This window comes from Winogradskyella flava (assembly GCF_014243395.1).
Classification (GTDB): domain Bacteria; phylum Bacteroidota; class Bacteroidia; order Flavobacteriales; family Flavobacteriaceae; genus Winogradskyella; species Winogradskyella flava.
The window spans coordinates 288,357-403,699 of record NZ_JACLCP010000001.1 but is presented as its reverse complement, the minus strand read 5'-3'; the positions used below and the strand labels follow the sequence as shown (position 1 = coordinate 403,699).

The window sequence follows — 115,343 nt, the reverse complement described above, 5'->3', positions numbered from 1 at the left end:
CAGCTAATTCAGAGACTAGAGATAAGTCATGAGAAATGAATAAAATCGTCATTCCCGTTTCTTCCTGAATCTGTTTTAGGAGCAGCAGGATTTCTTTTTGTACGGTTACATCCAAAGCCGTAGTGGGTTCATCAGCAATAAGTAATTGAGGTTTACATGCAATGGCCATAGCGATCATAACACGTTGTTTTTGACCACCTGATATTTCATGAGGATAAGACTTATAAATTCTATTAGGATTCGGAAGTTTTACTTTTTCAAAAAGCTCAAGGACTTGAGCTTTTATCTCTTTAGACGATAATGACGAATGCTGCATCAAGATTTCTTCAACCTGTTTGCCACATCTCATTGACGGGTTCAAAGAACTCATGGGTTCTTGAAAAATCATGGAAATGGTTTTACCACGAATTTCTTGAAAATCCTTATTTGATGTTTGGGTTAAGTCTTTACCATCAAAAGTTATGGAACCAGATGATATGGTTAAAACATTTTTGGGTAACAGTCCCATGATGGCTAATGAAGATACGGATTTCCCTGAACCAGATTCACCGACTATTGCCACTATTTCATTTTTATTTAAGCAGTAGGATATAGATTTAATAATCTTTGTTTCATTCTCCTGCTTAAAAGTGGAAATACTTAAATTAACAACATCAAGTAGTGTTTCTTTTGCCATAGGTAAATGTAGTTAATTTCCTCAAAAGTGCTGAGGTAAAACCATAACGAAAATTTTGATTAATGCATTTCATCGAAAACGTTTTCGTTAAACTTTGATTTTAACAAAATTTTAATATTTTCGTTCGATTTTTATCACAAAAACCATTAACTATTTAAAAACTTTACATGAAAAACAAGATTACATTAATTTTAATGTGCTTTCTATGTTTAGGAAGCCTATTTGCCCAAGAAAGAGAATGTTCAACAATGGAAAATCTAGAGTATCGAAAACAACTAGACCCGCAGTTGGAACGGAGAATGGAACAAATCGAAGAATTTACCGAAGCAAGAGTATCCGAAATGCAGACCAACAGGATTGATGGTGATATTATTACGATTCCCGTTGTAGTACATGTGTTATATAGAAATAACACTGAGAATATCAGTGAAGCTCAAATTCAGTCTCAAATGGATGTATTAAATGAGGATTTTAGACGTACCAATCCTGATGCTGACAATACATGGTCTCAGGCTGCTGATTCTCAAATTCAGTTTTGTATGGCGAGTGTGGATCCAAATGGAAATGCAACTACTGGTATTACAAGGAAATCCACTACACGTCAAGATTGGGGAACTAGTGACGATATGAAAAGATCTTCACAAGGAGGAGTCGACCCATGGGATACAAGTCAATATTTAAACATGTGGATTGTACCTAGAATGACTAGTGGTGGACGCACTATCCTTGGTTACGCTCAATTTCCAGGAGGTAGCGCTGCTACTGATGGTGTTGTAATGGCTTACAACTATTTTGGTCGTGTTGGTAATGTTTCTGCACCTTTTGATGGTGGTAGAACTACAACACATGAAGTTGGACATTTTTTAAATCTAAGACATATTTGGGGTGATGCTAATTGTGGGAACGATTTTGTCGCTGATACACCAACTCACCAAACGTCTAATGGAGGTTGTCCTGTAGGACAAGTTTCTTGCGGTAGTACAGATATGGTGCAGAACTATATGGATTATACTAATGACTCATGTATGAACTTGTTTACCCAAGGACAAGCAGATCGAATGCGCGCTGTTTTGGCACCTGGAGGACCAAGACGAGCATTAGCTCTATCAGATAAGTGTGGCGGAGGTGGAACAACACCAACATGTTCAGATGGGGTTCAGAATGGAGACGAAACTGGTGTAGATTGTGGTGGTTCTTCTTGTGCGCCTTGCCAGACAGGATGTAGTGAGAATCAAGTCAACGTATCTATTACATTTGATAATTATCCTGAAGAAACGGCTTGGACTTTAACCAATAGCTCTAATCAAACTGTAGCTTCAGGATCTTACTCGTCTGCAAATCCAGACGGCTCTACTGTAAGTGAAGACTTATGTTTACCGGATGATTGTTATACGTTTACTATTACAGATGCTTATGGTGATGGTATTTGCTGTTCTTATGGGAATGGGTCTTATTCTGTAACTGGACCTTCAGGAAGCCTAGCTTCAGGTGGTTCATTTTCAAGTTCAGAAGCTACTGATTTCTGTTTAGGTGGTGCACCTGCTCCAACCTGTACAGACGGTATCCAGAATGGCGATGAGACAGGCGTTGATTGCGGTGGCTCATCATGTGCACCTTGTGTAACACCGCCAACTTGTGATGATGGTATCCAAAACGGAGACGAAACGGGAATTGATTGTGGAGGTTCTTCTTGTGCGCCTTGCTCTACTGGCGGAAGTGATGTATTAAATGAAGGTTATTTTGAATCTGGCTGGGACGGCTGGTCTGATGGTGGAAGCGATTGCTACCGTTACAGAGGATCTCGTTCTTACGAAGGACAATATTCTATTAGAATAAGAGATAATTCAGGTACGGCATCAGCAATGACCTCTCCAAGTTTTGATTTAAGAAACTATAACCAAGTTGAAGTTGAGTTCTATTTCTATGCATACAGTATGGAGAATGGTGAAGATTTCTGGTTACGTTACTATAATGGATCTTCTTGGACAACAGTGGCGACTTACGCTAGTGGAACGAATTTCAATAATAATACGTTCTACACCGCAACAGTGACTTTAGATGCAAGTCAATATAACTTTGCTGCGAATTCACAGTTTAGATTCCAGTGTGATGCTAGTGCCAATGCGGATCAAATTTATATAGATCAAGTTAAGATAACTGGTATAAGCAGTGGTAATACCAGATCTAATTCCAATGATTTAACACCACTTAGAACTTTAGACGAGGGTCCTGTAGATGCAGAAGAAGACTTCTTAATGTATCCAAATCCTGTTAAAGGTGAAACACTCTATATTAAAACGTTCAGTAAGGATGATGTTTCTTACCGAGTAATTAATATGCTAGGTCAGACAATGGTCAAAGGAAAAACATCTTCTGAGATTAATGTTTCTGGATTAAAATCTGGCATGTATTTCTTGGAAGTTAATGACGGTGAAGAGGTAATGACAAGAAAATTCATTAAGCAATAACACTAACTGTTTATTGTAATACTAAAAAGTCCTGATGAAAATCAGGACTTTTTTATATATGTTTTATTTCATTGTCTTGGAGTAATTCATCACCTCGAAGTCGCAACAGAATTTGCGCTACAGCTATAGTGTCTTTTTCACAGTAGTTGATGATGCGATCAATATCATTATCTTCATAATAAACACGATACACTTCACTACCATCAATATCATTTTTTGGCGAAGGAATACCAAGAATATTGGTTAGTAGCTTTAAGGATGTATAGGTTTTGTAATCCCCAAATTTCCATAGTTCCAGCGTATCTAAATGAGGTACTTCCCATGGTTTTTTACCAAAAAGATTGAGTTTGTAAGGAAGTTCTACATTATGAATAATCATACGCCTTGCGATATAAGGAAAGTCGAATTCCTTACCATTATGTGCACATAGTAGATGCTTGTTTTGGCTAAAATGTGAAATGATTAAGTTTTTAAAGTCTTTTAGAATTTTAATTTCGTCACCGTAAAAAGAAGTCACCCTAAAGGTTCTTACATCTCCATCAATATTAAAATACCCAACAGAAATACAGATAATCTTTCCAAACTCAGCCCAAATCCCAGCTCGGTCGTAAAACTCTTCTGCCGAAAATTCTTCCTTACGTTGATAGCGAGATTTAGCACTCCAAAGCTCTTGTTTAGTAGTATCTAAATCAGAGAACTTTTCGGTTTCTGGAACCGTTTCAATATCTAGGAATAATATATTTTCTAAATTAAGTTTACTAATCATATTTGAGATATATGAAAATGAACATCTTTAAAATAGGATTTTATTTTTCTAACATTTCATAGGCCTCATCAATATACAAACTGATATCATAAGTATAGACACCATCACTAGCTAAATTTGGTGATTTTTGATGCCCAAGCCTTACAATAATGACATTGTCTTCTGGTTGTACAATTACATATTGCCCAAGGTGTCCACGCATCATAAAGAAGTCCTTACCCAATTGGTTATGTAACCACCAACCATACCCATATTCTGGACTATTGGTAAATCGTGGCTTTATGGATTTGGCGACATAAGCTGAATCTAGTATTTGTTGACCATTCCATTTGCCATGATCTTTAAATAGTTTTCCATAGCGTGCAAAATCTTTGGCATTGCTGGCTATACAACAATAGGCCTTTACCAAATCGTGGTCTTCACTATCAACTTGCCACAATGTTGAGTTTTCCGAGCCTAAAGGTTTCCAAAAACTGTCTTCTAAATAGTCATATAATTTTTTGCCTGTAGCTTTTTCTATAACCATAGCTAGCATTTGTGTGTCACCACTAGCGTATTTAAAGGCTTGTCCTGGTTCGTCAACCACCATTAACCCATTCATCACTTTAGCTAAGTCGTCATCAAAATAAGCGCGTGTTGTAATGGATAATGGTGAATAGTAGGCTTCATCCCAATTGGTGCCAGATGCCATACTCGATAAATCACCAACGGTCATTTTAACGGCTTTATCATCACAAAAAGCTGGTAGAAAATCACATACCGGCTGATTTAAACTCTTTATATATCCATCTTGAATGGCCTTAAACATCAATCCTGAGACATAACTTTTTGCCATTGAAAATGAATTAGATTTTGAGTCTTCACCAAAACCATCGTAGTATTCTTCAAACCAGATGCTATCATTTTTTATAATCACATAGGCAACAGTTGCCCAATCTTTATTGGCTTTTGCTAATGTTTTGGTTGGATTTACAGCATTATAAGCTTTATGATTTGGCCAAGGTCGTGGGTTATTACTTGCTTCAACGGGCTGATTATCAAATTCTTTATAATCCTCTAAAAAGGCTGTTGTATGACCTTTCAAATAAATCGTTCTTACGGCTTTGATAAGGTAATCAGTATCCGTGATATAAAGGATTAGGATTAGCAATCCGAAAAGGATCACTAAGAATTTAAGCAGTTTTTTAAGAAACTTCATTAAGATGATATGTTAGTTATTTGTCTTACGCTTTTTAAGTTTTTCTTTGTAGAAGAGCTTGTCTGCGATGTAAAGGGTTTTATTAAAAGTAGCAATTATATTCTTTTTTTCATCAACTAGATTCATGGTTTTTACAATATCTGTTTCACGATGCGCTTCTACTTTTTGTTTTATTCCTTCTATTTCATCTTCTGTAAAAATAAACTCACCAAAAATTGTTGATTTTGCAGGTTTCTTATAACGCGCTTCCACGGCTTTGTCCCAAACCACATAATCATCACCAAGAATCTGAATGAGTTGAATCATATAGATAGGGTCTGTAGCCGCCAACATGCTTCCTCCAAAAATAGAACCCGCATAATTACGATTCTTCCAGTTGAGTTGTAATCTAATCTTTACATAATGCAAATCATCACTTACGTCAATGAGTTTGGCTGTAGTTCTTCTGTACATTGGAGACCAGTTAAACCCATACTTGTAAATAGTAGAAACTTTAAAGAAGCGCTTAAGGAATTCAGTACCAGACTTATACATTAAAACAGCGTTTGTTGTTTGTGCTCACTTTCATGATTAAGTAACCATTGCTTTCTGTGTAATCCACCAGCATAGCCTGTTAGACTACCATCGGTTCCTATAACTCTGTGGCAAGGCACAATAATCCAAATTGGATTTTTACCATTGGCACCAGCAACGGCTCTAATAGCCTTTGGATCGCCTAGTTCCTTGGATAAGTCTAAATAAGAGATTGATTTGCCGTAAGGAATGGTTTCCAGTTGTTCCCAGACTTTTTTCTGAAACATAGTGCCTTCAGGATTTAATTTTAAATCGAAAGTTTTACGCTTATTTTTAAAGTAGTCTTTGAGTTGAGTCACACATTCCAAAAGTGATTCTGGAATAACTTCTGAAAGTTCTTCTTGAGTATTTAATATTGAAACAGACATAATGCCGTCGCTATCTCCAACAATCTTTGCGTGTCCAAGAGGTGTCTCAATACAGCAGGTTTGCATTAGTTTTCTGGATTGTCATTTTCTATTAAGCCCAAACGCTTTGCTCTCGTTTCCCAGCTTTTTCTGGCAAGCAGTTGTAAGTCAGATACGTTATCACTTTCATCCATAATTTCTAGGCCTAACAGGGTCTCAATAACATCTTCCATAGTAACAATACCACTAACCGAACCGTATTCATCGACAACTAAGGCCATATGATTTCGGCTTTCTACCAATTGCTCAAAAAGTGTTGGAATTGGCATGCTGCGATTAACAATAATAATACTCCGTTTGATGTCCGATAATAATTTAGAACCATTACCTAGTGCCATTTCCTTAAAGACTTCATCCTTTAGTACCAAGCCTGTGATATTATCTGTATCTTCAGTATAAACTGGAATACGAGAAAAACGAATATTTTGATTTGCTGCAAAGAAAGTCTCTATGTTTGTGGTTTCGTTTTCGGTTTTCATGACGGTACGTGGCGTCATGATATCTTTGGCCTGTACCTCTTTGAAATTTAAAAGGTTTTTGATGACTTTACTTTCATTTTCTTCAAATACGCCTTCTTCATGTGCAATTTCTGTCATGGCTACAAAGCCCTCACGACTTAAAATACTGCCATGACCTTTACCACCAATCAACTTTGTAGTGAGTTGAAGTAACCATAGAATACCTGTCCATTTTAATGGAAATATTAATACGTTTAATGCTTTGGAAGTAAAATTTGCCAGTTGTTTCCAAAAGGTAGCTCCAATGGTTTTTGGGATGATTTCTGAGGCCACTAAAATTAAAATGGTCATAATTGTGGAAACCACGCCAACCATTAGATCTTCTGTGAACTCAAAACCAAGTATAGTGCGCTTGGCACTTCCGTAGAGTTCTACATAAGCGACTTTAGCTTGTACACCAACCAAAATAGCCCCTACAGTATGAGCGATGGTGTTGAGTGTAAGTATGGCGATTAACGGACGATCGACATCTTTTTTTAACTCTTCTAATTCTGTTGCATAGGCCTTGCCTTCTTTCTTCTTTACATTAATGAAAGTAGGCGTTATACTTAGTAAAACGGCCTCAAGAATGGAACATAAAAATGAAAAGAAAATAGATATGACTGCGTAAAAAATGAGTAAGCCCATTAATATGAATTAATTTAGTTAGTGCGAAGTTACAAAATGAATAGCTAAACTACTTATACAAATTTGATAGTTAGATTTTTAAGATGAAATTTCTTAAATTCAAGCATGAAAAAAACGTGTTTAATAGTCTTTGTATTGAGTTTAATGACTCTAAGTTCGCAAACAAAAGGAAAAATTACATATCGAGTTACATTAAATATAGATAGCCTGGAGCAACCTTTTGAGGATCCCAAAAATACTGATATTCAAAATGATGTCTTGTTAATGTTACATGAGTCTGAGCCTATAGATGGACATTTAATATTCAATGATAGTATATCTAGATATAGTGTTGATCCTGATGCCGAAAGTCGATTAAATAATGATTTCTTATTTAAACATGGAGCGGTGAATTTTCTTTACTTCATGGCTGGAGGTAATTCAACTTTTTATAATGATTGGAGCCGTAATTATTCTATTTCTCAAAATTCGATATTGGGTACTACCAAAAGAATATTAAGAGAACCTTTGGAATGGACATTTACAAATGAAACTAAGGAAATAGATGGCTATTTATGCTACCTAGCCACTTTAGATAAAAGTAAGAGCGATACGAAGTTAAAGGTATGGTACAATTCAAAAATCCCAGTTAAACATGGACCAGCTGGTTATTCTGGTTTACCCGGTTTAGTAATGGAAATTGAAGATAAAATATATATTTGGAAAGTGACAGAAATTGATTTTGATAGCGAAGAAGCAGATGACATAATAGAACCTACAGAAGGGGATCTAATAACGGCAGAAGAGTTCAGGGAATTAGCGGGTAATCCATTTGGTAAAAATTGAAAATAAAAAAGCTCTCAACCAATATCGTTAAGAGCTTTGTCTTGATTGATGAATTAGTACTTTAATTTTTCTCAGTACGTTTAGCTTCTCTTGCCGTGCGCTCAGCTTCACGTTTGGCTCTCTCCAGTTCACGTTCTGCACGCTCTAATTCTCGTTTTGCTTTTGCAGCAGCTTTTTCGCTTTCTTTTTTAGCATCCGTACCTGAGATATAATATTTTAAATTGTTACCAAGCTTATTTATTTTTTCAACAAAAGATTTGGATGCTACTTCGGTATCTACATACATTCGTAATCTACCATTGGTTAATTTACATTCAAAAACTTCGTTGCCACTTTGATTATTAGACCATAAATAGGTGTTTCCATTTACATTCAGATTACTCTTGCCCAGTTGATTAAGTAATATAGTCTTTACGCCATTATTTTTAGATTTATGATAACTGGCCTTAAACTTATAACTATCATCTGAAATTGAGATCGAAACGGAGCTATTGTGCTCTTCGTCATCAGTATCGATTTCAATCGCATAAGATTTACTTGTCGATGTTTTTGAATTAGGAGGTGTTGGTGGTTTTGGAGTTGTTTGTGCATTGAGACCAAAAGTTGAAAATAAAGCTGTGACCAGCATTAAACAAACTGTTCTTTTTACATCAATGATTCTGATACTTCCTTCTACGTTTTTTGATTTTTTGAAATTCATGATTATTTGTTTTAGATACTGAAACTCCACTTCGACAAGCTCAGTGTGACAGTTCAGCACATGTTGATTATGATACAAATGTAGATGGTGAAACTCGTCTAAAAAAGAAAATGCCAGGCGTTAACCTAGCATTAACCAAGCGTTTATGTTGTGTTAACTTACTTTGAATTCCAACCCAACATTTCTTATACTCTCAATAGAAATCGATGGGTCTAATTTAAAATACTTACGAAGCCTACTAATAAATACATCCATACTTCTACCTGAAAAGAAATCATCATTCTCCCAAACGGCTTTTAGGATGTCTTCACGTTTTAAAAGCTGGTTTTTGTGATTGAACAAAAAGAGGATAAGCTCACCTTCTTTTTGGGTGAGTTGCTTTTTATAATCATTACAAGTGAGTTCTAATCGTTTAGTATCAAAACTGTAATTACTAATTTTTATGGTATCAGATTGCTGTAGTTGTGCCGACGCTTTTTCTGTGCGTTTTAGTATATTATTTAGCCTTAAAACAAGTTCATCAGCTTCAAAGGGTTTTACAATGTAATCGTCTGCACCAAGTTTTAGGCCTTTAATTTTATCTTCTTTTAGCTTACGAGCCGTTAAGAATATAAAAGGAATTTCCGGATTGTAATCGATGACTTTTTCAGCTAGTGTAAAACCGTCCATTTTTGGCATCATTACATCAAAGACGCAGATATTGAATGTGTCTTTTTTGAATAACTCCAAAGCCTCTTTTCCGTCCTTGGCCCAAGTAATGGTATAGCTAGAGATTTCTAAATATTGCTTTAGAATGTTGCCAAAATCTAAGTCATCTTCTGCTAATAAAATACGCTTCATAGTACAAGACTTTTAGTTAAATGGAATGGTTAAAATGAAAGTTGTTCCTTTTCCTTCTTTGCTTTCAACAGCAATATTACCGTTATGTGCTTTTATAATTTGGTTGGTATAATATAAGCCAAGTCCAAGTCCTTTCACATTATGGATTTCTTTGTTCCCTGCTCTAAAGAACTTATCAAATACATGTTTTTTGTCTTTATCAAAAATACCAATACCATTATCTTTTATAGCTATTTTTAATTCAGAATTGCTTTCAACTGTGCAGTCTACTACAATGCTTTCTCCAGCATATTTTACAGCATTTTCAAGAATATTTAATAAAGCCGTCGTGGTGTAAAATTTGTCAATATTTATGGTTTTTTTTGATATATAGAATTTTCGATTTAAGGTAATATCATTAGAGGTTATGGATAATTGAAAATCATCTAGAACTGTATTCAAATACGCTTCAATATTTACAGATTCTCTATTCAATTGAATCTCCTTGTAACCTAAACTATTACTTAATACTTGGTCGATAAGCTTTTGTAATCTTTTGTTTTGTCGCTCGATAGTATTGACCGTATTGTCAACTAATTGAGGCTGCTGTTTTATCTCATCTTTCTGCAGCATTTTGGTAGCTAAAGTCAATGTAGCTAGAGGTGTTTTAAGCTCATGGGTAATGTTATTGACAAAGTCAGTTTTGATATCTGCAATTTTCTTTTGTGAAATTAGACTTTTAATAGAATAATATAATAATCCGATAACTATGGAAAATATAATAAAGGACAATAGTAATAGGCCCAGCATTTGTTTGAAGACAATTTTTTTCCAACCATCAATATCCATCTCATCTTTAGTTATAAATAATAGGTAAAACAGAATCTCTTGATTTTCGCCATTTACAATTCTACTAGAGGTGTGGTCAGTTTGCCATGTTGTGGTACTTACACGATGTGCATTTTCTTGACTAATAGAATCTCCTAAATAAAGTCGTTTAGGTGTTTTATCAATATCAAAAATAGTATCATTTTTTATGGAGTCTAATAAAACAATAGCCGTTACTTTTTTATGAAATTTAATACCATAAGGGATATTGTTTTTTACAAGCTCCTTTTGATATTCCTCTCTATAGGTGTCATTAATGGAATCAATGACAAGTTCTAACCTATTGAAAACATCAGCTTTTTTAGCAAGACCATATTTATAATCTACTAGTGTGTTAAGAAAGTTTTCTTGCCAGAAATCTGATAGAGAATCAAGTGCTGGTGAAAAGTCATCTATTTGAGAAATTGAACGTCTGGTTTCAGTTATAAAAGCTTTTTTTTTCAGTTTATAAGTGTTATTTACCAAATAACCTTGAATAATGGAAAGCGCAATTAAGCCAAGGATTGAAGCAATTATTAAAAGGTTGATTTTTCTTTTCATACGATACCGTAAGTTAAACATAAAACAGAGTTTACAGTTTTATGGTTGATTGATTTTTTTGATTGATGATACTGTAAACTCTGTTTTTAAATTTGAAATCATTATCTAAAACGTCTCTTTTTATTCCAGTTGTACGCTTTAGTTCTTTGATCTCTTTCACTGATTTGATTGTTGTTTAAAGTTCTCATGATTAATGATTTTAGATACTGAAACAACACTTCGACAAGCTCAGTGTGACAGTTCAGCACATGTTGATTGATGGTACAAATCTAGAATGAAGAATTTAGACAAAAAAGAAAATCGTGAGGGTTAACCTAGCGTTAACTCAGTTAGAAATTTCATTAACAAAGAAAAAAGCGATTTGGACACCCAAATCGCTTTATATTTTGCTCGGTTTTTTTAATACATTTTACTTTATATCATAGCGATTCATTTTCATTGTGGGGCCATCAATCATTTCCACAAACTTTGCAACGGATGTATCTCCCATAAATTTTTTCATTGAGGCTTCAGCATCTCCCATTGTTTCCCATCTTACAACAATAACAACTTCATTACTTTCTATAGAATAACCACTCTCACGAGTGATGTAACCAGGTTGTTTACTGGTATAAATCTCTTGAATTTTTGCATCTTCTTTCCAGAAGTCCTTAGCATTAACTGAAGCTTTATATTTAAAGGTCGTAACTTCAATTACGTTAGGTTCTATAGTTTCTGAATTTTCATTACAACTCATTATTACGATTCCTATTAGGATTAAAATTGACTTCTTCATAATAAACCTAGAAATCAAATTTACCATTAGTGTTTTTCCAAGTATCTTCAGGTGCAATAGCTTCAATAATATCCCAATGTTCTGCAATTTTACCATTCTCAATTCTAAATAAGTCATAGAATGATGTATGTTTTCCAGCAAATTTTCCTTCGCTTACAGCAAGCACAAAGTTACCTTCTCCAAGTACTTTATGGACCTTATTGTAAACCATGGTAACGCCATTTTTAGCCATTTCTTCAAGAGCTTTGCCTAATCCTGACAAACCATCTCCAATCATTGAATTATGTTGTATATAATTATCGCCATCAAAGTAGTTTGCCATTTTGTCAAATCCACCATTGACTAGAACAGTATTTAAGAAATCGTCAACCAGAGCTTTGTTAGATTTTGTTTTGTCTAAATCTTTTAGTTCTTCAGCTCCATCTGTTTGTGTATGACCGCTGGGGTTTACTTGTGTAAGTTCAGCCAAATTATCCCAATGCTCAACGATTTTGCCATCTTCAAATCTAAAAATGTCAAATCCTACTTTTGGCCCAAAGAAATCATAAATTGTATGTGAAAATGTATAATCGCCATCTTCAAAAGAACGAACGACTTTAGCCTTAAAGCCATCTTCTGGTGCATTTTTCATTACCTCACCAAAGCCAGCTAAACCATCACCAACGGATAGATTATGTTGTATATATTTATTTGGGTTAATATAAGAGATAGGTGTTTGATCTCCGGTTTCTAAACTCTCTAATAAGGCTGTTGCTTTTTCTTTATTTGATAATTCTTTTTTGGTTTCCATTATTTCTGATTGTTTTTCTTCTTTTGTTTCTTTTTGTTTTGAATTGCAAGCTGTTACCAATACAGCTAAAACAATTAATGTTACAATTGGTTTCATAGATTAGTATTTGTTTGGTACAAAGTTGTAACAAATGATAACAGCATAAAAGATGAGAATTAGAATAAAAATGGTTAAAATCGAACCAATTAGTTTATTGATACCTTTTTTTTAATGATTTAGGGGTTAAACCCGTATGCTTCTTAAAATATTTGGTGAAGTTAGTCGCATCTTCAAAACCAAGTTTGTAAGCTAATTGCGTACTTTTTATAGTTGAATTGATAAGATTTCGTTTGGCTTGAAGAATCACGTAATCGTCAATGACTTTTTTAGCTGTCTTATTTACTAAGTTTTTCGATACTTCATTGAGATGTTTGTAGGTTATATCAAGTTTAGAGGCATAGAAAATTGCACTTCTTGTTTTATGGAAATTATTTTCTAAAAGTGTTGTAAACTTCTGAAATAGCTGAACGTTTGATGAATCTTTTATGTGAAACGTTTGATTTTGTTTGTAATATTCGGCCTTAGAAACTAGAATTACAAAAAGTGATTCCAGAATAGACTTTTGATTGAAAATAAGACGGTTATTGAATTCGCTTAATAGCAAATTAAAATAACTATTAAAGTCTGAATTTTTTGGGATTTGAAGTATTGGCGAAAATAATTGTGGGTTAAAAAGCCTAAAGACAAAATCTTTTGGAAGATGTGAAAAACTACTGGCAAAATAATCTTCTGTAAAAAGCATACAATACCCTTTAAAATCAGTAGAAAAATCAAAGGCATTAATCTGATCCTTTGTGAGATATATGAGGGTGTTTTGTTCGATTGGATACCAATTAAAGTCAATAAAATGCCTACCCTCCCCTTCAGTAAAAAAGATAAGGTTATAAAACCTTAATTGGTGAGGATGTTCGGGATTATGATTAAACCCTTTTTGCTGCTGGATAAAGTCAATAGATACGAGATCAAAACCAAAGTTCTCTTTTTCTCCTGGTTCAAATACAATATGAGGTACATCTCTATTCATTATACCTCCAAAAGATACTTATAATGATATTAACTTCACTATATCCTTAGCAAAATAACTCGCTATAATATCAGCTCCAGCACGCTTTATAGAAGTTATTTGCTCTAACATCACTGAGTCATGATCTAGCCACCCTTTTTCTGCTGCTGCTTTGAGCATCGCATATTCACCAGAAACCTGATAAACAGCAATTGGCACATCAAAAGTGTTTCTGATATCGCGTACAATATCTAAATAACATAATCCAGGTTTTACCATGACGATGTCAGCCCCTTCGGTAATATCCATTTCGGTTTCCCTAATGGCTTCGTCTCTATTGGCAAAATCCATTTGATAAGTTTTTTTATCCTTTGGCACATCTACCATGTCTACAGGTGCAGAATCTAGGGCATCTCTAAAAGGACCATAAAATGCAGAAGCATATTTTGCAGAATAACTCATTATACCTACATCAATAAAATTAGATTGGTCCAAACCTTCCCTAATACCAATAATTCTTCCATCCATCATATCGCTGGGCGCCACAAAATCTGCTCCAGCTTCTGCATGTGAAATACTCATTTCTGCTAATACTTCAACTGTAGTATCGTTTATGATTTTTCCACTTTCAACAATACCATCATGTCCATAAGAAGAGAAAGGATCTAAAGCCACATCAGTCATCACCAACATGCCTGGACAAACTTCTTTTATCGTTTTAATGGCGCGTTGCATTAAACCATTTGGGTTTAAGGCTTCTGTACCTTTGTTGTCTTTTAAGGCATCATCTACTTTTACAAAAAGTAAGACGGATTTTAAACCTAAACTCCAAAGTGTCTTTACTTCGTCTTTTACTAAATCTAAACTATAGCGATAGTAATTAGGCATAGATGCGATTTCCTCCTTTACACCTTTGCCTTCGACTACAAAAAGTGGTACTAAAAAGTCATTTGGAGAAATAATGGTTTCTCGCACTAGACTTCTAATAGCTTCATTGGTTCTTAATCTTCTATTTCTTCTTATTGGAAACATGGTTCAAAGTTATAAGTTATAAGTATAAAGTTATGAGTAGCTAACTCATAATTTATACCCAATCTATTGGATTTTTCAATACTTCAATCAATCGTTCTTCTTCACTTCCTTTTTCAGGATGATGGTCGTATACCCATTGCACATGAGGTGGTAGACTCATTAATATACTTTCAATTCTACCATTGGTTTTGAGGCCAAATAAAGTGCCCTTGTCATGGACTAAATTAAATTCTACATAACGACCACGACGAATCTCTTGCCAAGTGCGTTGCTCTTTAGTGTACGATAAATCTTTTCGCTTTTCAACAATAGGAACATAGGCTTCTAAAAAACTATCGCCAACTTCGGTAACAAAATCATACCAGTTTTGCATGGTCATACTTTCTGAAGCTTTGCAGTAATCAAAAAATAAGCCGCCTAAGCCACGAGCCTCGTTTCTATGGGCGTTATAGAAATATTCATCACAACGCGCTTTATATATTGAATAGAATTCAGGATTATGCCTATTGCAAGCCATCTTACAGACTCTATGAAAGTGTTTTGCATCCTCATCAAATAGATAATATGGGGTTAAATCTTGTCCACCACCAAACCACTGATCTACAATATTACTCTTTTGATCATACATTTCAAAATAACGCCAATTTGCGTGTACTGTTGGTACCATTGGGTTTTTGGGATGTAATACTAAGCTTAATCCACAGGCAAAGAAATCAGCATCTTCTACACCAAAGTAGGTTTGCATGCTTTCAGGTAGTTTTCCGTGTACACCAGAAATATTAACACCTCCTTTTTCAAACACATTACCGTTTTCAATAACCCGCGTTCTACCTCCACCACCTTCTGGCCGTTTCCAGATATCTTCTTGAAATTTAGCATTACCATCAGCGGCCTCTAATTTAGAAGTGATAGTATCCTGAAGTTCGTGTATATATTTGAAAAACTTATCTTTCATCATAGTTGCTAACCAATGTAATTTAGGTCTTTTACGGACGCTTTTTATACTTAACAAAAATACAATAATACAAGCATCTAAAAGGGGTTTGTACGTTAGAAGTTAAAAAATAGTGTTACTTATTATTCGCTAAAAAAGGTGTATTTTTATAAAGTACATCCTAACAAACAATATGAGGACGAATAGACTTTTTTGTGTTTTAGCTTTCTGTTTTTTATCTACATGTGTTTTGGCCCAAAGTGCACAAGGAAAGATAGACAGTTTATACAAACAGCTAAAAGCTAACCTAGAAAATAATACCTCTAATCTAAGCAAGATTGATACAGCTATACGATCAATTGATAAGATTGAGAACGATGCAGTAGCTGGTGATTTTTATCACAAATTTGCAAATCTCAGATTAGATATGGGACATTGGGACAGTATATCTAGGCTAGTACACCAAAAGGGGTATGATAGAACTAAAGCATCTGGTGATTTCTGTAAGTTGGTGATAAGTCAATTTAATTTAACCCGCTACGCTCTATTTCAAGATAGTCCAGATTTGTTTGAACTTGCCAATCATGGGTTGGAACTCGCTGAAGAGTGTGGCGATTTAAAGCATATAGCCCATGCTCAGTCTTTTATTGGAGCGGCATTTATAAATTCATCTGATTATAAAAATGCGTTAAAAAATCTTATAGAATCTGAAAAAAATTATACGTCTATTGAGGATTCCTTAGGGATAGCCATGGTTAATCTTGATTTATCGATGGTTTATTCTAATTTACAGGAGAAGCAAAAATCAATTGAAGCAACAAAAAAGGCGGCTTTTATATATAAAAACGCAGGTAGAGATATCAATTATGCAGTCGCTCTAATTGATATGTGTTCGTCTTACTTAGATATTAAAAAAACGGATAGTGTCATAAAATATTTACCTATAGCTCATAAAATAGTAGAAAACAGACATCAGCTTGCTAATGCATATGTGTATCAGCATTATGGAAATTTAAATATTCAGTTACAAAAATATGATGAAGCCATAAAAAATCTAAAAAAGGGCTTAGACGTTAATAAGACTATAGATGATAGTAGTTTAAATGCGAATTTTTATAATTTTTTAGTTTCGGCATATACAGAAAAGAAAAATCCCGAATTGGCTTATGTTTATGCGTTAAAATCCGATTCAGTATCCAAGGCTATTGGTGACAATTATGAAAGACTGAAAAGTCTTTTGACTTTTGCAAAAGCAAGTCATGAAATTGGAAAGCACAAGCAAAGTCATGGCGCTTTTTTAAATTATATAGAACTTAAAGACAGTATTTTAGGAGAAGAAAAACTTAAAGAAGTTGCCGCTCTTGAAAAATTATATGAAGCTGAAAAACGTGAAAATCAAATAAAGATTCAACAGCAAGAAAATGATTTATTAGAAACAAAGAACAGAGCTGCGAATAATAGAAATATAGCTTTGCTGATTTCTTTACTGTCGTTAGCTGCGGTTGCATATGCCTTAGTTAATAAATTTAGATTAAGAGCTACAAAGCAAAAGGCGCTTACAAAGGTAAAAGAGCTTGAAAATACTAACTTAAGTCAAGAGCTTGAATATCAAAAACGCGAACTTACTTCGAAAGCCCTCCACATTGCTCAGAAAAACGAAATGCTTAGCGAGCTGAAAGAAGATTTAAACCAATTAGAAAAAGATAGTAATAAAGGAAAGGTTAGTCTGCTTATCAATAAATTACATATTGATAAGCAGATAGATGATAATTGGGAACAATTTACTAATCAGTTCATTGAAATGAATCCAGATTTCTTTAAGAGTATTAATGAAATTTATGGCGATTTGACTAAAAACGATATTAGATTAATAGCCCTGTTGAAAATGAAGTACGATTCAAATTCAATCGCTTCTTTACTGAATATATCACCTGAAGGTGTGAAAAAAGCGAGATATAGACTGCGTAAAAAATTGAATCTTACGTCTAATGACAGTTTAGAAAAACATATTATGAGTTTCTAGCATAGAGTTCATAAAGCTCCATATCCAAAGGCCGTTCTCCAGGTGGTGTGAAGCCATTTAAATTGGTTTGTTGCCATTCAAAACCATTGTTTGTTGCCACTTTTACACTTCCTAAATTATCTTTATGTACAATGATTTGAAGTACTTTAAGCCCCAGACCTTCAAAGGCATGTTCTGATAGTCGTTTTATTGCTTTAGACATTAAACCTTGTCCCTTAAAGGTATAGTCAATACAGTATGCAAACTCACCTTGTTTTTTATCCCAATCGAGTTCTTTTATGTAGATAAGTCCGGCCAGTTTTCTAGTTTCAGAATGCTTTAGTGTGAATAAAAACTCTGCCTTGTTTTCAAATTGCTTTACCTTTCTTTCAACGAATAATTGAGATAAGGTAGGATTTAGGTTTTGTTCCAGCGTTTTAGGAAAATAACGCTTAAATCGATCAGCATTTGCAACCATAAGATCGCAAATCTTCCAAGCATCACCGCCGTGAATGGGACTAATTTCGAAACCATCAAATTGTGCAACCATTAGTCGAGTTCTATCTTATCAAAAGGTTCAAAACCAATGTCATCATCATCATCAAATAATAAATCTACCGCAATAACTGAAGCTGAGGTCACACTCAATGGTAATACCAATACGACTCCTACAACAGGAATGAGCAGCAACAATAAAAATCCTATCCCATTACCAATGGCCAAGCCTCTATGTTGTCGTATAAAAGCCACACTGTCTCTATATTTAAAATGACGCTCTAAAGTATAATCCATATTAGCAAAACCAGCATAGTAAGCCTGTACTAAAAAGAGCAAAATCGTTGAAAAAATATTGACAATTGGTATAAACTTTAAAATCAATATAGGGAGAGTTAATAAGAGCTCTTTAAATAAATTTCTTAGCCCTATTCTAATGCCACGAATGAGTTGTTTTGAAAAATTAGTATTCACATAATTTTTAGCAGGCTTTCCAGTAAAATAAGCTTCAATCTTCTCTGAAACCGGAGCCATGAATGGCGATGATAACGCCATAATAATGTGCTTATAAAGTATAAGTCCTATGGCGAAAATTACAACGCCTCCAATGAATGTTGAAATTGCCGTAAACGTCGCTTTTCCAAATTCCCAGATCCAAACCCCCGCTATCCATTCGCCAAGATTATCAGACAAACCATATGCAGAAACGAAAATCATAGCAAATACTACAATGCTTATAATCACTGGAATTATAAAGTATTTCCATAATTTCAATTTTGAAATTAATCCATATGCTCCTGCGTAAACTTGTAAACCTCTAATTATATTCTGAATCATAAATAAGCCTTTCCCTAACCCTTTCTACTTCGACTGTGCTCATCGCAGACTCAGAAAGGGAATTTATTATTGTTTATATAGTAGACGTTTTTAAGACAATAATGTTACTTAAACTTTTTGCCCTAAATCGTTCTTTTCCTCTGGGAAGATTATGATGGGCTTTCGTACTCCTTAACTGCGTCAATAAATGCTTTGGCATTATCTAAACCTATATTAGGCAAAATACCATGGCCTAAATTTACAATGTATTTGTCTTTTCCAAACTCATTAATCATCTGGTGTACCATCTTTTTAATTTCAGCAGGCGGCGAGAATAAACGCGTTGGATCGAAATTGCCTTGTAATGTAATATTGCCTCCCGTTAAATAGCGTGCGTTGCGAGCTGAACAGGTCCAGTCTATGCCTAAGGCAGAAGCGCCAGATTTAGCCATGTCGCCTAAGGCAAACCAACAGCCTTTTCCAAAAGCGATTACAGGTGCATCATCCTTTAAAGCATCAATGATTTGTTGAATATACTTCCAAGAAAATTCTTGATAGTCCACAGGAGATAACATGCCTCCCCAAGAATCAAAAACCTGAACGGCATTACATCCTGCTTTTACTTTTTCTTTTAAATAGGCAATTGTTGTGTCTGTAATTTTTTGTAATAGTTGATGCGCAGCAATAGGATTTGTAAAACAAAACTCTTTAGCTTTATCAAAGTTTTTAGAGCCTTGCCCTTGCACACAATAACATAAAATAGTCCACGGAGAACCAGCAAAACCAATTAATGGAATGTCATTGTTAAGTTTTTCTTTAGTGGCTTTTATGGCTTGGTAAACATAATTTAGTGCCTCTTGCACATCTGGAACAATAACATTATCAACATCTTTTTGAGAGCGCACCGGATTTGGTAAGTAAGGTCCAAAATTAGGTTTCATTTGTACCTCTATATTCATGGCTTGTGGAATCACTAAAATATCAGAGAAAAGTATCGCAGCATCCATGCCGTAACGACGAATTGGCTGAACCGTGATTTCACTTGCTAATTCTGGAGTTTGGCAACGTGTAAAGAAGTCGTACTTTGCCTTTATTTCCATAAATTCCGGAAGGTAACGACCTGCTTGACGCATCATCCATACTGGTGGGCGATCTACAGTTTCACCTTTTAATGCTCTTAAGAATAAATCGTTTTTAATCATAATTTAAACGTAATGTTCATTTACTAATTCAATGACACTTTCCACAGTTGGTACTTTAGCCACCCGAACATCTTCAAAATAATTTTTAGCTGCTTTTGCCGTAGTTTCTCCGATACAAAAAGCAATGCCGTTCACTCTATTCTGTTTCAAAAAGGCTTCAACTGTTGATGGACTATAAAACATCACACCATCTAAGTTACTTTCAACTTTATCTGCATCAAACTTGGTTTGATAAGCTTCAACTTCATTTACTGTTATAGTATTCTCAGCTAGAGTATTTGGTAAATCGTCCAAGCGCAAGTCGCTGCAGAAATAAGTGACTTCAGTGCCATCCATAAACTCCACCAAATAGTCCGCTAGTTTTTTAGCGTTTGCTTCTGTATGTATTACTTTACCGATGCGCCTTTCAACCATGCGCTTGGTGCGTCTACCAACACAATAGATGTTTTTGAATTGTAATTCTGGTACTGAGAAATTGGTTAATAGGGCTTCAACTGCATTTTTGCTTGTAATAATAACGTTTTGAATCTCATTTCTAATAATAGTTTTAGAAATACGATTCAAACTGATTTTTATGGTATCATTACTCTCAGCAACCACATCATTATGAAACAACATCAACTGATCATCCGTTAATTTCTTTGTTGAATAAATATTGGTTGCTTTATCACTACGTTGTAACTGGTCAATTAATGTTTTCCCACCTTTTTCAATGATATAGTCTGCTGCGAGCTTTGCCAATTCATCTTTTTGATCTAAAGGTACCACTTTAGCGTATTCTATTTTCTTGCTACCATCCTTACTTAAAAGAATGCCTTTAAAGTTAACTTCTTCATCTTTTATGTAAGCAATGGCTCCAATTGGTGCCGTACAACCCCCTTCAAGACGGTTTAAAAATTCGCGCTCAATAGTTGTACTAATTTCAGTGTCTTCGTGATTGATTTCTGCACAAATTGCTCTTATGTCCTCATCAGATTCTAAAGCTGAAATCATTATAGCCCCTTGAGCTGGTGCTGGGATCATCCAATGTAGGTTAATGGAATTTTCAGGTGTTATTCCTAAACGGCCCAACCCAGCTCCAGCAAAAATAGCGGCATTCCAGTCCTCATTGTCTTCTAATTTTTGCAGTCTTGAATTGACGTTACCGCGTAGACCAACAATAGTATGCGTTGGGTAGCGATTGAGCCATTGTGCACGACGCCTTAAACTTCCAGTAGCTATGATCGCCTCTCTTTGAGATAAAAACTCTTCGTTTCTTTTGTAAACAAGTGTATCATTAATGTTACCACGTTTTAAAACAGCAGCTTGTACAATTCCTTTAGGCAATATCGTCGGCACATCTTTAAGCGAGTGTACCGCAATGTCAATATCTTCATTAAGCATGGCGATATCCAGAGTCTTCGTGAAAATACCTGTAATTCCTAATTCGTATAAAGGTTTATCCAGGACTAAGTCGCCTGTTGATTTCACAGGAACCAAGGTGGTCTTATGACCTAATTGCTCAAGTTGTGCTTGAACGGTTTTTGCTTGCCACATTGCGAGCTGGCTGTCGCGTGTGCCAATGCGAATAATTTTAGACATTGTCGGTAGTTTCTAACTGAAATATTCTTTTGATGAGTTCGATACTCTCATCGGCAGAATTGCCATCTTCTCTTAAGTGATGTGCAAATTGATTGGTGATTTTCTGAATAATATTATTGGTAACGAGTTCAGCATGATCCTCATTGAAATCAGCTAACTTCTTACGTTGTGTGTTTAATTCAGAGTTTTTATAATCAGTGAGTTTATGCTTTATCGCCTGAATTGTTGGGACAAATTTGAGGGTTTCTAGCCAAGCATTAAAATCGGATAGGATTTCATCAATGATAGATTCAGCAGCAGGAATAAATGCCTTGCGCTTTTCTAAAGTACCATCAGTAATTTTTGCTAAATCATCTAAGTGTATTAAAGTAACGTTTGAAAGTTGTGCAATTTCCTCATTCACATTTTTAGGAATAGAAAGATCTAAAACTAAAAGTGGTTTTTGAGTGGTAATCAAAGATTTGTCAACCGTAGGATTTTGTGCGCCTGTTGCCACAATAAGAATATCAGACCCATTAATTTCTTTCTCTAGGTTATTATAGTCTTTAACCACCAAGTTGAACTTTCCAGCGACTTCCTCAGCCTTGGTCTTTGTTCTGTTAATTAAGGTAATATGGGAATTCTGTGTGTGCTTTACCAAATTTTCGCAAGTATTACGTCCAATTTTGCCAGTACCGAATAGTAAAATATTTTTTTCTGAAATATTCTGAACGTTATTCATGATGTATTGCACAGAGGCGAATGATACAGAAGTTGCACCAGAAGACAATTCGGTTTCATTTTTAATACGCTTGCTTGCTTGTATAACAGAGTTGACTAAGCGCTCAGTAAAAGAATTTAATAAGCTTTCTTTTTTTGAAGCGCGAGCCGCAAATTTTAGTTGACTTATAATTTCAAAGTCACCAAGAATCTGGCTATCTAAACCAGAACCTACTCGGAACATGTGATTAATTGCTTCTTTGTTTTTATAAACATAAGCTACATCCTGAAATTCTTCAACTGTACCTTTTGTGTTTTCACAAAGGAGGTGAATTAACTGATAAGGATGTTCAGCAAAACCATAGAGTTCAGTTCTGTTACAGGTAGAAATTACTAAAACACTCTCAATACCATTTTCCTTAGCTTGAGTCAACAAATTTTGTTTTGCGACATCGCTTAAACTAAAATGACCACGAACTTCAGCATCAGCTTTTTTGTAACTGAGGCCGATGGCGTAAAAATATGTGCTTTTGTGTTGTTGCATTCGTTTATATAACAACTCGTTGTTATTTTTTCCTGAAAATTAATTTCAAACAGCGGAACAAAAATAATTTTGTTGCTTATAAAAAAGTAACGCTAGAAGAACTTAAAGTATCGTTTCTGGTTTTTTTGGTTTGTTTTTTAGTGAAATATGATTTTTGTCATACTTTTACAGTAAAATCAAGGGTTTTTTAGCTCTTTGTTTAGAACGAATCTAAATAAGAATAAAATGAAATTAGAAAAATCTGCTTCAAAAAGTGTCGCTAGAGGTACTTTTGGTGAAACTTTCATTGAGGACGGCTTTTTTGTATTAACCTCTAAAAATGAGGACAATGTTATTCAAATTCTTGAACGTGAGATTGAAAGCAGTTACATTCAGTTTCATTTTTGTACAAAGGGTTCTGGAGCATTTGTTTTTAATCAAGGGAATTATACATTGAATATCATTGAAGACACCTCTTTGTTACTCTACAATCCACAACGTGATCTACCTATTCATTTAGAGCTGCAACCACAGTCTTGGCTAGTTTCATTTGTAATTTCTATTAAAAAATTTCACAGTTTGTTTTCTAAGGATGCCAACTATATCACATTCTTAACGGAAGAAAACAAGAACAAAAAGTATTATACGGATGGCAAAATAAATCCATCAATGGCCGTGGTTTTAAATCAACTGATTAATTTTAGTTTGCATGAGTCTATAAAACCACTTTATTTTAAAGGTAAGGTTTATGAGTTGCTAAGTCTTTATTTCAACCGAAATGAAGAAGCCGATATAGAGCAGTGCCCCTTTTTAGTGGATGAGGTAAACGTTGCTAAACTTAAAAAAGCAAAGGATATTATCATTGCCAATATGGCTGAGCCACCAACATTACAAGAACTTTCAGACTCCATAGACTTAAGTCTTAAGAAACTAAAAGAGGGCTTTAAGCAAATTTACGGCGATACGGTTTATGGCTTTTTATTTGATTACAAAATGGAAGTGGCTCGTAAACTTTTAGAGTCAGGAGACCATAACGTTAATGAAGTTGGTTTAAAAGTTGGATATAGTACTTCCAGTCATTTTATAGCGGCTTTTAAAAAGAAATTTGGAACGACACCTAAGAAGTATACTCAGGCATCGTCATAAATTTAATAATCATTATACCCATTATATCCATTACGGGCACTTGGTGTCACTCGTTTACGGTCTTTATAAATGGCTAGATTAATTATTTCGTCGTATTGCTCTTCCAGTTCCTTGGTTTCATCTACTGTTGTCCCATAATTTTCAGATTTGCTATAGAAATCGACAACCAACTGTTTTGGGTCTTTTGGCTTTATAAAGGAGATGTAATGCAACACTTCAGACTTTCCAGAATATTCATCGTCCTTATCCATTTTAAAGAAATACATCACTGCATTCTTGCCCTTATCTGTTTTGAAATCACGCTTTAAAAGAAATGTTATGGAATCTTTTTCCTTTTCGTAGTTTGCATTTGATAAAAGTTTGGATTTGGCATATTGCTGCTGGCTGATATTCAGTGATTTTATAGTCTTATGGAGTTTTTCATCATCGAGTTTTTCTAAGAGAAAGTACAAGTTTTCTTCATCATCAACCAACTTTTTCCTTAGCTCATTAGGAATATTTTCCTTGTTTTTGGAAAGTAAAATATAATACCTTACCAATGCCGATTTGTTTTCGACATTCAACATTTTATCAAAGAAATCCTGAGCCGTACGCTCCTTTCTATAAGGAAAAATAAGATTAACATACGTAGATAAATCATCGGAATACGAATTGTAGCCATAACCATTATTACTCAAGCTACGCTTTACTTCAATCTTACCATCATTGATAATTTGGTTTTTGTATTTGCTATAGGTTTTCATTTTAATCAACCCACTATCTTTTACACGTGCCAATAAATCATAAACAGGTTGTTTATATTCACTTATAGTACTGTATTGCAAAATCTTCGGAAATAAAGATGCTTTAAGAGGAAGCGAATCTTTTCTGTAATAGTTGTAAAAGATGCCTCCTATGCCACCTAGTGGCAAGTCACGCTCCATGAGATCCATCGCTAAAGCGAAATTTTCTTTCTTGTTAGAGTCAAACAAGCCCTCTAAAATTGAGGTTTGCGTTTGCGGGTCAGAATAACTGTCGTAATATAAGCGTTTGATAAAATCTAAATTATTTTTCAGGTCTATTTCTATAAGTTGCTCAACCAGATGCGATTTTATATTTAAGCGTTCTTTTTCGAATTCAAAATCTTTAAGTACCGAAACAATGTCCTTGCTATTATGCTTTTTGAACTTTATGAGATTGTAAGATTCTAGAACAATACTGTCATTAGCTCTTAAGGCTTCAAAGAATTGCTTCGTTTTGTCTTCTAAAACACTTTTACCCATCAAGGTATCTATTGGTGTAAACGAATCGTAGAATTCGGTGACGAATTTAGAAGGTCCACTTATAGAATCAATCAATGTTTTAAGCTCAAACAGTACACCTTGTTTTAAAACATTCTTAACCATGACTTGTTTTGCACTCACAGAATCTGTGTAAGTAAAATTGTAAACATAGGTGTCATCCGTTTTTGATGTCGTGCGATTGGAAATTTTAAATTTCTCCTCAGGCATGTAATAACGCGTGGTGAAGTTTATTTTTCGATCAACATCTTTCCATAGACTATCGACATTGTGAAACATTTGCAGGTCATGAAACTTTTTTCTTGAAATGCTAATTTGCTCGTTGGCTTTCGTGGAATAAGTTGTGGATTTAGATTTCTCTACATAATCCTTGGCCTCCTTATTATTATTGTAACTACCATAGCCATAAGGATTGGGTACAGGTGGCTTTGCGTTGGTCTGTACAGAAAAGTGTAATGATGTATCTACAACCTTTTCAAAATCCTCATAATGGGTTTTATTAAATTTAAAGGATTTAAAGAAATTCGTTTTTTCTGTGTCATCTGTACCAACATAACCTAAGAGATAATAACTGGCATCTTTGACGATGGTTTTTAGATATAGCTTTTTACCTGTAGTTGTATCTATAACGGCGTGCGACTCATAGTTTTTATAAGTCCCTCTTTTAAATCCGCCTTTCACTTCTTTAAGTTTATAGTCTTTATATAATGCATGATGAAAGTACTTCGCCTCGAAACTATCTTCTTCAATATAATCTATATCGTGCAATGCAGCTTCTTCCATAAAATAATAGGAATCATTTTTATAGCCTTCCAAAAGCTTTTTTCCTCCATTTTGCATATTACTGGTAATGAAATATTCAGGGAAGTTGACCTCAAACTTTTTGTTTGGAGCTATGAACATTTTACTTGAATTCGATGGCGTCTTCAACGCTATGGAATTGAAAATTTTGGCTTCGTGTTGCAGTACAAAATCGCTGCGACCAGCAAATTTAATAATGATAATCTCCAAAGGTGTTTGATACATATGGTATTTCTGAAACTCTCCTTTTTTGGTTTTATTGACAATGCTTAATCCTGGATAAGGTTCAGTTAGAGTCTCTTTTTTAATAATATCTCCTGGAATGTCTTCATACAATAAATCATCGATATCTTTAAGAGTGATATTCTCTTTCTCGTTAGGCAAATACATAAAACGACTTATCCTATTGACCGTTAAGTAGGCACCATTGGTCATATCTGGATCGAGATAGTATTTTTGGCCTGCATAAGAAAACTCTCTTAGTTCATCGTAAGTGTTTAAGCCTAAGAAGCCATCAGGTGTTCTATGCATTTTTAGTTCAGGCTCAACAAATAGACTATCGAGTTTGGTTTTTTCAGTTTTGCTAAAATCCGTTTGTTTGGAGGTTAATGCTTTAACTTTATAGCCTCTCTGACGAAGCATATTTATCATACCCTTATTACCTGGCAGATGTGCAGCGCCAACACCAGCAAATACGGATTTCTTTGGCATAAGCTCAACTAAGGAATTCACCATATTTTCGTTTCGAATATATAGCATATTCTCCCTGTAGAATTCAGTATTTACACCAGCTCCAATGGAATCTAATAAATCAAGATTTCTATCACGATATAGGTTTTCTTGGATTAAATAAGGATTTTCTTTAGCATATAATTTTTGAATCCAAGGATCCAAATCCTTTTTGTTCGCGTTATAGGCAGCTTTAGTAGTTAAATAACGCGATTCTGCCAAATCTTCTAAACCGTAAATCTCTTTACCGTTTTTCTTTCCGGCTTGATAGATAAACATATCTAAATAGGTTTCTTCCTCAAAGTTGTCGGCAGCATTATTCTTTCTATATAAATAAGCATTTACAGCACCGTTATCCATTCTTACAGAACCTCTAATTGCCATTTCTTCAGGATGGGTTAACTTAAAAAGATTGGTGTAAAATTCATTGCGGTAATTGTTGTAGAATGCTATTTCGTTCAGCATCATGTCGTAATTAAAACTTGGCCAAGTTGTTGGGTCAGATTCCAAAGCAATACATTCACTTTCATTTAAAGCTTTATAAAACACATCGTCTAAGCGGAATGCTACTTTTTTACTTACGTGCATCGTTCCATATAAGTAAGATGGTTTCTCCAGACCATTACCAGTAATTTCCCAAAGTAGACTCTGGTATTTTTGTTGGGCAAAACCTATTATTGAAACGAATAATATTAGGGCAATAAGAATTTTTTTCATTTTAATTTTTTGTAATCAGAACTTGTAAAGATATTTAAATCAGTGAAACAGCCATAACCATTCAATAAAACTCGTTAAAAAACTGATATATTGGATATTCTTTCTTTTATCAAGAACAAAAAAAACGGATGATATATTTGATGATGATAGCATAAAAAAATCCTATCGTCGTTGCTCAACAGGATTGTAATTAGTGTTGTATTTTTGCTATTGAAAAAACGAATAATGAAAAAAGGAATATTACTTGTTAATCTCGGATCTCCAGACAGTCCAAAACCAAAGGATGTTAAAAGGTATCTTGGTGAATTTTTAATGGACGAACGTGTTATTGATGTACCACTTTGGGCAAGAACACTTTTGGTAAAAGGCATAATTCTTAATACGAGACCAAAAGCCTCTGCTAAGGCATATAAAAAGATTTGGTGGGAAGAGGGTTCGCCTCTAATTGTACTTTCTGAAAGACTAAAAGAAAAAGTTCAGGAAAAGGTCGAATATCCAATAGCGCTTGCCATGCGTTATGGCAGTATGACCCTTAAAAAAGGGCTACAAGAATTGGTAGATAAAGGTTGTACTGAAATTAAGACTGTTCCATTATACCCACAATTTGCAATGGCTACTACTGAAACCATTGATGTAAAGATTGACGAATTGGTTACTGAGTATTTCCCTCAAATAAAAATCACAAGGACTCCAGCATTCTATAATCGAGAAGATTATATCAACGTACTTTCAAAGAGCATCGCTGAAAAACTCGATAATTTAGATTATGAGCACATTCTCTTTAGTTATCATGGTGTTCCAGAAAGACATATCCGAAAAAGTGACATTACCAATGGTAATTGTAAGATGAATGGTAAATGTTGTTTCAAAATGGGAAGTAAACAACATGAATTCTGCTATCGTCATCAATGTGAAATCACTACGGTTAATGTTGCCAAGAAACTAGGCTTAAAGAATGGTACTTACTCCACAACATTCCAATCTAGACTTGGTTTTGATCCATGGTTAAAACCATATACAGACCGAACTATTGAGCGGATGGGTAAGGAAGGCATTAAAAAAATGGCGATTGTTACACCAGCCTTTGTAAGTGATTGTTTAGAAACTTTGGAAGAAATTGCCATGGAAGGTGAAGAAATTTTTCATGAAGTTGGCGGGAAAGAATTTACAGTTATTCCTTGTTTGAATGAGCGAGAAGATTTTGCCCAAGTCCTGGCAAATATGATAGAAGAGTGGACATCAGTTGAAAAACCCTTAACCGTTTAATGGCTAAGGTATCGTCACAGGATTTAGGACAAGAACCAATAGGAAAATTATTGATAAGGCAGGCTGTACCAGCTTCTATTGGTATTTTGGTGATGTCCTTAAATATTCTGGTAGACACCATTTTTGTGGGGAACTGGATTGGTCCAACAGCCATTGCGGCTATCAATGTTGTATTACCTGTATCTTTTTTTATTGCTGCTCTGGGTATGGCAATTGGTGTTGGTGGCTCATCAATTATTTCGAGGGCTTTAGGTTCTGATAACCCAAAAAAAGCTTGTAAAACTTTTGGAAATCAGATTACCTTAACATCTATTATCACTGTCATTTTCGTCATTTTTGGACTATGGTATATTAATGATCTTATTCCTGCTTTTGGAGGTAAAGGAGACATTTTTGAGCCAGCAAAAGTCTACTATAGAATTGTTCTATATGGCGTTCCGATTTTAGCACTCTGTATGATGGGGAATACCGTTATAAGGGCAGAGGGTAAACCAAAATTTGCGATGTACGCCATGATGTTTCCATCGATTGGGAATTTGTTATTGGATGTACTTTTTATAAAAGTGTTTGATTTCGGAATGGCTGGAGCCGCATGGGCAACGACAGGTTCTTATATACTGTGTTTCTTATTTATTTTGTGGTTTTTCTTGTCTAAAAATTCAGAACTAAAAATCAACTTTAGTCACTTGGGGTTAGATTTACCAATAGTCAAGGAAATTGGATCATTGGGATTTGTAACCTTGGCGAGACAGGCTATAGTCAGTGTTACTTATTTATTAATGAATAATATCCTATTCGATTTAGGTGGAGAAACATCAGTGACGGCATATGCTATAGTTGGTAGAATGCTCATGTTTGCACTGTTTCCAGTTTATGGTATTACCCAAGGTTTTCTTCCTATCGCAGGTTTCAACTATGGTGCAGAAAAGTATAAGCGCGTAAGGGAAACGATTATGACAGCCATTAAATATGGTATTTTATTAGCTGCTATCATATTCGTGTTTTTAATGGTTTTTCCAGAGACCATCACCAAGCTTTTTACACAAGACGCTGAGGTCCTCAAAGAAACACCACCAGCTATGCGTTGGGTATTCGCTGCTACACCAATAATAGCTATTCAGCTTATAGGTGCTGCTTATTTTCAAGCTATTGGGAAAGCCACGCCAGCATTGCTATTGACTCTAGCACGTCAAGGATTTTTCTTTATTCCACTAATCTTTATTCTACCTAAATTCTATGGTGAATTGGGTGTGTGGATGGCATTTCCTATTTCAGATGTATTGGCGACTATTGTTACCGTTTTCTTTCTGCATCGTGAGGTTAAGTTAAATTTACTGCCTAAGGAGATAAAATAATTTTAAATCTGTAATTTTAAGATTTAATAACCAACGTTAATTCATTATGAAATTCCTAACCATTGCCACGGCATTAGTGCTGTCGTTTTTCACTTTAAACTTAGAAGCTCAAAATTTTCAAGAATCCGATTATGGTGCTTTAGAATATCGACTTCTTGGTCCTTTTAGAGGTGGACGAAGCGCAGCAGTAACAGGTGTGCCCAATCAACCAAACCTTTATTATTTTGGTTCAACAGGAGGAGGTATTTGGAAAACCACTAATGGTGGTGGCGAATGGGAAAATATTTCAGATGGTTACTTCGGTGGAAGCATAGGTGCTATTGCAGTGTCTAAAAGTGACCCCAATGTGATATATGTAGGAGGTGGGGAAAAAACCGTTAGAGGCAATGTGTCTTCTGGTTATGGAATCTGGAAAAGTGAAGACGCTGGTAAAACATGGACTGCGTCAGGTTTGAAGAATTCACGACATGTACCTAGAATTGCCATTCACCCAACTAACCACAACATTGTGTATGCTGGGGTCATGGGCAATATCTATAAACCAACCCAGGAAAGAGGAGTTTATAAAAGTACTGATGGTGGAAAAACTTGGAGAAAGACCTTATTCTCAAATGAGCATGCAGGAGTCGTTGACTTGATTATGGATCCTACAAATCCAAGAATTTTGTACGCCTCAACATGGCGAGTTCAACGTACACCTTATAGTTTAAGTTCGGGAGGAGAAGGTTCAGCATTGTGGAAGAGTACAGATAGTGGTGAAACATGGATAGAGATTTCAACTAAAAAAGGTTTTCCTGAAGGGGTTTTAGGGATTATAGGCGTTACAGTTTCCCCTGCAAATAACCAACGCGTTTGGGCCATTGTAGAGAACAAGGATAAAGGTGGTTTATACCGTAGTGACGATGGAGGTGAAACTTGGAATCAAGTGAATAGTGAACGCAAATTGCGTCAGCGTGCATGGTATTATACACGTGTTTATGCTGATACGGAAGATGTTGATAAAGTCTATGTATTGAATGTGCGCTATCATAAAAGCACCGATGGCGGAAAAACATTTAGTACTTACAATGCACCTCACGGAGATCATCACGACTTATGGATAGCGCCAGAAAACCCGCATCGCATGATTATTGGTGATGATGGCGGAGCACAGGTTACTTATGATGGAGGTGAAACATGGAGTACCTATCACAATCAGCCTACTTCCCAATTTTATCGTGTTACTACAGATAATGCCTTTCCGTATCGTATTTATGTTGCTCAGCAAGATAACTCAACCATAAGAATTCCACATCGTACGAATGGCAGAGCGATAACCGAGGACGATTGGGAAAGTACTGCAGGTGGTGAGTCTGCTCATATTGCTGTTGATCCTGAGGATAATGATATTGTTTATGGCGGCAGTTATGATGGGTTTTTAACTAGAGTCAATCATAAAACAGGAACCGTTAGAGCCATAAATGTTTGGCCAGATAATCCAATGGGTCATGGTGCTGAAGGCATGAAATATCGTTTTCAATGGAATTTCCCCATTATATTTTCAAAACACAATCCAAACCGACTGTATACCTTTTCTCAGCATGTTCATGTGACTGAAAATGAAGGACAATCTTGGGATATTATTAGCCCGGATTTAACGCGTAATGATCCTGAAAAGATGAAATCTTCAGGTGGTCCTATTACGCAGGATAACACGTCAGTTGAATACTACTGTACTATTTTTGCGGCTCAAGAATCACCTTTAAAAGAAGGGCTGCTTTGGGTTGGTAGTGACGATGGATTAATCCATGTAACGAAAGATGGCGGTAAAACTTGGGATAACGTCACGCCTAAAGGAATGCCGGAATGGATGATGATAAACAGTATAGAACCAAGCGCATTTAATGCTGGCACTTGCTATGTAGCAGGCACCAAATACAAGACAGGAGATTTTGCGCCATATTTATATAAAACCACAGACTATGGTAAAACCTGGAAGAAAATCACCAATGGTATTAATCAAGAGCATTTCACTCGAGCCTTAAGAGAAGACCCAAAGCGCAAAGGTTTGTTGTATGCTGGAACTGAAACAGGTATGTATATTTCGTTTAATGATGGTAAAGATTGGAAACCATTTCAACTCAACTTACCAATTGTACCAATTACGGATTTGACGATTAAGAACAATAATTTAATTGTTGCAACCCAAGGTCGAAGCCTTTGGATGATAGATGATTTAACAATAATTCATCAATTATACGATGTCGATTTAAGTAAGAATATGCTCTTTAAGCCAAAGGATACTTATAGAATGCGAGGAGGTAGTAGAAAAGGCAGTAAGACTACGGGTACCAACCATCCAAATGGTGTGATCACATATTTTAATTTGAAAGATTTTAAAGAGGATGACAAGGTGTCTTTAACATATTTTGATACTAAAGGCGATACGATTAAAACCTTTTCAACTAAGGATAAGAAGAACAAATTAATGGTTGAAAAAGGAGCTAATCAGTTTGTTTGGAATATGACTTATGACGGTGCTGAGCGATTAAAAGGTATGATCTTATGGTGGGCGAGTTTGGAAGGTCCAAGAGCCATTCCAGGTAATTACAGAGTTGGTTTGAATGTTAACGGTGAAGAGCAGTCTCAACAATTTACCATTCTAGCAGACCCAAGAGCTGAGAGTACTTTAGCGGATATGCAAAAGCAATTTGAGTTTATCAAGGATGTGAATACCACCATGGATGAAGCACATAAGTCGATAAAGAAAATCAGAAATATCAACGAGCAACTTGGGGCTTTTCAAAAGCAATATAAAAATGACGATAGTGTGAAAGATTTGGTGGAAAAAGCCAAAGCTTTAGAGGAGCAATTATCTAATATTGAAAAGCAGTTATATCAAACCAAAAACAGAAGTGGTCAAGATCCATTGAACTTCCCGATTAAGTTGACAAATAAATTGGGACACTTAAACTCATTGGTACGAATGGGAGATTTTGCGCCAACAGAGCAAGATATAGCAGTGAAGAATGAATTGACCACAAAAATTGAAAAGGAACTAACGGCTTTTAATACCATTTTAAATGACGAGGTGAAAGCGTTCAACGCTGCCTTTAATGAAAAGCAATTAAAATATTTATTTGTTGAGGATTAATGGAATACTACAACTACATAAAATCGCTTCACCTTATTTTTGTAATTACTTGGTTCGCTGGATTGTTTTATATCCCTCGACTTTTTGTGTACCAAATAGAAGCATTTCATAAGCCATCTCCCGAAAAAGAGATTTTAGGAAAGCAATTAAAACTCATGGCAAAACGCTTATGGTTTATTATTGCTTGGCCATCTGCGATCCTTGCCACTTTATTTGCTGTTTGGCTAATGATTTTAATGCCAATTTGGTTTCAACAAGGTTGGATGCATGTAAAACTTGCTTTTGTATTACTACTTTTCATTTATCATTATAAAACACATTTATATTATAAGCAATTACAAAGAGATGAGGTTAGAGTGACCTCGAACTTTATGCGTATTTGGAACGAAGGTGCAACATTTATCTTATTCGCTGTGGTATTTTTGGTTATTTTGAAGAATTCCATCAATTGGATTTATGGCGTCATAGGAATTATAGTTCTTGGAATTTTGATCATGCTTGGTTTTAAACTTTACAAGACTATACGCGCCAAAAATCCGGAAGCCTAGTTGGCTTGATTATTGCTATATTTAAAATCTCAAAATAATGTTTAAGATACCTGCTTTCGCAGGCAATTCTATGAAAATTAAACGACTGTCCTTAAGAGCACGAATATTTGTAGCCATGATACTTCTTGTATTGTTGGCTTCTATTTTAATAGCGGCAGTTACTATCTACCAGTATAATGAGGAAGCAAAAGACTATCATAGAGAGCGTTTAGAGCGAAAGGAAAAGGCGATTAGGCGCAGTATTGACTTTGCGATAAAAGAAACTACTTGGGAAGTAAAAACAGAAAATATCCCTCTCATCTTCAAAGACGAAATTTTTGATATCGACGCCATACATAATCTTCAAATTAACCTTTATGACCTAGATGGGCAATTGCTTAAGAGTTCTAAAAGAACTATTCAAAAAGATACAACAGATCAATGTTTGGATGCTGCAATATTGAACACTTTGGCTAACACTGTAGAGCATAGATATGTAGTTAAAAACGAAGTGAACGGACAGACATTCCAATCGTCATACACTTATATAACTGATGGAAAGTTCAAAAACTTGGCTATCCTCAATTTGCCTTATTTGGAAAACGATGATTTTTTGAATAAGGAGTTAAATGAATTCTTATTGCGTTTGGGTTATGCCTATCTCGTTATGATATTGGCCGCTATAGTGTTTGCCTATTTTATTTCAAAATACATTACAAAATCACTAAAGACCATTAGTGATAAAATGAATGAAACACGATTGGAAAAAAGAAATAAGAAGATTAAAATCGAGACCTCTGGTGAAGAAATAGAAACGCTGGTTAACTCTTATAATAGTATGATCGATGAACTCGAAGCAAGTGCTGTTAAGTTAGCGACTAGCGAGCGGGAGCAAGCTTGGCGCGAAATGGCAAAACAGGTGGCACACGAGATTAAAAATCCTTTGACGCCAATGCGCTTGAGTGTTCAGAGTTTTCAAAGAAAGTTTAATCCTGATGATGAAAATATTCATCAAAAAGTTGATGAATACAGTAACACATTAATTCAGCAGATTGATACGATGAGCTCTATTGCATCAGCATTTTCTAACTTTGCAAAGATGCCAGCCCAAAAAAGTGAAATTCTAAATGTTGTGAATATCGTGAAGTTAGCACTCGATATTTTTAATGAGCACTATATCACCTTTTATCCTGAGGAAGAGGAAATTATTGCTAAGTTAGACAGAACACAATTGATAAGAGTAGTTACTAATTTAGTCAAAAACGGTATTCAAGCTATTCCAGAAGATTCGGAAAACCCAAAAATTGAGGTAAGGGTTTTTAGTGATAATGATGAAGTGAAAATAACTGTAGAAGATAATGGCTCTGGTATTACAGACGAAAACAAGGAGAAAGTCTTTGAACCAAAATTCACCACAAAAACTAGTGGTATGGGACTAGGACTGGCGATGGTAAAAAACATTGTGGAAACTTATAACGGAAGTATTACCTTTGTTTCTCAACAAGGAAAAGGAACCACATTTACTGTTACTTTTCCTAAGGAATAGCCATAGTTTGTCATTCTGAACTTGTTTCAAAATCTATTTTAAATAAATTCTCATGAACTACGAAAATGTACTTTCAGAATTCCAAAACGGAATTACTACAATTACCATTAACCGACCAAAGAAGCTAAATGCACTAAATAGCGATACTATTCAAGAATTGCATGATGCTTTTGAGGAAGCTGATAATAATGAAGATACTAAGGTAATTATCATAACCGGTTCGGGAGAAAAAGCCTTTGTTGCAGGTGCAGATATCAGTGAGTTTGCACATTTCAGTGTTAATGAAGGCGGTCAATTGGCAGCGCAGGGTCAAGCACTTCTATTTGATTTTGTTGAGAATTTAAGTACACCAGTGATTGCTGCTGTAAACGGATTTGCACTTGGTGGAGGATTAGAGTTGGCGATGTCTTGCCATTTTAGAGTTGCTAGCAGTAATGCCAGAATGGGTTTGCCAGAAACATCTTTAGGTGTTATTCCAGGTTATGGCGGCACGCAACGTTTACCTCAATTAGTAGGCAAAGGTAGAGCTATGGAAATGATAATGACAGCAGGTATGATCGATGCTAAGCAAGCCTTAAGTTATGGCTTGGTGAATCATGTCGTTGAGCAAGACGAATTACTAGGGCTTTGTGATAAAATAGCAAGTAAGATTATGAAAAATTCTTCTGTAGCGATTGGAAAAGCTATTAAAGCTATTAACGCCAATTACAAAGACGGAAAAGATGGCTACAAAGTAGAAATTAAGCAATTCGGTAAATGCTTTGGTACTGAAGATTTTGTTGAAGGTACAACGGCATTTTTAGAAAAGCGCAAGGCTGATTTTCCAGGCAAATAATAGTTATTTACTCTAAAACAAAGCCTTTACCATGAATATTTCTGATATTTATATCACTTTCTGAGAGGTATTTACGTAATCTCGAAATATATACATCCATAGAGTTACGAGAAAACTCATCTTGATTTTCCCATAACTCTTTCAAAATATTATTCCGCTCTACTAGTCTTTCGGGATTTGATAACAACATTTTTATTAATAAAGACTCTCTTTCTGTGAGTTGGGTAATTGTATTTTTAACTTTCAATTCTCTTTTATTTGTATTTAGCGTAACATCTTTCCAGACGAGTTCACTTTCATGTATTGATTTGTTATTATTACGAGCTAAAATGGATTCTATCTTTGCTAGTAATATTTCTTCATCAATCGGCTTGGTGATATATTCTTCAGCACCTAATTGATAACCTTTTAACTGATCTATTTTAAGGTCTCTTGCTGTTAAAAATATGAATGGTAATTCGATGTTGTCTTCTTTTATTAGTTTGGCGACATTATATCCTGTAGATTGTTTTAAATTAACGTCTAGTATGGCTAAGTCAAATTTAGATGCTGATTGTATAGCAGATATAGCTTCACTAGCTGTTTCTTTCCATACTACATTGTAATTTTTGAGCTTCATATATTCACTCAATACATAGCCAAAACTCTTATCATCCTCAATTAGTAAAATATTAATCATTGCTAGTAGGAAAATTTAGTTGAACACTCAAACCTTTGTTTTTAACTGAATCTAGTTCCATATTTCCTAAATGTTCAGACATTAATCGATGTACATAGGCTAAGCCTAAACCTTTAAATTTTTCTGGAGCTATATCTTTTGGTAATCCTATACCATTATCTGAAGTCCTAATTGAAATGTAACCCTCATTAGTAAAATAATCTATAGTCAATTCAATAGGTTTTTCATTGTGTTTAATGGCATTTTCCCAAATATTAAAAAGCATTAATTGTAGGTGATTTTCATCTGCCAAAACTTTAAAATCATCTTCTGAAGGTATAAAACTGATTTTTGTCTTATTAGTAATAAATACAGGTTTCATCTGTTTTAATGAACGTTCAATTATATCTGTTACGCTTATTACTTTTTTGTTAATATGTAGTCTATCCGCATCAGATTTTACCCAATGTAATACAGTTTTTATGTGATTTTCTAACCTATTAGATTCGGTTTGTATTATCGTAATAAGCTCATTTTCATTAGATGCTTTTTTGTTGACCAATAAATTAGCACTTAGTTTTATAGATGATAATGGTGTTTGAAACTGGTGTGATAAATGATTTACGAATTCATTCTTTTGTTTTATAAGCTTAGTTTGTTTGTTGTTAAGGTATATTAACCATATAAATAAAGAGGAAAGTCCTATTAAGAAAACAATAGGCACAGCATAATGTAATAGTCCTATTTTTTTTGGTGATGGTAGTATGTGTAAGTATTTTAAATCAGCTTCATCTATCCCTCTTACATCCCTCATTTGGGCTGGTGTATGGTCTAATATATAGCCAGACTCTTCAATATCTTTTGCACCAACAGTACCTGGATCTACATCTTTTACAATCCCAATCATTAAAAGACAAGAGGTACATACTTTTAAAGAAGATTCTTCTAACTCATTATTAGATGTATTACTGTTGAGACTAGCTATAGGTTCTTTTAAACCATTAAAATATCCCCAAATAATATTACTGTCAAATGACTTAAAATTCTTGTTTAAAATAGAATCTGTAAAATGGCTCAATCTATCTAACTCGTTTCTCAGGGACTTATCTACATTTTCAATTTTTCTCAATTCAATAGCACTCTCCAATAAAACTGCCTGCATTTCTGTTTTATCTAAATCTGATTTTAGCTGATATTCTTCATTAAGATGGTTAAGTTGCCATATAATGAGACTTACTAAAATCAGTAATGACAATACAATAATTATAATGCTATTTCTCTTCATTTCAGCATCTAAATTAAAGCTTTTAAGACTAGGTTTAACGATTTTCAGTTTTCATTAAGTTTTTTAGGTTTTTATTATAACACCTTCATTTTTAGTTCATTTAACTTCAGAACTTAATGAAATAGATTTGTTGTATAATTTAAAAACGATAATAAAATGAAAAATTTAATTGTACTTGTCTATTTACTGTTCTCTATAAGTGGTAATGGGCAAATTGATTTTGTAAAGCATGCCGACTTATTGCTGAATGCGCATCGTGCTTTAGAAAAAAACGATACTAAAAAGGCATTATTCTTATATGAGAGTGCTTTTAAAATTCATGATGATAATTCAATTGCAGAATATCTAAATGCAGCAACATGTGCAGCAAAATTAAAAAATGAAGAATCATGTAAAAAATGGATTATAACGTCTATACAAAAGGAAAAAGCTCCTAAAAAGAGCTTATTGAGTTTTTCTGATAATGAGTTTTACCAAAACTGCTTAAGCTCAATATTACCTCATTATAACAGTTATTTAGCAAGTTTCTATAAGTCTATTGATAATCCTATGGTTTACTATCAAATACAAAAACTTACCAATAGAGACCAGTTTACTCGTAAGCTTACAGATTATGATATGGGCATTTCTGAAGAACAGCAAGAAACTGCTTTTAGAGAATATCTTAAGGCTCAGGCTTCTAAAGATACTGTAGCACTGAGAAAATATCAGGCTATTATATTTCCTAAGGTTGAGAAAGTATATAAAGATTATAATCTGAAAATTATGAGATATACTGATAGTTTAAATGTTGCAAAACTCATTGACATAACTAAAGAGCATGGTTGGCAAGAAGAGGGCTGGATGCTTTTGTGGCATCAGAGAGGTATTTATGGCCAAAAAAATTGGGTTTGGGATTTCTTTAAGCCATATATAGATAAAGAAATTGAAAAAGGAAAAATCACTCCTTTTTTCTGGGCTAAGTTTGAAGATATTACCTCAATATATAAAACAGGAAAAAGTATTTATGGTTACCATCCAGGACCTGTAGATGCTAAAACAGTCAATATAAGAAGAAAATCTATTGGTCTACCAGAGCTCACTGCACAAGAAATTGAAAATAGGAATAACAGAAAAGGAGGAGGAAGAGTTTTTTAAGAACTTAAAACATTTTGAAATCATGAAAACAAAGCAAATAATATTGAGTATTATCTTAATCGCTATTTATGTTGATACAACTATAAATGCTCAAGAGATTGAAGTAAATTATTATCCACCAAAACTTGAAACTGTAAGTGCTAAAAATTATAATAAAGGTGTTAGAAACCTTGCTTATGCATATGCCGAAATTGAAGAAAATACCTCGAGGAGATTAGATTATGTAGATTATTGGCGCGTTGCAGTGGCCTATATCTATATGGGTGTTAACAAAGACACTGTTTGCAACTTATTGTTAAAGTCTAAAGAAAATAATAAAGAAGGATTTTGTATTATTCTAAACATGCAACTCAAAGAAGGAGGAGAAAATATGAAGGGTACACATTTTTATCAATTTTTAGGAGAAGACTATTTGGAAAAAATAAGTGACTGCGAAGACGTAAATATTGAACCCGTGAAATCTAAATCTAAGAGGATTTTTAAACTAAGAAAGAAAGATGGTTAACTTAAATGGTTTGATGATAAAAACAAACTACTTTCATAATCTTAAAATTTTGTACCTAAAACCCACTTAAATAGTGGGTTTTATTCTTTCGTCATAATAGTGATTCTTCTATTTCATATGATCTTTCATCTACAAGCTTGTGTAGAAAATAAAAAGGGCCTAGAATTGCTAAACATATGAGCAACAAAGGACTTAAAATAATTAATAGGATATATTTCTTTTTCATAATTCTATTTTTTACAAATGTCACTGTTTTTTAACTCACTGAAAACAAGTGGTTTGTCCAATTTGTATGGAATTTTAACTCATTCAGGTATTTACTTCTGAATAGGAATTAGTTTTTTGTAATTTAGAATGAATTCCTACAAATTTTGTGAATAATCAATGCTCGTAAAACTACATCTTGTAGCCACAATCAGTGAATTTTCATTCTAATTTTATGGAATGAAACATCCATTCTTAATTTTAAGGCGCATAGCGAAATGATACTTGGGATGTCCCATGTGGCCGTTGAAAAACAATGAATATTAATACATGAAATCCAAATCTACCATAAAAGGTCGCGGCGCCCAGCGTAATATTCACAACCGCTTTTTAGAATTATCTCACGAAATGCGAGATGATTTCTTGGAGTTTTGCGAAAAAGAAGGTGAAATAGTAGACAAGAACAAGACACAATATTTGAATGTTTTTCCAAAAACAATTGTTAATAAGGTCACAAGTCCTGATGTTGGTATGGCATATTCCATGAATATGTATCAAGGTTGCGAGCATGGCTGTATTTACTGTTATGCACGTAATAGTCACGAATTTTGGGGTTATAGTGCTGGTTTAGATTTTGAACGTCGAATTTTAGTAAAAAAAGATGCTCCAAAACTCTTAGAAACCTTATTAAAAAAGAAAAGCTGGAAAGCATACCCAATTGTAATGTCAGGTAATACGGATTGTTATCAACCAGCTGAACAAAAATTTGAACTTACAAGACAATGCTTAGAAGTATTTTTAAAATACAAGCATCCAGTGGGAATTATTACCAAAAATGCTTTAATACTTAGGGATTTGAATTTACTTAAAGATCTGGCTAAGGATAATTTAATAGCAGTTAATATTTCCATTACCTCTTTGTCAGAGGATACCAGGCGTATTTTAGAACCAAGAACAGCGACCATTAAAAGACGTTTAAAGGTCGTTAAAGAATTAAGTGACAACGGAATCCCTGTAAACGTTATGTTGGCGCCAATAATTCCGTCAATTAATAGTCATGAAATTTTACCCATGGCAAAAGCAGTATCGGATGCTGGAGCACAAAGTATTGTGCATACCATAGTGAGGTTAAACGGTACTATTGGAGAAATTTTCGCGGATTGGATAAAGAAAGCGTTGCCAGATAGAGCGGATAAGGTGTTGCGTCAAATTGAAAATTGTCATGGCGGTACGCTCAATGAAAGCAGGTTTGGCATAAGAATGCGAGGTGAAGGACAGATTGCTCAGCAAATTAATGATATGGTAAAATTGGCACAACTTAAATATTTTAGGGGTAAGTCCATGCCAAAACTCAACACAGAATTACACGAGCAGCATAAAGATGGACAGCTAAAATTATTCTAAATAAAAAGTGGGCTAAAACAGCCCACTTTTCATCTAATAAATAACTAATTTATATAAACAACAACAATTTATATTCTAAAATTTTCGACATATACTCTGCCGTTCGATCTAATGATGGCCGTATATTCGCCCCGATTAGATTTATCCAATCTATAGACTCTGTTTAAAATTTTATCAGAACTTTCGACAGTTTCTGTATGAATCAAATCATCACCAAAATAGAGTTCCACTTTCATTTCTTTAGAATCTAAGGCTAGTTTAGATATGATTAATTTGGAGTCTTCGGCTCTAAAAACAGGCTTGAAGATTTTTTCTTGAGAATCTTTTAAAAGTGTTACGACTTGATTCTTTACGTTTATGTTTACAATCTCAATTTCAAAATCCTTACCGACTTCAACAGTATAGATACCATCTTTTAATTTACTAAAGTCAAATAGTTTTATTAGGTTACCACTATAATTAATGTGTCCGCTGTAGATAACTTCACCGGAAGCATCAGTTACAGAAATACTATCGCCCGCATTTATATATTTAAATGTAGGTAAAATGTCTGATGTCTCGTTCGCGTAGCTTGTGTATGTTCCCAACATGCCCGCTACTACTAAAATACTTTTAATTAATGTTTTCATCTTTTCTTGTTTTTGGGGTTAAATCGATTTAACACTACAAAGGTATATGAGAAGCTAGGTGTGGAAAACAAGGATTTTGGCAAATATATATTCAAAATTAACCTAATATTGAAGATTACTACAAATATGGGTTAAAATAGAATATATTATTGATAATTTTATATAGGTTTTGTTTTGTAATTGCAACTAACTTTGTATTAAGCCCATGAATAAGAAGACTACAACACGAAAACCAACATTAGAAAAAATAAGCCCTGAGTTTGGAAGCTCTATGCGTGTTAGAAAACATGAAGCATATATAGGAGAGAACAAACCGTTTTGGCATTTTCACCCTGAGATTGAGTTGGTATATGTAAATAAAGGCAAAGGGAAGCGTCATATAGGGAATCATTTGTCTTATTTTAACAATAGTCAGCTGTTATTAATTGGTTCTAATTTGCCACATAATGGATTCACGGATCGTCTTACCGTAAATGGCACAGAGACTATTGTACAGTTTAGACCTGAGTTTCTGGGAGATTATTTCTTCAATGTACCTGAGATGGAGGGTATTAGCAATCTATTTGAACGCGCCAAAAGTGGTATTTTATTTGGAGTAAAAACAAAGAAGAAGATCGGTCATAAAATAGAGAAATTAGCAGAAAAAGAAGGCTTTAAGAAAATATTGGTCTTGCTGGAAATATTACATGGTTTGGCAAAGTCCGAAGATTACGTCATTCTAAATGCAGATGGTTATGCTTTCGAAGCTGAGCCTCAAGACAGTGCTAAAATCGATATTATATTTAAGCATGTTAATGATAACTTTAAGGAACATATCAGTTTAGATGAGATTGCCGATAAGGTGAGTATGACTGTTCCTGCATTTTGCAGATACTTTAAAAAAGTAACAGGAAAGACCTTTACCAAACTTGTGAACGAATATAGGGTTGTACACGCTACCAAGCTATTATCAGAAAGCCAGATGAGTATTACCGATATTAGTTTTGAATGTGGATTCAATAATTTTTCACATTTCAACAAACTATTTAAGGAATTCACTGGTAAGAGTGCCTCCAAATACAGAAGTGAATTAAAACTAATGCTGCAATAGTAAAAACTATGGATGAAAAAATAGATATAGCAATTGAATACTACTCTAAGCAGGGACAAGATATTTTAGATAAAGTAAATTCTGTTTCCAATTTAACTGCAGACGAACTTATTACATATGGTGAAGAAATGGCGATTATTGAGTATAAGCTAACTGCACTAGAGGTTGCAAAGGAGAATTAGTATTTTACCAGTCTGGCTTAAATCTAAGAAAACCTACAGGTAATTTCTTTTTCTTAAAATAAAGGGTGTCATTCGAGCTAATGGCGGATTTAAATCTTGTTATAAGTAAAGTATCATTACTTACTCTAATAAGTTTTCCTTTACTCAAAGCATAACCTCCTCCAGGGATAGGAGTTAAACACTCTATAAAAAAGCCATCCTCCGTATTATTGTAGAAACACATAGACGCCTTTTTTGGATTAAAAGTGTCAGGTTTAGAGAAATTAACACCTTTAAATAGACCAACACGCCCTCTATCATAGAATTTATAGCCTGTAATATAATTTTCTAGACCATATTTTTTGATAAATTCTTTAGTGTGAATCGGTATATATAAGGCGGAAGTGTCAATGATATTGACATAATCGGGATTCGTATTTGGCTTTAATTTAAATCGTGATGTATTGAACCTCCTTGATCCGTATTCATTTTTAGTCGAAAAACAACTAAGTAGAATGGCGCTAGTAAAAATTACGATAAGAGTATTTCTAAAAGATTTATTTCTCTCCATTCCACTCTGCGTAAAATTGATTAAGATAATCTTCCATGAAAGTATGCCGTTTTTCTGCGATTCGCTTTCCAGTTTTGGTATTCATTTGATCTTTCAATAACAGGAGCTTTTCATAAAAATGATTGATTGTTGGGGCTTTTGCAGCCTTATATTCGGCTTTAGTCATTTTGAGGTTTGGTGGAACATCAGGATTGTATAAGGCTCTATTTTTAAAACCACCATAGTTGAAGCATCGTGCAATACCAATGGCGCCAATAGCATCCAATCGATCAGCATCTTGCACAACCTCCATTTCCTTTGAAGAGAACGATGGATTTAAATCAAAAGAGTTCTTAAAGGACATGTTCTCAATGATTTGGGTGACATGCTCAATAATTTCGCTATCTACATTTTGCTTTAATAGAAATTCGCTTGCTATTCTAGGACCAATAGTTTCATCACCATTATGAAATTTGGAATCAGCAATATCGTGCAACAGTGCTGCTAGACCAACAACTAACGGATCAACACATTCGGCCTTAGCGATGAGATTGGCGTTTTTATACACCCTTAGGGTGTGAAACCAATCATGTCCGCCTTCGGCATGTTTTAAGGATTCCTTTACAAAGACCATTGTGGATTCTATAAGCGTCTCATTAGTCATGCCACAATATCACTTTTCACTTGAGCCTCTATGACTTTAATTAATTCCAGCTTATCCTGATATTCATTTGTTCTCACGGGTTGATGTACGATATAAAAAATACTAGCGCCTAATCCCATCGGGAATTTTCCATAGCGTAACGTTTTCCATGAATTATTGATGGTAATAGGAACGACCAAAGCATTTGGCGCATGCTTTATCATGCTGAGCAGACCTTTGGTTTTAAAGGGTTTTGGGTGACCATCTCTACTTCTAGTGCCTTCAGGAAAAATCACTGCAGCCCAATTATTTTTTTCAATGCGTTGCGCAAAACCTTCAATTGCTTTAATAGAGCCTAAAGGGTCTTTTCTATCGATAAGGACAGATCCACCATGACGCAAATTATACGATACACTTGGTATGCCCTTACCTAATTCCTTTTTACTGATAAACTTTACGTGATGTTTCCTCAAATACCAAATCAAAGGCGGAATATCGTACATGCTTTGATGATTGGCTACGATTATTAGAGGAACTTCTTTTTCAATGTTGTATAGGTTTGTGAAAGAAAACGTCGTACCCAAAACATTAAGACTTCGCATGATAAAAAACTGCAACCAATCGACACTGGTTTTATGTGCTTTATAACCGAACACATTTTTACAAAACCACTGTATAGGGTGAAAAATCACCAAGGTTAAACCGAAGCAGATAAAATATAAAATGGTAAGTGGATAGGCTAGGAGTTTAGTCATGCTATAAAATTAAAAAACCACGATGTAAATCGTGGTTTTTTCTATAGATTTTTAATCTTTTTTAGCAATGCTCATTATAAGCATCCATAAGATTTTCTGCGATCAGTTCTGCTGGACGACCCTCAATATGATGGCGCTCGAGCATATGTACTAATTCTCCATCCTTAAATAAAGCCATACTTGGGGAGCTTGGAGGGAAAGGAATCATATGTTCTCTTGCTTTATCAGTAGCTTCTTTGTCCACACCTGCAAAAACGGTCACTAAATTTGTTGGTCGTTTTGCATTTTGTAAGCTCATTCTAGCGCCTGGTCTTGCATTTGCTGCTGCACAGCCACATACCGAGTTTACAACTACTAAAGTTGTTCCTTCTTTTGCTAAAGCAGCATCTACAGCGTCTGTTGTATGTAATTCTTCAAAACCTACGTTAGTTAGATCTTCACGCATTGGTTTTACTAATTCTGCTGGATACATATTTCTAATGTTTTTTAATTATCAAACTTTGAAATACAAAGATACGTAAAATTAGTGTCTACTTTCTGGTATTCAGTTAGCAGTATTAATCGTGTCATATTGATTTTCTATAGTTCGTATTGAAACATATTTAACTTTTAATCTACTAACATATAGTATATTTGAATTTCAATTTATAATAAAGTATTACATGAGTTTTGCAAAATGGATAGGAGGCGCTATAGGTTGGTCTTTTGGAGGGCCAATTGGCGCTATAATTGGTGTGGCATTAGGAAGTTTTATCGATAATCTATCAGGTAACGGAACGCCATTATTGGGAGAAAGACAAACAGGTCGTTCACGACAGCGTGATCCCTATAGACAAAGACCAAAGCAGACGAGAAGAGATCAAAAGCCACAAACACAATCGGGAGATTTCGAGGTGAGTTTATTGATTTTGGCTTCTATTATCATTAAAGCAGATGGTAAGCAAGACCAACGTGAGCTTGACTTTGTGCGTCAACAGTTTAGAAACATGTATGGAAAAGAGCGTGCTAATCATGCTTTTGAATTATTTAAGCGTATTACGAAACAAAATATATCGATGAGGCAAGTCTGCATGCAGATTAAGCAAATGATGGATCATGCCTCTAGATTGCAATTGCTTCACTTTTTATTTGGAATTGCTAAAGCCGATGGTCATGTTGCTGAGGTTGAAATCAAACAGATTTATACCATGTCTGGTTATTTAGGTATTAGCAATAAGGATTTTGAAAGTATTAAAGCCATGTTCTATGACATGACCAATAATGCCTATAAAATACTGGAAATTGACAAGACAGTTTCTGATGACACTGTTAAACGAGCTTATAGAAAAATGGCAAAGAAATACCATCCAGATCGTGTTGGGCACTTAGGCAAGGAACATCAAAACGGTGCAGAAGAAAAGTTTAGGCAAGTGCAGGAAGCCTATGAGCATATACAGAATGAGCGTGGGTTTAAATAAGGCCAACAAAAAAACCTCATAAGCTGGTGTTTATGAGGTTTTTTAATTGTGTAGTCGTTTTATTTATTCGTAAATAAAATCTACATTAAGATCCAATATACCATCATAGTACAACATAGCTGACACTGGATAATCATTAGAATTGTATGAGTATTCAAACGTTTCAATTTCTGAAAAAGTTCCTTGATTGTCGATTAATTCTGTGATATTATTATTTGCACCATAAATGTCAAATCCATTTTCTGCGCGACTCATTACAAGTATAATTGTTTCTATGTCAAGTATGTTTTTATAGGCACTGTTCTTATTATCGTACGCATAGCTTAAAGTATCACCTGAGTCATTTTCTTCTATGACATTACCATTTTGAATAGTATACGTTGTGTCATCAATTGTTAAGCTGCCATCACTATTAAAAGTTATAGATTCATTAAATGGAACACTGCTTATTTCAGGGAATAAGATTTCAAGATTTGTAAGCACATTTTCGGAATTATAAGATAGTGTAATAGATTCTTCAAGCGCAGTGTCTTCAAAAAAGCTGATTTTGGAAAGTCGATTATTATCATATTCAAAAGTAGCACTATACACCTCATTAGAATCAGACGACGTGTCAGTAATACTTAATAGTTTATTGCCATCATAACTAAAGCTTTCGGTATAAAAGTCATTATCTCCAGCATAATTATAGATAATCTCTTGTATTAATACGGTATCGTTAGGATTACCACCTTGGTCGTCATCATTTGAATCAGAATCACTTGAACAAGCAAAGATTAGGAGTAAAAGGTTAAACAAAAAAAGTCCTCTTAGTTTCATTTCTATGATTTTAAAATTAGACGCAAAACTAAATTAATTGATGGATTTAATAAAGTTCAATTTAAGATTATTTCACTCAATTTCATTATAACTTCTAACATGTTGTACTAAATAAGATTATGTCAAAATTGAAATAGAAGATTCTCAGTTTCATGGACAATGAGAGAACTCTTCCATTATAATATTCTATCGCTTCATCACTTTTTTAGTAAGAACAACTTGGTTTTTATTACCTAACACTTGAACAAAATATAATCCATTGGATAGTTTATTTTCTAGTTTTAAAGTCGTTTCCTGAGTTTCCAATAATAGTTTACCAGTACTGTCTAATAATCTTAGACCCTTTACACTAGATGATAGTTCTATTGGTATGGATAGATGTAATTCATCATTAAATGGATTTGGGAATATTTCAATTTGGTCTTTAAGAGAAAGTTCAGGTATGGATAAATTAGCACCAGCACAAACAACTTCCATGTCTGAAATGGAACACCATGGTCCCGTATAAGTTGCAGCGCCAGTAACAGTTAATCTTATATATCTTACGGTTTCAAAGCTAAATGAGTCACTAATTACAGTAGAGCCTGCGGTATTACTCGTTCTATCTACCAATGTTGTAAAATCTGAAGTAGATGAGGTAGAGGAGCCTTCAACTAAATATTGATAATCACGTCCTTGATAAGGATATAGATTGATCCCTCCAACATAATAACTGGCACCTAAATCTATCACCATATTTTGTGGAAAAGTTTCGGCAGACCATCGGTTGTCTGAATCACCATCAATAACATTGCTCGCCGGATTGGTAGACTGTTGGTCTGAAAAACTAACTACAGTAGCTATTAGGGAAAGATTTTCATCCATTACACAATCTGGAGGTGAAAGCGGAGGAAGCACTTCAATACTTGCTGAATCCATAAACGCACCATCATCAGTAGTAACAGTAATAATTGCTATACCTTCGCCAGTAGCAGTCACTAAACCATTTACATCTACAGTTGCGATAGACATATCATTAGTAGACCATATCACTTGAATATTGGTGGCATTATTTGGTGTAATCACAGCAGATAATTGTAAAGTATCTCCAACACCAAGCAATCCGTTTTGAGGACTTACACTAACGCCTGTTACAGGTATAGGTGCACAATTTGTCCCGTAATCTACAGGAACGCAAGCAGTACCTGAGCTCATACCAGCAGCATTGAGATAACAAACTCCAATACTATTACCGACATCAGCATCAGTTATTGGTGCTGAGTTAGTTGCAGTGCCTGTATTGCCAATGACTTCATGAGCTCCAACGTCCTTACCTGAAGCTGGTCTTGTATAGCCTTCAATGTCTATGGCCACCTCGTTGTAAGTGCCTACTGAAGCGTCTGCTACAGGTCCTGTTGTACTTGGTTTATAAACTTCACCAAAAGGTGAGAAGTTTGCATTGTCTTCTATAATTCCGGGATCTGTAATGCCCACTATAGAACCGCCAAAAATATTTCCAGAATACGTCATTGAGCTTCCTATATTGGAGATAGCTCCCGAAATTAAAGTACCGTTTGTGCTATAAATACAGTTGTTGGCCACAGTAACCTGTGGATCTGTACTTCCTTGAAGATCATTGAAGAATATTGGATCATCAGAATTATATATAGTATTAAAGGCTATCAATACATTACTTACATTTTGGTAGCCACTACTGGTGCCTCCAGAAGAGGTATTACCACCCATTAAGGTAATGCCATTATTGTAAGCACTAGATGAATTATCTAAGCCTTGCATGTAATTATTTATAATGACGTGGTCTTGATCTGAAACCCTAATTCCACCTGAGTTTGCCTTATTTTCACCAATAAAATAGTTGCCTTCGACCAAGGCTTGAGCACCATGTCTCAAAACTAAAGATCCTCGACACTTTCTAAACGTGTTATTTCTATAAGTGTTCCCTAAACTTTTATTTGATATAATCTCATTTTCACCATCAACTTCTTTAAAATAATTACCTTCTACAGTGACATCTGCATTAGTAGTTTGGTACGAGCTAGTTCCGATTCTAATACCTTCAGAATCACCAGAGTTTAACCTTCCATCTTTAGGAGTTACATTAAAGAAATAGTTATTTGAAATATTATGACTCACCGATGCACCTGCAGCATAAAGGAGTTCTACAAGTATGCAAACACCTGTGGTATCCTTGTTAAGAAAAGAACAGTTTTCTATAGTATTATTAGAGCCATAAAGGACGATCCATCTACTTTTAGCATCGGGTTCTGTAGGATCTTCGACTTGTAAATCATTAAAAGCGCAATTACGCATAATGCAATTATTTGCGAAATCGCCATCGGCGGCATCATTACCTCCACTTCGTCTAAATTCTACATGGTTGTTAAAGCCTATGCCTCCATTCCAATAAAAGCCATCAACGATGAGGTATTCACCATGGATATTAAGTTTAGATTCACCTGTAAAAATTACTCCTCCTGGCGTCTCAGCCTTTAAAACAATTGGGCTTCCAGATTCTCCAATAGCATTAAAGACAATCTCTTGGTCAGAATAAGTACCATTAGTCCAAGTAACAACATCACAAGGTTGTAAATTAAGTGCTTCAAATTCATTCACTGAACTCACGGTGTAGTCTGTTGCATAAAGAGATGTGGAAAAGATGAAACAAATTGATAAGAAATTGTAGAAATGTAATTTTGATACCATAGCGTAATATTTATAATTGGTTAACCAAATTGGTTAACCAATTATAAATATAGATAATATTTTGAAAATCTATAAGATTAATTGCTTGAAATTAAGTTTTGTATGCTGAAATGCTTAGGAAATAGAAAAGATCTTACCCTCTAAATAGGAAGAAATCATCTTTCATGTCTTCAATTTGGGTGTCTTCATTGGTGATGATATAGTTGATGGCTTTAGAGGTGAATTCATCGCCTTTTTCGGTTAGGGAAACGATAGCATTGTCAATGGTAATCATATTGTTTTTTATGGCTAAATCCAATACGGTTTTTGAGCGTACTTTTTGCCAATTAATATGCTCGTTAAGATGTTTTACATGACGTTCTGATAAGTCATCATGATTTTTTAGATGTAATAAAAAGGTCAATAAAGATACTTCAGTTCGCTGTTGTCTTTCCCTATATAAGACAGCAATAATACCTTTTGATGGTGCAAATAAATATACCAATAGAAAAACCAACCCAAGCACTGTTGTAATTGAACCCGCAATAGATGCATCGAGCCAATGGGCTACCCAATATCCAAAAATGGCACTAAAAATTCCAAAACCTATTGCTAAACCTAACATTTTCTTTAAGTTGGTTGTGAGCAAATACGCAGCAGCGGCAGGGGCAATCATTAATGCGACAACTAAAATAGCTCCAACAGCATCAAAGGCTCCAACAGTGGTCACTGAGGATACAGACATTAAACCGTAATGCAAAATTGCAGGCGAAAACCCTAAAGATGCAGCTAATCCCTTATCAAACGTACTAACTTTTAATTCTTTAAAAAAAGTAAATAATAAAGTGACTGTTATGGCAAGAATAGTACCAACTATCCAGAGAGACTTAGGACCAACATCATGTCCAGCAATAACCAAACGATCAAATGGCGCAAAAGCTAACTCTCCAAGTAGAACAGCATCGACATCTAAATGTACATCATTGGCATTTTTGGCAATCATAATAACTCCAATACTAAACAAAGCAGGAAATACTAAACCAATAGCTGTATCTTCTTTTACTAGCCCAGTTTTTTGAATATATTCAACAAGAATTACTGTTACGATTCCTGTTAAAGCTGCCAAAAGGATAAGCAACGGAGAGTTTAAATCGTGTGTAATAAAAAATCCAATGACAATTCCTGGCAATATAGAATGACTAATGGCGTCGCTAATCATAGCCATTTTTCTAAGAACCAAGAATGTACCTGGGATAGCACAAGCAACCGCTACCAGACTTGCAATTAATTGTATTTCAAACTGTGCGCTACTCATTTTCTGTTACCTGTTTAGTGTATAGATTTGCAGCAGTTTCAAATCCTATTTTGGTTAAGCTCCACATATTACCTTTAAGCTCTACATAATCTTTTTCTACTAATTTTTGAAGTGTAGACCTTGTATATCCCTGAAAATTATTCAAAAGTTTTATAGCATGTGGATGCGAAATATCTTCATGAGTTTCTGCGATATGATGCATGAATGCTAAGGTTTTATGCAATTCTAAATCACGACGGTTTTTAATAAATCGAATCTGTTTAAATAATAAGCCGCGACTTGGTGAAAAAACAAATGAAAATACCACAAAAACACTAGCCACTAAAACAATTACAGGGCCTGTAGATAAATTGTTTTGAGTGGCACTTATTGCTGTACCAAATACTCCTGAAAATGCTCCAAAAAGCGCCGCTAAAAACACCATCATAGCCAAACTATTGGTCCACTGTCTAGCGGCGGCGGCAGGTGCTAAAAGCATAGCGCTCATTAAAACGACACCCACGGTTTGAAGACCCAATACAATAGCCAAAACGATAAAACTTGTAATAAGAATATCTATAGTTTTGGTATTGAAGCCAAGAGTTTTGGTATAATCGGCATCGAATAAGAGGATTTTAAATTCTTTCCAAAATGTAAGCATCACTATAAGGCAGATTCCAGTAACAATAGCCATCAGCCATACATCACTTTCTACTAAGGTAGCTGCTTGACCAAATAAATATTTATCTAATCCAGCTTGATTGGCATTGGGTTGTTTTTGAATAAAAGTGAGCAACAACATTCCAAATCCAAAAAATAATGATAGTATTAAACCAAGAGCTGTGTCAGATTTTAAATGCGTTTTGGTTACAATACCCCTGATCCAAAATGTTCCAATAAGGCCACTGACTAGAGCTCCAATTAAAAGTGTATTGGTGTCTTTAGCTCCAGTAATGAGAAATGCGATTGCAATACCTGGTAAAGCAGCATGTGAAATAGCATCTCCAAGTAAGCTTTGTTTTCTAAGGACTGCAAAACTCCCTAACATTCCTGTTGCTGCACCAAGTACTGCGGTACCAAGTGTTATGGTTCTTAGTGTATAGTCTGTGAAGACCAATTGTATGTATTCTGTTATATCCATTTGTCATTCCCGCTTTAGCGGAAATCCTACTCTAAACGTTCAATTCATTTTCGTCATTCTGAACTTGTTTCAGAATCTCAAATTTATTCTGTTCATTTTGTCTTGATACAAAACGAACCAAAAAATCACGATCAAAATTAGGAAATTACTAAAGCATCATTCGTTATCGAGATTTCGTGCTCCAAGCTCAGCTTGGCATCTCCATCTCTTCACTCATTATTTCTGAATTTTGATGGTTTCCGACGCTGTCGAAATTTCAAGTTCAATTCATATTTAAGCACTACTCTTTTATAGGCGTACAAACTTCAATCAAAAACCCATTAATGTCCCTTAAGTAACCTACTTTTTGCCCCCAAGGTTTTTCTACTATTGGCTCATATTCAATTGCTCCAGCATCTATGGCTCTTTTAAAATCAGTTTCAATGCTTTCTGTGGTAAATACCAGTTCAATGCCAAAGGGCTTTTCATTCAATGAAGAGACTTTATATCCCTTTTTAAAATTTGATTTGCCCAAACCATACGAGGCAAATGCAATGGTAGTTCCACCAGAAATGAGCTCTCCATAATCTGCTTCGGGTGTCATAAATTTTTTTTGAAAACCAAAAGCATTCTCATAGAATGCGATGGTATTTTCAACATTTTCCACGTAGAGGATGGTGTAAGCGTATTTCATAATTCTTTATTCTTGAATACTAACCTTATAGTTAATTCCATAAGTCTTAGTTAGATTATCATCATTGAAAATATCCTTAACAGGACCTGTTGCGATTTTTTTCACATTTAAAAATGTTACCCAATCAAAGTATTCTGGGACAGTCTGTAAATCGTGATGTACTACAATGACAGTTTTACCAGCTTTACGCAATTCTTTTAGAATATTGATAATGGCTATCTCAGTTGTTGCATCTACACCTTGAAAGGGTTCGTCCATAAAATAAATCGATGCATTTTGTACTAAAGCTCTTGCTAGGAATATACGTTGTTGTTGGCCACCAGACAGTTGACTAATCTGCCTACTTTTAAATGCAAGCATACCTACTTTTTCCAAAGCTTCTAATGCTGCTTTTTTTTCTTTTTGCCCTGGTCGTTTAATCCAGCCTAGACTTCCGTATGTACCCATCATTACAACATCTAAAGCTGTAGTTGGGAAGTCCCAATCCACACTACCCTTTTGAGGAACGTAAGCTACAAGCCGACGTTGTTTTTCATAGGATTTATCATAAATGGTAACACTACCAGCTATAGGTTTTAAAATACCAAGAATGGCTTTAATAAGTGTAGATTTACCAGCGCCATTTGGCCCAACAATTGCCATGAGTACACCTTCGGGAATTTCTAAGTCGATATCCCATAGTACAGGTTTGTAGTTGTATGCTACTGTTAAATCGTCAACTTTTACGGCAATTTTATCCATACTATTGTAAAGCACTAACTATGGTTTTTATATTATAACGGTACATACCAATATAGGTGCCTTCAATAGTTTCAGCATCTCCTAGGGCGTCAGAATATAAGGTACCTCCAATTTTTATATCCTGACCTTTAGATTTTACAGCGGCCTGAAGCGCCTCTATAGTGCGTCTTGGTACCGAACTTTCTACGAAAATGGCTTTAACATCATTGTCGATTATAAAATTTGACAACTTTTGTACATCTTGCACACCAGCTTCAGTAGCAGTAGACAATCCTTGTAAACCTACAACCCTGAATCTGTAAGCCTCTCCAAAATAGTTAAAAGCGTCATGTGCTGTCACTAATATTCTCTTTTTTCTTGGAAGGGCGTCTACCACACCTTGTACATCTTTCTGAAGTTTGTCGAGTTCAGCTAAGTATTTGGCTTCGTTATCTGTAAATACTTTAGCATTATTTGGATCTTTTTCAATAAGGACTTGGGTTACCCTTTTAGCGAATTGTTTAAAATAGTTGATATCGAACCAAACATGAGGGTCATAGTTTGACGCGAAATAATCCGAACCAATTAATTTACTTTTGTCCAATGTTTCTGACAGAGCGACTGGCTTTTTGGTAGGACTTTCCATTTTTTCAAATACTTCTACTAATTTACCTTCTAAATGTAAACCATTAAAGAAAATGACATCTGCATTCACCAATTTTGATACATCACCTTCACTGGCTTTGTAAAGGTGCGGATCAACACCACTTCCCATAAGTCCTTGAACATTAATGGCATCTCCACCAATATTTTTGACTAAATCTGTAATCATGGTAGTGGTAGTAACCACGTTTAATTTACCATTGGATTTACTCTCGTCCTTACAGTTTAATAAAGTTAATGCTACTATTAGCATAATGAATTGTTTTCTCATAGTTTGAGTCTGATATTTTAATCTAACTGGTTTATTATTTAATTCTATTAGGCTTTACCCTATAACTAAAGCCAAAACCTAAAAGTAAATCTTGACCTTTAGTAATACTGGTACCGAAATAAGCATCCAACTGCAAATCATTGGATACTAAGTAGGTTACACCTGCATCCCAATAATGATTTGCAGAGCTGTCTTCAGGCAAATCACCATAGAGTTCGGCATACATTCCAAATTTCTTAGTAAAGCTGTAACCATAGGCAAGGGTATAAATAGCGGCAGCTTCAGAAGAGTCGTTTCCCCATTGTCCACCTATGTTATAGCCTATGCTGGATTTTTCACTTAATGTATGAGATAATGAAAACCTAAAGTCCACTGCTGTACTTTCAGGTCGATAGTCTTCTGAAGCACTGAATATTGGAAATACATGACCAATTAAGGCAATCTCGGGCATCCCATCTTTTTCTTTTGTAATGTCCACTTTCATACCCAATAATAGAGGTGTTAGTCCACTGGTTACATTATCTAGTTTTTTATTATTTATTTTTGTGACGCCCTCGATGAAATTCCAGCCTAAACGTAATTCAAAATTATCTAGAATACCATAGCGAATAAGCATAGTGTTGTAAGTGAAATTTTCGGTTTTGATGTTGTCCTTTTCGAAAGTATCATAGATTGCTCCAGTTTCAAACTGAAGGACACCTTTGCCAACTGTAGAAGAAGCCTCTGTAGCATCTGGTCTATCGGTTACTAAGGGTTGCGAAGAGTTAGATTCTTGAGAAAATGAAACCAATGTAAATAAAAGCAGTATACTGCTTGAAATAAACTTTTTATTTAGTGGAATTGACATAAATTAATGTTGTAAAATCTTCGTTTAGTAAAATTGTATTATTATGGACTGACAGCTCCGTCATTTTATTGTTCTTAAACTGTTTTGATACTTTTATTTCGTGTCCATATTTTAACTTGTGTTGCGCACAGAATTCAAAAAATTCTTTATCGTCACTTGTAAGTCGTGATATGATATAGGTATTTCCTGCAGCAGCTTGAGACAAAGGAAATGAAGTGTCTGTAGTTGTAATTTCTCCATGTGCATTTGGAATAGGATCTCCATGTGGATCAAATTTTGGATGCCCAAGATATTCACTCATTTTATTAGCCAATAGATCAGAGGTTTGATGTTCTAATAATTCTGCTTCCTTATGAATATCATGAAGAGACATATCGAACATTTTAAACAAGAAAGCTTCCCAAAGACGATGCTTTCTAATAATGTTCATAGCCATTTTTCGGCCTTTTTCAGTCAGTTGTAACTCTTGATATTTTTGATAGTTTAACAGATCTTTGGCCGCCAATTTTTTAGCCATATCTGTGGCGGCAGCACTGGAAATACCGAGTTTTTTGGCAATATTACCAGGCTTGGTATTATGTGCATCATGGGAGTTATTGTTGTATATCGCTTTTACAAAGTTTTCAGTTGCCGTGGACATTTCTAATTACTTTAATTAATTTTTAAGTAAGCTTAAAAATTTTTCAAATATAGCTAAATTTTTTACAATCTAGTTAGAACTCTACAGGAGAAAGCAATTAATGACATAATTTTTTTATTACCTTTAAAGGGCTATTAATTATTTTCATGTTAGGTCGTCTTCATTTTTTTGCAATATTGTTTTGTTCAATGGTTTTATATTCCCAAAATTCTGAATCAAAAGCCTTAGATTCTTCCAAAATCAAAAAAATAGAAACATTTATCGATAGTGCAGACCAGTTCAAGAAATCCAATTTAGATAGCGCACTTTTTTATGCAGATTTAGCTTTAAAAATTTCAGAAAAACTAAAAAATATATCAATAGTTGCAGAAAGTAGACTTAAAACAGCAGAAATATTATGGTATAAAAAAAATTACCTTTCTGCAATAGGTATTTTGAAACTCAACCTAAATCATGAAGATCGGTTAGATAATAATCTCATAGGTAGAACCTATAAATCAATGGGTGATGCATATCGGCAAGAAAGGCAATCTGATAGTGCTTTAGTCAATTATGCAAAAGCTCTAAATTCATTTCTTATAGCAAAAAATAACAGAGGGATTTCACTAACGTATTTATCACTTGGTATTACTTATGAACTTGGGGGTGATAAAACGTCAGCATCAAAATTTTATGAAAAATCCATGACTTTTTCGCCTAATTCTAAATTAATGGAAAAGCACAAGAATCAGCTTTACGAAGATGGCGTGACCGTAGGCTATGACTATCAGAAATTTATTGATTTATCATTGGATATTGAACGCATTGCTACTGGTCAAAATGATAAAAGATTATTAGGAATAACCTATAATAATCTAAAACGCAGCTATTTTAGACAAAAGGATTACGACCGTTCCCTTAAGTATGCCTTAAAGGAAATAGAAGTGAAATCTCAGATTAAATCGGATGTACTTACGTCTGACCCAAAGATTTTTGCTGGAAACATCTATTTACTTAAGAATGATACCCAAAAGGCTATTGCTTATTTTAAAGATGCTTTAAAGGACGCAAAAGACAGTTTAAAATTGAAAGCTTATGATGGCTTAAAAGGTGCTTATGTAAAGCTAGGGCATACTTCTAAAGTAGTTGAAATTATGGAAGCATCTAATGTAGTTAGAGATAGCTTAAACGCAAAAAATTCGCGTATTTCTACAAGAGAAATTATTGAACGTTATCAAAATGAAAAGCAGCAACAAGAAATAGAATCCTTGAATTTTCAAAATGAAGCAAAAGCCGAAAAGATTTCAAATCAAAGACTCACTTTATTTGGAAGCTTGGCAGGAAGTGTTTTATTACTGCTATTAGGGTTTTTATTGTATAGAAATTATAGAGCCAAGCAAGATCTTAATTATTCTCAGCTCAATTTTAGACTATTGCAGACACAACTGAATCCGCATTTTATGTTTAATGCGTTGAATGAAATAAAATTGAATTTAGATCCTGATAAAAGTAACGAAACCTCAGAGCATTTATCATCTTACAGTAAACTGATGCGCCTGATTTTAGAAGGTTCTGATAAAGAGTTCGTTTCTGTTGAAGACGATGTTAGCCTTATTTCTAAGTTCTTACAATTACAACAACTTGTTCATGATTACAGCTTTAATTTTAAAATACATGTTGATGAATCTTTAGATATGCATTATATCAAAATCCCACCAATGTTGGTACAGCCTTTTGTTGAAAATGCTGTTCTACATGGTATTAAAAGTGTTGACAATGGTGAAATTAAAATACAGTATTTAGAACAGAACAATGAATTGGTAGTAAAAGTAGAAGATAATGGAAAAGGGTTTTCTAAATCCAAGAGCGAATTAGGAAAACACTTACATCAATCTATGGGTACTAAAATTATAGATCAACGTATTAATAACTATGAAAAACTTCATGGTTTTAAAATTGATGTGCAAACAGTCTCTAATGAAGATTCTGGAACTATAATTATAATTACTTGCCCAATATTTTTTTGAGAAATTAATGACAGTTTCGTGTATCATTATAGAGGACAGTATTAAGCAAAGTAACGTCAATAGAGCTTTGGTTAAGGAACATTTTAGCAATATTGACCAAGTGTTTAGTTTAGAAGAAGCTAAACAAAAATTAAACACCTCCTCTTATGATATCATTATAGCTGATGTTCACCTAGGTGATGGGCTTGTATTTGATGCATTAAGGGAAGCCAATCTTAAAAATTCTAAACTTATTTTTACCACATCACATAGTGAGTATGCCATAGAAGCGTTTAAATTTAGTGCCTTAAGTTATCTTTTAAAACCGTATTCAGATAATGAGTTAAAAACAGAAGTATTAAGAACTCTAGACCTTATTCAACAAGAAAATTATTACAAACAGATAGAAGTTTTTTTTCACAATCTACAATCACAACAACAAAGCCAGCGAATTGTTCTAAAAAATCACGATTTAACCCATGTGGTCGATTTACAGGATATTTATTATGCTCAAGCTGATAATAACTATACACACTTTTTCTGTAGTGGAAATAAAAAAGTGTTAGTATCAAAATCCTTGAAAACTTTTGAGGAACAATTAAGTAAAAAACAATTTTTTCGTTGTCATCATTCTTATCTCATTAACCTTAACAGAATAAAAGCCCTCCATAAATCTGCTGATGCTGTTATTTTAGATGATGATTCTACTATTCCTGTAGCAAGTAGAAAGAAGAAACTACTTCAAGAGTTGCTTAACTTTTAGCAGTTACCATTAAAAACAACACACTTACCATTACTGGGCTAGTGTACAGTAACTCTCTCTTTTTTAAAGTCCTTAAAGCAATACCTTTAAAATGTAAATCTTTAAAACTTAGAGTTATGAAAAATTTCAAAAATGTAATGATACTTATTATCGCTTCTTTGTTTGTTGCCTGCAACAACGGTGATGATGGTGGGTTAACACGTACTTTAGAAGATTTTGAAAGAGATATGCAGTTTAGATGGCGTATGGAACAATTCATTATTAAAGAAAATGGACAACCAGATACAGACATTACTCCAGATTGCCTAGTAGAAGTAAACATTACTGAGACTACATATCAAGATATAACAAGGCAAGGGGTCAATTGTGAAAACGAGATTATTTCAGATGAATATCTATATAATTTATTAGAGGGAAATGTTTTAGAAGTAGTGGACGAAAATGATATTGTGATTTTGTCAGTCATTGTATCCTTCCTAAATGAAAATACCATGCAATTTTCACAAGATAATCTTAATGGAAACCCGGATCTTTCAGCGGAAGCAACTTACTCAAAAATCACAGAATAATAATAAAGCTATGAAGACAATTACTTTAATTTCATTTCTTATAATCCTAAGCCATATAAGCCAAGCGCAAGTTGGTGTTAAGAGGCATATAACAGACAAAGGGATCCCACCAATACAGAATATTTCAGTTCTTAACATACCTGATATTAATCCTGATATGGTTGTAATTGCTAAAGAAGTGCGCAATGCACAATACGGAACTGATGCCATTGCTGGTGTGGTTAATCCTATTAGTGTTGGTTACGACGCCTTAATTGGTGGACATTATATTAAATATGATGATCCAAATATAACTATGGCATCAGGTAGAATTTTTAATGTGATTTATGCTCCAAGAGATACTCCCGGATCACAAAATGGTAATTTCACTCATACGGCAATAGCTAACTCTATTTTTCCAGTTGCACCATACGCCACAGTGATTGATAATCCATTAACAAACAATGATGATACATGGAATCTTGTAAGTTCAAAGAATGTTGATGACAATGAGATTTTTAATGATCTCCCAGTAAATCTAAATTATAACTTTTATGGTTCAGGTGAATGGGTGATTCGGTGTCAACCAAGCTTTAACATTCCCATAAATGCAGAATATAATATTATAGGAGATACTTCTAGTGTCTATCTCTATGATCACATTACCACCCCTCAAAACGTAGATGAGATTGTGATATCTGTAACAGAATATGCTTATTTTAGTTCTTTATCACATCCATTTCTAAACAATAATCCAGATGCAATAGTATTTGCTGAGCCTATTATACCTGAAGGATCAGGTAGTAGTTTTTATTTTGAACACTCATTATATTATAATTCAAATACTGGATCTCATGAAATTCATTTAGATTTAGATACTTTCCCAGGTTCAGGCTATAACTTCCCAACTAATATAACGTTTAAGATTTATGCTGCTAATGAAACGTCATTGAGTACGACAGATATTTCAATTTTTGAAAACTTAAAGGCATATCCAAATCCAACACAGCATTTTTTCAATATTGAAGCACATAATACAATTTCAGAAGTCGAACTGTTCAATATACTAGGTCAAAAATTAGAGATTATAAAAGGAAATGGAACTCGGAATATACAAATGGATGTAGCTAAGTATAGTTATGGATACTATTTTGCAAAGGTAAAAGCAGGAAACCAAATTGAAACTATACGATTTGTAAAGAACTAATCATTATAATTAAGAACATCCACAACTATCATCGCTTCCGCAAGCTTTTGTAGACGCTTTCTTAGGCTTCCAAATGAATTTTCGCACCAAAAATATAAGTGCTAAACTTAAAGCAGAAAAGACTAATATGTTTTGAATAATTATATTCATTTATTTCAAAATTTGAAAAGCTATTAATGCTACAATATAAGCAAAACCACTCATTATCACGAGTTGGTACATCGGCCATTTCCAAGAATTAGTTTCGCGCTTTACAATAGCTAAAGTACTCATACATTGCATGGCAAAGGCATAAAATAGTAAGAGGGAGATACCAGAAGCAAAATTGAACAACGGACCACCAAGAATTGGATTAACTTCACCTGCCATTCGGTTTTTGATGGTTTCTTCTTCGTCACTCCCCACACTATAAATAGTCGCTAAAGTGCCTACAAATACTTCCCGTGCCGCAAAAGAGCTTACAATAGCAATACCTATTTTCCAATCATAACCCAATGGCCTAATGACAGGTTCTATAGCATGGCCAGCAATGCCGATAAACGAATGTTCGAGTTTATGGGATGCTATTTTTTGTTGTAGTTCTTCCTCAGATAAATTCTCTGAAGCATATTGCTCAGTGACAATGGTTTCAGCATTGTTAAAACTTTCACCTGGACCATAAGAGGCTAAAAACCATAACACAATTGAGATAGCCAAAATGATTTTACCAGCACCAAACACAAAAGCTTTTGTTTTTTCTAAAACGGTTAAGGCAACATTTTTAAGCAATGGCAACTTATAGTTAGGCATTTCCACGACAAAAAATGTCTTACTTCTGATTTTAAGGATTTTATGTAGAATCCAAGCAGATCCGACTGCTGCACCAAATCCAATGAGGTAAAGTAACATTAAGGTTAAGGCTTGATAGCTCAGTCCAAAAAATCGCCCTTCAGGAATAACCAATGCAATAATAATAAGGTATACAGGAAGTCTTGCAGAACAGGTTGTGAATGGCGTCACTAGAATAGTGATAAGTCGTTCTTTCCAACTTTCAATATTACGTGTAGCCATAATTGCTGGGATGGCACAAGCAGTACCTGAAATTAAAGGCACTACACTCTTTCCGCTCAATCCAAAACGACGCATGATACGATCCATTAAGAAGACAACGCGACTCATATAGCCACTCTCTTCGAGAATAGAAATAAATAGAAATAAGAATGCAATCTGTGGTATAAAAATAACAATGCCTCCGAGTCCTGGAATAATACCTTCGGCAATAAGATTAGTAAACGCACCCTCCGGAAGCACACTTTTAGTCCACTCGCTAAAGGAAGCGAAAGTACTATCAATAAAATCCATGGGAACACTAGACCAATCGTATATGGCTTGAAAAATAGTTAGAAGTATAACACCAAATATCAGGTAACCCCAAACTTTATGGGTTAAAATTCTATCCAGTTTTATTCTTAGATCTTTGGCCGTAGCCAAATCTATGGTCTGACCTTTTTTAAGTGTATCGTTGATAAACTGATAACGTTTTATGGTCTCTTTTTGTTGGAGTCGTTTTAAATCCGCTTTGGATTTTGTCTTAAAATCAGAAACTGCATCAATGGATTTTCTGTCCGTTTTACCAAAATTGACATCTTGGGTAATCACTAACCAGAGTTTATATAACAACTGATTAGGAAAAGCTTTTCTGAGGTTATTAAAATAATCATCATCTATTGAAGACGCATTCATACAAGGTCGGGTTGAAAGCTCTTTAAAATTAGTGATGAGTTCTTTCAATTCGCTGATGCCCTTATTTTTTCTGGTACTTATGAGTGCAATTTTAGTTTCCAATTGCTGCTCTAAATAGTCGATATCAAGCGAAATGCCTTTATAAGCCATGCGGTCAGACATATTAATGACCAAAATAGTTGGGATTTCTAAGTCCTTGATTTGAGTAAATAGTAAAAGGTTACGCTTGAGATTTTCGACATCACTAACGACGACGGCAACATCGGGAAAGTCCTTGTCATTTTTATTCAACAGTAATTCTATAACGACGTTTTCATCAAGCGACGAGGCATTTAAACTGTAAGTTCCTGGCAGATCAATGATATGTGCCTTTACACCTCGGGGCAATTTGCAGATACCTTCTTTTTTTTCAACCGTAATCCCTGGATAATTACCGACTTTTTGATTAAGACCAGTTAGCGCATTAAAAACGGAAGTTTTTCCTGTATTTGGATTCCCTATTAAGGCCACATTAATTTGCTTACTCATCTACTGTTTCTATTAAAATGTGCATAGCAGTTTCTTTTCTAATGGCTAGATGCGTACCGTTAATATTAAGATACATGGGATCCGCGAAAGGTGCCACTTGAACCAACTCTACAGAATTGCCTGGCAGACATCCCATTTCTAAAAGCTTTAATGGAATATGGATAGAAGAAACATCAGTAATGATACCTTGCTGTCCACGTTTTAGATCTGCTAATGTCAACCTTATTTTTATTTAGAATGAATTTAAAGAAGCAAAAATAAGCTAAAAATTTAAGGACGTAAAACCCTTTTTAAAGAATTTAAGATTCGTCCTTTAGGGTTTCAATGTCCTCCAGAAGTTTCTCAATATCCTCTGGCTGCGTGCCATCATAAAACCCTCTGATTCGTCGCTTTTTATCTATGAGCAAAAAGTTTTCGGTGTGAATCATGTCGTATTCATCCCCATTTCCATCTGTTTTAACGGCTAGGTAACTTTTTCTCGCCAACTCATAGATTTGTTTTTTATCACCAGTAACTAAATTCCACTTACGGTTTATAACACCTTTCTCCTTTGCATACTTTTTAAGCTGGGCAACGCTATCAATTTTAGGCGTGACGGAATGTGAGAGTAGCATGACATCATCATCATTTAGAATTTCCTTTTGAATTTTGTACATATGATCTGTCATAATAGGACAAATGGTTTGACAAGTCGTAAAAAAGAAATCAGCCACATAAATTTTGTTCTTATAAGTGTCTTGGGTTACAGTTTCCCCATTTTGATTGGTTAAACTGAAATCTGCAATCGTGTGATATTTGGCTTTATGTTGAATGGAACTATCAACTAATTCTTCGCTCACTGAAACTGGGTTCCAGACCGGTAATTTTGGTTTTACATTGAGTATGTTGTATATGATAGTAATAATGATAATACATAATATTGAGAAGAATACTCCGAATTTTTTATAGGTTTTAAAATATGAAAGAAAGGACATAAATTTTGCTTCAAAAATTAGATTGCAAAGTTACGATTACGCTTAATTTTCAAGAACTTTTTTAACATATATGTGTCCTTGAAATCGTCTGATTTATAAATCATTGTTAAAAATAAATCGATTGGAATTACAATTATTTTCTAAGTTGCCCGAAAACGTTACTTTTGTCAATCGAAATTTGAAAATGACTACATGGAATTTGTAATTAAGATATCCCAATTTTTATTAAGCTTATCCTTACTAATTGTATTACACGAGTTAGGACACTTTATACCAGCAAAACTTTTTAAAACTAAAGTTGAAAAGTTTTACCTCTTTTTTGATGTTAAATATTCCCTATTTAAAAAGAAGATAGGGGAAACCGTTTATGGTATAGGTTGGTTACCGCTTGGAGGTTATGTGAAGATAGCCGGAATGATAGATGAAAGTATGGACAAGGAGCAAATGGCGCAACCGCCACAACCTTGGGAGTTCCGATCTAAGCCAGCTTGGCAACGTCTAATTATTATGCTTGGTGGCGTAACGGTAAACTTTATTTTGGCCTATGTGATTTTTGTATTTGTATCTTTTATTTACGGTGATACGGATATAAAAATCGCTAGTCTTAAAGGCGGTTATTTAATTGAAAACCCTGTACTTCAAGACGCTGGATTTCAGACAGGAGATAAGGTATTGGCTATTAACGACCAGAAAATTGAAAAGGATTCTGAAATAGGTCAGTATATCATTGGTGCTGAACAAATGACCATTGAAAGAGATGGGCAAGAAAAGGTGATTAGTCTTCCTGAAAACTTTTTGGGTCAATTATCAGATGAAGGTAGTAGAAACCTGTTTAGATATAGATATCCATTTATTGTTGAATCGGTACCAGATTCTTCAGCCAACAAATCAGCTGATCTTAAACAAGGCGACATGATTTTAGGTCTTAATGGAAAAAAACTTGAGTATTTTGATCAATTTGAAGGCGAGCTAGAAAGCTTAAAAGGTCAAACAGTTACTGCCGAGGTGTTGAGGGATGATGACGTACTTACAAAAAGTCTTAAAGTCAATAATGAAGGAAAATTAAATATCTTTAGACTAATTGATGCAAAACGATTTACGGAACTTGGATATTACGAAGTTACCCGAAGAGACTATTCATTTGGTGAGAGCTTCGTGGAAGGCGGAAACAAATTTGCATCTACAATCACTAATTATTTTTCTCAACTTAAGGCTATTTTTAATCCTAAAACTGAAGCTTACAAAGGCCTTGGAGGGTTTAAAGCTATTTACGACATCTTCCCGGACTTTTGGAGTTGGGAAGCCTTTTGGAAATTAACAGCATTTCTTTCCATTATGTTGGCGGTTTTAAATCTTCTACCAATACCAGCTTTGGATGGTGGTCATGTTATGTTTTTACTATACGAAATGATTTCTGGTCGCAAACCAAGCGAGAAGTTTTTAGAACGTGCTCAAATAGTAGGATTCTTTATTTTAATTGCCTTAGTGTTGTTTGCAAACGGGAACGATATATTTAAAGCGATTACGAGGTAATAGCATGATTTGACAAGAAATTTTGCAGGCTTATTCGTGAACACGAAACGTTTTTGAAGCACTAATAGGTTTACCGCTGGATGAAAATCCTTCTAAGTTTATTTGATAGTCTCCTTGAATATCAGAGGTATACAATTCAATAACTTGGGCATTGTCCAGAGTTATATTTGGAATCCAAAGCAATTGTCTCCTAAAATCAGGAATACGATCCCATTCATTATTTGTATCAGTTTGATAGTCTTGTTTAAAATATATTTTATTGTCTTGTGGAGCGAATAAGTCTAGTTTTTCGATATCGTCAGCTTCAAAATTTTCATAGAAATCGCCATCAATAGTCTCAATAGCGATTATACCTTGATATGGTATTGAACCAATTAAATATCTGTCTCGAGAGAGACGAATTGTTTTTATGTTCTTGGCATTGTAATCCATAAATGCCTCTTGGTCTTTCACGTAAACTCCATCAACAAATAATAGATTTGTAAAACCCATATATTGATATTCAATTTTTGGTTTTATATAAAAACTTCGATTTTCCTGTGGCGTTTTTTTAATACTCATCTCGTCAACAACTTCTATAATGGTTTCTTCAATAGTATTGAATCTCGTGTAGTCGTCTAAATGGTAGATCGTTTTAAACTCTCTGTAAAAAGGAATATTTTGCTTGATTGTTGATTCCCGATCTAATTTTAAGCTTATGTAGGCATTTTCGATTTGGTTTTCGATACTACGCTTCTCTATGTAATCTTTCATGCTTGGGTTGAGCTTAAAAGATCTAAACTTTAAGTCTTCATACTGCACTTGGTTCTTATTAAAATAAATAGTATCGCTTTTCCAATCCTTTGAAAAATGCTGTAAAACTGAACAGGAACTCTCGTAAGGCGCATCTAGATTAAAATAGAAACGTCCAAAATCATCGGTAGTAGAAACTTTAAAGAGATAATTCTTTCCTGGAAATGAAAGTGCAATTCTTTTACCAGAAACGAGACTATCATTTTCTTTGTTCACAACAGTTCCTGAAATAAGTTCACCTCTAAGCTCAGGTAAAAAGGATAAATTAGGAGTGATGTTTTTGCTGTACTTTGGTGAATTTTTTAACCGTTCGATAAAGCCTACACTAAGTTCTGGTTCTAAGTTGACTATATCGTTAAGTTGTCGTACAGATAAAGAATAATTAACATTATTAATGTTTTTATTGTCTATCGTGATCCTAAGTTTTTTTCGTTTTCCAAGTTCTGTTTTATCCAAACTGATTAATCCCTCAGAATCTTCATTATAGCTTGTAGATTCTGGATGCTTTATATCTCCTGTGACTACTTTATTAACTAGGGTATCCATACTTTTTTCTAAATAGTCTTTTGGAACTTTCTGATAAGGGTTAATAATCGCAATATCTGCTTCAAAAAAGGATGCTGTTCCATGGTTCCGCATCCATTGAGTATAAGCGAATAACTTATAAGTTCCTGTAGAAAGGTCAGTAGGGATAAAAAAGTCTCCATCACCTGTACCAGTGTCTAATCTTATTTTATGTTTAAAGACGACAGATTCATTTTGAGCTATCAATTCTATATATGCGATTTTACTGATATTACTGAAAGTCTCACTTTCATTATTAAAACAATAAATTTTATATAAGAATTGTTCTCCTACAAACAGTAGGCTTGTGTTAAAATGGACAAAAACGCTCTCCTGTGGAATATTCTTTAAACCATGTGCTGCAATGTGCTTTTCATTATTATTTAATTGCGCAAAAGAGCGTATCGACCCTAGCATAAAAATTAATATTATAATTATTGATTTCTTCATCATATTGTTAATCTATCCAAAACGGTGGTACTACATTACTGCCTAATTCTGTACAATCTCCACAAACATCGGTAACCACAAGAAATGGGCCTGGGAACTCTGCATTTGGTGCGGGATTTTCACTGACAAACTCTACAGTACCAGACCTCACAAAATTAGCCAATATGCAAGTGCCAGATAAAGACACAGGCGGCGCAAATTGTTCACATGGGTTTACATATGGTGGTAATGGTTCTTCAGAAAAAAAATCGGTATAATTAAAAAAGATACGCTGTTCTGATACACTAGCGACATCAAAATAACCCAGCACTATTTCATTTTCGTTGTTTGCAGAGAATACGTTGCCTACAAGAAGTCCAGGTTGTATTTGAGAAAATATATTATCACTTTGAGATAGATTTCTTAAGGTTTCAAAAAAATTATAAGCGGCAGGAGATTGAACAAACTGACGTACCAAAATACTGTATCGATGGGTTAGAATATAATTGTTCTTATTAATAAAATGAACTAAAAACTGGGATACATTATCTTGTTCTAATCCAGAAGTATTTGTTAAAATAATAGTATTAGAAATATTTGTACCATAGCAAACACGTTCATTATTTTCCCCTACGAATACTTCTTGCACAAAACAATCAATTGGGTCATCCGTAAGTGTAATGAGATCGTCTGGTCGCCAGAATGGTGCAATGATTTTATAAGTCTCCTCAAATTCATAGCGATAAAATTTACTGCTATTGGTGGGATCAAAAGTATTTACAAAAAAGCCCATGCCGTCTTCTCCATTATTTATAACTCTTTGAGCAATGACTTCATTTATTGGTGTAATTTGGGTGAGTTGTGCTGCATCGGAAGCATAATTCCTCCCATCAGATGTTGTTATGGATAGGCGATAGTTTTTATTTGGTTGTGCTTCAAAAGCTTCTTCAGAAAGATATAAGCCAGGCTCACTTTCCAAGAACCTAATTACATTTCCATCATCATCCAAAACCTTAACCTCTGCATTGCTTTCTAAAGGGGTAATATTTTCTTCAAATTTAAAACTCCTGGTCAATCTAATTTCGTGCTGTTTTAACTCATTTGTAATAGTTGCTTCTATGACCAAAACACTTTCAAAATCATCAACAAGTCCTTCAGGATCCAAGGTCTCTATACAGCTGTTGAATATGACTAATAACAAGACATAGTATATCAACATTGATCGGTATTTAATTTTAAATAGAGAGGCCATACTTTAGAATTTAAAATTATAGGTAATGGTTGGAACGGGAACGGCAAAAACAGAACTCTGCAAAGCTTTAACTTTGCCATCCTCTGTGACAAAAAAGACAGAATAAGGGTTATTTCTTCCTAGAACATTATAAACCGAAATATTCCAAAAACTATGTGCAAACTTTTTAATCTTATGGGTTCCCTCTACGTTAAAGCTAAGGTCTAACCTGTAAAAATCTGGGATTCTAAACGAATTCCTGTCACTAAAAAAAACGTAGTCCGAGTCATTAAACTCAAAATTCCCTAATGGAAATGTAGCTGGCCTGCCAGTTTGATACACAAAATTGGCAGAGGCGCTAAAGCGACGTGTAAACTTGTAATTTGTTACTAAGCTAAAATCATGTGGTTTGTCATAATTTGTTGGGAAAAAGTCTCCGTTATTTACACGTTCTTCGCTAAATTCACTATTCAAACGTATAAACGAACGTGCGTAAGTATAAGATAACCAGCCATTTAGTCGCCCTTCATTTTTCCTTAGGAGCAACTCTACGCCATAGGCCTTTCCATCACCTTGAAGCACTTCTGCCTCTACTTGTTCATTTAATAATAATTGTGCTCCTACTTTAAAGTCCAGCAAATTGCGCTGTGTTTTATAGTATCCCTCAAAACTAAGTTCATATTTATTCCCTTCAATGTTTTTAAATATACCTAATGAAAATAGGTTCGCTTTTTGCGGTTTTATATTTAAATCCGACAACTTGTAGGTGTCTGTTTGGGAAACGGTTGTGTTACTATTTAGAGTATGGACATATTGAAAGGTATTATTAAAGCTGGCCTTTATTGATAAATCTGAGCTTAAAAAATAACGCCCAGAAATTCTAAATTCTGGACCACCATAGGTCTTTATGATTTCATTTTTATCAAATGCTCTTGTCTCAATAAATGTACTTGCATTGCGTGGACCGTTGTCTTCATAAATGCGTTGTATCCCTTCTCCCAGAGCAGAAAAAAGCGAGAATCGTACTCCTGCTTCTAGACGTAATTTATCACTTACTTTATAATTATCGGATATAAATAATGCCGTCTCAAGGGCTCTTTCTCGCGGTATAGATATTTTTGCAGTTTCTGAATCTGGACCTAAAGGGTCAACACGTCCAGGATCAATTTCATACAATTTAGCAGAGAGCCCATATTTAAACTTATGAATCTTACTATGCAGATAATCAAACTCAGCTTTGAACTCACTTTCATTGTTTACATATTCTAAATCAAAGTCTGTGTTGGTTTTGCCATCAAATTCTATATTGAATTTATATTGGCTATTGGTTAAAATAAGCCTGCCCCTATTTTTTTCATTGAATTTATGATTCCATCTTAAAGATGCCATTCTATTACTGTAAGCAAAAATAGAGTCGGACGTTATGCTAAAGGCGTCTCTACTGTAGTATCCTGTTGCTTTTATGTCATTATTCTCATTAATACTATGACTGTATTTGGCTATGATATCGAAGAATGAAGCCTGACTATTTCTTAAATCATCATTGTCTAATGACCTCAATATCCATTCGGAATATGTGGCTCTTCCTCCCACTAATAATCCTGATTTATCCTTAACTATAGGTGTTTCTAAGACAACGGTACTTGTTACAGGACCTATGGCTGCCTCTCCCGAAAACTCAGAAGTATTTGGAGTTTTTGTTTTTAAATCGAAGACAGAAGATAATCTACCACCAAACTCAGCAGGAATACTTCCTTTGTATATTGTCGCGGAGCCAGTGCTAAATGGATTTAATGCTGAAAATATTCCGAAAAAATGTGTTGGATTATAAATAACACCATCATCCAATAGCACAAGATTCTGATCTGTTTTACCACCGCGAACATTAAAACCTGAAGCCCCTTCACCTGCATTTGCTATGCCAGGCAAGGTAAGTGCTGCTTTTAAAATATCCCGTTCTCCTAGTACTAAAGGCATAGTCTTTATTTGTTCCACCTCAATTTTTATAATTCCGGTTATAGCTTCTTCTACATTTCTGTCTCTGTTCCCAGTAATTACTACTTCATCCAAAGCTTCAGCACTGTCTTGCATTCTTAAATTTAGAGCGCCATCATTATACATTATCACTCTTAAATTCCGTGTTTCATAACCGAGGCCTTGAACAGTCAAAATATGAGTTCCAATAGGAAGTTCTATTTTGTATGAACCGTCCTTGCCTGTAGATGTCCCTTTCTGTCTTTCTTGTATTACTATAGACAAATCTGAGATAGGTTTCCCATTTGAGACATTAGTAATCTTACCTGAGAGGACTGCGGTTCTTCTTAAATTGGTTGCATTTTCCTTACCAATTCGGTAAGTTGTAATTTTACTACCATTATTTGTGGCTATCTTTTTGGTAAATAATGGTGCTGTCTTCTCAGTTTGAAGATTACTCGTCTGGGATTGTAGTGTATCTTTTTTCTTATAGATAGAGAAAAAATCTTCTGGTAATGTATTATAAACAACATTATTTTTAGTGAGATAAATATGAGTATTATCTTTTATGAAAAAATTTATATCTGTTTGTGCTAAGACTTTTTTTAATAGTTGATCTACGAAAATATCTGTATAATTCACAGATATGGTATTGCCATTAAACCATTTATCAATGTAATAAAGTTTATATTCTGTTTGTGATTCAATAGTTTTAAAAACTTCCGTTAGAGGTTGGTTATCTATAGTTATTGATATCTTAGGAATATCGTTTTGACTGCTAAGCACGGAGACACTGCATAAGAGTAAGTAAAGTATTGCTTTTTTAAGACTCATAGCGCAGTGACCAGTTTAAATAATAGATTCTAGCTGTCTAACAACAGTTGTCATAATTGCATCAGAATCTTTTTTATGTCTCTTCTTAGCGTTATTGTATAATTTCTTTATCTCCTTTTTATGATTTGGAAAAGCACTTATAATATCTTTTTTTGAATTTAAGATATAGTAGTCCTCATCATATAATAAAACATATTTTGTTTTTGCATCTGTAAATTCATAATAGGCATAATTATCATCTTTAAGTTGCCAAATATTTTTGTGGTATTTGGCATAAAGCGTGAACTTATAATCTTGGAATAATACCTTGTGATAACCAAATGACTCTAACGGCAATGTGTTTAATTTAAGATTGACAAATTGATCTTTTCCAAGGCTAAAAGAATCGATATCTTTTTTCGATAATGTTAGGATGTTTTCGCTTTCTTCAAGCTTTAACAACAATTCATCTTCATAAACATCATATTTTAGTAGCTGGTTAAAATAAGACTGTCCTTTGTACCAAACATCTCCGATAATAAACTCAATAGATTTAAAAAATTGTTGGCGATTGTTTATTGTTCTATATTTTTCAATGTATAGACGTCCTTGATACAGGCTCGTGTTTTCGGAACCAACCAATTTGTCGAAAGTAGTGTATCTTTGTTCTGTGTTGTTAGTTTGTTGCGCGGATGTACTTAATGGATTAAAAAGTATAGCATTTAAGATTAAAAACGAGATATAAAAATGCTTTTTCATAATTGAACTTAATATCTTAATAATAGATATTTCTATAATCTAGACTATTTCATTTTAAATATAATCAATTGTCTGACACAGACCGGGCCAATTAAGAAATTTTAGCACAAAAAATGGGATTTCACATTGTAGAGATTAAAAAATAATTTATATTTGCGCTCGCTAAAGCGAAAAATATCTTCCTCTTTAGCTCAGTTGGTTAGAGCATCTGACTGTTAATCAGAGGGTCCTTGGTTCGAGCCCAAGAAGAGGAGCAAAAAAAGTCTAGTATTTTCACTAGACTTTTTTGTTTTTTGCAACTCTTAAGAATTATATTTTTTCTTCAATTCTTTTAGCATCTCAGAAGTCATAGCATCCAAATCAAAACGATGCTGCCAATTCCAATCATTTCTTGCCACAGAATCATCAATAGATGATGGCCAACTATCGGCAATAGCCTGCCTAAAGTCTGGTCTGTAAGTGATTTTAAAATTTAGTATATTCTTTTTTATACTGTCATAGATTTCTTTTGGTGTAAACGATATTGCAGAAAGATTGTAAGAAGATCTTATACTCAAGTGTTCAGAAGGTGCTTCCATCAAATCTATGGTAGCTTTAATAGCATCTTCCATAAACATCATGGGTAGACTTGTATCTTCAGAAAGAAAGCACTCGTAGCTTTCATTTTTAATTGCTTCGTGATAGATTTCTACAGCATAATCCGTAGTACCTCCACCAGGCATAGCTTTATGACTAATGATACCTGGATAACGCAAACTTCTTACGTCAACCCCATATTTTTTGTGATAATACTCACACCAACGTTCACCAACTTGCTTAGTGATTCCATAAACCGTTGTAGGTTCGCAAATAGTATGCTGAGGCGTATTTTCTCTTGGAGTTGTAGGCCCAAAAACGGCAATACTGCTAGGCCAATATACTTTTTTTATAGTGCTTTCTTTGGCTAGATTAAGCACATGAAACAAGGAATTCATATTAAGATCCCAAGCTTCCATAGGATACTTTTCACCGGTAGCACTGAGCAAAGCCGCCATTAAGTAAACGGTATCAATGCTATAGGTCTTGCAACAATCCTTAATGGCATTATAGTTTTTAGCATCAATGATCTCAAAAGGACCAGAGTTGACTAAATCTAAATTCCGTGTATTTATATCACTGGCAATGACGTTCTCGGTGCCATGCATTTCTCTTAATTTTGCGGTAAGTTCTGTACCAATTTGTCCACAGGCACCAATAATCAATATTTTTGAAGACATATAGCGTGTTTATAGAATTCTCAAAAATAGAAAGAATTTAGACGCATTAGAATTAAAATTTTCAGAAAAACACCCTTTTTGGTGTGACGTTGATAATTTCCGTTTTATGATTACACTAGGAAAGTCAAACTAATAGTTTAAGTATATTTACAAACAAATTGTAAGCATTCATGAAAGCTGAATTGATTCTTTTATATATATTTTGTCTTTTATCATTTGGCTGTGGAAATGATAAAACAGTGGGTGATGCTACAGATACAGAAACCACAAGCCAAAAAAGAGCAATAACGACTCATGCTATTGAGAATTTGAAGTATACAGATTATGTATTGAGTAATACTGGAGAACAGGCTGTTGCCAGTTGGGACAATTATCAAGAATTGGCTATTCAGATAGGCTATCTAAAAAAAGCGGATATATCTTTTTTTAATGGCGATAAAGAACTACTAAAGAAATTCGTGGCAGAGTTTAAAATTGGCCTGCCAGAAGATCTGAATACAAATCCTATCCTTTCAAGAATGGCTATGGTTGAAACCTCAGTCTTAAAACTTCATGACGATCTTACTTTAGATAATATTCCAGACGAGAACAAGCTTCAAAGTGTAAAGGAAGTTATTGTAGCATTTTCAAATTTCAATTATCAAATCAATAAGAAATTGGAGCGCGATAAATTCGACCAAATAAGCTCTGAATATTAGTCTCTGATAATCTTAAAGTTTTGTTAAGTTGTAACAAAAGGAATTTTTAAAGGTCTTATTACAAACTACTTTTAATTCGAATTAACTAAAATCAAATTATGGCACGAGCATTTTCGCAATGTAATCTTCTTAGTAGAATGATTGATAACGAACTGCATGTGACCATAATAGACAAATCAAAAACAAACACATGAAAACCAATCTTAGTCGCGTTCTAGCGATATCAGGTTTGGCTTTTTTTACTATTCTAGGATGTAAAGATGAAGCCAAGAAAGACACTGCCATGGCAGAAGAGAAAATTCCAGGTATTATCCTGGAAAATATGGACACTACGGTAGATCCAAAAGAAGACTTTTACAGTTACGTAAATGGTAACTGGATGAAAACTACTACAATTCCTGAAGAGGAAGCTAGTTGGGGAGGATTTGGAGTATTGCGTAAATCTACTCGAAATGATGTCTTAGATATTGTAAAAACTTCAAAAGAGCTTGGTACTTATAAAGAAGGCTCAGATCAGAAAAAGGCACTTTTATTTTTTGAGTCAGAACTCGATACTATTGCAAGAAATGAATTAGGAACTAAACCTATAGAGCCTTTAATGAATGCAATTGACGGTATTAATAGCCTTTCTGATATGCAAGAAGTTTATGCAAAAACAGTTGGAGTAGGTGCACCATTTTTTAACCTTGCCATATTTCCAGACATCAACGACAGCAGTATTTATGCACCTTACATTACACAGGGCGGTTTAGGGTTACCAGATCGTGATTATTATGTATTACAAGATGAAAAGTCTAAAGAGCGTCGTCAACAATATGTAGATCATGTCACTAGAATGATGCAGTATATAGATTATAACGAAGTAGAAGCTAAAAATGCTGCTGAAATGATATTGGCTCTAGAGACTAAATTGGCTGAACCTCAATTCGATAAGACTGAGAGACGTAACTTTAGTAATTTTAATAACCCAAGAAGTATTGAGCAGCTATCTGAATTGACTCCAGCAGTTAATTGGAATAAGTTCATTTCAGACTCTGGCGTTGAACAAAAACTTGATACGGTTTATGTCGTGGAGTTAAGATATATGAAAGCTCTTCAAGAGATATTATCATCTACACCTTTAGATGATATTAAAACTATAATGAAATGGAATACTTTAAATGGCGCAGCGGGTTCTTTATCTACTGAAATTGAAAAAGCCAATTGGGATTTTTATAGTAAAACCTTAAGAGGTACAGAAAGCCAAAGACCGGCAGAAGATCGTGCAATGGATCACGTCACAGGACGCGTTGGTGAGGCAATAGGTAAGTTATATGTTGATGCGAAATTCCCGCCTGAAGCAAAAGAAAAGGCAGAAAAAATGATTGCCAATGTAATTACAGCCTTTAAAGCTAGAATAGATAAGTTAGATTGGATGAGTGCCGAGACAAAAGCAAAAGCTATAGAAAAACTGGATAAGTTTACAGTTAAGATTGCATATCCTAATGAATGGAAAGATTATTCTGAATTGATGATAAAGGAGGGAAATAGTTATGCTGATAACATGATGGCTTTTTCTGACTGGAATTTAAAAGAAAGCTTAGCTGACTTAGGTCAAAAAGTTGATAAATCCGAATGGAACATGCCACCACAAATGGTAAACGCATATTTTAATCCATTAAATAATGAGATTGTTTTTCCGGCAGCAATTTTACAACCTCCATTTTATAACTATACAGCAGATGAGGCTGTAAACTATGGTGGTATAGGAGCGGTTATAGGTCATGAAATTTCTCATGCATTTGATGATCAAGGGTCACAATTTGATAGTGATGGAAATTTAATAAACTGGTGGACACCAGAAGATTTAGCTGAGTTTACTAAAAGAGGAGATAAATTGGTCGAACAATATTCGGCTATTAAGATGGGAGACAGTTTATATATTGATGGAAGAAACACTATAGGTGAAAATATAGGTGATCTCGGTGGAGTATTAGGCGCTTATGATGGGCTACAATTGTACTTTAAGGAAAATGGAAGACCAGAAGATATTGATGGATTTACTGCAGAGCAACGTTTCTTTATGTCTTGGGCTACAGTATGGAGAACATTAAGTAGACCAGATGCTTTGGAGACACAGATAAAAACAGATCCACATTCTCCAGGTATTATCAGAGCAACACAACCACTTAAAAATATTGATGCGTTCTATGAAGCATTTGATATTAAAGAAGGGGATGCTATGTATTTACCACCAGAAAAACGCGTAAGAATTTGGTAAGAAAGCTATATGATAAACAAAAAATGCTGCCAAATGGCAGCATTTTTTTTGTTATAGTCTTACTGTTTAATTCTTGGTTGCTGTAGTAGCTTGTTGCGCTTTCTGATTTTCTAAAGCTTGTCTGCTTACCTTGGCCATGTTAAAATTCGGATCGATAGCTAATGCATCGTTCATAAACTTTATAGCTGTATCGATATTAGCGGTTTTATCTTCTGAGAACAACATTATGCCTTTAAGATACATCAATGCTGCTTTCATGGACGTCTCATAAGGTTGCTGACTTTCATAAAACGCACGTTTCATATCATCTTTTACATTTGCTAGACCATACTCAATGTTGCTTTTAGCACCAGCTATATCATTGGTTTGCAATTTCATATCTGCCATTTCGTATGACAAGTATACATTGGGATTGCGCTCAAATAATATTTCATAATATTCTAAAGCTAATTTAGGCTGATTAAGATTCTTGAGCGCTAAAGCCTTAACTTCTACATTCATATCTGAATCGGTTTCATTTTTTTCAATACCTAAAGTATTAAGTGCCTGCATGTATTTACCTTCAGAAAGATATAGATAAGCTAATGTATCTTGTCGGGCTATAGATGGTTCTAAAAGATTAAGATGCGTCATAGCATTTATAATGCCTTGTACATCACCTTGTTTTTTCATTTGCTTGTAATAAGCGTCATAGTGTTTTTTCAATTCTGCATTAGTCTGGGCAAAAACACTTACCGAGAAAAGCATAACAACTGCAATTGTAATCTGTTTCATCTTAAATAAATTTTGAGGGCTAAAACTATAAAATTTGTAGCATATAGGTCTTAAAAAACTATTAATTTCTATAGTGCCTGTTTAAAACTATAGTTCAAAAGCTGTTCCAGTTTTGAGCTATCAATAATTTTCCCCATACTTTTTCTTGTTGAATCGAACTTAGGCAGCTCAAGACCATGGTCTTTGCAATAGGCAGAATAGTAGGTTTCTTTACTAGGATGATCAGGATATGCGGCGTTTAAAGACGTATTCCAAATGTTGTTTCCAACAATTTCAGAGATAATATGGATGCAGTCTTTTTTATGAATTAAGTTGATAGGCGCATTTGGGTTTGCAATACTTTTTTTCCCTGAAAGATACTTTGCAGGATGACGTTTGTCATCAAATAAACCACCAAAGCGCAAAATAGTGGTGTTGAACTTTGGATTTTCTTGAAGCATCTGCTCAATTTTTATAAGTTGTTTAGCATTGTTGGAAGTTGCGGTTGGTGTAGAAGTATCATCGATTTTGGGAAAATGAGCTTCATCCTTAAACACCGAAGTTGAGCTAATATAAATCACATTTTTAACTTGTGCCCTTTCGATTGCAGTTATCAAATGCTTTATTTCCAGAATATGATTTTTCAAAGGATGTTTTCTTAATCCTGGAGGGATATTAACAATTACAGTCTCGCTTTCAGCTAGGAATTCTGAATGATTTCCAGTAATACCGTCTTCATTTAACTGAATTAAAAAGCTTTCAATTCCGGCTTCATTCAATATTTTAAGCTTGTCTATAGAAGTTGTAGATCCTATGATTTTGTAGTCTTTGGCTATTAAAAATTCAGCTAAGGGAAGTCCAAGCCAGCCACAACCAATGATACTTATTTGCGTTTTTATTGTCATAACAAGTCTTGCCGATAAAAATACACAATGTTAGACCAAGCACCTTACATTTTGCTAAGCAATTAATTTTCAGTAACTTTAAAATGAACTCTAAAATTATAACGTTATGGGAATTAAAAGTTTTCAAGGTGCTCGCAAACAGCAACAGCAAAATACAACACAGCCAATAGCACTCAAGGTAAAGGATTATATGACCACTAAACTTGTAACGTTTAAGCCAGATCAATCTGTGCAGGAAGTGGTAGAGTCGTTGATTAAATACAAAATATCTGGAGGACCGGTTGTTAATGATCGCAATGAGTTGGTAGGTATCATTTCTGAAGGTGATTGTTTAAAACAATTGAGCGAAAGCCGTTACTACAATATGCCATTAGAGCATGATAAGGTAGAAAAGCGAATGGCAAAGAATGTCGAAACTATTGATGGTAACATGGACGTCTTTGATGCCGCCAACAAGTTTTTACAATCTAAGATTAGACGTTTTCCGATTGTAGAAAATGGAAAATTGGTAGGACAGATTAGCCAAAAGGATATTTTAAAGGCAGCACTTCAATTAAAAGGTGAAAACTGGAACAGCACCACTAAAGGCGGTTCTTAATCATCGCGTTTGACCAAAGCATAATATTCTCCCTCTAAGGGTAAATAACCTTGATCATACACAAAGTAATAGGTTGTGCCAGCTTTTGTTGTGTATAAGCTAGTAATATAATTAAAGTCAAACCCTTGCTCTATCATTTTGGCCCTAGAGCATTTGGTCTTTTTGTTTGGATTGAGCCTTTCCAAAATTCTATAATTTTTTCTAAGGCGATTATTGGTATTCCTTACTAGATTTTTAGAGTCTTTGTTAAGACGATTGTTATGAGCGTTGCGGCAACCATCACTACAGAATTTTTTATCTACTCTACCAATGATTCTATCACCACACTCTGGACATTCTCTTTTCATGAGATTTAAATTATCTAAAATCTAATTTACAAAATATTCGCTTACAAATGTTTACGATAAAGGAGTGCGAGCTACTACAAGCCATACGCTTTCTTTGCACTTTCAATTTGTTCTTTTTCAGTGGTATTAGGATAAGGGATATACTTCGGCGCAATAATGGGTTTTGAATGTGTAACAGTGATTTTGGAAATTGTTGCGAACGAAAACTTTCCTTCAGTCATTTTAATTAAAGTGCTTTCCATGTCTTGAAATTTAGGATTCTTTTTTCCAATGATTTCGGCTTTTCCTTTAATTTGAAATCCTTTTTTTACTAGGATATCAATAATAGAATAAGCATAATAGTTTTGTTCATTTGTTGCGTCTAGTTTATTCTTGCGATTGCTTCTTGATCCAGTCCATAAGTTCATCTTTATCTATTGTACTCCAAGTTGTCTGTGTATTCTTGTTTCGTGATGACTTATCTTCTGGCTGCAAAACGATTAATTCTGTGTTTTCGTTTCCTGCGAGTTCTAACTCGGCTAAGAATCCGACGATATCTGTCGAATTGTTTTCATACAAGGTCCTGAAGTACTTTTTTAAGCGATATTTTATTGCGGGTTCTATATATGCTCTAACAGCATAATCTTTGTAAAGCTTAATATTGTCATTATTTTCATCAAAGTAGCTGTACGATGAAAAATTGTGATAATGTTCAGGTACTGTTTTAGGTGTGCCATTTAAATGTGTTTCCAGCATATAATTTATAAACTTTGGCTCCCAAAGATTAATTCGGTTGATTCGTATATCGCGTTCGTGTTGATACCATTTTCTTGTCCAGTCCAAGGTAAAATTACACATGACAATACCTTTTATATTAAGCTGAAACGCATCCTCACGCTCTTTCATAAATTGGATATACCTCATGGCCCTATGCCCTACCAAACTTGCGCCCAAAAAGAAAATATTGTCATTTGGCAACTTATGATAAGAAAAAGCTTCATGAATGAGATTGTGTGCTGTAAGCATAGACACCTCAGAAAAGTAAAAGTCAAAAGGAATTTCGGTTGAAACTGACAACACTGCAAAGCCTATTTCAGAAGCTTGAGTATACATCTCCTTTGCACTACTATTCATTTTGTCATATCCAGAATCCTCAAGAAAAATGAGCACACCTTTAATTGTCTTGTCTTCTGGAAGCATTAGGGTATAACCACTTTGGATAAAAGGCAAGAAATCATTGTCTCCTTTTCCAATTCTTATGCTATCGTTTTTTACCGGTGCGTATTCTTGTATAATATTTTGCGCAAAAGAAATATTACATAAACCTGTTAGCAATATCAACAATGAAAGCTTTCTAAGACATTTGTTCATATCATCCTAATTAGATAAAGAGTGTTTCATCTCCTAATTTAGTAAATACAAATCGAATATAAACGAGCGCAGTGAAATGATGTAAGCAATTTTCAGAAGTTGGCGAGAGCAAGTAATTGTTTATAACCATTGTTGTGCTTTCGTTATTTTTTTAATTCTTTTCGTATTTCTTTTTCCAATTTCTCTAAAGTCAAATTAAGTTCTCTCACACGCCTCAAGGCTCCACTATCTGTTTCTAATTTTAAGTTTAAAATATTTGATAGTTCCAAATCTTTAATCAAATCGGCATAATCGATGTTTTGACCTGTATTTATTGAAGTTGTGCTATTTTGAATTTCAGCGTGATTCAGGTTTTTTACAACATATGGTTCTATTAAGGATTGATATTGAGTAGTGGCATAATTAGTGTAAAAGTCCAAAAATGATATTTCGGATTTTAATTTTAGGGCAAGGGTTTTTAGTTCCGAGTTTTCTAATTTCTTTGAATTATCATCTTCAATAAATCGCATAGTACTAGGAAGCTCAAATTTAAATGATTGCAAATACACAAGACCTCCTAATGTGTTTTTTAATTGATAAGCAGAATCAATATTTTTAGTTTTGAGTATACTTAATGATTTCTGGGTTTTTAGAATTACAGAATCTATTTCTTTTAAATCTGTTGTGGTCAAAGAATGTGTAATCGCTATTTCTTCCAAAATACTTTCGAGGCTACTTGTCAGCTCATTTTTTCTTTGATTTTCAGTATTCCAATTATTTATTCCCAATGCGATTAAAATTCCGATTACGACAAGAATTATTTCTCCGATTGCGTAAATCAGATACTTACTGAATTTATTTTCAGAGAGTAGTTTTTGTCTAATTTTTCTAAAGAATTTTATCATTGGTTAGTTGTTTCTCGAAAGTTAGGATAAATATTTCATTCCGATCGAGTGAGAGATAATGAAGCACAACTAGTGCATAAATACATCCATCATAAAATTCCAATTATTCCTATAATTGCATTAATTTAATCATTTTCAAACGTTTTTAATCAATTACAAACGTATGTAAATAGGTAACTACCGACTAAAATTTGCAAGCTGTATAATCTTTGCAGTGTTGAATCAACAAGGGTTCAATAGTATTAACTGTTTAACATTAAAAATTTAGAACACATGAACACATTAAGAAACAAAGTACAGTTGATTGGTAATTTAGGTAACGATCCGGAAATCATCAATTTAGAGTCTGGAAAGACCTTGGCAAAATTTTCAATCGCAACTAATGAGAGCTATAAAAATGCTCAAGGCGAAAAGGTAACGGATACACAATGGCATAATATTGTGGCTTGGGGAAAGACCGCACAGATTGTAGAAAAATTTGTGGGTAAAGGTAAGGAAGTTGCTATAGAAGGTAAACTTACAACACGCTCTTGGGAAGACAAGGATGGGATGAAGCGTTACATCACCGAAGTAGTATGCAGTGAGTTACTGATGTTAGGTAAATAGGAAGACTTTTATAAACTAAAAAAGAGCAATCCTTAGGATTGCTCTTTTTGTTGTTATAGGAATTATTGTTTTAGTTTTTGACGATCTTCTTAGTAATACTACTATTGTTATTAAGGTTGGTGATTTTTATAAAATAAAAGGCATCCTCCAAGCGGTCTAAATTAGAAATTGTGATGGTACCATTTGTGGCAGAAAACCGTTCACTCATGACAACGCGCCCATTAATATCAAATAGATTTATATTGTAATCATCATTAATGCCATTGGCTAACTTAATGTTTACTGATTCTGTAAATGGGTTTGGACTGACCTCAACAGAATCAACATTAAATTCATCTACCGTCAAGGATCCTCCACAAATAGACCAACCCATATCTTCCATAAAACCAAGTGTTACTAGTCCAGGATCATGAATGGCTTCTCCTGGAGCAATAAATGGTGTCATTAATGATGTTGGATTACCAGCAGGATAGGTGTTTTCATCCCAGTGACTGTAGCTAGATCCAGAGTTAAACGTAACTGGAGCATAAGTCGAAGGCTTTACATTTCCATTTTGGGCTGTTGTAATTGGGCCGTTACTAAACAAATTATTACCTGTAAATTCTGAAAGGAGTGCTGCGGAAGGATCTGGGAAACTTGTTATGGCAGCTGGTGTTCCATTCTCAATAAAATTATCCCAGACGTTCACAAAACCACTATTTCTAAGGATTCCTACTGTAGGATTATTTTCGTTATCAACACTACCAAAGCCTAAAATCCCTAAACCGTGCCCCAGCTCATGCAAGACTACAGACACAAAATCTATTTGACCTAATGGCGTGTTACCATCAGTACCAAAATAGAAATTCGCAGTACTGCTAAACGTAGCATTGATGTCTATTGAAGTCGATGAAGGAGGATCTGGTATTTCTGCACCTGTTAATTTTTCTGCCAGAGCAATAGGGAAAACGGTATTTGAAGGAAATCCAGAGAATAAAACAGTTCTAAAACTAGTTGGGCCTGCACCGCCTAAAACGCCTGGATCAAGAGGGCCAAAATTGGCAGATACTCTAATTGGGATAGGTGATTCTATAGAATTAGACCAAATATCTACTGCAAACTGAAAGGCGGCTTGAGCTTCTGGTGTAAAACCATTATAGCCAACAATAAATGTGGCGCATCCTCCTCGGCCACTCTCCATTCTTTGTTTTATCTTTTCAGGAACTCCAACTTTAGATCGATGTGAATCTGGTAGTGGATAATATGTACACACATCCCAATCTGTATGTATTACAGTATTGCCCAAAGTCATCTCTTGTCCATTCAAACCAAGAAAGAAAAAAAGTAAAAGGGTATTAAACAGTATTGGTTTTAAGGAAATTTTCTTTAACAAGTAGTCTTTTTTCATAGAATAGGTTTTTATATTATAGTTAACTAAGTTAGGGGATTAGTCTAAAAAAACCGATAGAAATTACAAATTAATGATAAAGTGCACAACTTAAAACTGTTAAGCTGTGCACTTTGTTGATCATTTTATGTATGATATTTAAGAACTGAATTACTCAACAGTCAAAGTATATTGGGGTGTTGGATTCAAAGGGCAGAAGTACACATATTCACCTTTCGCCAATGACGTTACATTAGATGTTTCTTTTGAGTTGTTCTCTACAGCCTTGGTAACATAAGCCGTTTTTATATGGTTTTCTGGTTTAGAGGCATCTTTTCCTTTAGGTACTAAAACAAAGCCTACTTGATGACCAACATTACTATTGGAGATTTCAAAGATATAATCACCTTTTTTTAATGTGATTTCTTTCTGGGTAAACTCACCTTTGGTTTGTTCTAAAGACACAATTGTTGCTTTTGAGTCTTTCATCATAGCATCTTTTTTCATGCCATCTTGCGCATTACCAGTTAATGTAAAGGTCAATGCTATTACTACTATTGAAATGATTTTTTTCATGATTTTAAAATTTATAGTTTATTAATTATTAAATAGTTTCTAATTCTAATGGTTGCGCCACAGGAAAATCTACAGGAACTTGTGTGGTACTATGGATATAGTTTGAAATCGTTTTATCTCCAACCAAAGCAATTGTGTCGATTAAGTTACCTTTAGTATAACCAGCATTAAAAAAGTTTTCTAAAACTGATTCGTCAGTTCTGCCTCTATTTTCAGTTATGTTTTTTGCCAATTTTGCTAAAGCATCTAGTTTAATATTTACTGAAGAATAACCAGCTCTTAATTCTAAGATTTGCTCATCGGTAAAACCGTTCATTTTTCCTATAGCGGTGTGTGCAGATAGGCAGTACATACAGTCATTTACTTGACTTACTGCAAGGTTTACTACTTCTTTTTCTTTGGCAGATAGCGAAGTCTTTGCATTGGCAAAGTTTAAATAGTTTTCTAATGCTGTATCGCTATGCGCATAAGTAGCATATAGGTTTGGAACAAAGCCTAAACTTTTATTTAGGTTATCGAAAATTGCTTGGTTGTTAGTACTTACGTCTTCTCTTGTTGGTACATTAAATGTGCTCATAATTTTAATTTTTATACTGAAATTTAATTCAGCGATTTTATTATTGTTTATTTGAAATTTTTGTTGGTACAAAGTTGCGATCGATTAGTCTTTTATAAAATGATTATAATTCCCTAAGACTTGTCATTTTTTCCTTTTTAACTAATGTGGGGTTTTTCAGCATCACAGTAGTAATCGTGAAGATGCTTATGTTCACAATGTGTTTTAGGAATAATAGTATTCATGATTTGTTTTGGACTACTTCTAAATATTTCAATAAGATTGAATATCGATTTGTTTTTTAGTGTCATCTTTTCTTGTTTTAGTATTACAGTGCAAAGATGATGTAGAAGCTAATATGATGAAATGAAGAATTTGCCCTTAGGCTTGTCAATTTTTCCTAACTTAAGGATTTTGTACCTTTTTTAAACTCAGATGGTGATTGAGACGTATATTTTTTAAATAGTCTACTAAGATGAGAAGCATCTTCAAAACCGACTTCGTAGGCAATTTCTTTTGCCGTTTTATCTGTATAGGTCAGCAGACGTTTAGCTTCCAAAACAATACGTTGATGAATAATTTGTAATGGACTTCTATTAAGTTTCGCAAAGTTATTGGACAAGGTCTTGGGCGATTTAAACAACTGATCAGCATAAAAGGAAACACTATGCTGCTGCTTAAAATGTTGCTCGACTAAAAAATTAAAAGATCGCAATAAATCTACTTTAGAGCTTTTAGGTGTTTCAACTAGACCATTTTTGGCTTTTAAGAGACGTGTACTTTTAATGATGAATCTAGCCATTAGCATACGTAACATTTCTGCTTGGATATTATCTTCGGTTTCCAGTTCGTCGATAAAGACTTCATGAAGCATTTTAAACTTCTGCTGTTCTTTTTTATCTAAATGAATTACTGGAATATTGGTATTGCCAAAAAACAGGATGCCAACACAACTTACTTCTTGATCGTGATCTTTTATACAATAGAATTCCCTGTTAAATTGATAAACAATGATGTCATTGCCTTTTATATATTGTAAATATTGAATAGGTGTAAGCGCTAGTATGCTATTAGGTGGTAGAGTTAATGGCACGCTATCAATAATAAGACTAATGGCTTCGGAATTTGCCCAGATGAACGTATAAAGCTCTACTTGTTGAGATTTAGAGAACGCGTTTAAATTAGCATCATCTCCAATTTTAAAAAGTGCATCCGTGGAAAATTCTTTGAAAGTATGTGTCATGCTTATCTAAGTCTGTTAATTAGAAAAAACATTACATTATCATTAGGTATTAAGCGACTTTTTTAAGAAGGTCGAAGCACGGACATTTTCTGCAGCGCTTATGCTCATCTTTCTTATACTTTTTACAGCATTTGGATTTTACCTTTCCCAAAGTTTCAACCCCAGAAGTTTTAAGAGCTTTAATACGCTCCTTTTTAAACTTTTTGTTTTTCTTTTTTTTACCCATTGCAGAACTCAAACAATGGCGCAAAAATAATTATTTTTATTTATTCTAAATAAATTTTAACACTTGTGCTAAGCTCCTGTGTTTAAATCTTGGGCAGCAGAATTTATCGTGAGTTGCTGTATATCCCTATCAAACAAGTATAAACCACCTTTATCATCTCCAATCATATTTATCTTGTCTAGGACTGTTCTTGCTACGGCTTCTTCTTCAATTTGTTCAGCGACATACCATTGTAGGAAGTTATGAGTAGCATAATCCTTTTCTTGTAATGATATATGGACTAATTCATTAATGCTTTCGGACACAAAGATTTCATGCGCTAAGAGTTTTTCAAACATTTCCCTAAATGAATTGAATTCAACATTAGGCGCATTAAGTTCAGAGATATGTGCATGGCCACCACGTTCGTTGACAAACTTTACTAGTTTAAGCATATGCTCACGCTCTTCATCAGACTGATCGTACATAAAGTTAGAAATGCCTTCTAAACCTTTAACTTCTGCCCAAACAGCCATGGCTAAATAGACTTGAGATGATTCTGCTTCTATTCTTATTTGTTTATTTAATGCAGCTTCTATTGATTTTGATAACATAATTTCTTCGTTTTATACAAAGATAAGCAGTTATAAATAAGTATTAAAAGGTTTCACTTGTAAGTCATTAGAATAAGCGAATTGAAAAAATTTGTGGCTAAGAAATTTGGAAATTAGGCACAGTTTATGTCATATTTGCAGCACTAATGATTAAAACAATAGCACATAGAGCACCTAAATCACTGATGTATCAGTGGGATTATCGAGGAAATAGTATTGAATTATTTCAACGACAGGGACGTTATGTATCTATTTTTAATCATTAATTGCCTATGATTTAAATACAAAAACTATAAATAGTACAAGCGTCCAAGAAATTGGACGCTTTTTTTATGAAAAAATTTAGATGAATTTGAAAATAGACTTTAAAAAATAAAATAACACGTATTGAAGACTAAGCAATTGGGAGACAGACGCTTGCCAAAAACCTTCAACTATCTGCATAAAGCGGACAGGAATTTCTTTGTCCTCAAATTAGTATAAACAATTGATAATCAATAAATTAAGTTAAAATTTTATTTGTTTTTCTAAAAATAGTTTACATCTTTGCATCGCAGAATTAAATAAACAATTCTCAATAACATAATTAATAACAAAACAAGAAGCCATGCTAAAACATAAAGTAGCATTTCAAAATTTAAGTTATGACCTCGAGTCATTTACACGGCTTCGGTATTTTCTGTAGATAATTTATTTCCCAGAGAAGAATCCGAAGCAAGCAAACTGTTTCGGGTTTTTTATTTCAAAAAATTTAAGAGTACAAAATCTGAACAGTTTTAAGAGTAGCACTTTAAGTGATGCGTTTAAAACAGTAAGGAACTATTGAATAAAACTATCATGGAAAATAATTTACATAACAGCTATTTGTTCAAAGCGATAGAAGCCTATCCTTGGGAATTAGAAAAAGCAGTAGAGGCATTAAATTATGCTTTGTCTTATGACCCAGAAAATGTAAAAACTTTGTATTTAATGGCGAAGGTGCACTATGAGCAATTAGGTGATAACGAAACGGCTAAAAGCTATTTTGAAAGGGCTTTAGCAAGTAGATTGGATATGCCAGATATATATCCAGATTATATCAGATTATTAATTAATAATCACGATTTCAAAGAAGCCCAAAGATTAATTGACTTTGCTAAAACTGTAAAAGGAATTGATAGAGCAGGTATCGCTTTAGTACAAGGTCAACTTTATGAAAGTATGACATTATTTGTAGAAGCCGAGAAGGTTCTTAAAGATGCAAAGCAATTAGCATTGAATAATGATTTTATCAGTTACGTTGATGACATTTTATCTCGAGTAAAGAAGAAAAAAAAGATTCAAGCTAACGAAAATAGAATCATAGAAAATCAGGCTAAAAGAGAAGTCGAAGCCGAACCTAAAAAATGGTTTCAAAATCGACTGAATAATTTATTGTGATTAACAAAAGAAAGGAGAAATAGGAAAATCGGCAAACCTAGGTTTGCCGATTTACACAAAAGATATTGTAGCTCAATGGTTAGAGTGCTCGGTTGTCTCCCGAGAGGTTGCGAGTTCGAATCTCGTCGGTACTGCAAAAAATGGAAGAGCAAGCCAATTGGTGGTGGCCGCAGTCTTGAAAACTGTTAGGAGATAACGACTCGTGTGGGTTCAACTCCCACTTCTTCCGCAAAACGGAGAGTAGGCAAATACTGGTTAGTTGCGCTTACCTGCTAAGTAAGTTTACCATTTTGGTAATTAAGGTTCGATTCCTTTGCTCTCCGCTTAATGCTCTATTAGCATAGTGGTTTAGTGCATCCGACTTTCTATCGGAAGACAAGGGTTCGATTCCCTTATAGAGTACAAATTGAGGTATAGCTTAATTGTTAAAGCACCGAGCTTTTAACTCGGGCGATTTAGGTTCAAATGCGAAGCATTCATGAATACAAAAAAGTAAAATGAATATCCATGAATAATTCCTAATACCTCAACAAATTGCAGGAATGGCGAAACGGTAAACGCACTCGGCTTAGAATCGAGAGACTGGGAGTTCGAATCTCTCTTCCTGTACTAATGCTTCGCTGGCCAAACTGGAAAAGGCAACACGTTTAAGCCGTGTGACTTCTTGGTTCGAATCAAAGGCGAAGTACAAATAAGCTCATGGTGTAGTGGATAGCATTCAAAGTTACGGACTTTGGGGTATAGGTTCGAACCCTATTGAGCTTACAATAATAACCTGTGGTGTAATGGTAACACTCAAGATTTTGATTCTTGTATTATAGGTTCGAATCCTATCAGGTTATCTGGTGTCTATAGTGTAATGGCTCGCACAAGAGGTATATCCTCTAAGATCAAGTTCGAATCTTGATAGACACTTAAACCGGAACAGTAGCAAAGTTGGTCAATGCACCAGATTGAAGCTCTGGCGATATAGGTTCGAATCCTGTCTGTTCCACTAAAATTTAAATTTAGTAGTTATGAGAAATGACATTTTAAAAAGGTTTTTATTTAAAACGGAAAATAGTGGACGATTTATTGTTAAATCTCAGGTTACGGGTATTATCTATTTTGTTGAACCTATAGATAATGGAAAGCCTAATAAGCTTTGGGGCGATGTCGATCCAGTTACGAAAAAGCTAACAGGAGATTATGGCAATATACGCAGAGGTGCAGTTAAGGAAAAAGATTCATTAATAATTTCTGAAAACGGATTCAAGAATATTGATGTTTTCAAGGGAAGTCCCTTAGCTGAAATTGATAGAAGAGATGCTTTACATCAGAGAAAATAAGTATAACCGCCTCGCTTAAATATTAAGCGAGGCTAAAATATCAAGCTGGTCTTGTTGGGTGTTTCGGTATAGCACTATTGTATAATTCGTTGCAGAGATGTATGACGCTTTATATTCAACTAGACTTGAAGGTTTGACTGTTAACCAAATAATAGTCACCGACTCTATAGGTCGTGGGTTCGATTCCCACTCTCAGTGTATCTGAGATAGTTCAGTCTGGTTAGAACAATAGAAGCGTAGTTGTTGTCGGTTCGAATCCGATCTCATTTAAGAATGAGTAGCTCAATTGGCAGAGCACTGCACTGCACTTAAAATGCAGCTCAAGGACAAAGGATGTCCACCAAAGCTTATCATCTTGTAAAACTGATAGAAAAGCAGTCCGTCAAACTGCTCAATAAAAATGACGAAATAGTAGATTGTAAATTGGCTTTAATAGTAACTCATTAGTGTTCAATAAAAAGCAATCTTAGACATACTTTGAACTACTGATTTGTAATCTCAAAAGTGGTTACTACTTTGATTAAAAGTAAAAAGATAAAATAGAGATGTTTTCTTTTTTTGACTGACTTTCATTGTACTGATTATGACTGATATTACTATGAGTAATTCCGTTTGGAAGAGATGATTTGCAATCTACTATTTTCTTAAAAATAGGAATAGAAATAAAGATAAACTTTAAATAGTGCTGAACTCGTCAACACCATTTTGAAGCTGGTAATCCGTCCGTTACAAGTATTACCAAATCGCCTTAGTTGGCAAACACTAATGTTTAATTTTAAAAACAAAAATAATGTTACGAGTAAGAATTAATGTAGGAAAAGTAGGTTTAGTATTCAAAAGAGGTGATTACGTTAAGGTAATTACTCAAGGAGTACACTGGTTAGGTTTAAATCAACGTGTATTAACGTATGATTTAAGTACTATTTTCATAGCACCACTAGCATTAGAAATCTTATTAAAAGATGAGGTTTTGGCTAACATGCTAGACGTTATCGAGGTAAAGGACGGAGAATTGGTTTTACTTTACGAAAAAGGCAACTTTAAATCTGTTTTAACTTCTGGTCGCTATGCATACTGGAAAGGTTTGATTGAGCGTGAGTACGTACGTGTAGATTTAAGCAAAATCTACATTACAGAAAGCTTAGACAAATCATTATTCAGCAAATTAGAAGTTAGTAAATACATTAGAACGTTTGAAGTAGCAGCTTACGAGAAAGCGGTGCTTTTAGTAGATGATGTATATACAAAAACTCTAGAAGGTGGTACTTATCGTTTCTGGAGAAATGATACTACTGTTAAAATTGCTAAAGTGGATTTACGTCAGCTCCAATTAGAAATTGCAGGACAAGAATTGTTAACTAAAGATAAAGCGGCCATCCGTATTAACTTTTACACACAGTACAAAGTTACAGATGTAGAAAAAGCACTTTTAGATAACAAAGATTACGAAAAGCAATTATACATTACTATGCAATTAGTTTTGCGTACTTATGTTGGCGCCTACACTTTAGATGAATTGCTAGAACGTAAAGAAAATATTGCAGAAGCTGTATTTGAAGACGTAAAAGCAGGTGCCTCTAAACTAGGCGTAACCGTTTTAAACTGCGGTATTAGAGATGTAATTTTAACCGGTGAAATGAAGGATATTATGAACCAAGTTTTAGTTGCACAAAAGAAAGCACAAGCTAATGTTATTATGAGACGTGAAGAAACAGCTTCTACGCGTAGCTTGCTAAATACGGCAAAGTTGATGGAAGAGAATGACATGCTGTACAAGCTAAAGGAGATGGAATATGTTGAGAAAATCGCTGATAAAATTGGCGAAATCACAGTTTCTGGTAATGGAAATATGGTAGCACAATTAAGGGAGATTTTCTCCGTAAAATAAGTGGGTGTAAAAAAAGCGCAAGTGATTCACTTGCGCTTTTAGTTCTGGGACATATTACTTTTTGGCTAGCTCAAAATTAAAATCTATATCGACCTCGTCAGATAATTTATTGGCAACTATCTTTGGAATCTCAATTTCAAAATCTGAGACTAGCACTTTAAAACTACCTGATAAAACAATTTTACCGTCTGCAAGCTTTATCGTCATTGAAATATCTTTTAGTTCTTTTGTTACACCATGAAATGTCAATGATCCATTAACAGATGTAGAACCCTCTGACGCACTTAAATTATCAAACTTAAAACCGTTTATTTTACCTTTAAAAGTGGCTTTGGGATGTTTATCAGATTCGGCATAATTTTCATTAAAATGCTCTTCCATCAATGCATTTTTAAAACGAAAAGCCTTTACCAAAGCCAATGCTGCGAATTCACCATTTTCTGTGTTTAAGATTGCTGTTACTGAGTTGTTTTTGGCAGCGACCTCTTCAAAAGATGGTACTGAAGCTTCAAAATCTAATGAACCGGTTTTAGTTAGGTATTTGCTTTGTCCGATAGCACTTAAGCTTACACAGAATAGTGCTATAAATGTGATTTTTTTCATGGTATAATTTTTATCTAAATTTAGTTAATATCATTAGGGAAGCATTTATTATGCCATATGTCCGTCATGGGTTAATTTTCCAATAAACCTTCTTGTTCCCATTGAATAACAAGGTCAATTAAATTTTGCGGTAATCTTGGTCCTCCAGCAGGCATAACTGATCCATCTGTAGCTGAAATACGACCTATTAAGTTTCTGTTTTCGACAGCCTGCTTAACATTATCAAAAGTGATTAATGGCATTGGAGCGCCATTGACTGGAGGATTGTTGTGACAGTTTATGCAATTATTGTCTATAATTGATTTAATATTAGCGTCATAAGTAACAAAATCATCAATTATAATTTCTTCAGATAGATCGTCTTCACTATTATAAGAACAGCTAAAAAACAATGTTACAAATAGTATGAGTATTGGATATTTTGATTTCATAATTATTTTTTTAAAACACACGACTTAAATTAAACCCAAAGTAGATATCTCCATCTGCCCAATCTCCTGTGGCTTGTCCGATGAAACCATTAGTATTCATGGCTTGCGCATTGGTAAAATGCATTTGGAATACATGACCTCCAGTTTCTAAATCAAAACCAATTGAGAGTGGATTTTTAAAAGGAGAGTTATCAGCTCTATTAAGATGCCAGCCATAGTCCACATTAACAGACCAACGCTTACTAAGCTTGTGTCTACCACCTAAGCCAAGTGCGTATTGCGAATTGTGCTGCTCGTCTACAAACACAAAATTATCATGGAAAAATGTTGGAGCGATCTCAAAAGAAAAATTAGAATTTACTTTTCTAGATATCAATAACTGCGCGGTATATCCCAGACGATCACTAAATTCTAACTTTGGCAGGTTATCTTCTTCTAAAGATGAATTTATTAATATAGAGTTGTAGCCGACAATAGTAAAAGGAAACCCATTGTCTTTTTGTCTAACTAATCTGTATTTTGCTGAAGCTTCATATATCTTTTGAAATGAGCTACGAGACACACCAACGTTAATAGCATCAGTAATACCATAGACAAAATTGATCCTAGTTACGGCATCATCGAGCCCAAAGAAACTATCAAAACCGTTCTCTATACTACCAAATCGATGGGCAACAATTAGTGTGAGTTCTTTTTTAGCAACAAGTTTTGTAGATTCAAAATTCACAACTTTTAAACCTTTAAAAGCTGCTGTTGCATATTGATCTCCTACGGAATCTGTATCTATCTCACTCAACAAATCGTCTTGAGCATTTAATGAGATAGTCACCAAAAATAATATAAATGTAAAATAATGTTTCATGTTAATTGATTATAGTGCATTGATCTAGTTTTACTTGTTCTAATAAGTCATCGTAGCCAATGACGCGTCCTTTTATTTTTATTGTATCGGTTTTATCTAGAGCTGTTGTAATAACATCTGAAAATTGACAAAAAGCCTTATCGTCTATGGTGATGTCATTAGTATTTATTTCTGATATTATCCCTGAGATCTCTATAGTTTTATTTAAAAATTTTTGTTCAGCTGAAGTGATATCTTCAGAAAACAGTGTTGCTATTTCAGAGGAGGGCATTGAAAATTCTGCCGTTTCAGTTTCAATATCCCTGTGATCTTGATAAATGTAGTTGTATCCAAATATTGCAGCAATAATTAATATTACAGCAAAAATTATTATCTTTTTTTTTGTCATGAGCGAGCTCTTTTATAAATGTGATTTAAAGTTAGTTAATTTAATTAGAAAAGGCCTCAGATATCTAAACGCTCCGAAGTCATTTTCTACTATTACTCAAAGGTGTATTGCGTTCAACTTAATAAAAAATAATTTAGTAATACCTTTTTTAATGACAGGTTTAATTTTTTTGAAAAACTAATGTATCCGGACTACCATCGCCACCACTAACATCCATGAGGCTCAATGTTGCGCTATTATGGCTAACAATATCCCAATCGTCATTTAAATCTTCAAGGTCGTTATCGTCTGGTACTGGAAAAAAAATATTGAAATCAATATCATTGTCACTGTCGCTGTCGTCATTACTATTACTGCTATTCCTTACAGACCATGTACCGTTGTAAGTGATTGTGCCATTTGTAGCCACTAGAGCACCATCAGCTTCAAAAGTAAAGTTGTAACCGTTAAAATCACTAGTTTCATTATCCCCAGAATCTATATAGCTACTAATTCGCCATGTTCCAGATTGTACGTTATTCTCAATTTGTGAAATTTCTTGAGAGTTGTCATCGTTTTGGTCATCATCATCATATGAGCATGCCAAAATCATTGCTGCGAAGCTCAACATAAATAGTGATCTGTAAAACCATTTTCTTTTCACGAGTCCTAGATTTTTTATATGATTAATCACAATCATTTTCATATCGTAGTCTATCATCATCACCAACCCTAAGGTCTACTTTTGTTTCGTCAGAACAATTTTCTAATTCGTGTAAAATCCAATTATTGTTACAAAGTGGTAGTGCTGGGACATCAATTAGAACCTCAAGATTATTTCCAGAACCACTTGCCACCCAAGTACCCATAACAGTAGTTGTATTCCACGACACGGAAAGTGCTCCATTATTAAAAAAGTTAAACGTATAGCCATCGTAGATATCGTCATAGTCAATGCCATTGCGTTCAATTTTGTCTACTTCCCAGTTAGAACAACTGGTTAGTAGTTCCTCAACAGCAAGAGTTGTACAATTGTCACAATCATCATCATTGTAGTCATAGTCATCATCTTCGTCGCACGAGTCGGTGGCATTTTCGATAGCTGTTTCAAGCTCAACAAAGTTGTTAATACTGATTTCAGAATTATCAGCTAATATTACAGTGATTGGAAAGTCCATAGTTACGATATTGGCTTCATCTATGTCTTCAACAAAATTATAAAGCTCGTTATCGTTATCAATAATTATAGTATCTAACAATTCGTTACTAGGGTTAAATATTGAAGCCTCTATAGGATAGTTGAAATCAATACATTCTATATCGTCGTCGTCAATATTTTCTCCATTACAACCGCTGGTGTAACTATTAAATTCTGATAGATTGTTGATTGTTATTTCGGAGAAATCGGCTAACACAATTGTAATTGGAAAATTGATATTTATTGTATTGTCATCATCATCGGATTCATCGAGAACACATTCAATTACCGCATAGTCTTCTTGTGAAGTTACAATTATTTCAACGCTATTAACCACAACAGTATATGGAAAAGCGATATCAAAGCAATTCGCTCTATCAACTATATTATCTAATGAGCCATCGTTAGATGTTGTTCTTTGTATTAGAGTTGCGATACTAGAATTGGCTCCCAAAATCTCCTCTTCAGGTGTCTCAATAAATTGGGTCTCTTCCTTTCTGCATGATGAGAAAATCAAAGTAAAGATCAAGAATATTAAAGTTGTTTTAAGTTTCATGATGACTTTGTTTTATTTCCGTTTAATATAGAACAACTAACTTTTAAAAACTACTGAACTTTTTAAAAAAATATTTCAATATCTTTATCAAAACTATTTACAATTGCCAGAAAACCTTAGTGAGAATATCTGCCAAGAGGCAGCGTTTGAGCGAATTTATAATAAGTACTCAGATGATGTACATAACTTTTTGTACTATAAATATGGTGCGCAATTCAATCCAAGAGATAAAGCGCAAGAAGCCTTTATTAAATTATGGGATAATTGTAAAAAGGTAACTTTTGCCAAGGCTAAGTCCTTTTTATTTACCGTAGCTAATAACATGATGTTGAATGACATTAAGCATCAGAAAGTTGTACTGAAACACAAAAAAACAAAGCCTAAACACTATACCAATGAAACTCCAGAGTTTGTTTTGGAGCAAGATCAATATTTAGAAAAGTATAATAAAGTACTGGCAAGTCTAAAAGAAGAACAGCGTGTTGCATTTTTAATGAATAAGGTTGAAGGTAAAAAGCAAAGTGAGATTGCTGAGTTTTTAGGAGTGACACAAAAAGTGGTGGAGTATAGAATTTATAGTGCCTTTAATGTTTTAAAAAAAGAATTAGAGAATTTTAAATTAAAATAATCAGGAGAAACAGAAGCTAAGTTGTTATATGCTTAAGGAGATTAGTTTATGATTGAGGACGGTTTGTTAAGAAAATGGTTGAATGATGAACTTACAGATGCCGAAAAACTGGCATTTAGTAAGAGAGAAGATTATGCCTTGAATCAAGATATTATTGAAAAAGCAAAGTATTTTAAAGCTTCAGAATTTTCTAAGATGGATGACTTTCAAACATTCAGGGATATATACAAGACTAAACCAAAAACTAAATCTATTAATTGGATAAGACCCCTACTAAAAATAGCTGCATTGGTGGTTGTATCTTTAGGTGTTTACTTTACTTTTTTTGGAAATGATTTAATTGAAGAACGTACCTTGGCAAGTGAACAGACCACAATAAATTTGCCCGATTTATCGCAAGTGACTTTAAATGCCAATTCAGAGATTACTTATGACGTTGATTCATGGAATTCTAAAAGACGATTAAATCTAAAAGGCGAGGCCTATTTTAGAGTGGCAAAGGGAAAAACCTTTGCTGTTATTACTGAGTATGGAATAGTTAGTGTTGTTGGTACAAAGTTTAATGTAAAAGCACGAGACAATTATTTTGAAGTGGAGTGTTACGAGGGTATTGTTAAAGTAACTTCGGATACCATTATGAGACATTTGCTAGAGGGTGATACCTATCGTATTTTAAACAATGAATTTAGTGAAGTTGAAATTTTTGATCCAGCACCAGAATGGATTAATAAAAGAAGTCGTTTTAGGGCTATACCATTCGAAGAAGTGATATATGAGTTAGAGCGTCAGTATAATATTAAAGTAGTGGTTAAAGGCGCAGATACAGGTCGATTATTTACAGGTGGCTTTACACATACCAACCTAGAAAATGCCCTTTCTGCAATTACACAACCAATGAATTTAACATTTGAAATTAGTTCACTCAACCAAGTACTAATTCATGGCAATACAGATTAAGCGATTAATAACAGTACTATTTCTAGGCTTTATTTTTTCTTTTCAAATACATTCTCAAGACACCGAGAAGAAAAAACCGTTGTCTGAAATTCTGAGCGCTTTAGAGCAGCGTTTTAATATTCAGTTTAATTATGCAGAAGACCTTGTTTCTAGCGTTAAGGTTATAGGACCATCTCAATCATTATCATTAGAAGAGGTCTTAAATTATCTAAAGGAAAAAACTAATTTTATATTTCAGCTTACGGATGATAATATGGTTTTAGTGATCACAAAAGCGGCGGACTTTGATCTTCAGGAATTATCCGAAATTATAGTTTCAGGTTATATTGTTAAAGGGATTAATAAGCTAAGCAACGGATCATTTGAGATAGATGTTTCAGATTTCGATATACTTCCAGGCTTAATAGATACAGATGTATTACACGCTGTTCAAGCTTTTTCTGGTATTCAAAGTATAAATGAAACGGTATCTAATATTAATATTAGAGGAGGCTCTCACGACCAAAACCTTATTTTATGGGATGACATTAAAATGTACCAGTCTGGACATTTTTTTGGACTCATTTCCATGTTTAATCCTCAAATTACCGAGCGAGTATCACTCACTAAAAATGGTTCTGCTACTGAATTTACAGATGGTGTTTCGGGAACCATTTCAATGCAAACTGAAAAAGAAGTAAATGACACTTTTAAAGGGAACGTTGGTATTAATTTCATTGATGCTAATGGTTTTGTGGACATACCTATTAGCGATAAATCTTCTTTGCAAGTTGCTGCAAGAAAATCTATTAGTGATTTTACAGAGACACCAACCTATAACAATTTTTTTGAGCGTATTTCTCAAGATACAGAAGTAGAGAATAATGCCATGAGTATTATCAATTCCGATAAGGCTTTCGATTTTTATGATGCATCATTACGTTGGATTTATAAAATAAATAATAAGGAAGAACTTAGAGTCAATTTTATAAATGTGGCTAATGAATTGATGTTCAATGAAAACACCTCCATGGGTTCAGTTGATGACTCAAGACAAAGTAGTTTGTCTCAGAATAGTATTGCAGGTGCTATTGCCTATTCAAAAATCTGGAATACGAAATGGCAAACCACGCTCGAAGCCTATGAAACCGATTATAAACTCAAATCTATAAATGCAAATGTGTTAGAGTCGCAGCGTTTTCTTCAGGAGAACAAAGTGTCTGAAACAAGTTTAAAGCTTAAGACCAATTATAAAATTAACAATCAATTACAATTACAAAATGGCTATCATTTTGTTGAAACTCAAATTACTAATTTGGATGATGTAGATATTCCACGCTTTCGATTGTTGGTTTCGGAAGTGGTAAGAACACATGGTATTTTTTCGCAACTTTCCTATAAGTCTAAAGATAGAAATACAACTATAATTACAGGATTGAGGTATAACTATATTGACAAGTTTAGTAAACATCTTTTAGAACCAAGAATAAGCTTTTTACATAAATTTCTCGACCATTTTTCTGTAGAGGCTTTGGGCGAATTTAAAAATCAAAATACATCTCAAGTCGTTAATTTTCAGAATGATTTTTTGGGTATTGAGAAGCGAAGGTGGCAATTGTCTAATAACGATGATATTCCCGTCATCCAAAGTCGTCAAGGATCTATTGGTCTAGCTTTCAATAAAAATGGCTGGTTAATTAGCGCAGACGGTTACTATAAGAAAGTGAAAGGGATAACCACTCAGAGTCAAGGATTTCAGAACCAGTATGAGTTTGAGAGAACTAGTGGTTTTAACGAAGTTAGAGGGTTGGACTTTATTATAAGAAAGCAGTTAGAAAAGTTTAACTCTTGGCTGAGTTATTCTTATATGAATAGTGATTATAGTTTTAAAGATTTAGCTGAAAGTAGATTTCCAAGCAACTTTAATATTAGACATGCCATCACTTTTGGAACGAATTACACCTCCGAAAAACTAAAACTATCAGCAGGTTTAAATTGGAATTCGGGAAGACCAACAACGCGCCCTATTGAAGATAATGCGATCTTAAATGATAACATCAATTTTGAAGCAACCAATTCATCGGAATTACAGGATTATTTAAGGGTTGACGTCTCTGCTTTATATAATTTTAATTTGGGTTCTAAGACCAAAGCCAATTTAGGACTATCCGTTTGGAATCTTTTGGATAGAGAGAATATTATAAACAACTTTTATCGCATTAATGATGGAGAGATAGTTGAAATTAGACAGCGTTCATTGGGTATTACGCCAAACGTTGTGTTTAGAGTTAATTTTTAATTCTTCAAAAGAAAATGTCTTGTGCCAAACGAAACGTATTGGCATGTGCCTCTACGATCGTCTTAATATCTGGCGAATAACCACCTCCCATACTACACATCACAGGTATGTTATAAGTTTTGCATAGTCCTAGTACAAAACGGTCACGTTCTTTGCAACCATCTATTGACATACCAAGTTTTCCTAATTTATCAGATGCAATAACATCTACACCACAGAGATAATAAATAAAATCTGGTTCTTGTTCTTCTATGAGTCTTGGCAAGGTGTTTTTTAATAGCTCGAGGTACGTTTTGTCATCAGTATCATTTTCTAGAGCAATATCTAAATCACTCTGTTCTTTTTTAAAAGGATAGTTACCTTTTCCATGCATGGAAAAGGTAAAAACGGTATCATTGTTCTGAAAGATTTCTGCTGTACCATTCCCTTGGTGTACATCGAGATCTACGATTAAGATTTTTTTTACCAAACCTTTTTGTTGAAGATATCGCGCGCCAATCGCTTGGTCATTTAATAGGCAAAAAGCCTCACTATGATTAGTGTAGGCATGATGCGTGCCACCTGCGATATTCATGGCAATACCGTGTTTTAGGGCATATTTACTAGCTTTCATAGTACCATCCGCAATAATGACCTCGCGTTCTACCAAGACCTCACTTAATGGAAATCCAATTTTTCGCGCTGCACGCTGATCTAATGTGATATTCACTAAATCATAATAATACTCAGGGCTGTGAATAGCTAATATATATTTATCGTTTGGTTTATTGGGTTCAAAAAAATTATTGTCATGGCAAGTGCCTTCATGGCGTAATTGCTGCGGCAATAATTCATATTTTTCCATTGGGAAACGATGCCCTTTTGGAAGTGGATGTTTGTATATAGGGTGGAATGCTATTTTGAGCATGTACAATTAGACATTTTGCCTAATTTAATGATATAGATTTCTCTTCAAAAATAAAAGAGCCATCATTTGCAATACCTTCTATAAATAATTTTATAGGAACATTAGGCTTTTTGATCTTAAAATCAAAGTTACCATCGGCACCACTATTAATTTGAGGTTTCCAATCCACGGTGCCATATTTTAAATAAAACTCGTCGTTGTAGTACTTGTATTTTGGAACATAGAATGTCTTGCTCGCAGCAAACTTCAATGGGAGTTCATAAGTTTGACCTATTTCTCTCGGGCCTTCAGGATCTAATTTGGGATTTGTATATATTCTTAAAATACCACCAGAGCCTTTCAAAGTTTCTCCAACACCAACTCCTAATCCTGTTCTATTGATCTCTACATAATCAACATTATTCATTAAAATAAATCTTCGAGGTAAAGATCTACCAAAATATGAATCATCTACAAAGACATCCATAGGAACAACTCCTCCTGGTCTTATGTTTCTTGATAAATAATAGATGATATCCACACCTGTATCATCAACTTGAACATTTTTAGTTCTTACATAATCTTCAAAACTAAAAAAAGCTTGTCTTTCCTCGCTGGTAATGACCTCGACATTATTACCAAATCTTGTACTATTAAGCTTTTCCGCTCTTAATCGCGCTCTATCTCTTTCGGTAACTATAACGACCTCCTCTAGTTTTTGCACCTTGCCTAGCGACTCCATTTTCATTTCATTAGTATTCAAATGCGCTAGGGTGATATACTCATGTTTTGGTTTTAACAAAGTGTTATTATTGTTTAGATATGGAACGTTATATGGAAAACTCTGAAGATATAACCTAGGGACATTCATGGTATTGTTTTTAGTGACCTCGGTAATAAATAACTTTTCATCTTCTTCCAGAAAAATATTATTGACGATGAAAGATTTTTGTCCTTTCTCTGGCTTTATGACCAATCCCTTATCTCTATTACTTATATCTACCATATAGGCCTCAGTATTTTTAATATTTTTAGTATTAACATTGGCCTTTATAGTTATGCCTCTTTCAAAAGGATATCTCATTACGCTGTCGCTAAAAATATCATCCCAGTCGTAGCTGCTCCATCCTTGGGTAATCAATAAGTTATCCATATCGAGCTTTGTCCGCGTATTGACCTCGCCAAAATAGTATTTGGAACCTTCTATCTGCCCTTTGATGTATGGCCTTAAAAAGTTAGACGCCATTATATTATCATATCTGCTGTAGCAGTCCGTCTCAGTGGGAAGGATGGATACGCTCAGGCTGTTGAACTTGGTTGGGTCGATGTTGAATGCCATCTTCAGGTTTATGGAATCGCCAACGGCCTTTGCGGTCACGGATTGCGACTGTAACCTGTCAATACCATCGTAGTTGAAGAATAGTCGCTCTGCAATGGGCTGGTTGTTCCCATCGAATAGCGTGAATATGTTTATTCCAGCAGGAAGGTCTGAGAGATCATAGGACTTGGTTATCGATCTGGCGTCTTCGAAACCAATATCGATGGCATTTATGCCATTGCCATTGTGCAGGGTCAGCTTGAGCGGCCGGTCCTCTAGATATTCGAGGCCTTTCTCGTTAGTAGCTATGGTGACCAAGGCCTTGTCCTTTAGTGCAGCAACGCTAAGGGTGGCGCCAACGGGCTCGATGGTTGTGTTGAGATCGAAAACGAACGCCTTGTTCTTATAATCTATTTTGGCGGTGTAATCGTTCCCTAGCTCTGGCAATAGCAGGAACCTGCCTATGCCCAAGTGGTTGACCTGGAATTCTGATACCATTTGGCCGTCCTTGTCATGGATGGTTCCCTTGAGATTGGGCACGCCATAGCCCTTACTATCCTTGATCACCACACCGATCGTATTGTTCACCTTGTCTAGCAAGTGGCCACTTTCTGGCAAGAACTGGGCGTCAATGGTATTTTCCACAAAAGCTGTCTCTATGTACTGTTCGACCTTAGGATCGATGATCCTTATGGTCTCCGCAAAGTAGTCCTGTTGGTCGAAGTTACGCATCCAGTTGGTATATGCCTTTATGGTGTAATGGCCAGAGGTAAAGCTGGAGTCTAGCTCTATGATGTTTGAGGCCACGCCATTTTCCAGTTTGAGGAGCTTCTGTTTTATGATGTTGTTGCCCTCGTCCTCGATGCTCACGTATAGGTTGGTGGCCATCATGGAGTTGCGTTTTGTCTTCTTGTCGAGCACGTATGCCGTAAGGCCTATATGCTCGCCCTTGATATAGGTGGACTTGTTTAGGTGGAGATAGGCAACCTCTCTAGGTGTCTCCGCGTACTCTTCGAAAGCCTCGGTAATGGCTTCGGTATCTTGGGCATAGGATATAGAGCTAAAGACTAAAGATAAAATAAGCAAACGTAGTGATACTTTCATAATCAAGCTGTTTTTATAAAGATAGTTAAAAGCGCTTTCTATTAATTTCTGATTAACTGATTATTAACTATTGGAAGTGGTTATAACTATTATAATTATTAGTTATACAAGCTCAAGGAAAAGTTATAAATCAACTATATTTCGATATCAGTAATTCAATTAATAAAAACCTTTTTCAAGTTAAAGATTAAAGGTTCTTATTAGAACTCAAAATGAGTAAAACTACCTTTTAGTTGAGTTACATAAGCTTTTCGATGAGTAAAGTCAAAGAATTTTTTTTTTAGTAAAAAGTCTTCGATTAATTTTTTAATCAAAAGAGATGGTTTTTTCTTCAAAAATGAATGCACTATCATTGACAATGCCTTCAATAAATAGAGTTACAGGAATACTGGACTTATTTATTTTAAAACTAAAGTTACCATTGACGTTACTACTAACTCGAGGTTTCCAATCCACAACGCCATAGTTTAAATAGAAATCATCATTATAATACTTGTACTTGGGGACATAGAATTTTTTATTGGTAGCGAACTTGAGTGGAAGTTTGTACGATTTACCTGTTTTTTTATTTGAGGAGGCCTGCTGTGCATGCTTAGGGTTTGTATAAATTCTTATAATACCGCCTGAGCCCTTAAAACCCTGTCCTACACCTGTACCTAAACCTGTTTTGTTAATCTCAACATAATCAATGTTTTGAAGCAGAAAAAATCTAGGTGCAATTTCTTGACCGATATATGCATCATCTACAAAAATGTCCATTAATTGGTTACTATTTGGGCTTATGCTAGTGCCTGTGTAAAACGTAATACCACTGTTAGCGTCAGGGCTTCGTCCACTAGTACGAACTGCACGTGTTTCATAAACCGTTACCCCACCTTTAACCCTAATATATTCTTCTAGTGTAGAAAAAGACTCTCTGTCTTTTTCGGTAATGACTTTTATATTATTTCTAAAACTCTTTTTATTTAATTCGTCCGTTCTTATTCTTACCTTATCTCTTTGCGCTTCAATTAGAACTTCATCAAGTTTTTGGACCTTATTAATGGGTTTTATCGATTTTATATCAACGTCTTCTATATATGCTAGAGTTTCGTAGAGAAACTTAGGTTTTAAAACAGGTTTGTTTTTATCTAAATAAGGTATTTTATTAGGAAAACCTTGTAGATATAGGTTTGGAACTTTGAGACCATTAGTTTTATGAAGTTCTGATATATAAATGTTTTCATTTCCCTCAAGGAAGACATTATTTAATACGAAAGATTTTTGATCTATGTTTGGCTTGATAATTAAACCTTTGACTTTATTACTTATATCTACCATATAGGCCTGAATGTTCTTTATATCCGTATTATTTACATTAGCCTTAACTGTGATACCCTGTTCAAATAGGAATTTGAAAGTTTCTGGAGCGTCAAATATATTGTTCCAGTCATAGCTGCTCCAGCCCTGTGTCAACAGAAGATTGTCCATATCTAATTTTGTCCTTGGGCTGACCTTTGTAAAATAGTGCTTGGAACCCTCAACTTGCCCCTTGACGTATGGACTGAGGAAATTAGCGGCAAGAATATTATTGTGCCTGTCGTAGCATTGGGTCTCCGTTGGAAGCACGGATACGCTTATACTGTTGAACTGACTAGGAGACATATTGGCGAAGTTCACTTTCAGGTTGATGGAATCACCAACCGCCTTTGCCGTAATAGGCGAGGATTCCAGCCTTCTGATACCATTATAGTTAAAGAAGAGGCGTTCCGCAATAGGATGGTTGTCATTGTTGAAGAGTGTAAATATATTGATCCCAGTGGGCATACTAGTTAGATCATATGATTTCACTATGGACTTGGATTCTCTGAACATGACCTCTTGTGCATAGATGCCATCACCATTATGCAGCGTCAGGGTATAGGTTTTATCCTTAACTACCTCAAGGCTCTGATCGTTAGTTGAAAGGGTTATGTATGTTTTGTTCTTGGATCCCACAACACTTAGAACAATGCCAATGGGCTCAATGGGCTGATTGAGGGAGAAGGTGAATTCCTTGTTAAGGTAGTCGATCTTAATGGTATAGTCGTTGTCAAGTTCTGCAAGTAGGAGGAATTTACCTATGCCGAGATGGTTTACTTGGAACTCCGTTATGAGGAGGCCGTCTTTATTGTAGACCCTACCTTTCGCATTGGGCACACCAAAACCATTTTGGTCCTTGAGCACCACACCAACGGTATTGTTGACCTTATCCAGCAAGTGTCCGCTTTCGGGAAGGAACTGTGCATCGATGGTAATTTGTACTGCTTCCGTTTCAATATATTCCTCGACTTTTGGATCTATAATCCTGATGCTTTCAGCGAAATAGTCTTGTTGTTCGAAGTTCCGCATCCAATTAGTGTAGGCTTTTATGGTGTAATAGCCGGATGTGAAGCTGGAATCGAGTTCAATGATGTTAGAGCTTATACCATTTTCTAATTTTAGCAGCTTTTGTGTTATTACTTTATTATCGCTATCCTCGATACTCACGTATAAGTTGGTGGCGATTAGTGAGATCTTCTTGGTCTTTTTATCAAGGACATATGCGGTAAAGCCCACTTGCTCCCCTTTGATATAAGTAGATTTGTTCAAGTGTAGATAAGCAACCTCTCTGGGTATATTGTTGTAGTTTTCAAAAGCATCTGTAATGACAGTATTTTTCTTATTTTGTGCGTAAGATTGAAAGCTTAGAATAAAGTATGCGATTATCAGTTTTGAGCATATATAAAGTATATTCTTCATGTGTAAGTTTTTCTAAAAATAGACCAAATTATAATCGACCGATTATTAATTAACTCATCGTTAACTATTACAAACAATTATACTTTAATTCTTAATCATAAAGTAGCGTAACTTCAACAAAACAACAGCAAAAAAAGATTGAATTCATAAAAAGTATAGAATACATCTTTATTGAAACTAACTAATCTTTAATCCATTGGAGACGTCATTGATGTCAGGATTTACAAAGACCAAATTACCCATTTTGTCTTCGGTCATTAATATCATGCCCTGACTTTCTACACCTCTTAGTTTTCTAGGCGCTAAATTGATTAGAACTGTAACATGTTTTCCAATAATGTCTTCTGGCTTAAAGCTTTCCGCAATGCCAGAGACTATAGTGCGCGTATCTATGCCTGTATCTACTTTTAGAACCAAAAGTTTTTTAGTCTTTGGCATTTTCTCTGCTTCGAGAATTGTCCCTACGCGTATATCCAATTTTGTAAAATCATCAAAGGAGATTTCTTCTTTTTGGGGTTCTACTGTTTTCTTGGCTGCTTCATTTGCTTTTTTATTGGCTTCAAGTTTCTGTATTTGTTTCTCTATCTCTGCATCTTCGATTTTTGAAAACAATAACTCGGGCTTCCCCTTTGTTATTACATGACCAGGTGGAAGAAATACGTCTTTATTCGAAACCTCATCCCATTTAGGTTCTGAATCAAGGTTAGAATGACAAAGAATTCTCTTTAATTTTTCCGAGGTAAATGGTAAAAAGGGCTCACACAAAATACCCAGTGCTGAAGCTATCTGTAAGGCCACAAACATCACTGTTTTAGTGCGTTCTTCATCTGTCTTAATGGTTTTCCAAGGTTCTTCATCGGCCAAGTATTTGTTTCCTAGTCTTGCTAAATTCATCAGTTCTTGGCTTGCCTCTCTAAAGCGATAACGCTCAATAGAGCTTGCGACGACAGCTGGATAGGCTTTTAAGGTAGCTAAAGTGTCTTCGTCAATTTTTTTATAATCTGACGGTTGAGGAATAACTCCATCATAATACTTATTGGTTAAAACGACTACTCGATTTATAAAGTTTCCAAAAACAGCTACCAATTCGTTATTGTTTCTCGCTTGGAAATCTTTCCAAGTAAAATCGTTATCCTTTGTTTCTGGGGCATTAGCCGTTAAAGCATAGCGTAAGACATCTTGTTGATTAGGAAAATCCTCTAGATAATCAGGCAACCAAACTGCCCAATTTTTTGAGGTTGATAATTTGTTGCCCTCCAGATTCAAGAACTCATTTGCTGGTACATTTTCTGGTAGAATATAAGACCCTTCTGCTCTAAGCATCGATGGAAATATAATGCAGTGAAAGACAATATTATCCTTGCCAATAAAGTGAACCAAGGTTGTGTTTTTATCTTTCCAATAATCTTCCCAATTTTTACCTTCTTTAGCTGCCCATTCTTTAGTTGCAGAAATATAACCAATAGGCGCGTCAAACCATACGTAAAGCACTTTACCCTCACCGCCCTCAACAGGTACGGGAATTCCCCAATCTAAATCTCTGGTAACTGCTCTTGGTCTTAAGCCATCGTCAACCCAAGATTTTACTTGACCATAAACATTAGGTTTCCAGTCTTTTTTATGACCTTTTAAAATCCATTCTCTTAAAAAGTCTTCGTGCTTGTTCAATGGTAAAAACCAGTGCTTTGTCTTTTTAAGAGTTGGTACATTACCCGTTATTGCAGATTTTGGATTGATTAAATCCGTTGCGTTATGACTTGTCCCACAATTTTCGCATTGATCACCATAGGCTTCTTCGTAACCGCATTTTGGACAAATTCCGATAACAAAACGATCTGCCAAAAATTGATTGGCTTCGGCATCATATAATTGTTCAGAGACCTCTTCTACAAATTCGTTTTTATCATATAAAGTCATAAAGAACTCAGAAGCAGTGTCATGATGAATTTTGGCTGAGGTACGTGAGTAATTATCAAACGAAATCCCAAAATCTTCAAATGATTTTTTGATAATTGTGTGATATTTATCTACAATATCTTGAGGAGACACGCCCTCCTTTTTTGCCTTAATTGTTATTGGAACACCATGCTCGTCACTACCACAAATAAAAGCGACATCATTACCTGTTAACCGTAAATACCTTGAATAAATATCAGCAGGCACATAAACACCAGCTAAATGGCCAATATGTATTGGACCATTAGTATAGGGTAGTGCTGCTGTTATGGTGTATCTTTTAGACATTGCGCTCTTGATTAAATGAAGCGCAAAATTAGCGATTTTACTTTTAGTAATAAAAAGAAAAGCCTCCAGTATTAATAGAAGCTTTAAGATTATATGTTTTTAGTTTTAGCGTATTATCAAGGACTTACTGTAGTTTTGATTACCAACTGAAATTCTATAAATGTATTGCCCAATATTGAGTTTCTGAGAAACTTCATTTTTAACACTAATGCTGTGTTCTCCAGCAAATAACATTTCATTTTTTAATGTCGCAATAGTTCTACCCATAATATCATAGAGCTTTATAACCGCGTGTTGTGTGTATGGATTTTTTATTTTAATAACAGCGTCGTTGTCTGTGTAAAGTACATAGTGCTTAAAGCGTTCTCTATTAAAATCATCAACACTTAATAACGCGTTGCAATTAAAGCCAAGATCAACTCTAGCATAGGTATTATTGAGTAAAGCTTCATCCACAAGGTCAGGGTCAATACATAGCCACTCTTGCATAATGCTTGCGTAAACTTCCCTAAAATCTTGTGTGTAATCCAAATTTCCGTTGCCCGTGCTCAAATCGGGATGCTGTCCTACAAAACCATTACCTTCAATTGCAGGACCAAATAGCATCAATGGTGCTGCTTTACCATGATCTGTCCCATTAGATCCATTTTCATAGATACGTCTACCAAACTCACTTATGGTCATTGATAGGACTTTATCATCAAAGCCACCTTGCGCCAAATCATCGTAAAATGTTTTTATTGAATTAGATAAATCTATAAGTAAGTCCCTGTGATCATTGACTTGATTAGCATGTGTATCAAAACTACCAAGGGTCACCATATAAACTTTAGTACCTAAATTTCCTTTAATTAAACGCGCCACTATGGAAAGCTGTTGCCCGAGATCGGAATCCATGTAGGTTGAATTATTGGTGCCATTATTATAAGCTTGGTTTATAGTACCTGCATATTGATATGTGGTATTAGTAGTGCCACGCATAAACTCCAGTTGATCTCCGTAAATACAATCAGGAAAGCTAGACATATCATGCACAGTGCCGTTTTGGGCGATGGTCTCTAGTTGATTTGGATTAGCAACTGAGAATGCGTAATTGTTTGTGTCTCCTTGAAAAATTAAATTACCTATACTACCTATTTGAACGGCGGCTGGTATGTCTGGAGGATTTATGAGATATTCAGGATATAATTCTTCGAAATATCTTCCTATCCAGCCGGATTGCTCTGTATTAGTAGGATCGGTTGATGCCCAAATATCTGAGCCTGCAAAATGTGATTGACTAGAGTTTTCATAACCAACACCATGTACTACTTTCATTGCACCATTATCCCAAAGGTTAATTAAATCATCCATATAATTAGGAATGCCAAAATCTGACGTTAATGCCGTGACTTGATTAAGTTGATGCCTAATGCTGGGTCTATTAGCTGCGTAAGTATCATAATCATATATTGGGACAATAGTATTGAGCCCATCGTTACCGCCTTTCAATCGTATAATTACAAGTACACGGTCAGTTTCAGAATTACTAATAGCAGCAGCAAGTTTAGAATTACTTGAAGCCGAAAGTGGCATACCTCCTAGCATCATCGTACCTGCTCCAGATAAGCCTAGTGCTTGTAGAAAAGATCGTCTGTTCCACTTCTTATGTTCATCATCATGAGCAGAAGTTCCGAATTTTTTATTTTGATTTGGGTGTTGGTTGCACATAACAGTAGATTATTTAAGTTGAAATTCAGGAATTTTTATAAGATGTCTAATGAGTAACAAGACTTGATATGGTGCGGATTGGTATTGCAAGTTCCATATGCCATTTTCATAATAGTTTTCAGGTAAGTTGTGTTTTAACACGTCAGTAGCATCCTGATAATCGGATTCGGTAAAAAGTTCCAAGGGCATAAATCTATCTATAATACTTTTAGCAACTGCGTAAGGATCATTACTGTTATTCGAACTTTCAATGGCAAAATACCTTAGTTCCTCTTGAAAATTATCCCAAGTATGCCAAATAATCCATTGTAATATTCGCCATCGACCAGTTAATGTGCTAGAATTAATCCAATCTCTATCTCCTTGCCAACCTGCAACGTCTACTGGTTGAAACATTCTTTGACCTAGTGTCGTATTGAACCAAGGAAAGGCCTCAAGATAGTCCGGCTGAATGCTAAAGCCCGTAACTTTTAAATAAGACATAAACATGTCATATGGACTTTTTATAAGAATGCCTATGGTCTTAGCATCAAAAAAGTGTTCACTTTTAAATAACACTCTTAATATATTTGAGATGTTAAAATCTTGAATAAATAGATTTGCCATTTCTGTTACTATATCCTCGTTGATAGTTGCACTAACAAAATAAGCGTAGAGCTTTCTGCAGATATGTTCTGCAATTAACGATGCCTTTTCTTGAAATAGTATATTTATAACATCATCATAATCCCAATTACCTGTTTGGTTAAAAATGGTTTTTTCTGAATCGTCAAAAGTACTGGCGTCAAAATAAATAGGATATGTCCAGTTTTCTCTATGATTGTAACCTGTTAAAGCTTTAGCGGTTTCAACTATATCCTGTTGTGTATAACCGTTGTCTACACCAAGGGTAAAAAGCTCGTAGAGTTCGCGAGCGTAATTCTCATTTGGACTAAGATTTGTGTTTTCATAGCCATTGAGATAAACTAGCATCGCACTGGTAGTACCAATTTCTCTTACGAAATTTTCAAAATTGCCAAGCATATTGTTCTCTATAACACTATAGTATTCGTAAAGATGATTACTAGTGTAATAATCTTCTAAACGTGTAACAAAATGGTTGCTCCAAAACATAAGCAAACGACCTTTAAGACCAACGGTTTGCATTTGATCCATAACCTCAAGAACTACCTCTTGGTGATTGTTTTGAGTTTCCTCATTAAAATCAAAACCTAGATTGGCATAATCGTCGTTAGTGAAGTTGGCCCAAGTAGGTTCTGGCCAGTTGGGTGCGTTTAGAGATTCGTCAACCAACTGATCTATAAAGTCATTTGGTGACATGGACATTGCACTCGAAATCATAGTTAAGTTTGCATCATAGCCAATACGTCTGTAAGCATGTCTTATCCTTGCCTCGTTCCAAGGATCTTGAGATGTGGGAATATATGGTTGCAAACTAGATGTAATACAGGTGGTTAGTACAGCCATAGTGTAGGTTTTTTAATTAAAAGTCAAATTTTTTAAAAAGGGAATAAGGTATATACGTGTATTTTGTCAAATTTGGATGTTTTCTGTTAAAAACTTATTAAAAAAGTAAAATCATGAGACTTAAAAGATTAGTTTTTATATTTACAGAAAGCAGTTGTAATGATTTTGAGACAAGCTATTCTAGTATCTTTTTTTTCCATGGCAATGGTTTTTACTAAGGCAGTTTATGCTCAGGGTGAAGCTGATAATTCTTCTAAGATGATTTCTGAATTTATACAACCACCTTACTTAAAAGCAGGAGATACTGTAGCAATTATAGCACCTTCGGGCATTTTAAAAAATCGAGAACGTGAAGTAGAACAAGCTATAGATCTATTAAAAAGTTGGGGTTTGCATAGTGTGGTAGGAGCGCATGTTTTTAGCAAAGCCAATCATTTTGCAGGCACAGATGATGAGCGTTGTGAAGATTTACAAAAAGCTATGGATGATCCAAAAATCAGTGCAATTTGGTGTGCAAGAGGTGGTTACGGAACAGTAAGACTATTAGATAAGTTGGATTATAGCAAATTTAAAGAACATCCTAAATGGCTTATAGGCTATTCTGATATTACGGCTTTACATAACCAATTACATAATCAAGGGATTCAGTCCTTGCACGCACTTATGTGTGTGAGTCTAACCAAAGATTTGACTGAGGTGCAAAGTTCTATAGATACGTTTAAGGCCGCGTTGTTTGGAAAGCCAAAAGACTATACTTTAGAAAGTTCAAGTTATAACAGGGTAGGAGAAGCTAAAGGTGAACTTGTAGGTGGCAATCTTACCATGTTGCATACCATGCTGGGTTCCAATGAAAGTATTGACACCTCTGGAAAAATTCTTTTTATAGAAGAGATAGGTGAGTATAAATATCATATAGACCGTATGCTACAAAGTATGAAACGTGCAGGTTATTTTGATAACCTCAAGGGACTTATAGTTGGCGATATGTCCAAGCTTCGCAAAAACACAACACTTTGGGGAACCTCGGTGGAACAGTTGATTTTAGATGCCTTATCAGCTTATGATTTTCCGATTGCTTTTAATATGCCAGCAGGCCATGAAAAGGATAATCGTGCAATGGTTTTAGGAAAAACGATTGAATTGAAGGTTACAAAAGTTGAGTCTCATATATCCTTCAATTAGTGTTTACAAACTCAACTTAACTTCAAACCCAATTGCATCAGAAATAAGACCATCTTTTAGCTTACCCTCAATTTCTTTAGAATTGTATGTAATGCCCCAAAGGGTTCGGTCTATTTTAAATCGGGTTGTTAATTCTTGTTTTTGGTAATCGACTTCAGCTTGAAAGTTAATCGGTAAGGTAACATCCTTTATAGTAAGATCTGCATATATCTTCATGCGGGTATCATTGTGATAGGATACGCTTGTAATAACTAGTTTTGCTGTTGGAAATTTTTTAATGGCAAAGAAATCTTCATCTTTTAAGTGTTCATCTAAACCTTCTCTAGACTCTTCATTATCCATGTCCTGACTTTTTATCGAATTCATGTCTATAATGAATTCACCACCAGAAATAGCACCATTATTTTTCAGAAAATACCCTTCCTTAAAATTGATGATACCATCGTGACCACCATAATAAAAAGCATATTCACCAGACCACTTTATTTCACTTTTTGAGGTGTTAATTCTCAATAGCTCTTCTGAGCTATTTGATGAGGTTTGAGCATAAGACAATACGGAGTAAATTGCTAATACAATTAATAAAGTTCGTTTTTTCATGATATTATTTTTTGATTATTTTTTTGTTTTGATAAAACTAGATTGAGAAGCAAGAAAGAGTGTCAAAAAAATGTAAAAGAAGTGTCAACAGTTGTAAAATGTCGCGAAATTGTATGTTATTTACAGTAATTATGAGTAGAAAATCTATTTTTTCATTTGCATATTTCGCCGTTGTTTTATTTTTCTTCTTAATTGTGTCCTGTTCAATAGAAGAGAATGATGAGTTTACTGAACGTGTAAAGATTTCACTAAGGGAAGTCGGCAATCAATTATTACTTTCTGACCAAGATTCTACGTCCTTGATATTGCCAGTGATTGCTCTAGAGCAATCAAAATATAGCTTGTCATTTCAAAGCGAATTGTCTTTTCAGCCAGATGATCTGGTTTCAATTGTACACAAGAACTTTCGAAAGTCAGAATTGCCAAAACATTACAGAGTAGAGGTAGTCCAGTGTACGGACAGTGAGGTGGCTTATAGTTATCAGATGAGTGTAGATGAAGAGAGTACGATTATTCCTTGTATGAGCAGGGTATTGCCAAAAAACTGTTATACAATAGAAGTACGGTTTATCAGAAGGGCATCATCGTTGTTAGGCAAAACAACAATAGCTTATATTATGTTCTTTAGTGTTCTTATTTTGTTTGCAGTGATTATTTATAAGCGAAAAAAATCGGAGACAAAAGATCAATCCAATAGTGGCGACTATATTAAAATAGGCAGTTTTCAATTTTATGCTGGGCAAAATAAATTGATAAAAGAAGCTGTAGAAATTAGTCTTTCAAAGAAAGAGTGCGAACTATTAGAAATCTTTGTGGCCAATCCAAATCAAATTATTAAGCGCGATGAATTAACAAAACGCGTATGGGAAGACCAAGGTGTTTTTGTGGGACGAAGTTTGGATACTTATATTTCTAAATTGAGAAAAAAGCTAAAAGAAGACGACGCTATTAAGCTTACTAATATTCATGGTGTTGGTTATAAGTTAGAGATAAATAAAGACTAGATAGTATGGCATTCTATGATCTATCAAAACCAGAACGGCATCGATTAGTTGAAAAAATCAATCAAGAAATCCTTGCTGATTTATATCAAGATGAGAATACAAATATTGTTAGATTTTTTTCAGATGATGATACTTATGTTCGTAAAACAGGGTATTTAGCTATTGGAAAGCTTTTTTATACACGACCAAAATTACAGTCGGTTATATTTTCAGTGTTAAATACCTTAATAGAATCTGAAGATGAATTGATACGACAAACTGTAATCAATGCGGCTGGTGAAATTGGGAAGTTCCATTTTGATAACATACAAAGTTTTATGGATACAGGATTATTTGATGACCATCATCGTGTTCGCAATGCAGTGATTGGATCGATTAAAAAAATGGGTGAATGTAACCCAAAACCTGTTTTGGCTTGGGCAAAAACGTATTTAAAACATACAGACAAAGAAATACGTCGCGAGATTTGCCATGGCATTGAATTAAGAGGGCGAACGCATCCTCAAGATATTCTACCATTATTAAAAGAATTAGAGTTTGATGATACCAGACGTGTATCGGATACATTGATTCATGTATTGGGACAAATCGCTTATAAGAATGGTTGTTTAAAAACTGTAATAGCACATCTTAATACTTGGACGAATAAAGCCTTAGTTCAAAAAGCATTGGATGAAATTGTAGATGTGCATGAACGTTACAAGAAATTTGCAGTATTGACACAACAAGAAGCTATTGCATATATTGATGATAATTATATCTCGAATAAGTCCTATTAAAATTTCGTCGGAAATATCTGAAACTTTTTTATCCTTATTTTTACCAGTAGCATTAAATTAAATATTTTTAGAACGTTCAACCTCTTTAATATATGCTGTAGGAGTCATTTCTGTAATTTCTTTAAACGCTTTATAAAAAGTAGATTTAGAATTAAATCCAACCTCAAATGCTATAGAAATTAATGTAAATTCTTTATGCTTATTTTCGTGGATTCTTTGTGAAAAATCGGCAACGCGATATTCATTAACCAGTTCGTAAAAAGCTTTTTTATAGATGTTATTTAAAACCCAAGATAACTTATTCGTTGTCGTATTAATTTCATTCGCTAAAATAGACAAACTTAATTCTGGTCTGCGGTATCCTTTTTCTATTTCGAAGTAAGCTTTAACTAAACTTTCAATTTTATGAATTTCTTTTTCGTCTAGTGTATTCTTTTTTTTGAGCTCATTTTTATCCTTCGAAGGAAATGGTATTTTAAATATTTCAGGAAATTTTAGATTATAAAAACTAACTATATAAATTAGAACACCAAAGATTAGACAAGATATATCATAAATTAATGGTCTTTTAATCCAAGTAATAATATCAAATATTTCAAATATACCTAGCAACCAAAAAAGCATATACAATGCCAAGCATAAGAGTGTTAATTGTATGTATTGTATACTATTTGGGCTGAAGGATAATTCTTTAATTTCATTCTTTTTGTAATAATAAAAAAGACTATAGGATTTAATAAGGTAAACTGTAATAGATATAAAAAATATGATCTCTACAGTATAAAATAAGTTGGTTCTGTAATTGCTAATGTTTTCTATAGAATCATAACTATTAATATGAAAAATGCCATATATCAAGTAAAATACTACTGGCAGATAATGGTAATATTTTAAATGGTATTTGTCATTTTCATAAAATAATAAACGCCTTATATAGGTGTAGACAAAAGGACCAATTAAAAGGTAAAAAACATTTGTTAAATAAGCAAATTTGCGAAAATAGGCTGCCGGTATTTCAGAACTAATAACCCGCTCAAGTAAATAGAAGCTATAAATCCCTAGTAAATACTGTATAATTCTATTTGTACCTGTGTTTTTTTTAGGAATATATTGTATCGCAAAAATTAGAAAAATACACTGACCTATAATTAATATAAGTAAGAACTCATATAAGGATATATTCATTTACTTAAGATTTATATTAAATTCTAAATTATAGTAATAGTCAAACTACTAAAATAGGATTTATATATTTTTCATTACAAAAAATAGTCTG

Annotated in this window: 105 protein-coding genes and 7 tRNA genes (1 of these 112 only partly in view); 41 read left to right on the top strand and 71 right to left on the bottom strand. The window is 34.4% G+C overall.

Translation table 11 applies throughout. The annotated features are described in order from the left end of the window. A protein-coding gene (locus H7F21_RS01720; protein WP_185787506.1) for an ABC transporter ATP-binding protein crosses the window boundary here: on the bottom strand, nt 1-676 show its beginning. 1,016 nt of this gene lie to the left of the window's left edge; 676 of the gene's 1,692 nt are visible here — the first part of the coding sequence; its start codon is at nt 674-676; its stop codon lies off the left edge, out of view. A 167-nt stretch (nt 677-843) separates the two neighbouring features. On the opposite strand from H7F21_RS01720, the gene H7F21_RS01715 reads away from it, so the two are divergent. Continuing rightward, nucleotides 844-3,144 (top strand): M43 family zinc metalloprotease, encoded by a 2,301-nt coding sequence (locus H7F21_RS01715; RefSeq protein ID WP_185787505.1) that lies wholly within the window; start codon nt 844-846, stop codon nt 3,142-3,144. 52 nt (nt 3,145-3,196) lie between these two features. Here the strand turns inward: H7F21_RS01715 and H7F21_RS01710 are convergent, their stop codons facing one another. From H7F21_RS01710 to H7F21_RS01690, 5 genes are read right to left on the bottom strand one after another with little or no spacing between them, the layout of a single operon-like run. Further along, complete coding sequence (locus tag H7F21_RS01710) at nt 3,197-3,910, bottom strand: 3'-5' exonuclease (protein ID WP_185787504.1); 714 nt, start codon at nt 3,908-3,910, stop codon at nt 3,197-3,199. Between the two features lie 40 nt (nt 3,911-3,950). After that, nucleotides 3,951-5,108, bottom strand: coding sequence for a serine hydrolase domain-containing protein (locus tag H7F21_RS01705; RefSeq protein WP_185787503.1), 1,158 nt, complete (start codon nt 5,106-5,108; stop codon nt 3,951-3,953). A gap of 12 nt (nt 5,109-5,120) precedes the next feature. Then, complete coding sequence (locus H7F21_RS01700; RefSeq protein ID WP_185787502.1) at nt 5,121-5,642, bottom strand: DUF4442 domain-containing protein; 522 nt, start codon at nt 5,640-5,642, stop codon at nt 5,121-5,123. Then, nucleotides 5,642-6,115, bottom strand: coding sequence for a methylated-DNA--[protein]-cysteine S-methyltransferase (locus tag H7F21_RS01695; protein ID WP_185787501.1), 474 nt, complete (start codon nt 6,113-6,115; stop codon nt 5,642-5,644). Before H7F21_RS01695 ends, H7F21_RS01700 begins: the two co-directional genes overlap by 1 nt. Next, a complete protein-coding gene (locus H7F21_RS01690) occupies nt 6,115-7,233 on the bottom strand; it encodes a CNNM domain-containing protein (RefSeq protein ID WP_185787500.1) in 1,119 nt (372 codons plus the stop codon). The genes H7F21_RS01695 and H7F21_RS01690 overlap by 1 nt, the downstream gene beginning before the upstream one ends. 105 nt (nt 7,234-7,338) lie before the next feature. Here H7F21_RS01690 and H7F21_RS01685 point away from each other — a divergent pair, with 105 nt between their 5' ends. Continuing rightward, nucleotides 7,339-8,058 (top strand): GLPGLI family protein, encoded by a 720-nt coding sequence (locus H7F21_RS01685; protein ID WP_185787499.1) that lies wholly within the window; start codon nt 7,339-7,341, stop codon nt 8,056-8,058. Between the two features lie 61 nt (nt 8,059-8,119). On the opposite strand, the gene H7F21_RS01680 is transcribed toward H7F21_RS01685, so the two are convergent. The 8 genes from H7F21_RS01680 to hemF all read right to left on the bottom strand — a co-directional run bounded on the left by H7F21_RS01680 (nt 8,120) and on the right by hemF (nt 15,599). Next, nucleotides 8,120-8,758, bottom strand: coding sequence for a hypothetical protein (locus tag H7F21_RS01680; protein ID WP_185787498.1), 639 nt, complete (start codon nt 8,756-8,758; stop codon nt 8,120-8,122). A gap of 153 nt (nt 8,759-8,911) precedes the next feature. Then, complete coding sequence (locus H7F21_RS01675) at nt 8,912-9,598, bottom strand: response regulator transcription factor (RefSeq protein ID WP_185787497.1); 687 nt, start codon at nt 9,596-9,598, stop codon at nt 8,912-8,914. A 12-nt stretch (nt 9,599-9,610) separates the two neighbouring features. Continuing rightward, complete coding sequence (locus tag H7F21_RS01670; protein WP_185787496.1) at nt 9,611-11,005, bottom strand: sensor histidine kinase; 1,395 nt, start codon at nt 11,003-11,005, stop codon at nt 9,611-9,613. A gap of 409 nt (nt 11,006-11,414) precedes the next feature. Beyond that, the gene (locus tag H7F21_RS01665) at nt 11,415-11,780 is read right to left on the bottom strand and encodes a hypothetical protein (RefSeq protein ID WP_185787495.1); all 366 of its coding nucleotides are present in this window, start codon (nt 11,778-11,780) and stop codon (nt 11,415-11,417) included. A gap of 7 nt (nt 11,781-11,787) precedes the next feature. Next, on the bottom strand, nt 11,788-12,666 hold the full coding sequence (locus H7F21_RS01660; protein ID WP_185787494.1) for a nuclear transport factor 2 family protein: 879 nt from the start codon (nt 12,664-12,666) through the stop codon (nt 11,788-11,790). A 94-nt stretch (nt 12,667-12,760) separates the two neighbouring features. Continuing rightward, nucleotides 12,761-13,633 carry an AraC family transcriptional regulator gene (locus H7F21_RS01655; protein ID WP_185787493.1) on the bottom strand — a complete coding sequence of 291 codons (873 nt, stop codon included), beginning with the start codon at nt 13,631-13,633 and terminating at the stop codon, nt 12,761-12,763. An 18-nt stretch (nt 13,634-13,651) separates the two neighbouring features. After that, nucleotides 13,652-14,644: a porphobilinogen synthase gene (gene hemB, locus H7F21_RS01650; protein WP_185787492.1), complete on the bottom strand. Its 993-nt coding sequence runs from the start codon at nt 14,642-14,644 to the stop codon at nt 13,652-13,654. A 52-nt stretch (nt 14,645-14,696) separates the two neighbouring features. Then, nucleotides 14,697-15,599: an oxygen-dependent coproporphyrinogen oxidase gene (gene hemF / locus H7F21_RS01645; RefSeq protein ID WP_185788528.1), complete on the bottom strand. Its 903-nt coding sequence runs from the start codon at nt 15,597-15,599 to the stop codon at nt 14,697-14,699. A gap of 172 nt (nt 15,600-15,771) precedes the next feature. On the opposite strand from hemF, the gene H7F21_RS01640 reads away from it, so the two are divergent. Then, complete coding sequence (locus H7F21_RS01640; RefSeq protein ID WP_185787491.1) at nt 15,772-17,601, top strand: hypothetical protein; 1,830 nt, start codon at nt 15,772-15,774, stop codon at nt 17,599-17,601. Here the strand turns inward: H7F21_RS01640 and H7F21_RS01635 are convergent. The 5 genes from H7F21_RS01635 to hemA form a co-directional block, all read right to left on the bottom strand. Further along, the gene (locus H7F21_RS01635) at nt 17,588-18,130 is read right to left on the bottom strand and encodes a GNAT family N-acetyltransferase (protein WP_185787490.1); all 543 of its coding nucleotides are present in this window, start codon (nt 18,128-18,130) and stop codon (nt 17,588-17,590) included. The two genes, H7F21_RS01640 and H7F21_RS01635, sit on opposite strands and share 14 nt — an antisense overlap. After that, on the bottom strand, nt 18,130-18,912 hold the full coding sequence (locus tag H7F21_RS01630; RefSeq protein WP_185787489.1) for an EI24 domain-containing protein: 783 nt from the start codon (nt 18,910-18,912) through the stop codon (nt 18,130-18,132). The genes H7F21_RS01635 and H7F21_RS01630 overlap by 1 nt, the downstream gene beginning before the upstream one ends. Before the next feature lie 149 nt (nt 18,913-19,061). Continuing rightward, nucleotides 19,062-20,093, bottom strand: coding sequence for a uroporphyrinogen decarboxylase (hemE, locus tag H7F21_RS01625; RefSeq protein ID WP_185787488.1), 1,032 nt, complete (start codon nt 20,091-20,093; stop codon nt 19,062-19,064). A 3-nt stretch (nt 20,094-20,096) separates the two neighbouring features. Next, entirely contained in the window at nt 20,097-21,674 is a 1,578-nt protein-coding gene (gene hemC, locus H7F21_RS01620; RefSeq protein ID WP_185787487.1) for a hydroxymethylbilane synthase, read from the bottom strand. Beyond that, nucleotides 21,667-22,917, bottom strand: a complete 1,251-nt coding sequence (hemA, locus tag H7F21_RS01615) for a glutamyl-tRNA reductase (protein WP_185787486.1) — start codon at nt 22,915-22,917, stop codon at nt 21,667-21,669. The genes hemC and hemA overlap by 8 nt, the downstream gene beginning before the upstream one ends. A 225-nt stretch (nt 22,918-23,142) precedes the next feature. On the opposite strand from hemA, the gene H7F21_RS01610 reads away from it, so the two are divergent. After that, nucleotides 23,143-24,042 carry an AraC family transcriptional regulator gene (locus tag H7F21_RS01610; RefSeq protein WP_185787485.1) on the top strand — a complete coding sequence of 300 codons (900 nt, stop codon included), beginning with the start codon at nt 23,143-23,145 and terminating at the stop codon, nt 24,040-24,042. A 2-nt stretch (nt 24,043-24,044) separates the two neighbouring features. Here the strand turns inward: H7F21_RS01610 and H7F21_RS01605 are convergent, their stop codons facing one another. After that, on the bottom strand, nt 24,045-27,569 hold the full coding sequence (locus H7F21_RS01605; RefSeq protein ID WP_185787484.1) for a TraB/GumN family protein: 3,525 nt from the start codon (nt 27,567-27,569) through the stop codon (nt 24,045-24,047). A gap of 225 nt (nt 27,570-27,794) precedes the next feature. On the opposite strand from H7F21_RS01605, the gene hemH reads away from it, so the two are divergent. The 6 genes from hemH to H7F21_RS01575 all read left to right on the top strand — a co-directional run bounded on the left by hemH (nt 27,795) and on the right by H7F21_RS01575 (nt 36,231). Continuing rightward, nucleotides 27,795-28,835 (top strand): ferrochelatase, encoded by a 1,041-nt coding sequence (gene hemH, locus H7F21_RS01600; protein WP_185787483.1) that lies wholly within the window; start codon nt 27,795-27,797, stop codon nt 28,833-28,835. Beyond that, a complete protein-coding gene (locus H7F21_RS01595; protein WP_185787482.1) occupies nt 28,835-30,190 on the top strand; it encodes an MATE family efflux transporter in 1,356 nt (451 codons plus the stop codon). Before hemH ends, H7F21_RS01595 begins: the two co-directional genes overlap by 1 nt. A 46-nt stretch (nt 30,191-30,236) precedes the next feature. Then, nucleotides 30,237-33,323, top strand: a complete 3,087-nt coding sequence (locus H7F21_RS01590; protein ID WP_185787481.1) for a VPS10 domain-containing protein — start codon at nt 30,237-30,239, stop codon at nt 33,321-33,323. Next, nucleotides 33,323-33,871: a CopD family protein gene (locus tag H7F21_RS01585; RefSeq protein ID WP_185787480.1), complete on the top strand. Its 549-nt coding sequence runs from the start codon at nt 33,323-33,325 to the stop codon at nt 33,869-33,871. Before H7F21_RS01590 ends, H7F21_RS01585 begins: the two co-directional genes overlap by 1 nt. A gap of 70 nt (nt 33,872-33,941) precedes the next feature. Then, nucleotides 33,942-35,396 carry a sensor histidine kinase gene (locus tag H7F21_RS01580; RefSeq protein WP_185788527.1) on the top strand — a complete coding sequence of 485 codons (1,455 nt, stop codon included), beginning with the start codon at nt 33,942-33,944 and terminating at the stop codon, nt 35,394-35,396. 52 nt (nt 35,397-35,448) lie between these two features. Beyond that, nucleotides 35,449-36,231, top strand: a complete 783-nt coding sequence (locus H7F21_RS01575) for an enoyl-CoA hydratase/isomerase family protein (RefSeq protein ID WP_185787479.1) — start codon at nt 35,449-35,451, stop codon at nt 36,229-36,231. A 7-nt stretch (nt 36,232-36,238) separates the two neighbouring features. On the opposite strand, the gene H7F21_RS01570 is transcribed toward H7F21_RS01575, so the two are convergent. Together H7F21_RS01570 and H7F21_RS01565 are read right to left on the bottom strand one after the other, a co-directional pair. Then, on the bottom strand, nt 36,239-36,910 hold the full coding sequence (locus H7F21_RS01570; protein WP_185787478.1) for a response regulator transcription factor: 672 nt from the start codon (nt 36,908-36,910) through the stop codon (nt 36,239-36,241). Then, nucleotides 36,903-38,174, bottom strand: coding sequence for a sensor histidine kinase (locus tag H7F21_RS01565; RefSeq protein ID WP_185787477.1), 1,272 nt, complete (start codon nt 38,172-38,174; stop codon nt 36,903-36,905). Before H7F21_RS01565 ends, H7F21_RS01570 begins: the two co-directional genes overlap by 8 nt. A gap of 156 nt (nt 38,175-38,330) precedes the next feature. On the opposite strand from H7F21_RS01565, the gene H7F21_RS01560 reads away from it, so the two are divergent. The 3 genes from H7F21_RS01560 to H7F21_RS01550 all read left to right on the top strand — a co-directional run bounded on the left by H7F21_RS01560 (nt 38,331) and on the right by H7F21_RS01550 (nt 41,424). Further along, the gene (locus H7F21_RS01560; RefSeq protein WP_185787476.1) at nt 38,331-39,311 is read left to right on the top strand and encodes a hypothetical protein; all 981 of its coding nucleotides are present in this window, start codon (nt 38,331-38,333) and stop codon (nt 39,309-39,311) included. A 22-nt stretch (nt 39,312-39,333) separates the two neighbouring features. Next, nucleotides 39,334-39,816: a hypothetical protein gene (locus H7F21_RS01555; RefSeq protein WP_185787475.1), complete on the top strand. Its 483-nt coding sequence runs from the start codon at nt 39,334-39,336 to the stop codon at nt 39,814-39,816. Between the two features lie 534 nt (nt 39,817-40,350). Further along, nucleotides 40,351-41,424 carry a PA0069 family radical SAM protein gene (locus H7F21_RS01550; RefSeq protein WP_185787474.1) on the top strand — a complete coding sequence of 358 codons (1,074 nt, stop codon included), beginning with the start codon at nt 40,351-40,353 and terminating at the stop codon, nt 41,422-41,424. Nucleotides 41,425-41,492: 68 nt separating this feature from the next. Here the strand turns inward: H7F21_RS01550 and H7F21_RS01545 are convergent, their stop codons facing one another. Continuing rightward, nucleotides 41,493-42,053, bottom strand: coding sequence for a hypothetical protein (locus H7F21_RS01545; protein WP_185787473.1), 561 nt, complete (start codon nt 42,051-42,053; stop codon nt 41,493-41,495). A gap of 205 nt (nt 42,054-42,258) precedes the next feature. Between H7F21_RS01545 and H7F21_RS01540 the strand changes: the two genes are divergently transcribed. Together H7F21_RS01540 and H7F21_RS01535 are read left to right on the top strand one after the other, a co-directional pair. Then, nucleotides 42,259-43,143: an AraC family transcriptional regulator gene (locus H7F21_RS01540; RefSeq protein WP_185787472.1), complete on the top strand. Its 885-nt coding sequence runs from the start codon at nt 42,259-42,261 to the stop codon at nt 43,141-43,143. An 8-nt stretch (nt 43,144-43,151) separates the two neighbouring features. Further along, nucleotides 43,152-43,325: a hypothetical protein gene (locus tag H7F21_RS01535; RefSeq protein ID WP_185787471.1), complete on the top strand. Its 174-nt coding sequence runs from the start codon at nt 43,152-43,154 to the stop codon at nt 43,323-43,325. A 4-nt stretch (nt 43,326-43,329) separates the two neighbouring features. Here the strand turns inward: H7F21_RS01535 and H7F21_RS01530 are convergent, their stop codons facing one another. The 4 genes from H7F21_RS01530 to H7F21_RS01515 form a co-directional block, all read right to left on the bottom strand. Then, on the bottom strand, nt 43,330-43,875 hold the full coding sequence (locus H7F21_RS01530) for a hypothetical protein (RefSeq protein ID WP_185787470.1): 546 nt from the start codon (nt 43,873-43,875) through the stop codon (nt 43,330-43,332). Further along, nucleotides 43,862-44,518, bottom strand: coding sequence for an HD domain-containing protein (locus H7F21_RS01525; protein ID WP_185787469.1), 657 nt, complete (start codon nt 44,516-44,518; stop codon nt 43,862-43,864). The genes H7F21_RS01530 and H7F21_RS01525 overlap by 14 nt, the downstream gene beginning before the upstream one ends. Further along, nucleotides 44,515-45,252: a lysophospholipid acyltransferase family protein gene (locus tag H7F21_RS01520; protein WP_185787468.1), complete on the bottom strand. Its 738-nt coding sequence runs from the start codon at nt 45,250-45,252 to the stop codon at nt 44,515-44,517. Before H7F21_RS01520 ends, H7F21_RS01525 begins: the two co-directional genes overlap by 4 nt. Before the next feature lie 61 nt (nt 45,253-45,313). Next, entirely contained in the window at nt 45,314-45,724 is a 411-nt protein-coding gene (locus H7F21_RS01515) for a BrxA/BrxB family bacilliredoxin (RefSeq protein ID WP_185787467.1), read from the bottom strand. Between the two features lie 190 nt (nt 45,725-45,914). On the opposite strand from H7F21_RS01515, the gene H7F21_RS01510 reads away from it, so the two are divergent. After that, entirely contained in the window at nt 45,915-46,709 is a 795-nt protein-coding gene (locus H7F21_RS01510; RefSeq protein WP_185787466.1) for a TerB family tellurite resistance protein, read from the top strand. Nucleotides 46,710-46,772: 63 nt separating this feature from the next. Here the strand turns inward: H7F21_RS01510 and H7F21_RS01505 are convergent, their stop codons facing one another. The 9 genes from H7F21_RS01505 to H7F21_RS01465 form a co-directional block, all read right to left on the bottom strand. Beyond that, on the bottom strand, nt 46,773-47,528 hold the full coding sequence (locus tag H7F21_RS01505; RefSeq protein ID WP_185787465.1) for a hypothetical protein: 756 nt from the start codon (nt 47,526-47,528) through the stop codon (nt 46,773-46,775). 186 nt (nt 47,529-47,714) lie between these two features. Then, nucleotides 47,715-50,231: a chondroitinase-B domain-containing protein gene (locus H7F21_RS01500; RefSeq protein WP_185787464.1), complete on the bottom strand. Its 2,517-nt coding sequence runs from the start codon at nt 50,229-50,231 to the stop codon at nt 47,715-47,717. Between the two features lie 133 nt (nt 50,232-50,364). Further along, a complete protein-coding gene (locus H7F21_RS01495) occupies nt 50,365-51,525 on the bottom strand; it encodes a metal ABC transporter permease (protein ID WP_185787463.1) in 1,161 nt (386 codons plus the stop codon). Beyond that, nucleotides 51,518-52,645 (bottom strand): metal ABC transporter permease, encoded by a 1,128-nt coding sequence (locus tag H7F21_RS01490; protein ID WP_185787462.1) that lies wholly within the window; start codon nt 52,643-52,645, stop codon nt 51,518-51,520. The genes H7F21_RS01495 and H7F21_RS01490 overlap by 8 nt, the downstream gene beginning before the upstream one ends. A 280-nt stretch (nt 52,646-52,925) precedes the next feature. Then, entirely contained in the window at nt 52,926-53,318 is a 393-nt protein-coding gene (locus H7F21_RS01485; RefSeq protein ID WP_185787461.1) for a VOC family protein, read from the bottom strand. 6 nt (nt 53,319-53,324) lie between these two features. Next, complete coding sequence (locus tag H7F21_RS01480) at nt 53,325-54,059, bottom strand: metal ABC transporter ATP-binding protein (protein WP_185788526.1); 735 nt, start codon at nt 54,057-54,059, stop codon at nt 53,325-53,327. Nucleotide 54,060: 1 nt separating this feature from the next. Then, the gene (locus tag H7F21_RS01475; RefSeq protein ID WP_185787460.1) at nt 54,061-54,972 is read right to left on the bottom strand and encodes a metal ABC transporter solute-binding protein, Zn/Mn family; all 912 of its coding nucleotides are present in this window, start codon (nt 54,970-54,972) and stop codon (nt 54,061-54,063) included. 34 nt (nt 54,973-55,006) lie between these two features. Beyond that, on the bottom strand, nt 55,007-55,819 hold the full coding sequence (locus H7F21_RS01470) for a transporter (protein WP_185787459.1): 813 nt from the start codon (nt 55,817-55,819) through the stop codon (nt 55,007-55,009). Then, on the bottom strand, nt 55,800-56,459 hold the full coding sequence (locus tag H7F21_RS01465) for a metal-dependent transcriptional regulator (protein WP_185787458.1): 660 nt from the start codon (nt 56,457-56,459) through the stop codon (nt 55,800-55,802). Before H7F21_RS01465 ends, H7F21_RS01470 begins: the two co-directional genes overlap by 20 nt. Before the next feature lie 188 nt (nt 56,460-56,647). Here H7F21_RS01465 and H7F21_RS01460 point away from each other — a divergent pair, with 188 nt between their 5' ends. The 4 genes from H7F21_RS01460 to H7F21_RS01445 all read left to right on the top strand — a co-directional run bounded on the left by H7F21_RS01460 (nt 56,648) and on the right by H7F21_RS01445 (nt 60,962). Beyond that, the gene (locus tag H7F21_RS01460; RefSeq protein ID WP_185787457.1) at nt 56,648-58,465 is read left to right on the top strand and encodes a tetratricopeptide repeat-containing sensor histidine kinase; all 1,818 of its coding nucleotides are present in this window, start codon (nt 56,648-56,650) and stop codon (nt 58,463-58,465) included. A gap of 7 nt (nt 58,466-58,472) precedes the next feature. Continuing rightward, on the top strand, nt 58,473-59,207 hold the full coding sequence (locus tag H7F21_RS01455; protein WP_185787456.1) for a LytR/AlgR family response regulator transcription factor: 735 nt from the start codon (nt 58,473-58,475) through the stop codon (nt 59,205-59,207). A 116-nt stretch (nt 59,208-59,323) separates the two neighbouring features. Continuing rightward, the gene (locus H7F21_RS01450; protein WP_185787455.1) at nt 59,324-59,776 is read left to right on the top strand and encodes a hypothetical protein; all 453 of its coding nucleotides are present in this window, start codon (nt 59,324-59,326) and stop codon (nt 59,774-59,776) included. Between the two features lie 10 nt (nt 59,777-59,786). Then, on the top strand, nt 59,787-60,962 hold the full coding sequence (locus H7F21_RS01445) for a T9SS type A sorting domain-containing protein (RefSeq protein WP_185787454.1): 1,176 nt from the start codon (nt 59,787-59,789) through the stop codon (nt 60,960-60,962). Between the two features lie 9 nt (nt 60,963-60,971). Here the strand turns inward: H7F21_RS01445 and H7F21_RS17615 are convergent, their stop codons facing one another. The 4 genes from H7F21_RS17615 to H7F21_RS01430 form a co-directional block, all read right to left on the bottom strand. Next, entirely contained in the window at nt 60,972-61,112 is a 141-nt protein-coding gene (locus tag H7F21_RS17615; RefSeq protein WP_246431396.1) for a FeoB-associated Cys-rich membrane protein, read from the bottom strand. Beyond that, complete coding sequence (gene feoB / locus H7F21_RS01440; RefSeq protein WP_185787453.1) at nt 61,113-63,212, bottom strand: ferrous iron transport protein B; 2,100 nt, start codon at nt 63,210-63,212, stop codon at nt 61,113-61,115. Further along, nucleotides 63,205-63,438, bottom strand: a complete 234-nt coding sequence (locus H7F21_RS01435; RefSeq protein ID WP_185788525.1) for a FeoA domain-containing protein — start codon at nt 63,436-63,438, stop codon at nt 63,205-63,207. The genes feoB and H7F21_RS01435 overlap by 8 nt, the downstream gene beginning before the upstream one ends. A 73-nt stretch (nt 63,439-63,511) precedes the next feature. Next, a complete protein-coding gene (locus H7F21_RS01430) occupies nt 63,512-64,186 on the bottom strand; it encodes an SCO family protein (RefSeq protein WP_185787452.1) in 675 nt (224 codons plus the stop codon). A 192-nt stretch (nt 64,187-64,378) separates the two neighbouring features. On the opposite strand from H7F21_RS01430, the gene rseP reads away from it, so the two are divergent. After that, nucleotides 64,379-65,719, top strand: coding sequence for an RIP metalloprotease RseP (rseP, locus tag H7F21_RS01425; protein WP_185787451.1), 1,341 nt, complete (start codon nt 64,379-64,381; stop codon nt 65,717-65,719). Nucleotides 65,720-65,749: 30 nt separating this feature from the next. Here the strand turns inward: rseP and H7F21_RS01420 are convergent, their stop codons facing one another. The 4 genes from H7F21_RS01420 to H7F21_RS01405 are packed head-to-tail and all read right to left on the bottom strand — an operon-like array spanning nt 65,750 to nt 72,281. After that, nucleotides 65,750-67,492, bottom strand: a complete 1,743-nt coding sequence (locus H7F21_RS01420; RefSeq protein WP_185787450.1) for a hypothetical protein — start codon at nt 67,490-67,492, stop codon at nt 65,750-65,752. Nucleotides 67,493-67,532: 40 nt separating this feature from the next. After that, nucleotides 67,533-68,723: a DUF4249 domain-containing protein gene (locus H7F21_RS01415; RefSeq protein ID WP_185787449.1), complete on the bottom strand. Its 1,191-nt coding sequence runs from the start codon at nt 68,721-68,723 to the stop codon at nt 67,533-67,535. 36 nt (nt 68,724-68,759) lie between these two features. Next, nucleotides 68,760-71,543: a TonB-dependent receptor gene (locus H7F21_RS01410; protein WP_185787448.1), complete on the bottom strand. Its 2,784-nt coding sequence runs from the start codon at nt 71,541-71,543 to the stop codon at nt 68,760-68,762. 15 nt (nt 71,544-71,558) lie between these two features. Beyond that, the gene (locus tag H7F21_RS01405) at nt 71,559-72,281 is read right to left on the bottom strand and encodes a hypothetical protein (protein ID WP_185787447.1); all 723 of its coding nucleotides are present in this window, start codon (nt 72,279-72,281) and stop codon (nt 71,559-71,561) included. 180 nt (nt 72,282-72,461) lie between these two features. On the opposite strand from H7F21_RS01405, the gene H7F21_RS01400 reads away from it, so the two are divergent. Next, nucleotides 72,462-72,535: transfer RNA gene (locus H7F21_RS01400), tRNA-Asn, on the top strand. Nucleotides 72,536-72,583: 48 nt separating this feature from the next. On the opposite strand, the gene H7F21_RS01395 is transcribed toward H7F21_RS01400, so the two are convergent. Further along, nucleotides 72,584-73,537, bottom strand: coding sequence for an NAD-dependent epimerase/dehydratase family protein (locus H7F21_RS01395; RefSeq protein WP_185787446.1), 954 nt, complete (start codon nt 73,535-73,537; stop codon nt 72,584-72,586). A gap of 170 nt (nt 73,538-73,707) precedes the next feature. Between H7F21_RS01395 and H7F21_RS01390 the strand changes: the two genes are divergently transcribed. Both H7F21_RS01390 and H7F21_RS01385 read left to right on the top strand, forming a co-directional pair. Further along, nucleotides 73,708-74,235: a hypothetical protein gene (locus H7F21_RS01390; protein ID WP_185787445.1), complete on the top strand. Its 528-nt coding sequence runs from the start codon at nt 73,708-73,710 to the stop codon at nt 74,233-74,235. Between the two features lie 190 nt (nt 74,236-74,425). Further along, complete coding sequence (locus H7F21_RS01385) at nt 74,426-76,495, top strand: M13 family metallopeptidase (protein ID WP_185787444.1); 2,070 nt, start codon at nt 74,426-74,428, stop codon at nt 76,493-76,495. A 66-nt stretch (nt 76,496-76,561) separates the two neighbouring features. On the opposite strand, the gene H7F21_RS01380 is transcribed toward H7F21_RS01385, so the two are convergent. Next, on the bottom strand, nt 76,562-77,269 hold the full coding sequence (locus H7F21_RS01380; protein WP_185787443.1) for a hypothetical protein: 708 nt from the start codon (nt 77,267-77,269) through the stop codon (nt 76,562-76,564). A gap of 68 nt (nt 77,270-77,337) precedes the next feature. Further along, nucleotides 77,338-78,153: an NAD(P)H-binding protein gene (locus H7F21_RS01375; protein ID WP_185787442.1), complete on the bottom strand. Its 816-nt coding sequence runs from the start codon at nt 78,151-78,153 to the stop codon at nt 77,338-77,340. A gap of 106 nt (nt 78,154-78,259) precedes the next feature. Between H7F21_RS01375 and H7F21_RS01370 the strand changes: the two genes are divergently transcribed. Continuing rightward, nucleotides 78,260-78,751 carry a CBS domain-containing protein gene (locus H7F21_RS01370; RefSeq protein WP_185787441.1) on the top strand — a complete coding sequence of 164 codons (492 nt, stop codon included), beginning with the start codon at nt 78,260-78,262 and terminating at the stop codon, nt 78,749-78,751. On the opposite strand, the gene H7F21_RS01365 is transcribed toward H7F21_RS01370, so the two are convergent. The 4 genes from H7F21_RS01365 to H7F21_RS01350 all read right to left on the bottom strand — a co-directional run bounded on the left by H7F21_RS01365 (nt 78,748) and on the right by H7F21_RS01350 (nt 81,332). Then, the gene (locus H7F21_RS01365) at nt 78,748-79,098 is read right to left on the bottom strand and encodes a hypothetical protein (RefSeq protein WP_185787440.1); all 351 of its coding nucleotides are present in this window, start codon (nt 79,096-79,098) and stop codon (nt 78,748-78,750) included. The genes H7F21_RS01370 and H7F21_RS01365 overlap by 4 nt on opposite strands. Nucleotides 79,099-79,172: 74 nt before the next feature. Next, nucleotides 79,173-79,505 carry a hypothetical protein gene (locus H7F21_RS01360; RefSeq protein WP_185787439.1) on the bottom strand — a complete coding sequence of 111 codons (333 nt, stop codon included), beginning with the start codon at nt 79,503-79,505 and terminating at the stop codon, nt 79,173-79,175. After that, nucleotides 79,465-80,448: a hypothetical protein gene (locus H7F21_RS01355; protein ID WP_185787438.1), complete on the bottom strand. Its 984-nt coding sequence runs from the start codon at nt 80,446-80,448 to the stop codon at nt 79,465-79,467. Before H7F21_RS01355 ends, H7F21_RS01360 begins: the two co-directional genes overlap by 41 nt. Nucleotides 80,449-80,591: 143 nt before the next feature. Then, complete coding sequence (locus H7F21_RS01350) at nt 80,592-81,332, bottom strand: DUF6090 family protein (protein ID WP_185788592.1); 741 nt, start codon at nt 81,330-81,332, stop codon at nt 80,592-80,594. Nucleotides 81,333-81,605: 273 nt separating this feature from the next. Here H7F21_RS01350 and H7F21_RS01345 point away from each other — a divergent pair, with 273 nt between their 5' ends. Further along, a complete protein-coding gene (locus tag H7F21_RS01345; protein WP_185787437.1) occupies nt 81,606-81,938 on the top strand; it encodes a single-stranded DNA-binding protein in 333 nt (110 codons plus the stop codon). 70 nt (nt 81,939-82,008) lie between these two features. Here H7F21_RS01345 and H7F21_RS01340 read toward each other — a convergent pair whose 3' ends face one another. The 6 genes from H7F21_RS01340 to H7F21_RS01315 all read right to left on the bottom strand — a co-directional run bounded on the left by H7F21_RS01340 (nt 82,009) and on the right by H7F21_RS01315 (nt 86,498). Then, nucleotides 82,009-83,325: a T9SS type A sorting domain-containing protein gene (locus H7F21_RS01340; RefSeq protein WP_185787436.1), complete on the bottom strand. Its 1,317-nt coding sequence runs from the start codon at nt 83,323-83,325 to the stop codon at nt 82,009-82,011. Between the two features lie 150 nt (nt 83,326-83,475). After that, a complete protein-coding gene (locus tag H7F21_RS01335; RefSeq protein ID WP_185787435.1) occupies nt 83,476-83,880 on the bottom strand; it encodes a cupredoxin domain-containing protein in 405 nt (134 codons plus the stop codon). A gap of 28 nt (nt 83,881-83,908) precedes the next feature. Beyond that, on the bottom strand, nt 83,909-84,457 hold the full coding sequence (locus tag H7F21_RS01330) for a carboxymuconolactone decarboxylase family protein (protein ID WP_185787434.1): 549 nt from the start codon (nt 84,455-84,457) through the stop codon (nt 83,909-83,911). Nucleotides 84,458-84,594: 137 nt separating this feature from the next. After that, nucleotides 84,595-84,747, bottom strand: a complete 153-nt coding sequence (locus tag H7F21_RS01325; RefSeq protein ID WP_185787433.1) for a hypothetical protein — start codon at nt 84,745-84,747, stop codon at nt 84,595-84,597. 89 nt (nt 84,748-84,836) lie between these two features. Continuing rightward, nucleotides 84,837-85,679, bottom strand: a complete 843-nt coding sequence (locus H7F21_RS01320; RefSeq protein ID WP_185787432.1) for a helix-turn-helix domain-containing protein — start codon at nt 85,677-85,679, stop codon at nt 84,837-84,839. Between the two features lie 294 nt (nt 85,680-85,973). Then, the gene (locus H7F21_RS01315; RefSeq protein WP_185787431.1) at nt 85,974-86,498 is read right to left on the bottom strand and encodes a ferritin; all 525 of its coding nucleotides are present in this window, start codon (nt 86,496-86,498) and stop codon (nt 85,974-85,976) included. An 837-nt stretch (nt 86,499-87,335) separates the two neighbouring features. On the opposite strand from H7F21_RS01315, the gene H7F21_RS01310 reads away from it, so the two are divergent. The 9 genes from H7F21_RS01310 to H7F21_RS01270 all read left to right on the top strand — a co-directional run bounded on the left by H7F21_RS01310 (nt 87,336) and on the right by H7F21_RS01270 (nt 91,133). After that, a complete protein-coding gene (locus H7F21_RS01310) occupies nt 87,336-87,917 on the top strand; it encodes a tetratricopeptide repeat protein (protein ID WP_185787430.1) in 582 nt (193 codons plus the stop codon). A 61-nt stretch (nt 87,918-87,978) separates the two neighbouring features. After that, nucleotides 87,979-88,051, top strand: a tRNA-Asp gene (locus H7F21_RS01305). An 8-nt stretch (nt 88,052-88,059) separates the two neighbouring features. Continuing rightward, nucleotides 88,060-88,146: transfer RNA gene (locus H7F21_RS01300), tRNA-Ser, on the top strand. A gap of 100 nt (nt 88,147-88,246) precedes the next feature. After that, nucleotides 88,247-88,319, top strand: a tRNA-Glu gene (locus tag H7F21_RS01295). A gap of 134 nt (nt 88,320-88,453) precedes the next feature. Further along, nucleotides 88,454-88,526, top strand: a tRNA-Leu gene (locus H7F21_RS01290). 162 nt (nt 88,527-88,688) lie between these two features. Beyond that, nucleotides 88,689-88,759 (top strand) — tRNA-Gln (locus tag H7F21_RS01285). A 79-nt stretch (nt 88,760-88,838) separates the two neighbouring features. Further along, nucleotides 88,839-88,911: transfer RNA gene (locus tag H7F21_RS01280), tRNA-Phe, on the top strand. A gap of 22 nt (nt 88,912-88,933) precedes the next feature. Beyond that, nucleotides 88,934-89,245, top strand: coding sequence for a hypothetical protein (locus tag H7F21_RS01275; RefSeq protein WP_185787429.1), 312 nt, complete (start codon nt 88,934-88,936; stop codon nt 89,243-89,245). 790 nt (nt 89,246-90,035) lie between these two features. Next, nucleotides 90,036-91,133 carry a slipin family protein gene (locus tag H7F21_RS01270; protein ID WP_185787428.1) on the top strand — a complete coding sequence of 366 codons (1,098 nt, stop codon included), beginning with the start codon at nt 90,036-90,038 and terminating at the stop codon, nt 91,131-91,133. A gap of 54 nt (nt 91,134-91,187) precedes the next feature. Here H7F21_RS01270 and H7F21_RS01265 read toward each other — a convergent pair whose 3' ends face one another. From H7F21_RS01265 to H7F21_RS01240, 6 genes are all read right to left on the bottom strand, one after another. Further along, the gene (locus H7F21_RS01265) at nt 91,188-91,736 is read right to left on the bottom strand and encodes a YceI family protein (RefSeq protein ID WP_185787427.1); all 549 of its coding nucleotides are present in this window, start codon (nt 91,734-91,736) and stop codon (nt 91,188-91,190) included. A 71-nt stretch (nt 91,737-91,807) separates the two neighbouring features. After that, complete coding sequence (locus H7F21_RS01260) at nt 91,808-92,167, bottom strand: hypothetical protein (protein WP_185787426.1); 360 nt, start codon at nt 92,165-92,167, stop codon at nt 91,808-91,810. Between the two features lie 10 nt (nt 92,168-92,177). After that, nucleotides 92,178-93,029, bottom strand: a complete 852-nt coding sequence (locus H7F21_RS01255) for a DUF5777 family beta-barrel protein (protein WP_185787425.1) — start codon at nt 93,027-93,029, stop codon at nt 92,178-92,180. A 1-nt stretch (nt 93,030) separates the two neighbouring features. Next, nucleotides 93,031-93,417 carry an OB-fold protein gene (locus tag H7F21_RS01250; RefSeq protein WP_185787424.1) on the bottom strand — a complete coding sequence of 129 codons (387 nt, stop codon included), beginning with the start codon at nt 93,415-93,417 and terminating at the stop codon, nt 93,031-93,033. Nucleotides 93,418-93,577: 160 nt separating this feature from the next. Continuing rightward, the gene (locus H7F21_RS01245; protein WP_343067401.1) at nt 93,578-94,060 is read right to left on the bottom strand and encodes a hypothetical protein; all 483 of its coding nucleotides are present in this window, start codon (nt 94,058-94,060) and stop codon (nt 93,578-93,580) included. A gap of 22 nt (nt 94,061-94,082) precedes the next feature. Then, nucleotides 94,083-95,150: a hypothetical protein gene (locus H7F21_RS01240; RefSeq protein ID WP_185787423.1), complete on the bottom strand. Its 1,068-nt coding sequence runs from the start codon at nt 95,148-95,150 to the stop codon at nt 94,083-94,085. Between the two features lie 103 nt (nt 95,151-95,253). Here H7F21_RS01240 and H7F21_RS01235 point away from each other — a divergent pair, with 103 nt between their 5' ends. The 3 genes from H7F21_RS01235 to H7F21_RS01225 are packed head-to-tail and all read left to right on the top strand — an operon-like array spanning nt 95,254 to nt 99,013. After that, nucleotides 95,254-95,778 carry an RNA polymerase sigma factor gene (locus tag H7F21_RS01235; protein WP_185787422.1) on the top strand — a complete coding sequence of 175 codons (525 nt, stop codon included), beginning with the start codon at nt 95,254-95,256 and terminating at the stop codon, nt 95,776-95,778. 48 nt (nt 95,779-95,826) lie between these two features. Next, complete coding sequence (locus H7F21_RS01230; RefSeq protein WP_185787421.1) at nt 95,827-96,735, top strand: FecR family protein; 909 nt, start codon at nt 95,827-95,829, stop codon at nt 96,733-96,735. Then, nucleotides 96,719-99,013, top strand: coding sequence for a FecR domain-containing protein (locus H7F21_RS01225; protein WP_185787420.1), 2,295 nt, complete (start codon nt 96,719-96,721; stop codon nt 99,011-99,013). The genes H7F21_RS01230 and H7F21_RS01225 overlap by 17 nt, the downstream gene beginning before the upstream one ends. Nucleotides 99,014-99,017: 4 nt before the next feature. On the opposite strand, the gene H7F21_RS01220 is transcribed toward H7F21_RS01225, so the two are convergent. The 6 genes from H7F21_RS01220 to H7F21_RS01195 form a co-directional block, all read right to left on the bottom strand. Beyond that, nucleotides 99,018-99,920 (bottom strand): histone deacetylase family protein, encoded by a 903-nt coding sequence (locus H7F21_RS01220; RefSeq protein WP_185787419.1) that lies wholly within the window; start codon nt 99,918-99,920, stop codon nt 99,018-99,020. A 19-nt stretch (nt 99,921-99,939) separates the two neighbouring features. Further along, nucleotides 99,940-102,321, bottom strand: a complete 2,382-nt coding sequence (locus tag H7F21_RS01215) for a hypothetical protein (RefSeq protein WP_185787418.1) — start codon at nt 102,319-102,321, stop codon at nt 99,940-99,942. 306 nt (nt 102,322-102,627) lie between these two features. Then, nucleotides 102,628-105,081, bottom strand: a complete 2,454-nt coding sequence (locus H7F21_RS01210) for an alpha-amylase family protein (RefSeq protein WP_185787417.1) — start codon at nt 105,079-105,081, stop codon at nt 102,628-102,630. A 177-nt stretch (nt 105,082-105,258) separates the two neighbouring features. Then, complete coding sequence (gene metG, locus H7F21_RS01205) at nt 105,259-107,325, bottom strand: methionine--tRNA ligase (RefSeq protein WP_185787416.1); 2,067 nt, start codon at nt 107,323-107,325, stop codon at nt 105,259-105,261. 105 nt (nt 107,326-107,430) lie between these two features. After that, nucleotides 107,431-109,035 (bottom strand): DUF1501 domain-containing protein, encoded by a 1,605-nt coding sequence (locus tag H7F21_RS01200; protein WP_185787415.1) that lies wholly within the window; start codon nt 109,033-109,035, stop codon nt 107,431-107,433. Between the two features lie 9 nt (nt 109,036-109,044). Continuing rightward, nucleotides 109,045-110,502, bottom strand: coding sequence for a DUF1800 domain-containing protein (locus H7F21_RS01195; RefSeq protein WP_185787414.1), 1,458 nt, complete (start codon nt 110,500-110,502; stop codon nt 109,045-109,047). A 159-nt stretch (nt 110,503-110,661) separates the two neighbouring features. Between H7F21_RS01195 and H7F21_RS01190 the strand changes: the two genes are divergently transcribed. Then, nucleotides 110,662-111,684, top strand: coding sequence for a S66 peptidase family protein (locus H7F21_RS01190; RefSeq protein WP_425509952.1), 1,023 nt, complete (start codon nt 110,662-110,664; stop codon nt 111,682-111,684). Nucleotides 111,685-111,687: 3 nt separating this feature from the next. Here the strand turns inward: H7F21_RS01190 and H7F21_RS01185 are convergent, their stop codons facing one another. Next, nucleotides 111,688-112,284 (bottom strand): YceI family protein, encoded by a 597-nt coding sequence (locus H7F21_RS01185; RefSeq protein ID WP_185787413.1) that lies wholly within the window; start codon nt 112,282-112,284, stop codon nt 111,688-111,690. A gap of 131 nt (nt 112,285-112,415) precedes the next feature. Here H7F21_RS01185 and H7F21_RS01180 point away from each other — a divergent pair, with 131 nt between their 5' ends. Next, nucleotides 112,416-113,288 (top strand): helix-turn-helix domain-containing protein, encoded by an 873-nt coding sequence (locus H7F21_RS01180; protein WP_246431395.1) that lies wholly within the window; start codon nt 112,416-112,418, stop codon nt 113,286-113,288. A gap of 5 nt (nt 113,289-113,293) precedes the next feature. Continuing rightward, on the top strand, nt 113,294-114,067 hold the full coding sequence (locus H7F21_RS01175) for a HEAT repeat domain-containing protein (protein WP_185787411.1): 774 nt from the start codon (nt 113,294-113,296) through the stop codon (nt 114,065-114,067). Between the two features lie 57 nt (nt 114,068-114,124). On the opposite strand, the gene H7F21_RS17270 is transcribed toward H7F21_RS01175, so the two are convergent. Continuing rightward, entirely contained in the window at nt 114,125-115,252 is a 1,128-nt protein-coding gene (locus H7F21_RS17270) for a helix-turn-helix domain-containing protein (protein WP_221892416.1), read from the bottom strand. Nucleotides 115,253-115,343: the final 91 nt, after the last annotated feature.

Coding starts and splice junctions, on each gene's coding strand:
- hemF (WP_185788528.1), bottom strand. CDS start 15,599: ATGAAAGATAAGTTTTTCAAATATATACACGAACTTCAGGATACTATC.
- hemC (WP_185787487.1), bottom strand. CDS start 21,674: ATGTCTAAAATTATTCGCATTGGCACACGCGACAGCCAGCTCGCAATG.
- H7F21_RS01420 (WP_185787450.1), bottom strand. CDS start 67,492: ATGCTAGGGTCGATACGCTCTTTTGCGCAATTAAATAATAATGAAAAG.
- H7F21_RS01380 (WP_185787443.1), bottom strand. CDS start 77,269: ATGAAACAGATTACAATTGCAGTTGTTATGCTTTTCTCGGTAAGTGTT.
- H7F21_RS01665 (WP_185787495.1), bottom strand. CDS start 11,780: ATGAAGAAGTCAATTTTAATCCTAATAGGAATCGTAATAATGAGTTGT.
- H7F21_RS01450 (WP_185787455.1), top strand. CDS start 59,324: ATGAAAAATTTCAAAAATGTAATGATACTTATTATCGCTTCTTTGTTT.
- H7F21_RS01465 (WP_185787458.1), bottom strand. CDS start 56,459: ATGTCCACGGCAACTGAAAACTTTGTAAAAGCGATATACAACAATAAC.
- H7F21_RS01195 (WP_185787414.1), bottom strand. CDS start 110,502: ATGGCTGTACTAACCACCTGTATTACATCTAGTTTGCAACCATATATT.
- H7F21_RS01405 (WP_185787447.1), bottom strand. CDS start 72,281: ATGAAAAAGCATTTTTATATCTCGTTTTTAATCTTAAATGCTATACTT.
- H7F21_RS01320 (WP_185787432.1), bottom strand. CDS start 85,679: ATGACACATACTTTCAAAGAATTTTCCACGGATGCACTTTTTAAAATT.
- H7F21_RS01460 (WP_185787457.1), top strand. CDS start 56,648: ATGGTTTTATATTCCCAAAATTCTGAATCAAAAGCCTTAGATTCTTCC.
- H7F21_RS01445 (WP_185787454.1), top strand. CDS start 59,787: ATGAAGACAATTACTTTAATTTCATTTCTTATAATCCTAAGCCATATA.
- H7F21_RS01610 (WP_185787485.1), top strand. CDS start 23,143: ATGAAATTAGAAAAATCTGCTTCAAAAAGTGTCGCTAGAGGTACTTTT.
- H7F21_RS17615 (WP_246431396.1), bottom strand. CDS start 61,112: ATGAATATAATTATTCAAAACATATTAGTCTTTTCTGCTTTAAGTTTA.
- H7F21_RS01210 (WP_185787417.1), bottom strand. CDS start 105,081: ATGAAGAATATACTTTATATATGCTCAAAACTGATAATCGCATACTTT.
- H7F21_RS01470 (WP_185787459.1), bottom strand. CDS start 55,819: ATGTCAATTCCACTAAATAAAAAGTTTATTTCAAGCAGTATACTGCTT.
- H7F21_RS01680 (WP_185787498.1), bottom strand. CDS start 8,758: ATGAATTTCAAAAAATCAAAAAACGTAGAAGGAAGTATCAGAATCATT.
- H7F21_RS01345 (WP_185787437.1), top strand. CDS start 81,606: ATGAACACATTAAGAAACAAAGTACAGTTGATTGGTAATTTAGGTAAC.
- H7F21_RS01515 (WP_185787467.1), bottom strand. CDS start 45,724: ATGTATCCAGCAGAATTAGTAAAACCAATGCGTGAAGATCTAACTAAC.
- hemB (WP_185787492.1), bottom strand. CDS start 14,644: ATGTTTCCAATAAGAAGAAATAGAAGATTAAGAACCAATGAAGCTATT.
- H7F21_RS01385 (WP_185787444.1), top strand. CDS start 74,426: ATGAAAACCAATCTTAGTCGCGTTCTAGCGATATCAGGTTTGGCTTTT.
- H7F21_RS01715 (WP_185787505.1), top strand. CDS start 844: ATGAAAAACAAGATTACATTAATTTTAATGTGCTTTCTATGTTTAGGA.
- H7F21_RS01500 (WP_185787464.1), bottom strand. CDS start 50,231: ATGGTATCAAAATTACATTTCTACAATTTCTTATCAATTTGTTTCATC.
- H7F21_RS01230 (WP_185787421.1), top strand. CDS start 95,827: ATGATTGAGGACGGTTTGTTAAGAAAATGGTTGAATGATGAACTTACA.
- H7F21_RS01560 (WP_185787476.1), top strand. CDS start 38,331: ATGAAAAATTTAATTGTACTTGTCTATTTACTGTTCTCTATAAGTGGT.
- H7F21_RS01375 (WP_185787442.1), bottom strand. CDS start 78,153: ATGACAATAAAAACGCAAATAAGTATCATTGGTTGTGGCTGGCTTGGA.
- H7F21_RS01315 (WP_185787431.1), bottom strand. CDS start 86,498: ATGTTATCAAAATCAATAGAAGCTGCATTAAATAAACAAATAAGAATA.
- H7F21_RS01545 (WP_185787473.1), bottom strand. CDS start 42,053: ATGAAAACATTAATTAAAAGTATTTTAGTAGTAGCGGGCATGTTGGGA.
- H7F21_RS01690 (WP_185787500.1), bottom strand. CDS start 7,233: ATGGGCTTACTCATTTTTTACGCAGTCATATCTATTTTCTTTTCATTT.
- H7F21_RS01250 (WP_185787424.1), bottom strand. CDS start 93,417: ATGACAAAAAAAAAGATAATAATTTTTGCTGTAATATTAATTATTGCT.
- H7F21_RS01270 (WP_185787428.1), top strand. CDS start 90,036: ATGTTACGAGTAAGAATTAATGTAGGAAAAGTAGGTTTAGTATTCAAA.
- H7F21_RS01485 (WP_185787461.1), bottom strand. CDS start 53,318: ATGAAATACGCTTACACCATCCTCTACGTGGAAAATGTTGAAAATACC.
- H7F21_RS01455 (WP_185787456.1), top strand. CDS start 58,473: ATGACAGTTTCGTGTATCATTATAGAGGACAGTATTAAGCAAAGTAAC.
- H7F21_RS01275 (WP_185787429.1), top strand. CDS start 88,934: ATGAGAAATGACATTTTAAAAAGGTTTTTATTTAAAACGGAAAATAGT.
- feoB (WP_185787453.1), bottom strand. CDS start 63,212: ATGAGTAAGCAAATTAATGTGGCCTTAATAGGGAATCCAAATACAGGA.
- H7F21_RS01525 (WP_185787469.1), bottom strand. CDS start 44,518: ATGACTAATGAGACGCTTATAGAATCCACAATGGTCTTTGTAAAGGAA.
- H7F21_RS01670 (WP_185787496.1), bottom strand. CDS start 11,005: ATGAAAAGAAAAATCAACCTTTTAATAATTGCTTCAATCCTTGGCTTA.
- H7F21_RS01360 (WP_185787439.1), bottom strand. CDS start 79,505: ATGAACTTATGGACTGGATCAAGAAGCAATCGCAAGAATAAACTAGAC.
- H7F21_RS01185 (WP_185787413.1), bottom strand. CDS start 112,284: ATGAAAAAACGAACTTTATTAATTGTATTAGCAATTTACTCCGTATTG.
- H7F21_RS01655 (WP_185787493.1), bottom strand. CDS start 13,633: ATGAATAGAGATGTACCTCATATTGTATTTGAACCAGGAGAAAAAGAG.
- H7F21_RS01570 (WP_185787478.1), bottom strand. CDS start 36,910: ATGATTAATATTTTACTAATTGAGGATGATAAGAGTTTTGGCTATGTA.
- H7F21_RS01505 (WP_185787465.1), bottom strand. CDS start 47,528: ATGAAACTAAGAGGACTTTTTTTGTTTAACCTTTTACTCCTAATCTTT.
- H7F21_RS01565 (WP_185787477.1), bottom strand. CDS start 38,174: ATGAAGAGAAATAGCATTATAATTATTGTATTGTCATTACTGATTTTA.
- H7F21_RS01255 (WP_185787425.1), bottom strand. CDS start 93,029: ATGAAACATTATTTTACATTTATATTATTTTTGGTGACTATCTCATTA.
- H7F21_RS01260 (WP_185787426.1), bottom strand. CDS start 92,167: ATGAAATCAAAATATCCAATACTCATACTATTTGTAACATTGTTTTTT.
- H7F21_RS01190 (WP_425509952.1), top strand. CDS start 110,662: ATGATTTTGAGACAAGCTATTCTAGTATCTTTTTTTTCCATGGCAATG.
- H7F21_RS01605 (WP_185787484.1), bottom strand. CDS start 27,569: ATGAAAAAAATTCTTATTGCCCTAATATTATTCGTTTCAATAATAGGT.
- H7F21_RS01635 (WP_185787490.1), bottom strand. CDS start 18,130: ATGGTTGCACAATTTGATGGTTTCGAAATTAGTCCCATTCACGGCGGT.
- H7F21_RS01325 (WP_185787433.1), bottom strand. CDS start 84,747: ATGACACTAAAAAACAAATCGATATTCAATCTTATTGAAATATTTAGA.
- H7F21_RS01200 (WP_185787415.1), bottom strand. CDS start 109,035: ATGTGCAACCAACACCCAAATCAAAATAAAAAATTCGGAACTTCTGCT.
- H7F21_RS01685 (WP_185787499.1), top strand. CDS start 7,339: ATGAAAAAAACGTGTTTAATAGTCTTTGTATTGAGTTTAATGACTCTA.
- H7F21_RS01340 (WP_185787436.1), bottom strand. CDS start 83,325: ATGAAAAAAGACTACTTGTTAAAGAAAATTTCCTTAAAACCAATACTG.
- H7F21_RS01390 (WP_185787445.1), top strand. CDS start 73,708: ATGAAAGCTGAATTGATTCTTTTATATATATTTTGTCTTTTATCATTT.
- H7F21_RS01495 (WP_185787463.1), bottom strand. CDS start 51,525: ATGAGTAGCGCACAGTTTGAAATACAATTAATTGCAAGTCTGGTAGCG.
- H7F21_RS01590 (WP_185787481.1), top strand. CDS start 30,237: ATGAAATTCCTAACCATTGCCACGGCATTAGTGCTGTCGTTTTTCACT.
- H7F21_RS01510 (WP_185787466.1), top strand. CDS start 45,915: ATGAGTTTTGCAAAATGGATAGGAGGCGCTATAGGTTGGTCTTTTGGA.
- H7F21_RS01355 (WP_185787438.1), bottom strand. CDS start 80,448: ATGAACAAATGTCTTAGAAAGCTTTCATTGTTGATATTGCTAACAGGT.
- hemH (WP_185787483.1), top strand. CDS start 27,795: ATGAAAAAAGGAATATTACTTGTTAATCTCGGATCTCCAGACAGTCCA.
- H7F21_RS01695 (WP_185787501.1), bottom strand. CDS start 6,115: ATGCAAACCTGCTGTATTGAGACACCTCTTGGACACGCAAAGATTGTT.
- H7F21_RS01265 (WP_185787427.1), bottom strand. CDS start 91,736: ATGAAAAAAATCACATTTATAGCACTATTCTGTGTAAGCTTAAGTGCT.
- H7F21_RS01225 (WP_185787420.1), top strand. CDS start 96,719: ATGGCAATACAGATTAAGCGATTAATAACAGTACTATTTCTAGGCTTT.
- H7F21_RS01415 (WP_185787449.1), bottom strand. CDS start 68,723: ATGTTGATATACTATGTCTTGTTATTAGTCATATTCAACAGCTGTATA.
- H7F21_RS01475 (WP_185787460.1), bottom strand. CDS start 54,972: ATGAGAAAACAATTCATTATGCTAATAGTAGCATTAACTTTATTAAAC.
- H7F21_RS01595 (WP_185787482.1), top strand. CDS start 28,835: ATGGCTAAGGTATCGTCACAGGATTTAGGACAAGAACCAATAGGAAAA.
- H7F21_RS01335 (WP_185787435.1), bottom strand. CDS start 83,880: ATGAAAAAAATCATTTCAATAGTAGTAATAGCATTGACCTTTACATTA.
- H7F21_RS01640 (WP_185787491.1), top strand. CDS start 15,772: ATGAGGACGAATAGACTTTTTTGTGTTTTAGCTTTCTGTTTTTTATCT.
- H7F21_RS01430 (WP_185787452.1), bottom strand. CDS start 64,186: ATGTCCTTTCTTTCATATTTTAAAACCTATAAAAAATTCGGAGTATTC.
- H7F21_RS01660 (WP_185787494.1), bottom strand. CDS start 12,666: ATGAAACCAATTGTAACATTAATTGTTTTAGCTGTATTGGTAACAGCT.
- H7F21_RS01240 (WP_185787423.1), bottom strand. CDS start 95,150: ATGAAACTTAAAACAACTTTAATATTCTTGATCTTTACTTTGATTTTC.
- H7F21_RS01410 (WP_185787448.1), bottom strand. CDS start 71,543: ATGAGTCTTAAAAAAGCAATACTTTACTTACTCTTATGCAGTGTCTCC.
- H7F21_RS01350 (WP_185788592.1), bottom strand. CDS start 81,332: ATGATAAAATTCTTTAGAAAAATTAGACAAAAACTACTCTCTGAAAAT.
- H7F21_RS01370 (WP_185787441.1), top strand. CDS start 78,260: ATGGGAATTAAAAGTTTTCAAGGTGCTCGCAAACAGCAACAGCAAAAT.
- H7F21_RS17270 (WP_221892416.1), bottom strand. CDS start 115,252: ATGAATATATCCTTATATGAGTTCTTACTTATATTAATTATAGGTCAG.
- H7F21_RS01580 (WP_185788527.1), top strand. CDS start 33,942: ATGAAAATTAAACGACTGTCCTTAAGAGCACGAATATTTGTAGCCATG.
- H7F21_RS01175 (WP_185787411.1), top strand. CDS start 113,294: ATGGCATTCTATGATCTATCAAAACCAGAACGGCATCGATTAGTTGAA.
- H7F21_RS01710 (WP_185787504.1), bottom strand. CDS start 3,910: ATGATTAGTAAACTTAATTTAGAAAATATATTATTCCTAGATATTGAA.
- rseP (WP_185787451.1), top strand. CDS start 64,379: ATGGAATTTGTAATTAAGATATCCCAATTTTTATTAAGCTTATCCTTA.
- H7F21_RS01220 (WP_185787419.1), bottom strand. CDS start 99,920: ATGCTCAAAATAGCATTCCACCCTATATACAAACATCCACTTCCAAAA.
- H7F21_RS01520 (WP_185787468.1), bottom strand. CDS start 45,252: ATGACTAAACTCCTAGCCTATCCACTTACCATTTTATATTTTATCTGC.
- H7F21_RS01310 (WP_185787430.1), top strand. CDS start 87,336: ATGGAAAATAATTTACATAACAGCTATTTGTTCAAAGCGATAGAAGCC.
- H7F21_RS01535 (WP_185787471.1), top strand. CDS start 43,152: ATGGATGAAAAAATAGATATAGCAATTGAATACTACTCTAAGCAGGGA.
- H7F21_RS01575 (WP_185787479.1), top strand. CDS start 35,449: ATGAACTACGAAAATGTACTTTCAGAATTCCAAAACGGAATTACTACA.
- H7F21_RS01330 (WP_185787434.1), bottom strand. CDS start 84,457: ATGAGCACATTTAATGTACCAACAAGAGAAGACGTAAGTACTAACAAC.
- H7F21_RS01490 (WP_185787462.1), bottom strand. CDS start 52,645: ATGGATATAACAGAATACATACAATTGGTCTTCACAGACTATACACTA.
- H7F21_RS01555 (WP_185787475.1), top strand. CDS start 39,334: ATGAAAACAAAGCAAATAATATTGAGTATTATCTTAATCGCTATTTAT.
- H7F21_RS01540 (WP_185787472.1), top strand. CDS start 42,259: ATGAATAAGAAGACTACAACACGAAAACCAACATTAGAAAAAATAAGC.
- H7F21_RS01215 (WP_185787418.1), bottom strand. CDS start 102,321: ATGAAAGTATCACTACGTTTGCTTATTTTATCTTTAGTCTTTAGCTCT.
- H7F21_RS01675 (WP_185787497.1), bottom strand. CDS start 9,598: ATGAAGCGTATTTTATTAGCAGAAGATGACTTAGATTTTGGCAACATT.
- H7F21_RS01550 (WP_185787474.1), top strand. CDS start 40,351: ATGAAATCCAAATCTACCATAAAAGGTCGCGGCGCCCAGCGTAATATT.
- H7F21_RS01530 (WP_185787470.1), bottom strand. CDS start 43,875: ATGGAGAGAAATAAATCTTTTAGAAATACTCTTATCGTAATTTTTACT.
- H7F21_RS01180 (WP_246431395.1), top strand. CDS start 112,416: ATGAGTAGAAAATCTATTTTTTCATTTGCATATTTCGCCGTTGTTTTA.
- hemA (WP_185787486.1), bottom strand. CDS start 22,917: ATGCAACAACACAAAAGCACATATTTTTACGCCATCGGCCTCAGTTAC.
- H7F21_RS01585 (WP_185787480.1), top strand. CDS start 33,323: ATGGAATACTACAACTACATAAAATCGCTTCACCTTATTTTTGTAATT.
- H7F21_RS01705 (WP_185787503.1), bottom strand. CDS start 5,108: ATGAAGTTTCTTAAAAAACTGCTTAAATTCTTAGTGATCCTTTTCGGA.
- H7F21_RS01480 (WP_185788526.1), bottom strand. CDS start 54,059: ATGGATAAAATTGCCGTAAAAGTTGACGATTTAACAGTAGCATACAAC.
- H7F21_RS01700 (WP_185787502.1), bottom strand. CDS start 5,642: ATGTATAAGTCTGGTACTGAATTCCTTAAGCGCTTCTTTAAAGTTTCT.
- metG (WP_185787416.1), bottom strand. CDS start 107,325: ATGTCTAAAAGATACACCATAACAGCAGCACTACCCTATACTAATGGT.
- hemE (WP_185787488.1), bottom strand. CDS start 20,093: ATGATTAAAAACGATTTATTCTTAAGAGCATTAAAAGGTGAAACTGTA.
- H7F21_RS01365 (WP_185787440.1), bottom strand. CDS start 79,098: ATGAAAAGAGAATGTCCAGAGTGTGGTGATAGAATCATTGGTAGAGTA.
- H7F21_RS01630 (WP_185787489.1), bottom strand. CDS start 18,912: ATGATTCAGAATATAATTAGAGGTTTACAAGTTTACGCAGGAGCATAT.
- H7F21_RS01395 (WP_185787446.1), bottom strand. CDS start 73,537: ATGTCTTCAAAAATATTGATTATTGGTGCCTGTGGACAAATTGGTACA.